General features: G+C 59.4%; 101 protein-coding genes, 2 tRNA genes and 3 rRNA genes (2 of these 106 running past the window's edge). 60 read left to right on the top strand and 46 right to left on the bottom strand.

The window, feature by feature from the left end; all coding sequences use genetic code 11:
• Positions 1–898 carry the 5' portion of a cysteine desulfurase CsdA gene (gene csdA / locus ACSJLU_RS19745; protein WP_025304051.1) on the bottom strand. The gene continues 308 nt to the left of window position 1, outside the view, so only the first 898 of its 1206 coding nucleotides appear in the window; it begins with the start codon at positions 896–898; the stop codon falls past the left edge of the window.
• 196 nt (positions 899–1094) lie between these two features.
• On the opposite strand from csdA, the gene ACSJLU_RS19740 reads away from it, so the two are divergent.
• The 4 genes from ACSJLU_RS19740 (at position 1095) to rlmM (ending at position 4165) form a co-directional block, all read left to right on the top strand.
• Complete coding sequence (locus ACSJLU_RS19740) at positions 1095–1319, top strand: YgdI/YgdR family lipoprotein (RefSeq protein ID WP_025304050.1); 225 nt, start codon at positions 1095–1097, stop codon at positions 1317–1319.
• A 385-nt stretch (positions 1320–1704) separates the two neighbouring features.
• Positions 1705–2622 (top strand): transcriptional regulator GcvA, encoded by a 918-nt coding sequence (locus ACSJLU_RS19735; RefSeq protein WP_025304049.1) that lies wholly within the window; start codon positions 1705–1707, stop codon positions 2620–2622.
• Positions 2623–2673: 51 nt separating this feature from the next.
• Complete coding sequence (locus ACSJLU_RS19730) at positions 2674–3069, top strand: DUF423 domain-containing protein (protein ID WP_004931896.1); 396 nt, start codon at positions 2674–2676, stop codon at positions 3067–3069.
• The gene (rlmM, locus tag ACSJLU_RS19725) at positions 3062–4165 is read left to right on the top strand and encodes a 23S rRNA (cytidine(2498)-2'-O)-methyltransferase RlmM (protein ID WP_019455735.1); all 1104 of its coding nucleotides are present in this window, start codon (positions 3062–3064) and stop codon (positions 4163–4165) included. Before ACSJLU_RS19730 ends, rlmM begins: the two co-directional genes overlap by 8 nt.
• Before the next feature lie 39 nt (positions 4166–4204).
• Here the strand turns inward: rlmM and xni are convergent, their stop codons facing one another.
• From xni to queF, 3 genes are all read right to left on the bottom strand, one after another.
• Positions 4205–4963: a flap endonuclease Xni gene (gene xni, locus ACSJLU_RS19720; RefSeq protein ID WP_060660313.1), complete on the bottom strand. Its 759-nt coding sequence runs from the start codon at positions 4961–4963 to the stop codon at positions 4205–4207.
• A 54-nt stretch (positions 4964–5017) separates the two neighbouring features.
• On the bottom strand, positions 5018–6382 hold the full coding sequence (ppnN, locus tag ACSJLU_RS19715) for a nucleotide 5'-monophosphate nucleosidase PpnN (RefSeq protein WP_019455737.1): 1365 nt from the start codon (positions 6380–6382) through the stop codon (positions 5018–5020).
• 192 nt (positions 6383–6574) lie between these two features.
• On the bottom strand, positions 6575–7420 hold the full coding sequence (queF, locus tag ACSJLU_RS19710; RefSeq protein WP_380827994.1) for an NADPH-dependent 7-cyano-7-deazaguanine reductase QueF: 846 nt from the start codon (positions 7418–7420) through the stop codon (positions 6575–6577).
• Positions 7421–7483: 63 nt separating this feature from the next.
• Here queF and syd point away from each other — a divergent pair, with 63 nt between their 5' ends.
• Entirely contained in the window at positions 7484–8032 is a 549-nt protein-coding gene (syd, locus tag ACSJLU_RS19705; protein WP_167324565.1) for a SecY-interacting protein, read from the top strand.
• A gap of 608 nt (positions 8033–8640) precedes the next feature.
• Here syd and ACSJLU_RS19700 read toward each other — a convergent pair.
• Positions 8641–9879 carry an MFS transporter gene (locus tag ACSJLU_RS19700; protein WP_025304044.1) on the bottom strand — a complete coding sequence of 413 codons (1239 nt, stop codon included), beginning with the start codon at positions 9877–9879 and terminating at the stop codon, positions 8641–8643.
• A gap of 178 nt (positions 9880–10057) precedes the next feature.
• Here ACSJLU_RS19700 and ACSJLU_RS19695 point away from each other — a divergent pair, with 178 nt between their 5' ends.
• The 5 genes from ACSJLU_RS19695 (at position 10058) to ACSJLU_RS19675 (ending at position 20221) form a co-directional block, all read left to right on the top strand.
• The gene (locus ACSJLU_RS19695; RefSeq protein ID WP_025304043.1) at positions 10058–10384 is read left to right on the top strand and encodes a YqcC family protein; all 327 of its coding nucleotides are present in this window, start codon (positions 10058–10060) and stop codon (positions 10382–10384) included.
• 146 nt (positions 10385–10530) lie between these two features.
• Positions 10531–16506, top strand: a complete 5976-nt coding sequence (locus tag ACSJLU_RS19690) for an alpha-2-macroglobulin family protein (RefSeq protein WP_380827997.1) — start codon at positions 10531–10533, stop codon at positions 16504–16506.
• Between the two features lie 49 nt (positions 16507–16555).
• Positions 16556–18904, top strand: coding sequence for a penicillin-binding protein 1C (gene pbpC, locus ACSJLU_RS19685; RefSeq protein WP_025304041.1), 2349 nt, complete (start codon positions 16556–16558; stop codon positions 18902–18904).
• 60 nt (positions 18905–18964) lie between these two features.
• Positions 18965–19735, top strand: a complete 771-nt coding sequence (gene truC, locus ACSJLU_RS19680; protein ID WP_025304040.1) for a tRNA pseudouridine(65) synthase TruC — start codon at positions 18965–18967, stop codon at positions 19733–19735.
• 33 nt (positions 19736–19768) lie between these two features.
• Positions 19769–20221 carry a flavodoxin gene (locus ACSJLU_RS19675; RefSeq protein WP_004931927.1) on the top strand — a complete coding sequence of 151 codons (453 nt, stop codon included), beginning with the start codon at positions 19769–19771 and terminating at the stop codon, positions 20219–20221.
• Positions 20222–20278: 57 nt separating this feature from the next.
• On the opposite strand, the gene ACSJLU_RS19670 is transcribed toward ACSJLU_RS19675, so the two are convergent.
• The 4 genes from ACSJLU_RS19670 to map all read right to left on the bottom strand — a co-directional run bounded on the left by ACSJLU_RS19670 (position 20279) and on the right by map (position 25196).
• The gene (locus ACSJLU_RS19670; RefSeq protein ID WP_004931929.1) at positions 20279–20668 is read right to left on the bottom strand and encodes a DUF3461 family protein; all 390 of its coding nucleotides are present in this window, start codon (positions 20666–20668) and stop codon (positions 20279–20281) included.
• Between the two features lie 129 nt (positions 20669–20797).
• On the bottom strand, positions 20798–21622 hold the full coding sequence (dapD, locus tag ACSJLU_RS19665; RefSeq protein WP_025304039.1) for a 2,3,4,5-tetrahydropyridine-2,6-dicarboxylate N-succinyltransferase: 825 nt from the start codon (positions 21620–21622) through the stop codon (positions 20798–20800).
• A gap of 42 nt (positions 21623–21664) precedes the next feature.
• Entirely contained in the window at positions 21665–24328 is a 2664-nt protein-coding gene (gene glnD / locus ACSJLU_RS19660; RefSeq protein ID WP_043139899.1) for a bifunctional uridylyltransferase/uridylyl-removing protein GlnD, read from the bottom strand.
• Between the two features lie 73 nt (positions 24329–24401).
• Positions 24402–25196, bottom strand: a complete 795-nt coding sequence (map, locus tag ACSJLU_RS19655) for a type I methionyl aminopeptidase (protein ID WP_004931936.1) — start codon at positions 25194–25196, stop codon at positions 24402–24404.
• A 345-nt stretch (positions 25197–25541) separates the two neighbouring features.
• Between map and rpsB the strand changes: the two genes are divergently transcribed.
• The 18 genes from rpsB (at position 25542) to ACSJLU_RS19565 (ending at position 47508) form a co-directional block, all read left to right on the top strand.
• A complete protein-coding gene (gene rpsB / locus ACSJLU_RS19650) occupies positions 25542–26267 on the top strand; it encodes a 30S ribosomal protein S2 (RefSeq protein ID WP_016929891.1) in 726 nt (241 codons plus the stop codon).
• Between the two features lie 129 nt (positions 26268–26396).
• A complete protein-coding gene (gene tsf, locus ACSJLU_RS19645; protein ID WP_025304037.1) occupies positions 26397–27248 on the top strand; it encodes a translation elongation factor Ts in 852 nt (283 codons plus the stop codon).
• Between the two features lie 148 nt (positions 27249–27396).
• Positions 27397–28122, top strand: coding sequence for a UMP kinase (pyrH, locus tag ACSJLU_RS19640; RefSeq protein ID WP_004931940.1), 726 nt, complete (start codon positions 27397–27399; stop codon positions 28120–28122).
• A 119-nt stretch (positions 28123–28241) separates the two neighbouring features.
• Complete coding sequence (gene frr, locus ACSJLU_RS19635) at positions 28242–28799, top strand: ribosome recycling factor (protein ID WP_004931943.1); 558 nt, start codon at positions 28242–28244, stop codon at positions 28797–28799.
• A 157-nt stretch (positions 28800–28956) separates the two neighbouring features.
• Positions 28957–30153 (top strand): 1-deoxy-D-xylulose-5-phosphate reductoisomerase, encoded by a 1197-nt coding sequence (ispC, locus tag ACSJLU_RS19630; protein ID WP_049206171.1) that lies wholly within the window; start codon positions 28957–28959, stop codon positions 30151–30153.
• A 277-nt stretch (positions 30154–30430) separates the two neighbouring features.
• Positions 30431–31189, top strand: coding sequence for a (2E,6E)-farnesyl-diphosphate-specific ditrans,polycis-undecaprenyl-diphosphate synthase (gene ispU, locus ACSJLU_RS19625; protein ID WP_025304035.1), 759 nt, complete (start codon positions 30431–30433; stop codon positions 31187–31189).
• A 9-nt stretch (positions 31190–31198) separates the two neighbouring features.
• Complete coding sequence (gene cdsA, locus ACSJLU_RS19620) at positions 31199–32041, top strand: phosphatidate cytidylyltransferase (RefSeq protein WP_025304034.1); 843 nt, start codon at positions 31199–31201, stop codon at positions 32039–32041.
• A gap of 27 nt (positions 32042–32068) precedes the next feature.
• Positions 32069–33424, top strand: a complete 1356-nt coding sequence (gene rseP / locus ACSJLU_RS19615) for a sigma E protease regulator RseP (protein ID WP_025304033.1) — start codon at positions 32069–32071, stop codon at positions 33422–33424.
• Positions 33425–33459: 35 nt separating this feature from the next.
• A complete protein-coding gene (bamA, locus tag ACSJLU_RS19610; protein WP_033639522.1) occupies positions 33460–35886 on the top strand; it encodes an outer membrane protein assembly factor BamA in 2427 nt (808 codons plus the stop codon).
• 156 nt (positions 35887–36042) lie between these two features.
• Complete coding sequence (gene skp / locus ACSJLU_RS19605; protein WP_025304031.1) at positions 36043–36540, top strand: molecular chaperone Skp; 498 nt, start codon at positions 36043–36045, stop codon at positions 36538–36540.
• Positions 36541–36543: 3 nt separating this feature from the next.
• Complete coding sequence (lpxD, locus tag ACSJLU_RS19600) at positions 36544–37566, top strand: UDP-3-O-(3-hydroxymyristoyl)glucosamine N-acyltransferase (RefSeq protein ID WP_025304030.1); 1023 nt, start codon at positions 36544–36546, stop codon at positions 37564–37566.
• Between the two features lie 160 nt (positions 37567–37726).
• A complete protein-coding gene (gene fabZ / locus ACSJLU_RS19595) occupies positions 37727–38182 on the top strand; it encodes a 3-hydroxyacyl-ACP dehydratase FabZ (RefSeq protein WP_004931962.1) in 456 nt (151 codons plus the stop codon).
• A gap of 3 nt (positions 38183–38185) precedes the next feature.
• A complete protein-coding gene (lpxA, locus tag ACSJLU_RS19590) occupies positions 38186–38974 on the top strand; it encodes an acyl-ACP--UDP-N-acetylglucosamine O-acyltransferase (protein ID WP_342096769.1) in 789 nt (262 codons plus the stop codon).
• Between the two features lie 3 nt (positions 38975–38977).
• Positions 38978–40126 carry a lipid-A-disaccharide synthase gene (lpxB, locus tag ACSJLU_RS19585; protein WP_004931967.1) on the top strand — a complete coding sequence of 383 codons (1149 nt, stop codon included), beginning with the start codon at positions 38978–38980 and terminating at the stop codon, positions 40124–40126.
• Positions 40123–40716, top strand: coding sequence for a ribonuclease HII (rnhB, locus tag ACSJLU_RS19580; protein ID WP_025304028.1), 594 nt, complete (start codon positions 40123–40125; stop codon positions 40714–40716). The genes lpxB and rnhB overlap by 4 nt, the downstream gene beginning before the upstream one ends.
• A gap of 78 nt (positions 40717–40794) precedes the next feature.
• Entirely contained in the window at positions 40795–44283 is a 3489-nt protein-coding gene (dnaE, locus tag ACSJLU_RS19575; protein WP_025304027.1) for a DNA polymerase III subunit alpha, read from the top strand.
• A gap of 12 nt (positions 44284–44295) precedes the next feature.
• A complete protein-coding gene (accA, locus tag ACSJLU_RS19570) occupies positions 44296–45255 on the top strand; it encodes an acetyl-CoA carboxylase carboxyl transferase subunit alpha (protein ID WP_019455765.1) in 960 nt (319 codons plus the stop codon).
• 111 nt (positions 45256–45366) lie between these two features.
• Positions 45367–47508: a lysine decarboxylase LdcC gene (locus ACSJLU_RS19565; RefSeq protein WP_380828007.1), complete on the top strand. Its 2142-nt coding sequence runs from the start codon at positions 45367–45369 to the stop codon at positions 47506–47508.
• A 4-nt stretch (positions 47509–47512) separates the two neighbouring features.
• Here the strand turns inward: ACSJLU_RS19565 and ACSJLU_RS19560 are convergent, their stop codons facing one another.
• A complete protein-coding gene (locus ACSJLU_RS19560; protein ID WP_025304025.1) occupies positions 47513–48058 on the bottom strand; it encodes a MarR family winged helix-turn-helix transcriptional regulator in 546 nt (181 codons plus the stop codon).
• Positions 48059–48205: 147 nt separating this feature from the next.
• Between ACSJLU_RS19560 and ACSJLU_RS19555 the strand changes: the two genes are divergently transcribed.
• The 8 genes from ACSJLU_RS19555 (at position 48206) to ACSJLU_RS19520 (ending at position 57748) form a co-directional block, all read left to right on the top strand.
• On the top strand, positions 48206–48439 hold the full coding sequence (locus tag ACSJLU_RS19555) for a glutaredoxin domain-containing protein (protein WP_025304024.1): 234 nt from the start codon (positions 48206–48208) through the stop codon (positions 48437–48439).
• Between the two features lie 110 nt (positions 48440–48549).
• Positions 48550–48939, top strand: a complete 390-nt coding sequence (locus ACSJLU_RS19550) for a VOC family protein (RefSeq protein WP_025304023.1) — start codon at positions 48550–48552, stop codon at positions 48937–48939.
• A gap of 89 nt (positions 48940–49028) precedes the next feature.
• Positions 49029–50585, top strand: coding sequence for a lysine decarboxylation/transport transcriptional activator CadC (gene cadC, locus ACSJLU_RS19545; RefSeq protein ID WP_049203373.1), 1557 nt, complete (start codon positions 49029–49031; stop codon positions 50583–50585).
• A gap of 369 nt (positions 50586–50954) precedes the next feature.
• Positions 50955–52298 carry a cadaverine/lysine antiporter gene (gene cadB / locus ACSJLU_RS19540; protein WP_025304021.1) on the top strand — a complete coding sequence of 448 codons (1344 nt, stop codon included), beginning with the start codon at positions 50955–50957 and terminating at the stop codon, positions 52296–52298.
• A 95-nt stretch (positions 52299–52393) separates the two neighbouring features.
• Positions 52394–54532, top strand: a complete 2139-nt coding sequence (gene cadA / locus ACSJLU_RS19535; protein WP_025304020.1) for a lysine decarboxylase CadA — start codon at positions 52394–52396, stop codon at positions 54530–54532.
• Positions 54533–54600: 68 nt separating this feature from the next.
• Positions 54601–56046 (top strand): dipeptide permease DtpD, encoded by a 1446-nt coding sequence (gene dtpD / locus ACSJLU_RS19530; RefSeq protein WP_049203279.1) that lies wholly within the window; start codon positions 54601–54603, stop codon positions 56044–56046.
• A gap of 56 nt (positions 56047–56102) precedes the next feature.
• Entirely contained in the window at positions 56103–57434 is a 1332-nt protein-coding gene (gene tilS / locus ACSJLU_RS19525) for a tRNA lysidine(34) synthetase TilS (RefSeq protein ID WP_089196207.1), read from the top strand.
• Positions 57434–57748: a c-type cytochrome gene (locus ACSJLU_RS19520; protein ID WP_043139932.1), complete on the top strand. Its 315-nt coding sequence runs from the start codon at positions 57434–57436 to the stop codon at positions 57746–57748. Before tilS ends, ACSJLU_RS19520 begins: the two co-directional genes overlap by 1 nt.
• A gap of 50 nt (positions 57749–57798) precedes the next feature.
• Here ACSJLU_RS19520 and rof read toward each other — a convergent pair whose 3' ends face one another.
• Together rof and ACSJLU_RS19510 are read right to left on the bottom strand one after the other, a co-directional pair.
• Entirely contained in the window at positions 57799–58062 is a 264-nt protein-coding gene (rof, locus tag ACSJLU_RS19515; protein ID WP_004931991.1) for a Rho-binding antiterminator, read from the bottom strand.
• Entirely contained in the window at positions 58049–58249 is a 201-nt protein-coding gene (locus ACSJLU_RS19510) for a YaeP family protein (protein ID WP_004931993.1), read from the bottom strand. Before ACSJLU_RS19510 ends, rof begins: the two co-directional genes overlap by 14 nt.
• A gap of 213 nt (positions 58250–58462) precedes the next feature.
• Here ACSJLU_RS19510 and ACSJLU_RS19505 point away from each other — a divergent pair, with 213 nt between their 5' ends.
• From ACSJLU_RS19505 to nlpE, 3 genes are read left to right on the top strand one after another with little or no spacing between them, the layout of a single operon-like run.
• The gene (locus ACSJLU_RS19505) at positions 58463–59011 is read left to right on the top strand and encodes a YaeQ family protein (RefSeq protein ID WP_025304016.1); all 549 of its coding nucleotides are present in this window, start codon (positions 58463–58465) and stop codon (positions 59009–59011) included.
• 3 nt (positions 59012–59014) lie between these two features.
• Positions 59015–59428 (top strand): alternative ribosome rescue aminoacyl-tRNA hydrolase ArfB, encoded by a 414-nt coding sequence (gene arfB / locus ACSJLU_RS19500; protein ID WP_004931997.1) that lies wholly within the window; start codon positions 59015–59017, stop codon positions 59426–59428.
• A 29-nt stretch (positions 59429–59457) separates the two neighbouring features.
• Positions 59458–60141, top strand: a complete 684-nt coding sequence (nlpE, locus tag ACSJLU_RS19495) for an envelope stress response activation lipoprotein NlpE (RefSeq protein ID WP_016929868.1) — start codon at positions 59458–59460, stop codon at positions 60139–60141.
• A 60-nt stretch (positions 60142–60201) separates the two neighbouring features.
• On the opposite strand, the gene proS is transcribed toward nlpE, so the two are convergent.
• The 6 genes from proS to metN all read right to left on the bottom strand — a co-directional run bounded on the left by proS (position 60202) and on the right by metN (position 65788).
• Positions 60202–61920 carry a proline--tRNA ligase gene (gene proS / locus ACSJLU_RS19490; RefSeq protein WP_089196204.1) on the bottom strand — a complete coding sequence of 573 codons (1719 nt, stop codon included), beginning with the start codon at positions 61918–61920 and terminating at the stop codon, positions 60202–60204.
• A 112-nt stretch (positions 61921–62032) separates the two neighbouring features.
• Positions 62033–62740: a tRNA (N6-threonylcarbamoyladenosine(37)-N6)-methyltransferase TrmO gene (gene tsaA / locus ACSJLU_RS19485; protein ID WP_033644898.1), complete on the bottom strand. Its 708-nt coding sequence runs from the start codon at positions 62738–62740 to the stop codon at positions 62033–62035.
• Positions 62737–63141 carry an Rcs stress response system protein RcsF gene (rcsF, locus tag ACSJLU_RS19480; RefSeq protein WP_025304011.1) on the bottom strand — a complete coding sequence of 135 codons (405 nt, stop codon included), beginning with the start codon at positions 63139–63141 and terminating at the stop codon, positions 62737–62739. Before rcsF ends, tsaA begins: the two co-directional genes overlap by 4 nt.
• A gap of 114 nt (positions 63142–63255) precedes the next feature.
• The gene (locus tag ACSJLU_RS19475) at positions 63256–64071 is read right to left on the bottom strand and encodes a MetQ/NlpA family lipoprotein (protein WP_025304010.1); all 816 of its coding nucleotides are present in this window, start codon (positions 64069–64071) and stop codon (positions 63256–63258) included.
• Positions 64072–64110: 39 nt separating this feature from the next.
• Positions 64111–64764, bottom strand: a complete 654-nt coding sequence (locus ACSJLU_RS19470) for a methionine ABC transporter permease MetI (RefSeq protein ID WP_004932010.1) — start codon at positions 64762–64764, stop codon at positions 64111–64113.
• On the bottom strand, positions 64757–65788 hold the full coding sequence (metN, locus tag ACSJLU_RS19465; RefSeq protein ID WP_004932012.1) for a methionine ABC transporter ATP-binding protein MetN: 1032 nt from the start codon (positions 65786–65788) through the stop codon (positions 64757–64759). Before metN ends, ACSJLU_RS19470 begins: the two co-directional genes overlap by 8 nt.
• Before the next feature lie 188 nt (positions 65789–65976).
• Between metN and gmhB the strand changes: the two genes are divergently transcribed.
• The 7 genes from gmhB (at position 65977) to ACSJLU_RS19430 (ending at position 73638) form a co-directional block, all read left to right on the top strand.
• Positions 65977–66540 (top strand): D-glycero-beta-D-manno-heptose 1,7-bisphosphate 7-phosphatase, encoded by a 564-nt coding sequence (gmhB, locus tag ACSJLU_RS19460; RefSeq protein ID WP_025304009.1) that lies wholly within the window; start codon positions 65977–65979, stop codon positions 66538–66540.
• 393 nt (positions 66541–66933) lie between these two features.
• Positions 66934–68475 (top strand): 16S ribosomal RNA (locus ACSJLU_RS19455).
• Between the two features lie 74 nt (positions 68476–68549).
• Positions 68550–68626: transfer RNA gene (locus ACSJLU_RS19450), tRNA-Ile, on the top strand.
• 39 nt (positions 68627–68665) lie between these two features.
• Positions 68666–68741 (top strand) — tRNA-Ala (locus tag ACSJLU_RS19445).
• Positions 68742–68948: 207 nt separating this feature from the next.
• A 23S ribosomal RNA gene (locus tag ACSJLU_RS19440) occupies positions 68949–71856 on the top strand.
• 99 nt (positions 71857–71955) lie between these two features.
• Positions 71956–72071 (top strand): 5S ribosomal RNA (gene rrf, locus ACSJLU_RS19435).
• Together the 16S, 23S and 5S rRNA genes with 2 tRNA genes alongside form the textbook arrangement of a ribosomal RNA operon.
• 256 nt (positions 72072–72327) lie before the next feature.
• Entirely contained in the window at positions 72328–73638 is a 1311-nt protein-coding gene (locus tag ACSJLU_RS19430; RefSeq protein ID WP_025304008.1) for an MFS family transporter, read from the top strand.
• Positions 73639–73674: 36 nt separating this feature from the next.
• Here ACSJLU_RS19430 and pssA read toward each other — a convergent pair whose 3' ends face one another.
• From pssA to trxC, 4 genes are all read right to left on the bottom strand, one after another.
• A complete protein-coding gene (gene pssA / locus ACSJLU_RS19425; RefSeq protein WP_025304007.1) occupies positions 73675–75030 on the bottom strand; it encodes a CDP-diacylglycerol--serine O-phosphatidyltransferase in 1356 nt (451 codons plus the stop codon).
• A gap of 152 nt (positions 75031–75182) precedes the next feature.
• Positions 75183–77831: a bifunctional acetate--CoA ligase family protein/GNAT family N-acetyltransferase gene (locus ACSJLU_RS19420; RefSeq protein ID WP_025304006.1), complete on the bottom strand. Its 2649-nt coding sequence runs from the start codon at positions 77829–77831 to the stop codon at positions 75183–75185.
• Positions 77832–77879: 48 nt separating this feature from the next.
• A complete protein-coding gene (locus ACSJLU_RS19415) occupies positions 77880–78569 on the bottom strand; it encodes a tRNA-uridine aminocarboxypropyltransferase (protein ID WP_038629863.1) in 690 nt (229 codons plus the stop codon).
• Between the two features lie 115 nt (positions 78570–78684).
• Complete coding sequence (trxC, locus tag ACSJLU_RS19410; protein ID WP_004928868.1) at positions 78685–79104, bottom strand: thioredoxin TrxC; 420 nt, start codon at positions 79102–79104, stop codon at positions 78685–78687.
• 207 nt (positions 79105–79311) lie between these two features.
• Between trxC and ACSJLU_RS19405 the strand changes: the two genes are divergently transcribed.
• Positions 79312–80400 carry a tRNA/rRNA methyltransferase gene (locus tag ACSJLU_RS19405; RefSeq protein WP_025304005.1) on the top strand — a complete coding sequence of 363 codons (1089 nt, stop codon included), beginning with the start codon at positions 79312–79314 and terminating at the stop codon, positions 80398–80400.
• Between the two features lie 60 nt (positions 80401–80460).
• Here ACSJLU_RS19405 and emrB read toward each other — a convergent pair whose 3' ends face one another.
• The 7 genes from emrB to ACSJLU_RS19370 form a co-directional block, all read right to left on the bottom strand.
• Complete coding sequence (emrB, locus tag ACSJLU_RS19400) at positions 80461–81999, bottom strand: multidrug efflux MFS transporter permease subunit EmrB (protein WP_043143795.1); 1539 nt, start codon at positions 81997–81999, stop codon at positions 80461–80463.
• Between the two features lie 17 nt (positions 82000–82016).
• Positions 82017–83189: a multidrug efflux MFS transporter periplasmic adaptor subunit EmrA gene (gene emrA / locus ACSJLU_RS19395; protein WP_043143796.1), complete on the bottom strand. Its 1173-nt coding sequence runs from the start codon at positions 83187–83189 to the stop codon at positions 82017–82019.
• Between the two features lie 23 nt (positions 83190–83212).
• Positions 83213–84664, bottom strand: coding sequence for an efflux transporter outer membrane subunit (locus tag ACSJLU_RS19390; protein WP_025304002.1), 1452 nt, complete (start codon positions 84662–84664; stop codon positions 83213–83215).
• Between the two features lie 27 nt (positions 84665–84691).
• Positions 84692–85210 carry a transcriptional repressor MprA gene (gene mprA / locus ACSJLU_RS19385; RefSeq protein WP_025160249.1) on the bottom strand — a complete coding sequence of 173 codons (519 nt, stop codon included), beginning with the start codon at positions 85208–85210 and terminating at the stop codon, positions 84692–84694.
• A gap of 161 nt (positions 85211–85371) precedes the next feature.
• Complete coding sequence (gene ygaH, locus ACSJLU_RS19380; RefSeq protein WP_025304001.1) at positions 85372–85719, bottom strand: L-valine transporter subunit YgaH; 348 nt, start codon at positions 85717–85719, stop codon at positions 85372–85374.
• Positions 85709–86455 (bottom strand): AzlC family ABC transporter permease, encoded by a 747-nt coding sequence (locus ACSJLU_RS19375; RefSeq protein WP_380826229.1) that lies wholly within the window; start codon positions 86453–86455, stop codon positions 85709–85711. The genes ygaH and ACSJLU_RS19375 overlap by 11 nt, the downstream gene beginning before the upstream one ends.
• 121 nt (positions 86456–86576) lie before the next feature.
• Complete coding sequence (locus ACSJLU_RS19370; protein WP_060448131.1) at positions 86577–87776, bottom strand: MFS transporter; 1200 nt, start codon at positions 87774–87776, stop codon at positions 86577–86579.
• Between the two features lie 105 nt (positions 87777–87881).
• Between ACSJLU_RS19370 and ACSJLU_RS19365 the strand changes: the two genes are divergently transcribed.
• On the top strand, positions 87882–88760 hold the full coding sequence (locus ACSJLU_RS19365) for a LysR family transcriptional regulator (protein WP_380826225.1): 879 nt from the start codon (positions 87882–87884) through the stop codon (positions 88758–88760).
• Between the two features lie 30 nt (positions 88761–88790).
• On the opposite strand, the gene proX is transcribed toward ACSJLU_RS19365, so the two are convergent.
• The 5 genes from proX to ACSJLU_RS19340 form a co-directional block, all read right to left on the bottom strand.
• A complete protein-coding gene (proX, locus tag ACSJLU_RS19360; RefSeq protein WP_025303998.1) occupies positions 88791–89792 on the bottom strand; it encodes a glycine betaine/L-proline ABC transporter substrate-binding protein ProX in 1002 nt (333 codons plus the stop codon).
• Positions 89793–89861: 69 nt separating this feature from the next.
• A complete protein-coding gene (gene proW / locus ACSJLU_RS19355; protein WP_043143799.1) occupies positions 89862–90968 on the bottom strand; it encodes a glycine betaine/L-proline ABC transporter permease ProW in 1107 nt (368 codons plus the stop codon).
• Positions 90961–92163 carry a glycine betaine/L-proline ABC transporter ATP-binding protein ProV gene (gene proV, locus ACSJLU_RS19350; protein ID WP_016929846.1) on the bottom strand — a complete coding sequence of 401 codons (1203 nt, stop codon included), beginning with the start codon at positions 92161–92163 and terminating at the stop codon, positions 90961–90963. Before proV ends, proW begins: the two co-directional genes overlap by 8 nt.
• 407 nt (positions 92164–92570) lie before the next feature.
• Positions 92571–93257 carry a response regulator gene (locus ACSJLU_RS19345; RefSeq protein ID WP_043143800.1) on the bottom strand — a complete coding sequence of 229 codons (687 nt, stop codon included), beginning with the start codon at positions 93255–93257 and terminating at the stop codon, positions 92571–92573.
• Between the two features lie 32 nt (positions 93258–93289).
• Complete coding sequence (locus tag ACSJLU_RS19340; protein ID WP_342100486.1) at positions 93290–94882, bottom strand: sensor histidine kinase; 1593 nt, start codon at positions 94880–94882, stop codon at positions 93290–93292.
• Positions 94883–95208: 326 nt separating this feature from the next.
• On the opposite strand from ACSJLU_RS19340, the gene ACSJLU_RS19335 reads away from it, so the two are divergent.
• Positions 95209–96564, top strand: a complete 1356-nt coding sequence (locus tag ACSJLU_RS19335; RefSeq protein WP_049205223.1) for a 2-hydroxycarboxylate transporter family protein — start codon at positions 95209–95211, stop codon at positions 96562–96564.
• 98 nt (positions 96565–96662) lie between these two features.
• Here ACSJLU_RS19335 and ACSJLU_RS19330 read toward each other — a convergent pair whose 3' ends face one another.
• Entirely contained in the window at positions 96663–97634 is a 972-nt protein-coding gene (locus tag ACSJLU_RS19330; protein ID WP_025303993.1) for a patatin-like phospholipase family protein, read from the bottom strand.
• Between the two features lie 206 nt (positions 97635–97840).
• On the opposite strand from ACSJLU_RS19330, the gene ACSJLU_RS19325 reads away from it, so the two are divergent.
• The 5 genes from ACSJLU_RS19325 (at position 97841) to ACSJLU_RS19305 (ending at position 100590) form a co-directional block, all read left to right on the top strand.
• Positions 97841–98785 (top strand): MBL fold metallo-hydrolase, encoded by a 945-nt coding sequence (locus ACSJLU_RS19325; RefSeq protein WP_342094997.1) that lies wholly within the window; start codon positions 97841–97843, stop codon positions 98783–98785.
• A 153-nt stretch (positions 98786–98938) separates the two neighbouring features.
• Complete coding sequence (locus tag ACSJLU_RS19320) at positions 98939–99679, top strand: SDR family oxidoreductase (protein WP_025303991.1); 741 nt, start codon at positions 98939–98941, stop codon at positions 99677–99679.
• A gap of 64 nt (positions 99680–99743) precedes the next feature.
• Positions 99744–99938: a DUF1289 domain-containing protein gene (locus tag ACSJLU_RS19315; protein ID WP_043138399.1), complete on the top strand. Its 195-nt coding sequence runs from the start codon at positions 99744–99746 to the stop codon at positions 99936–99938.
• 77 nt (positions 99939–100015) lie between these two features.
• Positions 100016–100303 carry a CopG family ribbon-helix-helix protein gene (locus tag ACSJLU_RS19310; RefSeq protein WP_038872812.1) on the top strand — a complete coding sequence of 96 codons (288 nt, stop codon included), beginning with the start codon at positions 100016–100018 and terminating at the stop codon, positions 100301–100303.
• Positions 100303–100590 carry a type II toxin-antitoxin system RelE/ParE family toxin gene (locus ACSJLU_RS19305; protein ID WP_043138388.1) on the top strand — a complete coding sequence of 96 codons (288 nt, stop codon included), beginning with the start codon at positions 100303–100305 and terminating at the stop codon, positions 100588–100590. The genes ACSJLU_RS19310 and ACSJLU_RS19305 overlap by 1 nt, the downstream gene beginning before the upstream one ends.
• 43 nt (positions 100591–100633) lie before the next feature.
• On the opposite strand, the gene nrdF is transcribed toward ACSJLU_RS19305, so the two are convergent.
• The 5 genes from nrdF to ACSJLU_RS19280 form a co-directional block, all read right to left on the bottom strand.
• Positions 100634–101605: a class 1b ribonucleoside-diphosphate reductase subunit beta gene (nrdF, locus tag ACSJLU_RS19300; protein ID WP_033639549.1), complete on the bottom strand. Its 972-nt coding sequence runs from the start codon at positions 101603–101605 to the stop codon at positions 100634–100636.
• Positions 101606–101613: 8 nt separating this feature from the next.
• Positions 101614–103758: a class 1b ribonucleoside-diphosphate reductase subunit alpha gene (gene nrdE, locus ACSJLU_RS19295; protein WP_149570360.1), complete on the bottom strand. Its 2145-nt coding sequence runs from the start codon at positions 103756–103758 to the stop codon at positions 101614–101616.
• Entirely contained in the window at positions 103740–104144 is a 405-nt protein-coding gene (gene nrdI / locus ACSJLU_RS19290; protein ID WP_004928930.1) for a class Ib ribonucleoside-diphosphate reductase assembly flavoprotein NrdI, read from the bottom strand. The genes nrdE and nrdI overlap by 19 nt, the downstream gene beginning before the upstream one ends.
• A gap of 9 nt (positions 104145–104153) precedes the next feature.
• Positions 104154–104384: a glutaredoxin-like protein NrdH gene (nrdH, locus tag ACSJLU_RS19285; RefSeq protein WP_004928934.1), complete on the bottom strand. Its 231-nt coding sequence runs from the start codon at positions 104382–104384 to the stop codon at positions 104154–104156.
• 272 nt (positions 104385–104656) lie between these two features.
• The gene (locus ACSJLU_RS19280; protein WP_025303985.1) at positions 104657–105088 is read right to left on the bottom strand and encodes a carboxymuconolactone decarboxylase family protein; all 432 of its coding nucleotides are present in this window, start codon (positions 105086–105088) and stop codon (positions 104657–104659) included.
• Between the two features lie 95 nt (positions 105089–105183).
• Here ACSJLU_RS19280 and ACSJLU_RS19275 point away from each other — a divergent pair, with 95 nt between their 5' ends.
• Positions 105184–106608 carry a PLP-dependent aminotransferase family protein gene (locus ACSJLU_RS19275; RefSeq protein WP_380826245.1) on the top strand — a complete coding sequence of 475 codons (1425 nt, stop codon included), beginning with the start codon at positions 105184–105186 and terminating at the stop codon, positions 106606–106608.
• Between the two features lie 67 nt (positions 106609–106675).
• Here the strand turns inward: ACSJLU_RS19275 and ACSJLU_RS19270 are convergent, their stop codons facing one another.
• Positions 106676–106984, bottom strand: coding sequence for a DUF883 family protein (locus ACSJLU_RS19270; protein WP_004928950.1), 309 nt, complete (start codon positions 106982–106984; stop codon positions 106676–106678).
• A gap of 230 nt (positions 106985–107214) precedes the next feature.
• Between ACSJLU_RS19270 and asr the strand changes: the two genes are divergently transcribed.
• Positions 107215–107565: an acid resistance repetitive basic protein Asr gene (gene asr, locus ACSJLU_RS19265; RefSeq protein ID WP_004928953.1), complete on the top strand. Its 351-nt coding sequence runs from the start codon at positions 107215–107217 to the stop codon at positions 107563–107565.
• Between the two features lie 195 nt (positions 107566–107760).
• Here asr and ACSJLU_RS19260 read toward each other — a convergent pair whose 3' ends face one another.
• Positions 107761–108141, bottom strand: coding sequence for a DUF4440 domain-containing protein (locus ACSJLU_RS19260; RefSeq protein WP_325976758.1), 381 nt, complete (start codon positions 108139–108141; stop codon positions 107761–107763).
• On the bottom strand, positions 108138–109520 hold the full coding sequence (locus ACSJLU_RS19255) for an MFS transporter (RefSeq protein WP_301481056.1): 1383 nt from the start codon (positions 109518–109520) through the stop codon (positions 108138–108140). Before ACSJLU_RS19255 ends, ACSJLU_RS19260 begins: the two co-directional genes overlap by 4 nt.
• A 105-nt stretch (positions 109521–109625) precedes the next feature.
• Between ACSJLU_RS19255 and ACSJLU_RS19250 the strand changes: the two genes are divergently transcribed.
• From ACSJLU_RS19250 to ACSJLU_RS19240, 3 genes are all read left to right on the top strand, one after another.
• Positions 109626–110531 carry a LysR family transcriptional regulator gene (locus tag ACSJLU_RS19250; RefSeq protein WP_025303981.1) on the top strand — a complete coding sequence of 302 codons (906 nt, stop codon included), beginning with the start codon at positions 109626–109628 and terminating at the stop codon, positions 110529–110531.
• A 90-nt stretch (positions 110532–110621) separates the two neighbouring features.
• Complete coding sequence (locus tag ACSJLU_RS19245; protein ID WP_089196196.1) at positions 110622–111794, top strand: MFS transporter; 1173 nt, start codon at positions 110622–110624, stop codon at positions 111792–111794.
• A gap of 102 nt (positions 111795–111896) precedes the next feature.
• Positions 111897–112235 carry a DUF2002 family protein gene (locus tag ACSJLU_RS19240; RefSeq protein WP_025303979.1) on the top strand — a complete coding sequence of 113 codons (339 nt, stop codon included), beginning with the start codon at positions 111897–111899 and terminating at the stop codon, positions 112233–112235.
• Positions 112236–112261: 26 nt separating this feature from the next.
• Here the strand turns inward: ACSJLU_RS19240 and ACSJLU_RS19235 are convergent, their stop codons facing one another.
• Together ACSJLU_RS19235 and ACSJLU_RS19230 are read right to left on the bottom strand one after the other, a co-directional pair.
• A complete protein-coding gene (locus ACSJLU_RS19235) occupies positions 112262–112708 on the bottom strand; it encodes a DUF1198 family protein (protein WP_025303978.1) in 447 nt (148 codons plus the stop codon).
• A 67-nt stretch (positions 112709–112775) separates the two neighbouring features.
• Positions 112776–113111 carry an MbeD/MobD family mobilization/exclusion protein gene (locus ACSJLU_RS19230; RefSeq protein ID WP_004928976.1) on the bottom strand — a complete coding sequence of 112 codons (336 nt, stop codon included), beginning with the start codon at positions 113109–113111 and terminating at the stop codon, positions 112776–112778.
• Between the two features lie 184 nt (positions 113112–113295).
• On the opposite strand from ACSJLU_RS19230, the gene smrA reads away from it, so the two are divergent.
• Positions 113296–113868: a DNA endonuclease SmrA gene (gene smrA, locus ACSJLU_RS19225; protein WP_380826210.1), complete on the top strand. Its 573-nt coding sequence runs from the start codon at positions 113296–113298 to the stop codon at positions 113866–113868.
• 64 nt (positions 113869–113932) lie between these two features.
• Here smrA and ACSJLU_RS19220 read toward each other — a convergent pair whose 3' ends face one another.
• Positions 113933–114476, bottom strand: the 3' portion of a protein-coding gene (locus ACSJLU_RS19220) for a LexA family protein (RefSeq protein ID WP_099816886.1). 128 nt of this gene lie beyond the right edge of the window; the window shows 544 of its 672 coding nt (coding positions 129–672); its start codon lies off the right edge, out of view; the stop codon is at positions 113933–113935.

Raw genomic sequence — 114476 nt, 5'->3', positions numbered from 1 at the left:
AGCGCTCCGCCGCCGCCATGTCCTGTTCGCTGAGCCAGGTGAGCGCTGCGGCCAACCCCAGCACGCCGGCGATGTTTGGCGTGCCGGCTTCGAAACAGTGCGGTGGCTTTTGTGGGGTAAAACCGTCGAACGACGCCTGGGTCAGCATCTTGCCGCCGCCTTGCCAGGGTGCCATCTGCGCCAGCAGCTCGGCTTTGCCGTACAGCGCGCCGATGCCGGTCGGGCCATACAGCTTGTGGCCGGAGAAGGCGTAAAAATCGATGTCGAGCCGCTGTACGTCGGCCGGGCCGTGAACCACGCCCTGAGCGCCGTCAATCATCACGTACGCGCCGGCGGCATGCGCCATGGCGATTGCCGGTGCCAGATCCGGGCAGCCGCCGGTGACGTTGGACATTTGCCCCAGCGCCAACAGGCGGGTTTTGTCGTTGAGCAGGGCGGGCAGCTGCGTCAAATCCGGCAACCGATCGGCACCGATGGGCAGTTTCACCACCCGGGCGCCGGTTTGTTCCGCCACCATCAGCCAGGGGATCAGGTTAGCGTGGTGTTCCGCTTCGCTCACCAGGATTTCATCGCCCGGCAGCAGACGCGGGCGCAGGTAGCTCTGCGCCACCAGGTTGATCGCCTCGGTGGTGCCGCGCGTCCAGACGATGTCGTCGGCCGACGGCGCATTGATCAATTTCGCCACCTGGCCGCGTGCCTGCTCGAAGCGGGCAGTCAGATCCTGCGCCGCCCGATGCTGGCTGCGGTGCACGGTGGCGGCGTCATCGCGATAAAATTGCTGCGTGGCGTCGATGACCGCCTGCGGTTTCAACGCGGTGGCGGCGCTGTCCAGATAGATACCATCCTGCGCGAGCGCGGGAAACTGTTGGCGAAAAAGGCTGGGGTTAAAAGGCGTCATACCCTGATTGTCACTGGCTTGAGTCGATGGGTGATCCTGTCCTATTTTGCCGCCGGAGACAAGCGATCCTGCCTATTAGGACTTATCGCCTGGCAAAATTGGAAAAGTTTGTTATGCTATTAAATGTGCGCTTATTAATCGCATCTATACACATAAAAGGTATTTATCAGCATTTAAAACTAAAAAGGAGTCCTCAATGAAGAAAACAGCCGCAGTTCTCTCTGCCCTGATGCTTACGTTCACCCTGGCCGCCTGTTCCAGCAACTACGTGATGCATACCAATGACGGACGCACCATTGTCGCTGACGGCAAGCCAAAAGTGGACAACGATACCGGCATGATCAGCTATAAAGACGCTAACGGCGTCGAGCAGCAGATCAACCGCGCCGATGTGAAAGAGATGGTTGAAAGCAACCAGTAACCGTCAGGCAAAAAAAAGCACCGCAAGTTTTGCGGTGCTGCATAAAATCACTATGGACAGACAGGGTAAATGTACAGGAAGTGAAAAAACAGTAGCCTAGCTACCATGTCCGGAATCGCCGGACAATTTGCAAACACAACATCACAACCACAAGCCAAAAGTTCATCGGCGTCCTCGACACCCACTCCCTTTTCGTTCCGGCCCGGGAAGTGCCGCCACTATAGGTATTTGCTGGCGCATCCTCAACGGACAAATTATAATGGCTCGGATTAAAAAAACTAATGGCAATACGCCGTTAGCGTTTACCGATGGCTTGCCACACAAAGCCGCCCGATTTTCGGCGCCGAATCATTCGGATTAATGTTACACAAAAGTAGCTAATTTAATGTCTAAACGCTTACCTCCCCTCAATGCGCTGCGCGTGTTCGATGCGGCCGCTCGCCACCTGAGTTTCACCAAGGCGGCGGAAGAGTTGTTCGTGACCCAGGCCGCGGTGAGCCACCAGATCAAGTCGCTGGAGGACTTTCTCGGACTGAAGCTGTTTCGCCGGCGCAATCGCTCGCTGCTGCTGACCGAAGAGGGCCAAAGTTACTACCTCGATATCAAGGAGATTTTCTCTTCGATCAACGAGGCGACGCGCAAGCTGCAGGCGCGTAGCGCCAAGGGGGCATTGACCGTCAGTCTGCCGCCGAGCTTCGCCATTCAGTGGCTGGTGCCACGGCTGTCCGGCTTTAACTCAGCTTATCCGGGCATCGACGTGCGCATCCAGGCGGTGGACCGCGAAGAGGACAAGCTGGCGGACGACGTCGACGTGGCGATTTTCTACGGCCGCGGCAACTGGCCGGGACTGCGCGCCGAGCGCCTGTATGCGGAATATTTGCTGCCGGTGTGTTCGCCGAGCCTGCTGACCGGCGATCATCCGCTGAAAACCGCAGAGGATCTGGCTTATCATACGTTGCTGCATGACGTTTCACGCCGCGACTGGCTGGCCTATACGCGCCAGCTGGGGTTGCAGCACATCAACGTGCAGCAGGGGCCGATCTTCAGCCACAGCGCCATGGTGGTGCAGGCGGCAGTGCACGGTCAGGGCGTGGCGCTGGTGAACAACGTGATGGCGCAAACCGAGATTGAAGCCGGTCGCCTGGTGTGCCCGTTCAACGATGTGCTGGTCAGTAAAAACGCTTTTTATCTGGTATGTCATGACAGCCAGGCAGAACTGGGTAAAATAGCCGCCTTCCGGCAGTGGATCCTGGCGCGCGCCGCCAGCGAACAAGAGAAGTTCCGCTTCCGCTACGAACAATAAGGCCGGCCGCCGCCTTGCCGCGGCCGGTAATTTTTAATGGGATAGATCACGATGAGCAGCCGTTCCATGCTGGTTTTCGCCGCTATCAGCGGCTTTGTGTTTGTCGCGTTGGGCGCATTCGGCGCGCATGTGTTAAGCGGTACGCTCGGCGCCAATGAAATGGCCTGGATCCGTACCGGGCTGGAGTATCAGGGGTTCCACACCCTGGCCATCCTGGCGCTGGCGGTCGCGATGCAGCGCCGCGTGAGCCTGTGGTTTTACTGGAGCGGAGCGCTGTTGGCGTTCGGCACCGTGTTGTTCAGCGGCAGCCTCTATTGCCTGGCGCTGTCGCACCTGAAGGTCTGGGTATATATCACGCCGGTTGGCGGCGTGTGCTTCCTGATCGGCTGGATATTGATGTTGATTGGCGCTTTGCGTCTGAGGAAAAAGGCCGAGCGCCATGAATAAGATTGCGTTGTACTGCCGCCCAGGCTTTGAAAAAGAGTGTGCGGCAGAGATCACCGACAAAGCCGCCCAGCTGGAGATTTACGGCTTTGCACGAGTAAAAGAGCACAGCGGTTACGTGCTGTTCGAATGCTATCAGCCGGACGATGCCGATCGCCTGGCGCGGGAGATTCCGTTCCGCGAACTGATTTTCGCCCGCCAGATGATCGTGGTAGGTGAGCTGCTGCGCGATCTGCCACCGGAGGATCGGGTATCGCCGATCGTTGGCATGCTGATCGGCGTGGTTGATCGCGGCGGCGAGCTGCGGGTGGAAGTGCCGGACACCAACGAAAGCAAAGAGCTGATGAAATTCTGCCGCAAATTGACGGTGCCGCTGCGCGCCGCGATGCGCGAGCAGAAGGTGCTGATGGCGCGCGAGAACCCGACTCGCCCGGTGGTGCACGTGTTCTTCATCGCGCCGGGCTGCTGCTACGTCGGTTACTCCTACAGCAACAACAACTCGCCGTTCTACATGGGCATTCCGCGTCTGCGCTTCCCAGCCGATGCGCCGAGCCGTTCGACGCTGAAGCTGGAAGAAGCGTTCCACGTGTTCATCCCCGCCGACGAGTGGGACGAACGCCTGGCCAGCGGCATGCACGCGGTCGATCTGGGCGCCTGCCCGGGCGGCTGGACCTATCAGCTGGTGAAACGCAGCATGATGGTGCATTCGGTGGATAACGGCCCGATGGCGCCGAGCCTGATGGAAACCGGCCAGGTGACGCACCACCGCGCCGACGGCTTCAAGTTCGAGCCGAACAGCAGCAAAATCTACTGGCTGGTGTGCGACATGGTGGAGAAACCGGCGAAAGTGACCAGCCTGATGATTCAGTGGCTGGTGAAAGGTTGGTGCCGCGAAGCGATCTTTAACCTCAAGCTGCCGATGAAAAAGCGCTATGAGGAAGTGTCGCAAAACCTGATGAGCATCCGCGAAGCGCTGGGCGCTGCCGGCATCAGCGTCGAAGTGCACGCCAAACAGCTGTATCACGACCGCGAAGAGATCACCGTACACGTGCGCCGCATGTGGTCGGCGGTGCCGGGTCGCCGCGACGAGCGCGATTAATCGCGTTAAACCTGATGAAGGGCGCTGCTTGCAGCGCCCTTATTGTATCGGCAGTCGCAGCTGCTGCAGGTTGCCGTCCAGCGACAGATCGGTGCGCAGCGTGGCGACGTGTTTGCTGACGTAGGCCAGCTCGCGGTGCTGCTCCAGCTTGCCGCGCCATTTCTCCGGCACCTGCTCCAGGTGCTGATAGATCCCGTCCAGACTGCCCGACTGCTGCAACAGCAGCACGGCGGTTTTCGGCCCGATGCCGGCCACGCCGGGGATCTTGCTGCTGCCGATCCCCGCTAACCCCCAGTAGTCCGGTAACTGCTGCGGCTGCACGCCGAATTCCTGCTGCACGAAAGGCATATCCAACCAGCGTTTCTGGAAGTAATCGCGGATCTGTACGTTCGGCGCCAGCAGCTGGCAATAGCCTTTGTCGGTGGAGACGATGGTCACCTGGTGGCCGCCGCCGGCGACCTTCGCCGCCAGCGTGGCCGCCAGATCGTCTGCCTCGTTGCCGGGTGAATGCCAGCTGGCGACGCCCAGTTCGGCGAAGGCTTCACGCAGCTGCGGCATCTCCTGTTGCAGGTTTTCCGGCATCGGCGAGCGCCCGGCCTTGTAGTCCGGCAGAATTTGGTGGCGCCAGCTTTCGCTGCGGTCGTCCTCGTCAAATACCGCCACCGCGTGGGTCGGGCGGCTGTGCTGAAGCAACTGCTGCAGCGCGTGGCGACAGGCGTTGACGCAAGGGGAGCCCTGTACGGCGTGAATGCGGCGGATGAGGTTCAGGGCGTCGACAATCAGTAGGTGTATCATCATGGGCGGCAAGGTCAGAAAAAACAGGGCGGCCGTTACGCCGCCCGGGATTGAGGGTCAGGCGACGATTTCGTAGCAGGGCACATAGGCGCTGCCCGGCAGCTTCATGCGGTGCTGAGCGACAAAGCCCTGCAGCAGGCTGTCCATCTGCTTCATCATCTGCGGTTCGCCGTGCAGCTTGTACGGGCCGAACTGCTCAATGGCGTGGATGCCGTTTTCCTTCACGTTGCCGGCCACGATGCCGGAGAAGGCGCGGCGCAGCGCGGCGGCCAATTGCTCCGGCGGCTGGTTCGGATACAGATTGAGGTTCGCCATGTTCTCGTGGGTCGGCTCGAACGGCAGCTGCAGATCCGGCGCGATGCGGATCGACCAGTTGAAGCTGTAGGCGTCGCCGGTGTTGCGGCGGTTTTCCTTCACCAGCGGCATGGCTTTTTTCATCTGCCGTGCCACTTCCGCCGGATCGTCGATGATGATAGTGTAGTGACGGCGCGCGGCGTCGCCCAGCGTGTTCATGATGAACTCGTCCAGCACGCGGAAGTAATCGGCGCTCTCTTTTGGCCCGGTCAGGATCAGCGGCAGCACCTGCTCGCTGTTCTCCGGGTTCATCAGGATACCCAGCAGGTACAGCAGCTCTTCGGCGGTGCCGACGCCGCCCGGGAAGATGATGATGCCGTGCGCGATGCGCACGAAGGCTTCCAGGCGTTTTTCGATGTCCGGCATGATCACCAGCTCGTTCACCAGCGGGTTAGGCGGCTCGGCGGCGATGATCGACGGTTCGGTCATGCCGATGAAGCGGCTGTTGCGGTAACGCTGCTGCGCGTGACCGACCGCCGCGCCTTTCATCGGCGCTTCCATGGCGCCCGGCCCGCAGCCGGTGCAGATGTTCAGCTCGCGCAGGCCCAGCTGGCTGCCGACCTTGCGCGCGTACAGGTATTCGTTCTCGTTGATCGAGTGGCCGCCCCAGCACACCACCATGTTGGGATCTTCATCCAGATGCAGCGTGCGTGCATTGCGCAGGATCGAGAACACCAGGTTGGTGATGTGGGCCGAGTTTTCCAGGTTCAGATGCTGGAAACGGCCGGCGCTGGCGATTTGGCCGTGCACGAACAGGATGTCGCGCAACACGGCGAACAGGTTGGCCTGCAATGAACGGATGATGCGGCCGTCGACGAACGCCTCTTCCGGCGGGTTGACCAGCTCCAGTTTCACGCCACGCTCGCGGCGCAGCACGTTGATATCGAAGGTTTCATAGCGCGACAGCAGCTGTTTGCTGTTGTCGGTTTGGCTGCCGGAGTTCAACACGGCCAGCGAACAGTTGCGGAACAGGCGGTACAGGTCGCTGCTGGCAGTGCGTTTCAGCATGTCTACTTCCAGCTGCGACAATAAATCCATAGAGCCAAGCGGGCTGATGTGTGTAATCAAGGTAACTCCTTTGCACCCGGTGCGGGGCGGTAGTAATCCATACGCAGCAAAACAGCATCTCGTTATGGTTGGCGTGCTGCGGTGCAACGGGCGTTCTGCCCGGCTGCAGCCTCGTTTTAACCTTACCGCCGTCCCTGCGCTTTTACCAACACAAACCGCTCGTTAGCTCAGTTGTTGAGCAATGTTTCGCACTTATTGGCGCGCCAGGCGGCCGTGCTCGGGAGTGAACGCGACGTTGCTGCGCCACGGGTTGATGTCCAGCCCGCCGCGACGGGTGTAGCGAGCGTAAACCGTCAGGCTCTGCGGCCGGCAGTAGCGCATCAAATCATTGAAGATGCGCTCGACGCACTGTTCGTGGAATTCGTTGTGGTGGCGGAAGGAGACCAGGTAGCGCAGGAGCGCTTCGCGATCGATCTTGGCGCCGCGATAGCTTATCTGCACCGAGCCCCAGTCCGGTTGATGGGTGATCAGGCAGTTGGACTTCAGCAGGTGGCTGACCAATTGCTCTTCCACTACCTCTTCACCGGCGGCGTTTAACAGGTAGTCGGCGTTGAACTCATAATTGTCGATGCGGATATCCTGCTGGTCGATGCAGTCGCCGGCCAGACGGGCGATCGGCAAGCCTTCCAACTGCTCGACGCTGAACAGGGTGACGCTGACTTCGCCCTGGGCGCAGGCGGACAGATTGCGCTGCAGGGTGCTGCGCACCGTTTCCCAATCGGCGAACGGCGTTTGGTTGAAGCTGTTGAGATACAGCTTGAAGCTTTTCGATTCGATCAGGTTCAGACTGTCGGCATTGAGGCTGATCTCGCCGACCGCCACCTGCGGCAGCCCGTTGGCGTTCAGCCAGGAGAGTTCGTACAGCGTCCAGATGTCCGCGCCGTGGAAGGGCAGGTTGTCGGGATACAGCCCCAGCGGCTCGCGGTTCATGCTGCGCGGCACCGCCTGCAGCAGCGTGGCGTCGTAGCGATCGCGGTAGGCGGTGGGTTTGCCCAGCGTCAGCCCTGACAGGGCCTGGTGGTCTTGATATGAGGACATCTGCTGTCACCTCGGTCAGAGATAGGTACAATGGCCGTCAGTTTAACGTATGCGAGAAAGAATATGGACCATGATGTATCGCACGCTCTGCGTGAATTCACTCAACGCTATGTCGAGTTGTGGCAGCAAGAGCGCGGCCACGCGCCGGCCAGCGAGGCGCTGTACGGCGTGCCGTCGCCCTGCATCGTGGAGAATCGCGAGGATGACGTGCTGTGGTTGCCGCAGCCTTTTGAACCTGCGGCGACGCTGGAGAAGGTAGAGGCCGCGCTGGAGCTGCGTTTGCAGCCGGACGCGCACCGTTTCTACACGCAGCAATACGCGGGTGACATGAGCGCGCAATTTGGGGAACATTGCCTGAGCCTGCTGCAGGTCTGGAGTGAAGAGGATTTTATCCGCCTGCAGGAGAACCTGATCGGCCATCTGGTGACGCAAAAGCGCCTCAAACTGTCACCGACTCTCTTCCTGGCGACCACCGAATCCGAGATGACGATGGTGTCGCTGTGCAACGTCAGCGGCAACGTGGTGCTGGAGCAATTCGGCAGCGATAAGCGCACCTTGTTGGCGGCGACGCTCGGGAATTTCCTCGATGCGCTGCGCCCTATGCTGGACTGAAGCGCGGCGGATTCGCCGTCGCCCGTGTGAGAGATCTCTCACACGGGCTGTGAGATATCGCTCTTAATTTTTCCCACCTTTATCTAGCCTATGAGATTATTGTTATCCAGATCAATTGGTTAGAATTTCTTTAGGATAACTCTTAGTCTTAATTTAGTGTGAGACACCTCCCAAACCCTTGTGATTCCGGGGAATTTAAGCGATCTTATCTTTACCGGAACGGAACCGGCGGAGCAGGAAAGCATCAGGATGATGCAGCTTCAGGAAGAAGAAAGGGATGCGCTCAGGCAGAGCGAAGGATGGCGTCAGGAGATGCCCAGGATGTTTCAGGATAGAAACCAGGGACACCTCCAGGACGGAGATTGAGAGCCGGCACAGGACTGTCGGCGGGTCAGGAAGGCTGAGGAACCGCGTCAGGACGATGCTGCAGGATGATGCAAGGATCACTTGGTCAGGATGGCCGCAGGAAAAGTTTTCAAGGATTGAGCAGGGAGCACACTGTGTAGCGGGATAGCTATAAAACGAACCGGGGGCACTGTTAACGCAGTGCCCCCAACTTTTTGTTCTCTCCCGCCGTGCGTGCTCCTCTGCTTAATCCATCGCCAGCGTTAACCAATCGCGCCCAGCGTATCGCCTGCGCCCTGTTTTTTCGGCAGCAGGAACAGCGTGGCGTAGATATCCAGCAGGTAAATCGCCGCCAGCAGGCTGATGGCGGCGGTAAATGACACCTGCGTCACCAGCGCACCGATCACCAATGGCCCCAGGCCGCCGACGCCGCGCCCCAGATTGAACAGGATGTTTTGCGCGGTAGCGCGCGCCTGTACCGGGTAGGTATCGGAAATCAATGCGCCGTAGCCGCCGATCATGCCGTTGACGAACATGCCCATCACGGCGCCGGCGAACAGCATCAGCATCGGATCGCTCAACTGGGCGTAACCGATCACCATCACTACCGCGCCTACCTGATACAACACGAAAATCTTCCAGCGGGCGAAGCGATCGGCCAGCACGCCAAACAGCCAGATACCGAACGTCATGCCGACCACCGTCACCGCCGTCCACAGGCCGGACTTGGTGAGTGAGAAGCCGAAGTTTTTCGCCAGGTAAGTCGGCATCCAGATCATCAGCCCGTAGTAACCGAAGTTTTGCACCGAACAGAGAATGAAGATGCCGATGCTGGCCTTGCTGGTAGCGCGATCCTTAAACAGCAGGCGCAAACGCTGCAGGAAGGAGAGCGGCCGCCCGGCGTCTTTCTGCCGCACGAACGCCTCCGGCTCGCCCAGCGTGCGGCGGATCAGGAATGACGCCAGCGCCGGCAGCAGACCGACCAGGAACATACCGCGCCAGCCGATGTGTTCCAGCAGCAGCGGCGTCAGGAAGGCGGCTGCCAGCACGCCCAATTGCCAGCCCATGCCGACGTAAGCCGAAGCGCGGTTGCGTTTCTCCGCCGGCCAGGCTTCGGCGATCAGCGCCATGCCGATGCCGAATTCGCCGCCCAGCCCGATGCCTGCCAGGGTGCGATAGGCCAGCAGATCCCAATACCCTTGCGCCACGGCGCACAGGCCGGTGAACAGGGAAAACATCAGAATGGTGATGGTCAGCACCCGGATTCGGCCGAAACGATCGCTGAGGTGGCCGAAGATCACGCCGCCCAGCACCGCGCCGATCAGCGTCCAGGTGACCAGCGAACCGGCGGCCGATGAGGTTAATCCTAATTCGATGCTGATAGCCGGCAGCATAAAGCCGAGGATCAGCAGGTCAAACCCGTCCATGGCATACCCGGTGACCGAAGCCAGCATGGCTTTACCGGGCGTCGCGTGGTTTTTTTTCTCTGTTATTACGGACATGAATCTTTATCTGTGTGGTGAATTCGGTGGGCCTATTGTGCCGCGCGGCGGCGATCGCCACCAGATAAAAACGGCAGCCGGTCTCGGGCGCGCCAAATTTGGGCTATAAAAATGCTATGCTTTGCCGCCTTTCAGCCAGCGAGCTGAATACCATAATGAAAAGAGATCGGGAATGCAGATGAGTATACATAACCAGGTGCGCCGCAGTTTGCAGGCGATTGAACAATCCATGCGCGATCTGGCGCTGTGGCAGGCCGCGCCGCCTGAGCATGAGGCTTTTTCCAGCACCGAACCGTTCTGTATCGACAGCATGTCGGCCGAAGCCTGGCTGCAGTGGGTGTTTCTGCCGCGCATGTATGCGCTGCTGGATGCCCAAGCGCCGCTGCCGACGCGCTTTGCTATCACGCCTTATTTCGAAGAGGCGCTGAAAGATCGCGAGCCGAGCAGCCTGCCGCTGCTGGTGCTGCTGCAACAGCTGGATTTGATGTTAAACAAAGAGCCGTAATTCACCGGCGGCGCGCAGATTTTTGCCGCCCGGCAGTGTAGAGTACTCGCGCGGATGCCGGGCAGGAGAGCCGACGGTGTCTTTCGGCTCGGTTGAACCGCGGCGGTTGACCGGGGGCTGCATTAGGATGATGAGGTGCTGCAATAATGGATTTATTAAGGTTTATCCTGCGTTTGCCTTTTACCCTGGTTAAGGGCGTTTGTCGCCTGCTGGGTGGGGCGTTGTCGCTGTTGGGACGGTTGCTGAGACCGCTGGTCGGCAACCTCAGCTGGCGCGCGCCGGCCTGGTGGGCTGCGCTGCCGCGCGGTTTTTTGCGGCTCGAAAGCGGCGTGGATAAACACCCGAAAGCGATCGGTCTGGGCCTGCTGCTGCTGGCGGGGGCCGCGGGCGGCGCGTTTTACGGTTGGCACTGGTGGCAAAATCGGCCCCAGCCCATCGAGCCGGCGCCGTTGGTGGTTCAGGAGATCAGCGCCGAGGTGGCCAACCCCGAGCCGATAGATTACGCCGCCGCCCGGCAGGCGCCGCAAACGGTGAGCCTGACCTTCAGCGGCTCGGTCGCGCCGATCGCCGTGGTGGGTAAAACCGTGAGCGCCGGTATCACCCTCAAACCGACGGCAGAAGGGCAGTGGGCGTGGAGCAATGAATCAACGCTGGTGTTCTCGCCGAAAAAACCGCTGCCGATGGGGGCGAAATATGAGGTGGCCCTGGAGCCCGCCACCTTGCTGGCGCCGCAGGTCAAGCTCGCCAAAACCCGCTATGCCTTCACCGTGCCCGCGTTCGATTACCGTCTGGGGCAGGCCGAGTATTACCGCGATCCACAGAATGCACAGAAACGCAGCGCGATTTTCAATCTGCAGTTCAACGCGCCGGTCGACGTCGCCAGCTTTGAAAAACAGATTTCGCTGGGATTGAAGGAAGGCAGCACGTCCTCCGAGAAAAAGCTGAACTTCTCTCTGGTCTATGACGAGAAAAAACTGAACGCCTGGGTGCATTCCGAGCCGCTTCAGGCGCTGGATCAGGGCGGCGCGGTGCATCTGACCGTCGGTAAGGGCGTTAAATCGACGGCGGCCGGCAACGCGGTCGCAGAGGCGAAAAGCAACTGGGTCAAGGTACCCACCCTCTACAGCCTGGCGCTGAGTGACGCCAGCGCTCAGGTCGTGGACACCGACGGCGGCCAAGGGCAGCGTGCGCTGGTGGTCGGTTTCAGCGATGCGGTGAAGGATAAAGAGTTGGCGCGGGCCACAAAAGCCTGGCTGCTGCCGCAGCACGATCCGAGCGATGCCGAGGCCGCCAACGATGCCGAAGACTTCTATCAATGGACGGTCGACAGCGTCGGCAAAAACGTGCTGGCGCAGGCGACGCCACTGCCGTTGACGCTTAACGAGGCGGAAGAGGCCTATCAACCGCAGTTCAGCTTCCGTTTCGACGCTCCGGCGCACCGCTTTGTGTTGCTCGAGATAGACAACCAGCTGGTCTCTGTCGGCGGTTACAAGATGCCGAAGAAGGTTTATCGGGTGGTCGAAGTGCCGGAGTTCCCGAAATCGCTGCAGTTCATGTCGCAGGGCTCGCTGCTGTCGGTTAACGGCGACAAGCAGATCAGCGTGGCGGCGCGTAACGTGGCGGGCCTGCGGCTGGACATCAAACGGGTGATCCCGAGCCAGCTGCAGCACATTGTCTCCTTCAAAAGTCGGGACTACTCGTCCACGGAATTCAACCGTCTCAACGACGAATATTTCACCGAGCATTTCAAATACCAAACGGCGCTCAACAACGAGCGGCCGGGGGAAGTGAACTATCAGGGCATCGATCTCTCCCGTTATCTCTCCACCAACGCCAGCTCCCATCGCGGGGTATTCCTGCTGACGCTGTCCGAATGGCAGCCGAACCGAAAACCGGCGGCGGAAGAGGCGGGCACCGAGCAGGATCAGGAACAAGATGAAAGCGAAGGGGAAGAGCAGCCCGACGTCGGCGATTCGCGCTTTGTGGTGGTGACCGATCTGGGCATCGTCGCCAAGAGCTCGCAGGATAAGACGCGCGATGTCTTTGTGCAGTCGATCCAAAGCGGCGCACCGGTCAGCGGCGCCACCGTGTCGGTAGTGGCCAAAAACGGCGTGACGCTGCTCAGCCAAACCACCGGTGCCGACGGCCACGTGCGTTTCCCGGCGCTCGATGTATACACCAACGAGCGCCAGCCGGTGATGTTCCTGGTGGAAAAGGAAGGGGATGTCTCCTTCCTGCCGACCGGTAGCTATAACGATCGCGGGCTGGACTTCTCGCGCTTCGACGTCGCCGGTGAACAAACGCCGACCGATCCGCGCACCCTCAGCAGTTATCTATTCTCCGATCGCGGCGTTTATCGGCCGGGGGATACTTTCAATATTGGCCTGATCACCCGCGCCGCCGACTGGGGCGTTGGCCTGGCCGGCGTGCCGGTGCGTGCCGAAATTCGCGATCCGCGCGACAAGCTGATGTCCACCGTACCGCTGACGCTGGGCGCCAGCGGTTTCAACGAGCTGAGCTATACCACCGATGAAAACTCACCGACCGGCGAGTGGAACGTCTATCTGTATCTGATCGGCAAAAACAACGATACCTCCACGCTGCTCGGCCATACCGCGGTCAATGTGAAGGAGTTCGAACCGGATCAGCTGAAAGTGAAGCTGGCGTTGACGCCGGACCGCCAGCAAGGCTGGGTAAAACCGTCTGAGCTGAAGGCCAGCATCGACGTGCAGAACCTGTTCGGCACCCCGGCGCAAGATCGCCGCGTGACCACCAGGTTGACGCTGCGGCCGATGTATCCGAGCTTCGATCGCTTCCCGGATTATGCGTTCTACGAAAACCGGCAAAACAGCGACGGGTTCGAAACCGAGCTGGAAGATCGCACCACCGATGAGCATGGCGCGGCCGATATTCCGCTCGATCTGAAATCCTACGCCGACGCGACCTATCAGCTGCAGCTGTTGTCGGAGGCGTTCGTCGCCGGCGGCGGGCGTTCGGTGGCGGCTACCGCCCGTACGCTGGTTTCGCCTTACGATTATCTGATTGGGGTGAAGGCCGACGGCGATCTGGGCTACATCAATCGCGACGCGGAGCGGCATCTGAATGTGATCGCTATCGATCCGGCCCTGAAACAGATCGCCATGCCGAATCTGAAGCAGGTGCTGATCGAACAGAAATACATTTCGGTGCTGACCAAACAGGATTCGGGCGTTTACAAATACCAGTCGAAGATGAAGGAAGTGCAGCTGTCGGAACAGCCGCTGGCGCTGAGCGAGCAGGGCGCGGATCTGCGGCTGACGACTGATAAGCCGGGCGACTTCGTGCTGGTGATTGAAGATGCGCAGGGCAAGACGCTCAACCGCGTCGCCTACAGCGTGGCCGGCAACGCCAACCTGAGCCGTTCGCTGGATCGCAACGCTGAACTGAAGCTGAAACTGAACCAGGCGGAATACCAGCCGGGCGAGGAGATCGAGGTGGCGATTAACGCGCCCTATACCGGCAGCGGTTTGATCACCATCGAGAAGGACAAGGTTTACGCCTGGCAGTGGTTCCACAGCGATACCACCAGCTCGGTGCAGACGATCCGCGTGCCGGCCGGCATGGAGGGCAACGGCTACATCAACGTGCAGTTCGTGCGCGACATCAACTCCAGCGAGATCTTCATGAGCCCGCTGAGCTACGGCGTGATGCCGTTCAAGATCAGCACCAAGGCGCGCCAAAACAGCCTCGAGGTGACGGCGCCGGCGGTCATCAAGCCGGGTGAAAACCTGACGATGACGGTCAAGACCGATGCGCCGCAGCAGGTGGCGCTGTTCGCCGTCGATGAGGGCATTCTGCAGGTGGCGCGTTACCGCCTGAAGGATCCGCTGGAGTTCTTCTTCAGCAAGCGCGAACTGAACGTGAGCAGCTCGCAGATCTTGGATCTGATCCTGCCGGAGTTCAGCAAGCTGATGGCGCTGACCGCGGCGCCGGGCGGCGATGCGGGCGAAGGGTTGGATCTCAACCTCAACCCGTTCAAACGCAAGCGTGACAAGCCGGTGGCCTACTGGTCCGGCATTACCGAAGTCAGCGGCGAGAAGCAGTTCGTCTACCCGGTGCCGGACTACTTCAACGGCAAGATCCGCGTCATGGCGATTTCGGTGACGCCGGAGAAAATCGGCAAGGCGCAAACCGCCGCCACGGTGCGTGACAGCTTCATCATGACGCCGAACGTGCCGGCGATGGTGGCGCCGGGCGATGAGTTCGACGTCAGCGTGGGCATCAGCAACAACCTCGAAGGGCTGAACGGCCAGTCGGCAGCCATCAACGTCCTGCTGACGCCGCCGCCGCAATTGGAGGTGGTGGGCAACGCGACGCAAAGCCTGACGCTGGCGGAAAAACGCGAGGGCGTGATCGCTTTCCGCCTGCGCGCCAAAGCCGTTTTGGGCGATGCGCCGCTGGTGTTCGACGCCCGTTACGGCGACCAGGCCAGCCGCCGCACCGTCAGCACCTCGGTGCGGCCGGCGGCGCCGTACCGCACCCAGTCGGTGATGGGGCGCATGAGTGGCAGCAGCCAGAACGTCGATGGCCTGCGCCAGATGTTCGATGCTTTCGCGCAGCGCCGGGCTGCGGTGTCGAATTCACCGCTGGTGCTGACCAATGGGCTGGCGCAATACCTGGCGGATTACCCATATTACTGTTCCGAGCAGATCGTCAGCCGTTCCATTCCGCTGATGCTGCAGAGCCGCCACCCAGAGATGAAAAGCAGCCTGAGCCAGGCGGAAGTCAGCAAGCAGCTGCGCAATCTGCTTGGCGTGCTGCGCGCCCGCCAGAACGACAGCGGGGCGATCGGCGCCTGGCGTTCATCGCCGGATGCCGATCCTTTCGTCACGCCTTATGTGGTGCAGTATCTGCTCGAAGCCAAAGCGGCGGGCTACGCCCTGCCGGAAGGCATGCTGGATGAAGCCAACGGCGCGTTGCGCGAGCTGGCGGCCAGCGGTTTCGACGATCTGTATCTGCTGCGCCTGCGCAGCTGGGCGGTTTACCTGCTGACGCTGCAGGGCGAAGTGACCACCAACTCGCTGGCGGCGGTGCAGGATACGCTGCAAAAACGCTATGGCGAGGGCTGGAAAACCGACCTGAGCGCGCTGTATCTGGCCTCTTCCTATCGCCTGTTGAAGATGGACGACGAAGCCGCCGCGCTGTTGCAACCGAGCTGGCAGCAACTGAGCAAAGCCTATGACAGCGCCTGGTGGACGCAGAACTATTTCGATCCGCTGGTGCTGGATGCGACGCGGCTGTATTTGATTACCCGTCACTTCCCTGAGAAGGTGGCGTCGATTCCGCCGCAGGTGCTGGAGAATATGGTCAAGGCACTGAAAGAAGAGCGTTACACCACGTACTCCTCTGCAATGAGCATCCTGGCGCTGGAAAGCTATTCGACTGAGGTGGCGGCGCAATCCGCCAATGCGGACGCGTTAGGCATCGTGCAGGTGGGCAAAAGCGGCGGCGAGCCGCAGCGCATCAGTGAGCTGCAGGGGCTGTTCGTTCAGGGGCAGTTCAACGCCGATGCCACCGCCGTGCGCTTCACCAACGGCGGCAATGCGCCGGCCTGGTATGTGGTGACGCAGGCCGGTTACGATCTGAATGCGCCGCAAAAAGCGCTGTCGCGCGGCATTGAGATTGTCCGCGATTACACCGACGAGCAAGGCAAAGCGGTGACGCAGGTGACGCTGGGGCAGAAGATCAATGTCCATCTGAAGGTGCGCGCCAACTCGAAAGAGGGGCAGAGCAACCTGGCGATCGTCGATCTGCTGCCGGGCGGGTTCGAAGTGGTGCAGCAGACGCCGCCGGAACCGGCCGATACCGGCGAGGAGAGCGACGATCGCGGCGGCTGGCAGTCGCCGCTGGCCGCCACCGGCTCCACCTGGGCGCCGGATTACAGCGATATCCGCGAAGATCGGGTGATTATCTACGGCAGCGCTGGCACCGAGGTGCAGGAGTTCGTCTATCAGATCAAGGCCACCAATACCGGCAGCTTTATTGTTCCACCGGCCTACGGCGAAGCCATGTATGACCGTGAAGTGCAGGCCATGTCGGCCGGCGGCGGCAAGCTGGTGGTGGTGCCGGCGGGCAACGACTAGGCCATATCCGGCGCCAGGCCAGCGTCTGGCGCCGGAATGCTGAGAACGTATGAAGATCCTGACCGGGCGCGTGCTGCAAAACGGCTTGATGGCGGTGTTTTTACTGGCGCTGCTGTTGGCCGCGATTCGGCTGTGGCCGCATCCGCCCCTGTGGCAGGGGCTGCCGCAGTCTTCCGTTTATTACGACAGGCACGGCGCGTTGCTGCGCATCACGCTGGCCAACGACGATCGCTACCGGCTGTGGACCCCGCTGGAGCAGGTGTCGCCGTTGGCGGTGCGTGGGCTGCTGCTGCACGAAGATCGCTGGTTCTACTACAACCCCGGCTTTAACCCCGTCAGCCTGATGCGCGGCTTCTGGCGCAGCTATGTCGCCGGCGGCAAAATGCAGGGCGGATCGACCATCAGCATGCAGCTGGCGCGGATGCGCTGGCATCTCAATACCCGCACGCCGGGCGGCAAGCTGCTGCAGGTGCTGCGTGCGGTGCAGCTGGAGCTCAGCTATTCCAAGCGCGATATCCTGGAAGCCTATTTGAATTACGCGCCCTACGGTCGCAACATTGAAAGCATCGGCGCCGCCAGCCTGATCTACTTCGCCAAGTCGCCGAAGGCGTTGACCCTGCCGGAGGCGCTGACGCTGGCGGTGCTGCCGCAGTCGCCCAGCTACCGTCTGGAGCCAAAAACCGGCGTGCTCGGTGCCGCATTGACGCAGGCGCGCAACCGTCTGTTCCAGCGCTGGCAGCAGGTTTACCCGACCGACGCCAGCCAGCAAACGCTGTTCCGCCTGCCGCTGGCGCTGCGGCAGCCTGAACAAGTGCCTTATATTGCGCCGCACTTTATCGAACAGCTACGCCTGCAGACGCAGCAACTGGTGCAGCGCGACACTCGCGTCGACACGACGCTGGACGCCGGGTTGCAGCGGCTGGTCGAGCGGCAGGTTAACGCCTTTATCGCCCGCAACCGCAGCCGCGGCATTCAAAACGCCGCGGTGCTGCTGGTGGACAGCCGCGATATGGGGGTGCGCGCGCTGGTAGGATCGGCGGACTATTACAACCGGCCGATCCAGGGGCAGGTGAACGGCACCAACGCCAAGCGTTCGCCGGGATCGACGCTGAAGCCGTTCATCTACGCGCTGGGCATGGAGCAGGGCGTGCTGCATCCGATGACTATCCTCAAAGACGTGCCTTCGTCGTTCGGCGCCTATGCACCGGAAAATTTCGACCGGCGCTTTCTCGGCCCGGTGACCGCCACCGACGCGCTGAACTTCAGCCGTAACATCCCGGCGGTATATGTCGCCTCGCAGCTGCGCCAGCCGACTTTTTATCAGTTCTTACGCCTGACCGGCGTCGCCAATATGGCCAATGAGAGCCACTACGGGCTGTCGCTGGTATTGGGCGGCGGTGAGGTGACGGCGCAGGAATTGGCGAAGCTGTATGCGCTGCTGGCGAACCGCGGCGAGCTGCGGCCGCTTCGCATGCGATTGAACGAGGCCGAATCGACGCCGGTGCGGCTGCTGAGTGAGGAGGCCAGTTTCATCACGCTGGATATGCTGCGCCAGCACCGGCGGCCGGGCGATACGCTGGCACAGCGTTCTTCTTCGCTGCCGGCGTATTGGAAGACCGGGACTTCATGGGGCTTTCGCGACGCCTGGAGCGTCGGAATCTTCGGCCCTTACGTGCTGGTGGTGTGGGAAGGCAACTTCGACGGGCGCGGCAACAATGCGTTGGTCGGCGCCGAGGCGGCCGCGCCGCTGTTTTTCAATATCATCGACAGCGTCAACGCCAGCTACCCTGGCCTGCGGGAACCGAAACATCCGTTCCCCCAACGGCTGCGGCGGGTGGAGATTTGTCTCGCCAGCGGCGATCTGCCGACGCCGTGGTGCCAGCAAAAGGGCAAGACCTGGTTCATTCCCGGCAAGTCGCCGATCAAGGTGGACAGCGTCTATCGGCCTGTGGTGCTGGATATTCACAGCGGCGAGGTCGTTTGCCCGCCGTATGACGCGGCGCAGACTCGTACCGAAATCTTTGAATTCTGGCCTTCCGATTTGGCCAACGTGTTCGCCCAGGCCGGGCTGCCGAAACGGACGCCGCCGGTTAACCGCTGCAAGGATAACGGCATCGCCGTCGGCGGCAACGCACCGCGCATCACTTCGCCGCTGAAAAATACCACCTATACCCTGCGCCAGTCGCAGCAGGGGCGGGACAAAATCGCCTTCAATGCGGTGACGGATGCCGACAGCAAGACGGTGTACTGGTTTGTCGACGATATCTATCTCGGTAGCAGCGCCAGCAAAAAGCCGATCGACTGGCGGCCGATCAACAACGGGCGTTATCGCATTCGGGCGGTGGACGATCGCGGCCGCGCCGATACGCGCCTGGTGACCATCGAATGGGTAAACTAGCGCTGAGCCGCACGCCTGTTATACTCGCGCCCGAAACGGCTATTGACCTGGGAAAGCGATGTGATTGAGATTTTGTATCAGGATGAACACCTGGTGGCGGTGAACAAACCGTCGGGCTGGTTGGTACACCGCAGTTGGCTGGATCGTCATGAAACACGTTTTATGATGCAAACGGTGCGCGATCAGCTCGGGCAGCACGTCTTTACCGTGCACCGTCTCGATCGCCCGACCTCCGGCGTGCTGCTGATGGCGCTTTCCAGCGAGGTGGCGCGCCTGCTGTCGCAGCAGTTCGAGCAGCATCAGGTGCAGAAAACCTACCATGCGGTGGTGCGCGGTTACGTGCAGGAGGGGGCGACCCTCGACTACCCGCTGACGGCGGAGCTGGACAAAATCGCCGATAAACATGCCGATGCCGACAAGGGGCCGCAGCCGGCCGTCACGCACTACCGGCCGTTGGCGCAGGTAGAGATGCCGGTGGCCGTCGGCCGCTACGACAGCGCGCGTTACAGTCTGGTGGAACTGCAACCGGAAACCGGCCGCAAGCACCAATTGCGGCGCCACATGGCGCATCTTCGCCATCCGATCATCGGTGACAGCAAGCACGGCGATCTGCGGCAGAACCGTGGGATGGCGCAGCATTTCGGCTGCCCGCGCCTGATGCTGCACGCCAGCCATCTGCAGCTGACGCACCCGGTGAGCGGCGAGCCGCTGCAGGTGACGGCGCGCTGGGACGAAGACTGGCAAGGGGTGATGGCGCAGTTCGGCTGGGCGGGGGTATTCCCTGAACTTGCCGGGGTTGAGTTTAGCGCGGCTAACGGTCAGGATAGCTGACAATTTTTAAAGGTAATGAAGGGAGTAGGAGCCATGGCTCAGGTTGGTATCTTCGTGGGAACGGTCTACGGCAATTCGCTGCTGGTGGCGGAAGAGGCGCAAAACATCCTCAGCGAGCAGGGCCATGAGGTCAAACTGTTCGAAGAGGGCACGCTGGAGGCCTGGCAGTTTTATCGTCAGCATTACGCGCTGGTGATCACCTCCACTACCGGGCAGGGCGATTTGCCGGACAGCATCGCGCCGTTGTTCCACGCCATTCGCGATCAGGTTGGCTATCAGCCGGAGCTGCGCTATGGGCTGATTGCCCTCGGCGACAGCAGCTATGACAACTTCTGCGGCGCCGGGCGCGCGTTTGACGCGCTGCTGCAGGAGCAGGGCGCCACCCGCGTTGGCGAAGTGCTGGAAATCGATGCGATGGAACAGCCGGAGCCGGAAGTGGCCGCCTGCCCGTGGGTCGAGCAGTGGGGCACGCTGCTGCAGTCATAACGTAAAAAGGCGCCGCAAAAGGGCGCCTTAACGATGATGCGGGTCAACCGATCCGCATTATTTGCCGCGGGTGAGTTTTTCCAGATCGGCTTCGATCTCGGCAATCTTGTGCGACACCACGCCCTCGAGATGGCGCAGGTCGTCGAGGATTTTACGCTTCAGATCCACTTCCACCTGATCGCGCTGGCACAGCTGATCCAGCTCGTCGATCACGTAACGCAGGTTCGGGTTGATCTCGTGAATTTCCTTGTAGCCCTGGCCGGCGTTGTCCGCCACCACGGTTTTACGCTGGCGCGGATACTTGAACTTCACGCTCTTGGCGAAGAACTCGCCCTTGTCCTTGCGGAAATAGATCTTGAGGATGTCGTTGTTGGCCTCTTGACGCAGGCTATAGCGATCGACGTCTTCCGGTTGATTGATGCCCAAACTCTTCAAGTTATCGTACATACTGCGCCCTCTTTAGATGTGATCGTTATATTCCACGACTGCGATTATGGCGGAAAGCGAGATCTGCGACTGTGACTGCCAGCGAAACGCAGACAAAAAAATAGCGGGTGAATCACCCGCTATTTCAATTTAGTCGATAGTACGCAATAACTCATTAATGCCGACTTTACCGCGCGTTTTGGCGTCGACTTTCTTGACGATCACCGCGCAGTACAGGCTGTAAGAACCGTCTTTCGACGGCAGGTTACCGGAAACCACCACCGAACCCGCCGGCACGCGGCCGTAATGGATTTCGCCGGTCTCGCGGTCATAGATGCGGGTGCTCTGGCCGAGGTAGACGCCCATCGAAATCACCGAGCCTTCTTCCACGATCACGCCTTCCACCACTTCGGAGCGTGCGCCGATGAAGCAGTTGTCTTCGATGATGGTCGGGTTGGCCTGCAGCGGCTCCAGCACGCCGCCGATGCCGACGCCGCCGGACAGGTGAACGTTCTTGCCGATCTGCGCGCAAGAACCGACGGTGGCCCAGGTGTCGACCATGGTGCCTTCGTCGACGTAGGCGCCGATGTTAACGTAAGACGGCATCAGCACGGTGTTGCGAGCGATGAACGCGCCCTGGCGCACGGTGGCCGGCGGCACGACGCGGAAACCTTCCTTCTGGAAGCGCGCTTCGTCGTAGTCGGCGAATTTCATCGGCACCTTGTCGTAGTAGCGGGTTTCCGCGCCGTCCATTACCTTATTGTCGTTGATGCGGAAAGAGAGCAGCACGGCTTTCTTCAGCCACTGATGGGTGACCCATTGACCGTCGATCTTCTCGGCAACGCGCAGGGCGCCGCTGTCCAACAGGCCGATCACCTGGTTTACCGCTTCGCGCGTTACGGTGTCTACGTTCACCGGGGTGATGTCCGCACGGCGTTCGAAGGCGCTTTCAATAACGTTCTGTAATTGCTGCATGCTGTTCTCTTTCCTGATGTTGTCGGTAAAAAGTTACTTGTATCACATTTTATCGTTCGGGGTGAGGGCCTCTGTCAACCGTTGCTCCAACTTTCTGCGCGTTTCTTGGTCGAGCGCGCGCCGCTCGCCGTCGGCCAGAATAAACAAATCCTCGACCCGCTCGCCGATGGTGGAAATGCGCGCGCCGTGCAGCGACAGCCCCAGGTCGGCGAACACTTCGCCCACCCGCGCCAGCAGGCCGGGTTGGTCGAGCGCCGTCAGCTCCAGGTAGCTGCGGCGATCGGTGTGGGTCGGCAGGAAGGTGACCTCGGTCGGCACGCTGAAGTGGCGCAGCTTGGAAGAGGGGCGGCGCACACGCGGCGGCTGATACTCTCGTTGGGTGATGGCCTGTAGCAGCGCCTGACGGATCGCCGCGTGGCGATCCTGCGCCAGCGGGCTGCCGTCCGGTTCCAGCACGATAAAGGTGTCCATCGCCATACCGTCGCGGTTAGTGAAGATCTGTGCGTCGTGCACGCTCAGGTTGCGGCGATCCATCTCCCCGGCGACGGCGGCGAACAGATAAGGACGATCCGGGCTCCAGATGAAGATCTCGGTGCCGCCGCGCGTCGCCTGGCGGCTGACCAGCACCAGCGGCTGGGTGGAATCGTGGGCAAGCAGATGGCGAGCGTGCCAGGCCAGCTGATTCGGCGAGTGGCGCAGGAAATAGTCGGCGCGGCAGCGGCTCCAGATGCGGTGCAGCGCCTCTTCGTCGATGTTGTCCATGCGCAGCAGCGCCAGCGCCTGCAGCCGATGGTGGCGCACGCGTTCGCGCAGATCCGGGCTGTTTTGCATGCCGCGGCGCAGCTGTTTCTCGGTGGCGAAATACAGCTCGCGCAACAGGCTCTGCTTCCAGCTGTTCCACAGGGTTTCGTTGGTGGCGCAGATATCCGCCACCGTCAGGCATACCAGGTAGCGCAGGCGAGTTTCGCTCTGCACTTCGCTGCTGAACTGCTGGATCACCGTCGGATCCTGGATATCGCGGCGCTGCGCGGTGACCGACATCAGCAGGTGGCAGCGCACCAGCCAGGCCACCAGTTGGGTTTCTCGCGAGTTGAGACCGTGCAGCTCGGCGAACTCGACCACGTCCTCCGCGCCGAGGATCGAGTGATCGCCGCCGCGCCCTTTGGCGATATCGTGGAACAAGGCCGCCAGCAGCAGCAGTTCCGGGTGCGGCAGGCGCGGATACAGCTCCACGCACAGCGGATGGCGCGGCCGGGTTTGCGCATCGGCGAAGCTCTCCAGCTTCTGCAGCACCCGGATAGTGTGCTCGTCGACGGTATAGGCGTGGAACAGATCGAACTGCATCTGCCCGACGATCTTGCCCCACTGCGGCATATAAGCCCATAGCACACTGTGACGGTGCATCGGCACCAGCGCGCGCGACACCGCGCCGGGGTGGCGCAGGATGGCCATAAACAGATCGCGCGCTTCCGGGATGGTGCACAGCGGCTGTTTCAGGTGACGGCGCGCGTGGCGCAGCTGGCGCACGGTGGTGGAGTAAATGCCTTTGATCTCGCGGTTGCGCACCATCAGGTAGAACATGCGCATGATGGCTTGCGGCTCGCGGATGAACAGCGTTTCGTCACGCAGATCGATCAGATCGCCGCGCAGCTGGAAATCGTCGTTCAGCGGACGCGGTTTCTCGGTGGCGTCCAGCGCCAGGATGGCCTCGTCGAACAGCTGCAGCAGCATGTGGTTCAGCTCGCTGACGCGCCGCGTCATGCGGTAGAAGTCTTTCATCATGCGTTCGACCGGCTCGTTGCCTTCACCTTCATAGCGCAGCAGCTGCGCCACGTTGAGCTGACGATCGAACAGCAGACGGTTGTCGTAACGCGGCAGCACCAGATGCAGCGCAAAGCGGATGCGCCACAGGAAGCTCTGACATTCGTTCAGTTCGTTGCGCTCGGCCTGGGTGAGGAAACCGAAACCGACCATTTCGTCCAGCGAGGTGGCACCGAAGTGGCGGCGCGCCACCCACAGCAGCGTGTGGATATCGCGCAGGCCGCCGGGGCTGCTTTTGATATCCGGTTCCAGGTTATAGCTGGTGCCATGGTAGCGCTGGTGGCGTTCCTGCTGCTCGTTGATCTTGGCGTGGAAAAACTGCGGCGAAGGCCAAAAGCCGTCGCTGAAGATGTGTTTTTGCATCTGCAGGAACAGCGCGACGTCGCCGCAGATCATGCGCGATTCGATCAGGTTGGTGGCCACGGTCAGATCCGCCAGCCCTTCCAGCAGACACTCTTCCAGGGTGCGCACGCTGTGGCCCACCTCCAGCTTGAGATCCCACAGCAGGGTGATGAATTCGCCGACCCGCTGCGACTGCTGTTCCGTCAGCCGGCGCTGGCTGAGCACCAGCACGTCGATGTCCGACAGCGGATGCAGTTCGCCGCGGCCGTAGCCGCCGACCGCCACCAGCGCGGTTTCCGGGATATCTTCGAAGCCGTAGAAGGTCCACAGCCGGCGCAGCAGGCGATCGATGAAGTCGCTGCGCGCCGCCACTAGGCTTTCGGCGCTGGAGCCGGCGTCGAACGCCGCCGCCAGCCACAGCTGAAACTGCTCCAGCCGCTGTTTCAGCACCAGGCAGGTGAGGTCGTCGTCGCCGTAGGCGCTGGGAGAGACGGGTGGCATCGGCACGGCCGGGGCCGCCTGTTGAAGGAGATTGTCAGACATAGTGCGCAGCCCATAAAAAAGGCCGGCATAAGCCGGCCTGGTGATATTCTGCACGCGGCGTTCGCCGCGGTGCTTACATCTCGTGCGTAATGATGTTGGGGATGGTGTCATCCTTGCGCAACGTCATTATTTCGCAGCCGTTATCAGTGACCACAATAGTATGCTCATACTGCGCCGACAAGCTGCGATCTTTGGTTTTTACCGTCCAGCCGTCTTTCATGGTGCGGATGCGGTAGTCGCCGGCGTTGACCATCGGTTCGATGGTGAAAGCCATGCCCGCCTGCAGCACCACGCCGCCGTCGTCCGCGTCATAGTGCAGCACCTGCGGCTCTTCGTGGAACACTTCGCCGATGCCGTGGCCGCAGTACTCGCGCACCACGGAGAACTTCTCGGCTTCGACGAATTGCTGAATAGCCTTGCCCAGGGTGCGCAGACGGATGCCCGGTTTGACCATCTTCAGCGCCAGATACAGGCTTTCCTGAGTGACGCGGCACAGGCGCTCGCCCAGAATGGTCGGTTTGCCGACGATGAACATCTTAGAGGTGTCGCCATGGAAACCGTCTTTAATCACGGTCACGTCGATATTGACGATGTCGCCGTCTTTCAGCGTTTTGTCGTCGCTCGGGATGCCGTGGCACACCACTTCGTTCACCGATATACACACGGATTTCGGGAAGCCGTGATAGCCGAGGCAGGCGGAAATGGCCTGCTGCTCGTTGGTGATGTACTCGTGACAGATACGGTCCAGCTCGCCGGTGGTCACGCCAGGTTTGACGTGCGGCTCGATGATCTCCAGCACTTCGGCGGCCAGGCGGCCGGCCACGCGCATTTTTTGGATGTCATCAGGTGTTTTAATTGAGATTGCCATGAAATTTGTCCGCAGGTGTCGTTATCGTCGACAATAAGAAGCAGTGACTTATGGTATCAGCCCGGCCGGAGGCTGCCAAATTTCATTTCCCGACGCCCGGCGAAAAGCAACAAAAGTTGGTGTCGGCAGCGGGTTTATGGTATAAAGCGCGCCGGCGATCCGCGACTTGGTTCTTGTGACCTGGCAGGAATTGGCCGAAAATACTTTAACTGCACTCATTTTGTGTAAATAACACACACGTATCGGCACATCCGCCGGGGTGCCCTGAGGTGACTTGTCGCCGCCAGGGTCGGCGTTATGGGATACGTGGAGGCATAACCCCAATTAATCTATAGAGGTTTAATCATGGCAACTGTTTCCATGCGCGACATGCTCAAGGCTGGTGTTCACTTTGGTCACCAGACCCGTTACTGGAACCCGAAAATGAAGCCTTTCATCTTCGGCGCTCGTAACAAGGTTCACATCATCAACCTGGAGCAGACCGTACCAATGTTCAACGCCGCTCTGGCTGAACTGAGCAAGATCTCTTCCCGTAAAGGCAAGATCCTGTTCGTTGGTACCAAACGCGCAGCAAGCGAAGCGGTAAAAGACGCTGCGAACAGCTGTGACCAGTTCTTCGTGAACCACCGCTGGTTGGGTGGCATGCTGACTAACTGGAAAACCGTTCGTCAGTCCATCAAGCGTTTGAAAGATCTGGAAATCCAGTCTCAAGACGGCACCCTGGACAAGCTGACCAAGAAAGAAGCGCTGATGCGCACTCGTGAACTGGCCAAGCTGGAAAACTCCCTGGGCGGTATCAAGGATATGGGCGGTCTGCCAGACGCACTGTTCGTTATCGATGCCGATCACGAGCACATCGCGATCAAAGAAGCCAACAACCTGGGTATCCCGGTATTCTCTATCGTTGATACCAACTCCAACCCAGACGGCGTTGACTTCATCATCCCTGGTAACGACGACGCAATCCGTGCAGTAAACCTGTACCTGACTGCTGTTGCTGCCGCTGTGCGTGAAGGTCGTTCTCAAGATCTGGCCGTTCAGGCGGAAGAAGGCTTCGTAGAAGCTGAATAATAAGGCAAGCTCGTCACTGAGCCCTTATTAACCAGGTATTGACATATGTTGGTTAGGGGGGCCTGTAAAGGCCCCCTTTGCTTATCTGAATGAGAACTGTCTCCACGCGAGATAACCGAGGAAAAATAAATGGCTGATATTACCGCTGCCCTGGTAAAAGAACTGCGCGAGCGTACCGGCGCTGGCATGATGGATTGCAAGAAGGCGCTGGTTGAATCCAACGGCGACATCGAACTGGCAATCGAAAACATGCGTAAGTCCGGTGCGATCAAAGCCGCTAAAAAAGCAGGCAACGTAGCTGCTGACGGCGTGATCAAAACCAAGATCGAAGGCAACTACGGCATCATTCTGGAAGTTAACTGCCAGACTGACTTCGTCGCGAAAGACGCCGGTTTCCAGGCGTTCGCCGACAAAGTGCTGGATGCCGCTATGGCCGGCAAAATCACTGACGTTGACGTGCTGAAAGCACAGTTCGAAGAAGAGCGCGTAGCGCTGGTGGCAAAAATCGGTGAAAACATCAACATTCGCCGCGTTGCTTCCCTGGAAGGCGACGTGCTGGGCAGCTACCTGCACGGCGCGCGTATCGGCGTTCTGGTTGCGGCTAAAGGCGCTGACGACGAGCTGGTCAAGCAAATCGCAATGCACATTGCGGCGAGCAAGCCAGAGTTCGTGAAGCCAGAAGACGTGTCTGCTGAAGTGGTAGAAAAAGAGTACCAGGTTCAGCTGGACATCGCCATGCAGTCAGGCAAGCCGAAAGAAATCGCAGAGAAAATGGTTGAAGGCCGCATGAAGAAATTCACCGGCGAAGTTTCTCTGACCGGTCAGCCTTTCGTTATGGATCCGAGCAAATCTGTTGCTCAGGTGCTGAAAGAGCACAACGCTGACGTGACCAACTTCATTCGCTTCGAAGTGGGCGAAGGCATCGAGAAAGTCGAAACCGACTTCGCTGCTGAAGTTGCCGCGATGAGCAAACAGTCTTAATGACTGTCGATGGAACCGCCGTCTGGCGGTTCCATACTATCCAGCCAGAATTACACCGGTGGCAGGCCCTGCAGCGTGATACTCACCTCAGGCGCGTTTCATCGGCTGAAATCCCCAATACTAATACTGCTTCTTAGGACAGAACACCATGGCAACCAATGCAAAACCCGTATATCAGCGTATTCTGCTTAAACTGAGTGGCGAAGCCCTGCAAGGTGCAGAAGGTTTTGGTATCGACGCCAGCGTTTTGGATCGCATGGCTCAGGAAGTGAAAGAGCTGGTCGAACTGGGAATTCAGGTCGGTGTAGTTATTGGCGGCGGGAACTTGTTCCGCGGCGCGGGCCTGGCGCAAGCCGGCATGAACCGCGTAGTGGGCGACCACATGGGAATGCTGGCTACCGTGATGAACGGCCTGGCTATGCGTGATGCACTGCACCGTGCCTATGTGAACGCCCGCCTGATGTCGGCGATCCCGCTGAACGGCGTGTGTGATAATTACAGCTGGGCAGAGGCGATCAGCCTGCTGCGCAACAACCGCGTGGTGATCTTCTCCGCCGGTACCGGCAACCCGTTCTTCACCACCGATTCCGCCGCTTGCCTGCGCGGTATCGAGATCGAAGCCGACGTGGTGCTGAAAGCCACCAAAGTGGATGGCGTATACTCCGCCGATCCGGTGAAAAACCCGGATGCGACGCTGTATGAACAATTAACCTATCAGGACGTGCTGGAGCGCGAGCTGAAAGTGATGGATCTGGCGGCGTTTACGCTGGCCCGCGATCACGGTCTGCCGATCCGCGTGTTCAACATGAACAAGCCTGGCGCACTGCGCCGCGTGGTGATGGGTGAGAACGAAGGTACGCTGATCAGCAAATAAGGCTGTTCGCACCCCTTTTTCGGAGCGCGTGACGCCAGGCGCCGCGCGCTCTTCGAGTACGATTACGGGCTATACTTGAGTATCGCCTGCCAAGTAACCAGCTTCCAAGGGTTTGCAACGTGACTAATGAAATCAGAAAAGATGCTGATTCACGCATGGAAAAAAGCGTAGAAGCATTCAAAAACCAAATCAGCAAGATCCGCACCGGCCGCGCTTCTCCAAGCATTCTGGACGGCATCATGGTGGAATACTACGGCGCCGCTACGCCGCTGCGTCAGCTGGCCAACGTAACCGTAGAAGACTCCCGCACGCTGAAAATCAACGTGTTCGACCGCAGCCTGAGCCAGGCCGTTGAGAAAGCGATCATGAGCTCCGATCTGGGCCTCAACCCGTCTTCCGCCGGTTCTGACATTCGCGTTCCGCTGCCTCCGCTGACCGAAGAGCGTCGTAAGGATCTGATCAAGATCGTGCGCGGCGAAGCCGAGCAGGGTCGCGTAGCGGTGCGTAACGTGCGTCGTGACGCCAACGACAAGGTCAAGGCGCTGCTGAAAGACAAAGAGATCAGCGAAGACGAAGAACGTCGCTCACAAGACGAGATTCAGAAAATGACCGACGCTTACATCAAGCTGGTCGACGCCGCGCTGGCGGAGAAAGAAAAAGAGCTGATGGATTTCTAATCAGCATCGCGCAGAAAGAAAGCGTCGCCTGGGCGGCGCTTTGTTTTTTGTGGCGCAGATCCCGTTTCATCGTACTGAAAGATCATGGACAAGCGGTGTCCAAGGTTCCACACTGGAACACCTCCGATCTCATCAGACAGTTATTCAGAGTGAACTCATGAAGCAACTGACCATTCTTGGCTCGACCGGCTCGGTAGGGACCAGTACCCTGGCCGTGGTCAGGGCGAATCCCGACCGTTTTGCGATCAAAGCGCTGGTGGCCGGCCGTAACGTCGCGGTCATGGCGCAGCAATGCATGGAATTCCGGCCCGCCTTCGCCGCGATGGCGGATGAAAACGCTGCGCGCGAGCTGCGCGCTGTCCTGGCGGAAAACGGTGTCGTTACCGAAGTCTTGGCCGGAGAACAAGCGGCCTGCGAGCTGGCAGCGTTGGATGACGTCGATCAAGTGACGGCGGCCATCGTCGGCGCTGCGGGGCTGTTGCCGACGCTGGCGGCGATCCGCGCCGGCAAACAGGTACTGCTGGCCAACAAAGAATCGCTGGTCACCTGCGGCCGTCTGTTTATGGACGCGGTGCGGCAAAGCCAGGCGCAACTGCTGCCGCTCGACAGCGAGCACAACGCGATTTTTCAGAGTTTGCCTGAGAACATTCAGCGTCAGTTGGGATACTCTTCACTGGACAGTCATGGTGTTTCGCGCATCGTGCTTACCGGTTCCGGCGGCCCGTTCCGCACCACGCCGTTGGAACAGTTCGCCGCGATGACGCCGGATCAAGCCTGCGCCCACCCGAACTGGTCGATGGGCCGCAAGATCTCGGTGGATTCCGCCACCATGATGAACAAAGGTCTGGAATACATTGAGGCCCGCTGGCTGTTTAACGCCTCGGCCGAGCAAATGGAAGTGATCCTGCACCCGCAGTCGGTGATTCACTCGATGGTGCGCTATGCCGACGGCAGCGTGCTGGCGCAGTTGGGGACGCCGGATATGCGCACGCCGATCGCCCACGCGATGGCGTATCCGCAGCGCGTGAACTCCGGCGTGGAAGCGCTGGACTTCTGCCGCATCGGTTCGCTGACCTTCGCCGAACCGGAACGCGAACGTTATCCTTGCCTGTACTTGGCGATCGAGGCGTTCGAGGCCGGTCAGGCGGCGACCACCGCGCTGAACGCGGCCAACGAAATCGCCGTGGCGGCATTTTTGCAGCAGCAGATCCGCTTTACCGACATTGCCGCGGTCAACCGCCAGGTGGTGGAACGTCTCGCGCTGCAGGAACCGACCTGCATCGACGCGGTCTTAGACATTGACCGTCAGGCGCGCGCCGCTGCCGAGGAGCGCGTTCGCGCGTTGTGCGGCTGATCACGGCGATTATCCGATTTTGCTCGTAATTCGCGCGTGCCGCAGCGGGGCCGTTTGTTCATGCCCCGCTGAGGTGGTATAGTCTGCGCCACCTGTCAGCGGTTATACCGTTGAATTATGGCCCGATTGGCGCTCTGTGCGCCAATGGCGGCCCGGCTGTGCCGGGTATCGCGAGGGCAGGCTGAAAGCCGTGTCGGGCACACGGCTTTTTTTGCGCGTAAGGGCCTGATGTTCCGGAAAGGCAGTTATATTTCTACTGAGGAAATAAGTACGAGTTATGTCGTCCGCAAACCAACAAGAGGCTAATCCATCTTCCCAGGGGCCGCGCCATGTCGCCATTATCATGGACGGTAACGGACGCTGGGCCAAACGTCAGGGCAAGTTACGTGTCTTCGGTCATAAAGCAGGGGTGAAATCGGTTCGCCGCGCGGTCAGTTTTGCCGCCAGCCACCATTTAGATGCACTCACGCTTTATGCCTTCAGCAGCGAAAACTGGAACCGTCCGGTGCAGGAAGTCTCCGCCCTGATGGAGCTTTTTGTCCGCGCTCTGGATAGTGAAGTAAAAAGCCTGCATAAACATAACGTCAGGCTGCGGGTGATCGGCGATATCAGCCGATTCAGCGCGCGTTTGCAGGAGCGGATCCGCCGCTCTGAAGCACTGACGGAAAATAACGATGGCCTGACGCTCAATATCGCTGCCAACTACGGTGGCCGTTGGGATATCATTCAGGGAGTAAGGGAACTGGCCGAACAGGTACGGGTAGGGGAGTTGCACCCGGATCAGATCAGCGAGGAATTATTGAGCGAGCGGGTTTGCATGAGCGACCTGGCGCCGGTGGATCTGGTTATCCGCACCGGTGGCGAGCATCGCATCAGTAACTTCCTGCTGTGGCAAATCGCCTATGCTGAACTTTACTTTACTGATGTGCTCTGGCCTGATTTCGATGAACTTGTCTTTGAAGGTGCGCTGAATGCATTTGCACAACGTGAGCGCCGCTTCGGGGGAACAACACCTATCGGCGCCGATGCGTCCTAGGGAGAACTTTTGCTGAAGTATCGCCTCATAACTGCTCTGATTTTAATCCCGATCGTTATCGCGGCGCTGTTCCTGTTGCCGCCGCTGGCCTTTGCTCTGGTAACGCTCGTCGTGTGCATGTTAGCAGCCTGGGAGTGGGGCCAATTGGCCGGTTTTACCTCCCGTTCGCAGCGCATCTGGTTGGCGATACTGTGCGGTTTTCTGCTGGCGTTGATGATGCTCAGCGTCCCCGCTTACCATCAATCCGTGCCGCAGATAAGCGGCTCGCTGTGGCTGTCGCTGGCCTGGTGGCTGGCGGCGTTGCTGCTGGTGTTGTTCTATCCCGGCTCGGCCTCTATCTGGCGCAATTCGCGCCCGCTGCGCCTGCTGTTCGGCTTGCTGACCATCGTGCCGTTCTTCTGGGGCATGCTGGCGCTGCGCCAGTTCGGCTACGAGCAAAATCCGTTTACCGGCGCCTGGTGGCTGCTGTACGTGATGCTGCTGGTGTGGGGCGCGGATTCCGGCGCCTACATGTTCGGCAAGCTGTTCGGCAAGCATAAACTGGCACCGAAGGTCTCGCCGGGTAAAACCTGGGAAGGGTTGATCGGCGGGCTGCTGACGTCGGCGGTGATCTCGTGGCTGTTCGGCCGCTATGCGCCGCTGAACGTGGTGCCGACCACGCTGCTGGCCTGTTCGGTGATCGCCGCGCTGGCTTCGGTGCTGGGCGATTTGACCGAAAGCATGTTCAAACGCGAAGCGGGCATCAAGGACAGCGGGCATTTGATTCCCGGTCATGGCGGCATACTGGATCGTATCGACAGCCTGACCGCGGCGGTGCCGGTGTTTGCCTGCATGATGCTGTTGGTGTTTTAATCCGTCGATGACGGAAAGTGAGGGATGATGGTCAGCGTGCTTTGGAACCTGGTGGCGTTTCTGATTGCGCTCGGTATCTTGATTACCGTGCATGAGTTCGGACACTTTTGGGTTGCCCGTCGTTGCGGCGTGCGCGTTGAACGCTTTTCCATCGGCTTCGGCCGGGCGCTGTGGCGCCGTACCGATCGCCAGGGCACCGAGTACGTCATCGCTCTGATCCCGCTTGGCGGTTACGTGAAGATGCTGGACGAGCGCGTGGAGTCGGTGGCGCCGGAAATGCGCCATCAGGCCTTTAACAACAAAACCGTCTGGCAGCGCGCGGCCATCATCAGCGCCGGCCCCATCGCCAACTTCCTGTTTGCTATCCTTGCCTATTGGCTGGTGTTCATCATCGGCGTGCCGAGTTTCCGCCCGGTGATCGGCGAAATCGCGCCGCAATCCATCGCCGCCAAGGCCGAAATTTCGTCTGGCATGGAACTAAAGTCGGTTGACGGCATCGAAACGCCTGATTGGGAATCAGTTCGTCTGGCGCTGGTGGCGAAGATTGGCGATGCGCAAACCGAAGTCGGCGTCGCGCCGTTCGGCTCTTCGCAGGTGGTGACCAAAACCCTGGATTTGCGCCAGTGGAACTTTGAACCGGACAAGCAGGATCCCGTTGTCGCGCTGGGCATTATGCCGCGCGGCCCGCAGATCGAATCCGTGTTGGCGGAAGTGCAGCCTAACTCGGCGGCGCAAAAGGCGGGTTTACAAGCGGGGGACAGGATCGTTAAAGTCGATGGTCAGCCGTTGGGTCGTTGGCAGACGCTGGTGAAGCGTATCCACGATGGCCCGGGGCAGCCGCTGGCTTTGGAGATTGAAAGAAACGGCGCCCCCTTGTCTTTGACGCTGATACCGGATACAAAGCCGGTGGGAAAAGACAAATCGGTGGGGTTTGCAGGCATCATTCCAAAGGTGCTGCCGCTGCCGGAAGAGTATAAGACGATTCGCCAGTATGGACCGTTCCCGGCGCTGTATCAGGCCGGCGACAAGACCTGGCAGCTGATGCGGCTGACGGTCAACATGCTGGGCAAATTAATAACCGGTGATGTAAAGCTGAACAACCTGAGTGGCCCGATCTCGATTGCACAGGGAGCTGGGGCGTCAGCCGGAGTCGGATTCGTGTATTATCTGATGTTCCTGGCGTTGATTAGCGTCAACCTGGGGATCATCAACCTGTTCCCATTACCGGTGTTAGATGGTGGGCATCTCCTCTTCCTGGCGATAGAAAAGCTGAAGGGTGGGCCGGTTTCCGAGCGAGTACAGGACTACAGCTACCGCATAGGTTCGATCGTGCTGGTGTTGTTGATGGGTCTTGCACTTTTCAATGATTTTTCCCGCCTCTAGGGGCGGGGATAGGTTAGGAAGAACGCATAACAACGATGGCGATGAAAAAGTTGCTCATAGCGTCGCTGCTGTTTGGCAGCGCCACCGTATACGGTGCAGACGGGTTCGTAGTGAAAGACATTCATTTCGAAGGCCTGCAGCGAGTTGCCGTCGGTGCGGCGTTACTCAACATGCCGGTTCGCGTCGGCGATACCGTCACTGACGATGACATCAGTAATACCATTCGTGCCTTGTTTGCCACCGGCAACTTCGAGGACGTGCGCGTACTGCGCGATGGTAATACCTTGATCGTGCAGGTGAAGGAACGTCCTACCATCGCCAGCATCACTTTCTCCGGCAACAAGTCGGTGAAAGATGACATGCTCAAGCAGAACCTGGAAGCCTCCGGCGTCCGGGTGGGCGAGGCGCTCGACCGCACCACGATCTCCAGCATTGAAAAAGGGCTGGAAGACTTCTACTACAGCGTCGGTAAATACAGCGCCTCGGTGAAAGCCGTAGTCACGCCGTTGCCGCGCAACCGTGTCGACCTGAAACTGGTGTTCACGGAAGGGGTCTCCGCCAAGATTCAACAAATCAACATCGTCGGCAACCATGCTTTCACCAACGACGAACTGATCTCACGCTTCCAACTGCGTGACGAAGTGCCGTGGTGGAACCTGGTCGGCGACCGCAAATACCAGAAGCAGAAACTGGCGGGCGATCTCGAAACCCTGCGCAGCTTCTATCTGGATCGCGGCTATGCCCGCTTCAACATCGATTCTACCCAGGTGAGCCTGACGCCGGATAAAAAAGGCATCTACATCACCATCAACATCACCGAAGGCGAGCAGTACAAGCTTTCCGATGTTGTCGTGAACGGCAACCTGGCCGGCCACTCGGCGGAAGTCGCTCAGATCACCAAAATTGAGCCAGGCGAGCTGTACAACGGCAGCAAGGTGACCAAAATGGAAGACAACATCAAAACGATGTTGGGCCGTTATGGTTACGCCTACCCGCGCGTCGGCACTCAGCCTGAGATCAACGACGCGGATAAAACCGTCAAGCTGCACGTCAACGTTGACGCGGGCAACCGCTTCTACGTGCGTCGCATCAAGTTCGAAGGTAACGACACCAGCAAGGATTCCGTACTGCGTCGCGAAATGCGCCAGATGGAAGGCGCCTGGCTCGGCAACGAGCAGGTCGAGCAGGGTAAAGAGCGTCTGAACCGTCTGGGCTATTTCGAAACGGTTGACGTGGAAACCCAGCGCGTGCCGGGCACCGCCGATCAGGTCGACGTGACCTATAAGGTGAAAGAACGCAACACCGGTACCTTTAACTTCGGCGTCGGTTACGGCACCGAGAGCGGCGTCAGCTTCCAGGCCGGCGTGCAGCAGGATAACTGGTTGGGTACCGGCTACTCGGTCGGCATCAGCGGCACCAAGAACGACTACCAGACCTATACCGAACTGTCGGTCACCAACCCGTACTTCACCGTTGACGGTGTGAGCCTGGGCGGCCGCATCTTCTACAACGACTTTAAGGCGGATGACGCGGATCTGTCGGACTATACCAACAAGAGTTACGGTATCGACGGCACGCTGGGCTTCCCGATCAACGAAAACAACTCGTTGCGCACCGGCCTGGGCTACGTCCACAACGGTCTGTCGAACATGCAGCCGCAGATCGCCATGTGGCGTTACCTCGACTCGATGGGCGTGGATGCGAACAAGACCGACCGCGCCAGCTACTCGACGGACGACTTTACGCTGAACCTGGGCTGGACCTATAACAACCTGGACCGCGGCTACTTCCCGACCTCGGGTAACCGCACCACGTTGAACGGCAAGGTCACCATTCCGGGCTCGGACAACGAATACTACAAGGTGACGCTGGACAGCGTACAGTACGTGCCGATCAACGACGACCGCACCTGGGTGCTGTTGGGTCGCGGCCGTCTGGGTTACGCGGATGGGCTGGGCGGCAAGGAAATGCCGTTCTATGAGAACTTCTATGCCGGTGGTTCGAGCACCGTGCGCGGCTTCCAGTCCAACACCATTGGTCCGAAGGCGGTGTACTACAACTCCAACTCGTACCAGTGTCAGTTCAACGCCGGCAGCACGACCGATCGTCAGAGCATCTGTAGCTCGGATGACGCGGTAGGCGGTAACGCCATGGCGGTCGCCAGCCTGGAGCTGATCACCCCGACGCCGTTCATCAGCGAGAAATACGCCAACTCGGTGCGGACGTCGCTGTTCATCGATGCCGGTACCGTGTGGGACACCAAGTGGAAGAATACCAACGAAACGCTGATGTACGGCGTGCCGGACTACAGCAAAGCCAGTAATATTCGTTCTTCCGCCGGTATCGCGCTGCAGTGGATGTCGCCACTGGGGCCGTTGGTGTTCTCTTACGCCAACCCGATCAAGAAATACGAAGGCGACAAGTCCGAACAGTTCCAGTTTAACATCGGTAAGACCTGGTAACGGGTCTCGCCTCTGGGCATAACAGTTATTAAGAATCGCAATGGCCAGGCGCCCGCCGGCAGAGGGAGATGATTCTCATTGTTTGGTGGGACAAGTCTGGCAAATTGTGTACTTCAGTGTCATATGACACAAATGGGTGATGGTAAGGAGTTTATAGTGAAAAAGTGGTTGTGTGCCGCAGGCCTCGGTTTAGCAATGGCTGCTTCAGCTGGCGTTCAGGCAGCAGATAAGATCGCTGTCGTTAACGTCTCCAGCATTTTCCAACAGCTGCCGGCCCGCGAAACGGTCGCTAAACAGCTGGAAAACGAGTTTAAAGGCCGTGCAAGCGAACTCCAGAACATGGAACGTAGCCTGCAGACCAAAATGCAGCGTCTGCAGCGTGACGGCGCTACCATGAAAGCCAGCGATCGCAGCAAGTTGGAAAAAGACGTGATGGCGCAGCGCGAGCAGTTCTCTCAGAAAGCGCAGGCTTTCGAGCAGGACAACCGTCGTCGCCAGATGGAAGAGCGTAACAAGATCCTGAGCCGCATTCAGGACGCGGTGAAATCTGTCGCCAGCAAAGGCGGTTATGACGTGGTGATCGACGCCAACGCCGTTGCCTATGCAGACTCTTCCAAAGATATCACTGCTGACGTGCTGAAACAGGTTAAATAACACATGCTTTCAATTCGACTGGCTGATTTAGCGCAGCAGTTGGATGCACAATTGCACGGTGATGGCGATCTCGTCATCACCGGCATTGCTTCTATGCATTCGGCACAGCCTGGCCAAATCACGTTTTTGTCAAACAGCCGCTATCAAGAGCAGCTGTCTTCCTGCCAGGCAAGCGCCGTGGTGCTTACCGAAGCGGATTTACCACACTGCCGTGCTGCGGCGCTGGTGGTTAAGAACCCTTACCTGACCTATGCGCGCATGGCGCAGCTGATGGACACCACGCCGTCGCCGGCCCAGGATATCGCGCCAAGCGCGGTGATCTCACCTGAAGCGCAGCTGGGGCAGAACGTCGCCATTGGGGCGAACGCGGTGATCGAGTCGGGTGCGGTGCTTGGCGATAACGTGGTTATCGGCCCGGGCTGCTTCATCGGCAAACACGCACGCATCGGCGCGGGAACGCGTCTGTGGGCGAACGTCACGATTTATCATGCGGTCGAAATCGGCCAGCGTTGCCTGATCCAGTCGGGCACCGTGATCGGCGCAGACGGTTTCGGCTATGCGAATGAGCGCGGCGAGTGGATCAAAATCCCTCAGTTGGGCACGGTGATTATCGGCGATCGCGTCGAAATCGGCGCTTGCACCACCATTGACCGCGGCGCTTTGGATAACACCCAAATCGGGAATGGTGTTATCATCGACAACCAATGCCAGATTGCACATAACGTCGTGATTGGCGACAATACCGCCGTCGCCGGCGGTGTGATCATGGCCGGCAGCCTGAAAATCGGCCGCTACTGCCAGATTGGCGGTGCCAGCGTGATCAACGGTCACATGGAAATTGCCGACAAGGTGGTTGTCACCGGAATGGGAATGGTTATGCGACCAATCACCGAACCTGGGGTATACTCTTCGGGCATTCCGTTGCAGCCTAACAAGGTTTGGCGTAAAACCGCTGCGTTGGTGATGAATATCGATGAGATCAGCAAACGCTTGAAAGCTGTCGAACGTAAAGTCGGAAAAGACTAATCATTGCCGCCCGCCCTAGCGGGTACAAAACGAAACGCGTTGGTCGTGAGACCAAAAGCGCAAAGAGATGTTAATTTGCGGCCTGCATGATGATCTCCTTTTGGGGTCAGCGCAGGCCGTGTTGTTGATGCCATCAGTTTTTAGAGACAGGAAGAGTATTTTGACTACTGACACTCATACTCTGGATATTGCAGAAATTTTGGATCTGCTTCCTCACCGTTACCCGTTCTTGCTGGTCGACCGCGTCCTCGAGTTTGAAGAGCACAAATATCTGCGTGCGGTGAAGAACGTATCGGTGAACGAACCGTTTTTCCAGGGCCACTTCCCTGGCAAACCGATTTTCCCAGGCGTATTGATCCTGGAAGCCATGGCGCAGGCCACCGGTATCCTGGCGTTTAAAAGCGTCGGTAAACTGGAGCCGGGCGAGCTGTATTACTTCGCCGGTATCGACGAAGCACGCTTCAAGCGCCCTGTGGTGCCAGGCGATCAGATGGTCATGGAAGTCACCTTCGAGAAAACTCGCCGCGGTCTGACTCGCTTCAAAGGCGTGGCGACCGTTGACGGTAAAATTGTCTGCGAAGCAACCATGATGTGTGCCCGCAGCCGGGAGGCTTAATCCGTGATTGACCAAACCGCCTTTATCCATCCTAGCGCGATAGTCGAAGAGGGCGCCGTGATCGGCGCCAACGTGCATATCGGCCCTTTCTGCTACGTCGGCTCCCAGGTGGAAATCGGCGCCGGCACGGTGATGAAATCCCACGTGGTGGTGAACGGTATTACCAAGATTGGCTGCGATAACCAGATTTATCAGTTCGCTTCCATCGGTGAAGTGAACCAGGATCTGAAATACGCAGGCGAACCGACGCGCGTTGAAGTGGGCGATCGCAACCGCATCCGCGAAAGCGTCACCATTCACCGCGGCACCGCGCAGGGCACCGGCCTGACCAAAGTGGGCAACGACAACCTGCTGATGGTCAACGTGCACGTTGCCCACGACTGTGTGGTCGGCAATTCTTGCGTGTTGGCCAACAATGCCACGCTGGCGGGGCATGTGGAAATCGACGATCACGCCATCATTGGCGGTATGACGGCGATCCACCAGTTCTGCATTATCGGCGCGCATGTGATGGTAGGCGGTTGTTCCGGCGTCGCTCAGGACGTGCCTCCTTTCGTCATCGCGCAGGGCAACCACGCGACGCCGTTCGGCGTCAACGCGGTCGGCCTGAAGCGTCGCGGTTTTGATAAGGATGAAATGCAGGCGATCCGCAACGCCTACAAAATCCTGTATCGCAGTGAAAAAACGCTGGATGAAGCGAAGGCGGAAATCGAAGCCCTGGCCAAAGAGCAGCCGGTGGTGCAGCAGTACCTCGATTTCTTCACCCGTTCCACCCGCGGCATCATTCGCTGAGCTATGTCGAATCGTCCATTGACTATCGGACTGGTCGCCGGAGAAACCTCCGGTGACATTCTCGGCGCCGGTTTGATCCGCGCGCTCAAGGCGCAGATCCCCGACGCGCGTTTCGTTGGCGTCGCCGGTCCGCTAATGCAGGCCGAAGGCTGCGAAGCCTGGTACGAAATGGAAGAGCTGGCGGTCATGGGCGTGGTGGAAGTGCTCGAGCGCTTGCCACGCCTGTTGAAGATCCGCAAGGATCTCACTCGCCGCTTCGGTGAGCTGCGGCCGGACGTGTTTGTCGGCATCGACGCGCCGGACTTCAACATCACGCTGGAAGGCCGCCTCAAGCAGCGCGGCATTCGCACCATCCACTACGTCAGCCCGTCCGTGTGGGCCTGGCGGCAAAAGCGCGTTTTCAAAATAGGCAAAGCCACCGATTTGGTGCTGGCCTTTCTCCCTTTCGAAAAAGCGTTTTACGATCGTTTCAACGTCCCCTGCCGGTTTATCGGCCACACCATGGCGGACGCCATGCCGCTGCAGCCCGATCGGTTGGCGGCGCGCGCTCAGCTTGGCATCGCTCCGCAGGCGCGCTGTTTGGCTTTGCTGCCGGGCAGCCGCGGCGCCGAAGTCGAGATGCTGAGCGCCGACTTCCTCAAAACCGCGCAGCTGCTGCGCACGCGTTATCCCGAGCTGGAAGTGGTGGTGCCGCTGGTTAACGCCAAACGGCGCGAGCAGTTTGAGCGCATCAAGGCCGAGGTTGCGCCGGATCTGACGGTACATCTGCTGAACGGCCAGGGGCGCGAGGCGATGATCGCCAGCGACGCGGCGCTGCTGGCATCCGGCACGGCGGCGCTGGAGTGCATGCTGGCCAAGTGCCCGATGGTGGTGGGCTATCGCATGAAGCCGTTCACTTTCTGGCTGGCGCAGAAGCTGGTGAAAACGCCTTACGTTTCGCTGCCGAATCTGTTGGCGGGGCGCGAAATTGTCACCGAGCTGCTGCAGCATGACTGCGTGCCGGACAAACTGGCCGCCGCCGTGATGCCACTGTTGGAAGAGAGCCCGGAAACCGACGCGCTGAAACAAACTTTCCTTACCTTGCACCAAAGCATTCGTTGCGGTGCGGACGAACAGGCCGCTCAGGCTGTGTTGGAGCTGGCGAAAGCATGATTGAACCCTTTATCTATCCCGCTGCCACGCTGATTGCCGGTGTGGACGAAGTGGGCCGCGGCCCGTTGGTCGGCGCGGTGGTCACCGCTGCCGTGATCCTCGATCCGGCGCAGCCGATCGTCGGTCTGGCGGACTCCAAGAAACTCAGTGAAAAACGCCGCCTGGCGCTGTATGACGAAATCGTCGCCAAGGCGCTCTCCTGGAGCCTGGGGCGCGCCGAACCGGCGGAAATCGACCAGCTGAATATTTTGCACGCCACCATGTTGGCGATGCAGCGCGCGGTGGCCGGGTTGCATATCGCGCCGGACATGGTTTTAATCGACGGTAACCGTTGCCCGAACCTGCCGATGCGTTCGCAGGCGGTGGTGAAGGGCGACAGCCGTGTGGCGGAGATCAGCGCGGCGTCCATTCTGGCGAAGGTCACGCGCGATCGCGAAATGGCCGAGCTGGACAGCGAGTTCCCGGACTACGGTTTCGCGCAGCATAAAGGCTACCCGACCGCCCTCCACCTGGAGCGGCTGGCTGCGTTGGGCGCCACCGAGCATCATCGCCGCAGCTTCGCGCCGGTGAAAAGAGCGCTGGCGCTGTAGTCTGCGGGCCTGACCGGGCTCGACGATAGCATTAACCCGGGCTCAGCCTGCTGAGCCCCTTCAATCAGGTATCTGGAGATGGCCGAACCTCGTTTTATTCACCTGCGCGTCCACAGTGACTACTCCATGATTGATGGATTGGCCAAGACGGCGCCGCTGGTGAAAAGAGCCGCCGCGTTAGCCATGCCTGCTCTGGCAATCACTGATTTCACCAACCTCTGCGGGCTGGTGAAGTTCTACGGCAGCGCGCACGGCGCCGGGATCAAACCGATCATCGGCGCGGATTTCCATGTGCAAAGCGATGAGCTGGGCGACGAACTGGCTCAGCTGACGGTGCTGGCCAGCAACAACGAAGGCTACCAGAACCTGACGCTGCTGATTTCCCGCGCCTATCAGCGTGGCTACGGCGCCGCCGGCCCGACCATTGATCGCGACTGGCTGATTGAACATCGCGAAGGGCTGATCCTGCTTTCCGGCGCGCGTCAGGGCGACGTCGGCAAGTTCCTGCTGCGCGGTAACCAGGCGCAGGTGGATCAATGCCTGGACTTCTACCAACAGTATTTCCCGGACTGTTACTACCTAGAACTGATCCGCACCGGCCGCCCGGACGAAGAGAACTATCTGCATGCGGCGGTGGCGCTGGCCACCGAGCGCGGTTTGCCGGTGGTGGCCACCAACGACGTGCGCTTCCTGGTGGAAGACGATTTTGACGCTCATGAAATTCGCGTCGCCATTCACGACGGTTTTACGCTGGACGATCCCAAGCGGCCACGCAACTACAGCCCGCAGCAATACATGCGCAGCGAAGACGAGATGTGCGAGCTGTTCGCCGACATCCCGGAAGCGCTGCTGAACAGCGTCGAGATCGCCAAGCGCTGTAACGTCACCATTCGCCTCGGCGAATACTTCCTGCCGCAGTTCCCAACCGGCGATATGAGCACCGAGGACTTCCTGGTGCTCAAATCTAAAGAAGGGCTGGAAGAGCGTCTCGAGTTCCTGTTCCCCGATCCTGAAGTGCGCGCGCAGCGCCGCCCGGAATACGACGAGCGTCTGGACGTCGAGCTGAAGGTGATCAACCAGATGGGGTTCCCCGGCTACTTCCTGATCGTGATGGAGTTTATCCAGTGGTCGAAGGACAACAACGTGCCGGTGGGCCCAGGGCGCGGCTCCGGCGCCGGTTCTCTGGTGGCCTATGCGTTGAAAATCACCGACCTCGATCCGCTGGAATTCGACCTGCTGTTCGAACGCTTCCTGAACCCGGAACGTGTTTCGATGCCCGACTTCGACGTCGACTTCTGCATGGAGAAGCGCGACCAGGTGATCGAGCACGTGGCGGAGATGTACGGCCGCGAAGCGGTATCGCAGATCATCACCTTCGGCACCATGGCGGCGAAAGCGGTTATCCGCGACGTAGGCCGCGTGTTGGGGCACCCGTACGGGTTCGTCGATCGCATCTCCAAACTGGTGCCGCCGGATCCGGGCATGACGCTGGAGAAAGCCTTCGCCGCCGAACCGCAGCTGCCGGAGATTTACGAGGCCGACGAAGAGGTCAAGGCGCTGATCGACATGGCGCGCAAGCTGGAAGGGGTGACGCGCAACGCCGGTAAACACGCCGGTGGCGTGGTGATCGCGCCGACCAAGATCACCGACTTCGCGCCGCTGTACTGCGATGCCGAAGGGCACCATCCGGTGACCCAGTTCGACAAGAACGACGTGGAATACGCCGGGCTGGTGAAGTTCGACTTCCTCGGCCTGCGTACTCTGACCATCATCGACTGGGCGCTGGAAATGATCAACGCCCGGCGCGCCAAGACCGGGCTGGAACCGATCGACATCGCCGCCATTCCGCTCGACGACAAGAAAAGCTTCGACATGCTGCAGCGCTCGGAAACCACGGCGGTGTTCCAGCTAGAATCGCGCGGCATGAAGGATTTGATCAAACGCCTGAAGCCCGACTGCTTCGAAGACATGATCGCACTGGTGGCGCTGTTCCGTCCGGGGCCGCTGCAGTCGGGGATGGTGGATAACTTCATCGACCGCAAGCACGGCCGCGAAGAGATCTCCTACCCGGACATTCAGTGGCAGCACGAGTCGCTCAAGCCGGTGCTGGAACCGACCTACGGCATCATCCTGTATCAGGAACAGGTGATGCAGATTGCCCAGGTGTTGGCCGGCTACACCTTGGGTGGCGCGGACATGCTGCGTCGTGCGATGGGTAAAAAGAACCCGGTCGAAATGGCCAAGCAGCGCGGCGGCTTTGAAGACGGCGCGAAATCGCGCGGCATCGACGGTGAACTGTCGGTGAAAATCTTCGACCTGGTGGAGAAATTCGCCGGTTACGGCTTCAACAAATCGCACTCCGCCGCCTATGCGCTGGTGTCGTATCAGACGCTGTGGCTGAAGGCGCACTACCCGGCCGAGTTTATGGCGGCAGTCATGACCGCCGATATGGACAACACCGACAAAGTGGTTGGGCTGGTGGACGAATGTTGGCGCATGGGGCTGAAGATCCTGCCGCCGGACATCAACAGTGGCCTGTATCACTTCCACGTCAACGACGACGGCGAGATCGTTTATGGCATCGGCGCGATCAAGGGCGTGGGGGAAGGGCCGATCGAGGCCATTATCGAGGCGCGCAATAGCGGCGAACAAGGTTACTTCAAAGACCTGTTCGACCTGTGCGCGCGCTCTGACATCAAGAAACTGAACCGCCGCATTCTGGAAAAACTGATCATGTCCGGGGCGTTCGATCGCCTTGGGCCGCACCGCGCCGCGCTGATGAATTCGCTCGGCGACGCGTTGAAAGCGGCGGATCAGCATGCGAAAGCCGAAGCTATTGGCCAGGTGGATATGTTTGGCGTACTGGCGGAAGCGCCGGAGCAGGTGGAGCAATCCTACGCCAATATTGCGCCCTGGCCAGAGCAGGTGGTGCTGGACGGTGAGCGGGAGACGCTGGGGCTCTACCTGACTGGCCACCCGATCACCCAGTACCTGAAGGAAATCGAACGTTACGCCGGTGGCCAGCGTTTGAAAGACATGCACCCGACGGATCGGGGCAAAATGACTACCGCCGTCGGGTTGGTGGTCGCCGCGCGGGTCATGGTGACCAAGCGCGGCAACCGTATCGGCATTTGCACGCTGGATGACCGTTCGGGCCGTCTGGAAGTGATGCTATTCACCGAAGCGCTAGAAAAATACCAGCATTTGTTGGAAAAAGACCGTATCCTTATCGCCAGTGGACAGGTCAGCTTTGATGACTTTAGCGGCGGGCTTAAAATGATGGCCCGCGAGGTAATGGACATCAGTGAAGCCCGGGAAAAATACGCTCGCGGGCTTGCTATCTCGCTGACTGACAGGCAAATTGATGACCAGCTTTTGAACCGTCTCCGTCAGTCGTTGGAACCCCATCGCTCGGGGACGATTCCAGTGCATCTCTACTATCAACGGGAAGATGCACGAGCCAAGCTGCGTTTTGGCGCAACCTGGCGCGTGACGCCCACCGACCGCTTGTTGATCGACTTGCGGACGTTGGTAGGCAATGAGCAGGTGGACTTGGAATTTGACTAAAATAGGAATGCTATGAGTCTGAATTTTCTTGATTTTGAACAGCCGATTGCAGAGCTGGAAGCGAAAATTGACTCGCTGACTGCAGTCAGCCGTCAAGACGAAAAATTAGATATTAATCTGGACGAAGAGGTTCAGCGCCTGCGTGAAAAGAGCGTTGAGCTGACGCGCAAGATTTTTGCCGATCTTGGGGCCTGGCAGATTGCCCAATTGGCACGCCACCCGCGCCGTCCTTATACCCTGGATTATATCAAACACATCTTTACCGACTTCGAAGAGTTGGCGGGCGATCGCGCTTACGCTGACGACAAAGCGATCGTCGGTGGCATTGCGCGCCTGGATGGCCGCCCGGTGATGATCATCGGGCACCAGAAAGGCCGTGAAACCAAAGAGAAGATCCGCCGCAACTTCGGCATGCCGGCGCCGGAAGGTTACCGTAAGGCGCTGCGCCTGATGGAAATGGCCGCACGCTTCAAGATGCCGCTCATCACCTTTATCGATACTCCGGGCGCTTATCCGGGCGTGGGTGCGGAAGAACGCGGCCAGTCAGAAGCCATCGCGCGCAACCTGCGTGAGATGTCGCGTCTGAACATCCCGGTCATCTGCACCGTCATCGGCGAAGGTGGCTCCGGCGGCGCGCTGGCGATCGGCGTGGGCGATAAGGTGAACATGCTGCAGTACAGCACCTACTCGGTGATTTCGCCGGAAGGCTGTGCCTCCATCCTGTGGAAGAGTGCCGACAAGGCGCCGCTGGCCGCAGAAGCGATGGGCATTACCGCACCGCGTCTGAAAGAGTTGAAGCTGATCGATTCGGTGATCCCGGAGCCGCTGGGTTCCGCGCACCGCGACGTGCCGGCGATGGCTGCCGCGCTGAAAGCGCAGCTGCTGGCCGATCTGAAAGATCTGGATGGTCTGAACGACGAAGAGTTGCTCAACCGTCGCTACCAGCGTCTGATGAACTACGGCTACTGCTGAGTTCTGTTCTTCGCTGCAAGAAACCGCCTCCGGGCGGTTTTTTTTTGGCTACACACCGCCGGATTTTCGTGGTGTTATAGAGACTTGGCCGTTAACTGACAGGAGCTGCCGATGAATATCATCGCCATCATGGGCCCGACGGGCGTCTACTACAAAGATGAGCCGATCCGCGAGCTCCACGCTGCGCTGGCCACCATGGGATTCCAACTGGTGTACCCCAAAAACAGCGGTGACCTGCTGAAGCTGATCGAAGCCAATGCCCGCATCTGTGGGGTGATCTTCGACTGGGACGACTACAGTCTGGAGCTGTGCAGCGAGATCAACGAGCTGAACGAATACCTACCGCTGTACGCCTTTATCAATACCCACTCCACCTTCGACGTCAGCCTGCATGAAATGCGCATGGTGCTCTATTTCTTCGAGTATGGCCTGAATGCGGCGGACGATATCGCGCAGCGCATCCAGCAGTACACCGCAGAATATATTGATACCATTACGCCGCCGCTGACCAAGGCGCTGTTCAACTACGTGCGCGAAGGGAAGTACACCTTCTGCACGCCGGGCCACATGGCCGGCACCGCGTTCCAAAAAAGCCCGGTGGGCTGCCTGTTCTATGACTTTTTCGGCGCCAATACCCTGAAGGCCGACATTTCGATTTCGGTCACCGAGCTCGGCTCGCTGTTGGATCACACCGGGCCGCACCTCGAGGCCGAAGAGTATATTGCGCGTACTTTCAACGCCGAGCAGAGCTATCTGGTTACCAACGGCACCTCCACCGCCAACAAGATCGTCGGCATGTATTCGGCGCCGGCGGGCAGCACGGTGCTGATCGACCGCAACTGCCACAAATCGCTGTGCCACTTGCTGATGATGAGCGATATCGTTCCGATCTATCTGCGCCCGCTGCGCAACGCCTACGGCATCCTTGGCGGCATTCCGCAGCGCGAGTTCACCCGCGTCAGCATCGCCGCTCGGGTGCAGGAGACCCCGAACGCCACCTGGCCGGTGCATGCGGTGATCACCAATTCCACCTATGACGGCCTGCTGTATAACACCGACTACATCAAGCAGACGCTGGCAGTGCCGTCGATCCACTTCGACTCCGCCTGGGTGCCTTACACCAACTTCCATCCGATTTACGACGGCAAGAGCGGCATGAGCGGCGATCGGGTGCCCGGAAAGGTCATCTACGAAACTCAATCCACCCACAAGCTGCTGGCGGCCTTCTCCCAGGCCTCGATGATTCATATCAAGGGCGACTACGACGAGAGCACCTTCAACGAAGCCTACATGATGCACACCACCACCTCGCCGCACTATGGCATTGTGGCATCGATGGAGACCGCCGCCGCCATGCTGCGCGGCAACCCGGGGCGCCGCTTGATCAATCGATCGGTGGAGCGCGCGCTGCATTTTCGCCGTGAAGTGCAGCGGCTGCGCGAGGAGAGCGACAGTTGGTTCTTTGACATTTGGCAGCCGGAGGAGATCGATGAGGCGCAGTGTTGGCCATTGGATCCTGACGATAACTGGCACGGCTTCGGCCAGACCGATCGCGATCATATGTACCTCGATCCGATCAAGGTGACGATCCTGACGCCGGGCATGAACGAGCTGGGTGCGCTGGAGGAAGAGGGGATCCCGGCGGCGCTGGTGGCGAAGTATCTCGACGAGCGCGGCATCGTGGTGGAGAAGACCGGGCCGTACAACCTGCTGTTCCTGTTCAGCATCGGCATCGACAAAACCAAGGCGATGAGCCTGTTGCGCGGCCTGACTGATTTCAAGCGCGCCTACGATCTCAACCTGCGGGTGAAGAATATGCTGCCGGATCTGTACGCCGAGGATCCGGATTTTTATCGCCATATGCGTATCCAGGATCTGGCTGCCGGCATTCATCGGCTGATCCGCCAACACGATCTGCCGCGCCTGATGCAGCGGGCGTTCGACGTGCTGCCTGAAATGAAGCTGACGCCGCACCAGATGTTCCAGGAGCAGGTGCGCGGCAATGTGGAAACCTGCGAGCTGGATCAGTTGGTGGGCAAGGTGGCGGCCAATATGATCCTGCCTTATCCGCCGGGCGTGCCGCTGGTGATGCCGGGAGAAATGATCACCGAAGAGAGCCGGGCGGTGCTCGATTTCCTGCTGATGCTGTGCTCTATCGGTGAGCGCTATCCCGGTTTTGAAACCGACATCCACGGCGCCAAACTGACGGAGGACGGGCGCTATCTGGTGAAGGTGTTGAAAGCGCCAGCATAATCGTTTAGGCGAATTCTCGGCAGATCAGGTTCACGCTGTCGAGCGGCAGCGGTTCCTGTGTCAGGCCGCAAAACGGTTGGCCATTGCGCTGCTGGTGATAGCGGCAGCGGTGGCATTCGCCGAACAGCGCCGCATTTTCCTGCCGCTGCAGTTGGCGCAGCAGCTGGGTTAACAGCGCCTGCAACTGTTCGCCGTCCTGCTGCATGGCGTCTTGCGCCTGCTGCAGATAGGCAGGAGGAAACAGAGTCTCCATTAAACTTCGCGATTTTTCTGTCAGCCGCAGCCGCACGCTGCGGCGATCCTTTGCGTCCGCCGTGCGGGCGATCATGCCGTTCAGCTCCAGCTTTTTCAGCGATTGGGACACAGTTCCCTTGGTCAGGCCAAGGTATTCCGCCACGGCCATCGGCGTGTTGGAGTAATGATTACAGCGTGCCAGATAGTAGAGCGCGCTCAGCTGCACCGGCGGCAGGCTTTCCAATTCTTCGTGGCTGCGCAGCCAGCTGCGTTGCAGGCTATTCAGGCGTTCAAGCAGATCAAACAGTTTTAGCATCGTATCCTCATCAGGCTGCGTAAATAGTATCGATTAAAAACTATATTGACAAGTCATTGGTGCTGGCATACTGTTCACATTGTTTCGATTCGAAACAATATGGGTAAGTAAACGTGCCCGAAACCGTCAATACCAAGGAGAATGAGGATGACTAAGGCCGTGTTTTATCATGCCGGCTGCCCGGTATGCGTGAGTGCCGAACAGCAGCTGTTGGGACTGTTGAGCGATAACGTGCAGGTGGAAGTGGTGCACCTGGGGGAACGCCCAACGCGCGTGGCGGAAGCTGAGCGCCTCGGCGTGCAGAGTGTACCGGCGCTGGTGGTCGATGGGCAGGTGCTGCACATCAACTTCGGCGCGGCGTTGGCGGATCTGAAGGCCTGAGACGCCGTGTGCTGAATCATGCCCCGCGGCAATCCGCGGGGTTTTTGCCGTTGACGTCATCGCCGCCGCCGGATACCGTGCCCCATCAGAATGAACAGGAGAGGGTTTCTATGCTGGGATTACGTCAGGTGCATCACATTGCGATCATTGGCGCGAACTACGCTGCCAGTAAGCATTTCTATTGCGATATTCTCGGTTTTACCCTGCTGAGTGAAGTTTACCGCGAGGAGCGCGACTCCTGGAAAGCGGATCTCGCGCTCAACGGACAATACACTATCGAACTGTTTTCTTTCCCTTCGCCGCCGGCCCGCGTCAGCCGCCCGGAGGCCTGCGGCCTGCGCCATCTGGCGTTCAGCGTTGACGACATCGATCGGGCCATCGCCCATCTGCAGGCGGCCGGCGTTGCCTGCGAACCGGTGCGCGTCGATCCCTACACCCAATCCCGCTTTACCTTTTTCAGCGATCCTGATGGTTTACCGTTAGAATTATACGAGAGTTAACGGCTTAATCGCCTCCCGGCGGCCACAGCCGGGGGCGGTTATGCTATGATCGCGCCCTTGCCCTACATGCCTACAGAGTTATTTCCGCCATGCAAGAGCCTGCTTTTCGCGTCGGGGAGTGGCTGGTTACCCCTGCCGACAACACCATCAGCCGAGACGGCCGCCAGAAAACGCTGGAACCGCGCCTGATCGACATGCTGTGCTATTTCGCCCGGCACCCCGATGTGGTGCTGAGCCGCGACGAGCTGATCGACAACGTCTGGAAGCGCAATATCGTCACCAACCACGTGGTGACTCAATGTATTTCAGAGCTGCGCAAATACCTGAAAGACGGCGACAGCGACAGCCCGGAATACATTATCACCGTGCCCAAGCGCGGGTATAAGCTGGCGACGTCGGTGATATGGTGTGAAGAGGGAGAGACGCAACCCGCTCCCGCACAGGCGCCGCAGATCGCGGTGATCATGCATGAGCCGGAAGACGGCAGCGATGACGACGACGAGACGCCGTACGTGCCGCCGAGCCGGCCCCGAGCGCCGGTCGCCGCGCCTGACGAAAAGCTGCCGCGCTTTTATCTCCGCTCGACGTTCTGGGTGTGGCTGGCGTTTCTGGCGGCGCTCAGCGTCTGCGTGGCGTTTGTCGGCATCGCCACGCTGTCACAGCGCGTGCCGGTTTCGACCATGCCGGTGCTGCTCAACCCGCGCGATATCGATATTCGCATCCAGGGCGGCGAGAGCTGCAGCAACTGGATGCCGCAGCTCTCTTATGTGGTGGGCGTCAGCGAGCTGATCACCGATTCGCTCAACACCTACTCGACCTTCCTGGTGCACGACCAAACCAATTACAACTATTCCGGCCCCAGCAACTCGGGCAAGTCGCTGTATATCGAGTTCGTCAATCAGCGCCACTACCGCGCCCAGCAGTGTTTCCTGTCCGTGCGGCTGGTGGATAACGCCGACAGCTCAATCATGTTGGACAAGCGTTACTTCATTACCGCCGATAACCAGCTGAAGATCCAAAGCGATTTCCTCGCCAGCCTGTCCACGGCGCTGAAGCAGCCCTGGCCGCCGCAGTTGGAGCAGCGTCTGGCGCAGCTGCTGCCCGACAACGGGCCGCTGCTGCAGCGCTTCTACCAGGCACATCAATTGTTGATCCACGGTGATGCCGATTCGTTGACTCGCGCCAGCGCTCAGCTGAGCGAGCTGATTAAAAGCGCGCCGAATTTCCACTACCTGCTGGCGGAAAAGGCGCTGGTGGATGTGCTGCGCAATTCTTACCAACCGTTCGACAGCCAGGCCTTGGCACAATTGCGCGCCGATATCAGCCATCTGACGACGATCCCCGAATTGAAAAACACGCCGATCATGCAGCAAGTTCTGGCGGTCGATGCGTTGGCGCAGGGGCGCATTGACGAGGCGCACCGGGCGATCGATCTGGGGATTGAGTTGCAAATGTCGTGGCTGAATTATGTGTTGCTGGGCAAAGTGTATGAAATGCAGGGGCAGAATCATTTGGCGGCGGATTCTTATATTACCGCGTTCAATTTGCGCCCCGGTGAGGATACCTTGCATTGGATCACCAATGGCGTATTCCAGACGTCATTGACCAACGTGGTGCCTTATTTAAATAACTACCAGCACCAATAATTAACCGATACTACGCCGCCATTATTCTCCGGGAATGCTGTCGGCGTTATTTATTGGTGAAGACATGTTGCGCCATTGTGTTATTTTGCTGCGTAATATTGTTCCTTTTCTGTCGTTTGTTATTCATTATTAACCTGGGCATCATTCTGTTTTTAAACGATGTTTATCTTTTCTTTAGCAAACCTTTTTATCTTGATGTGTTAATCAAAAACCTCAGGTTATCATTTGTATGATCATGAGCGTAATCTCACTTTATCTTTAGGACTTTATTCCCCCCAATGGTTAGCATCCTGACTATCAAGCCGGCTCATTAAAATCTTTTATTTATGGGTGTGGCTTATAAGAAACGTAAATCAGGAGAAACTGACCATGGCTTCACCCAAGAAAATAGGGCTTATTGCCTGCACCGGCGTCGTCGCCGGCAATATGATGGGGAGCGGGATTGCCTTATTGCCCGCCAACCTGGCGAGTCTCGGATCCATCGCCATTTGGGGGTGGGTGATCTCGATTATCGGGGCGATGTCGCTGGCCTATGTGTATGCCCGTCTCGCCACCAAAAACCCGCAGCAGGGCGGCCCTATCGCCTACGCCGGTGAAATTTCCCCGGCCTTCGGTTTCCAGACCGGCGTGCTTTATTACCATGCTAACTGGATCGGTAACCTGGCCATCGGCATTACCGCCGTTTCTTATCTCTCCACCTTCTTCCCGGCGCTGAACAACCCAATACCTGCCGGTATCGCCTGTATTGCCATCGTGTGGGTCTTCACCTTCGTCAACATGCTGGGCGGAACCTGGGTCAGCCGTTTGACTACCCTGGGCCTGGTATTGGTGTTGATCCCGGTGATCGTGACCGCCACCCTCGGCTGGCACTGGTTTGACGCCGCCACCTACCAGGCTAACTGGAATACCTCCGGCACCACCGACAGCCATGCGGTCATCAAAAGTATTCTGCTGTGCCTGTGGGCGTTCATCGGCGTGGAATCCGCAGCGGTCAGCACCGGCATGGTGAAAAACCCGAAACGCACCGTGCCGCTGGCGACCATGCTCGGCACCGGCCTGGCGGGCATCATCTACATCGCCGCCACCCAGGTGATCAGCGGCATGTTCCCGGCGTCTGAAATGGCCGCCAGCGGCGCGCCGTTCGCCATCAGCGCCTCGGCGATTATGGGCAACTGGGCCGCACCGATGGTTTCCGCGTTCACCGCCTTTGCCTGCCTGACCTCGCTCGGGTCATGGATGATGCTGGTCGGCCAGGCCGGGGTGCGCGCCGCCAACGACGGCAACTTCCCGAAAGTGTACGGCGAGCTGGATAAAAACGGCATTCCGAAAAAAGGCCTGCTGCTGGCCGGCTGCAAAATGACCGCGCTGATGGTGCTGATCACCCTGATGAGCTCCGCCGGCGGCAAGGCTTCCGACCTGTTCGGCGAGCTGACCGGCATCGCGGTGCTGCTGACCATGCTGCCTTACTTCTATTCCTGCGTAGATCTGATCCGCTTCGAAGGGGTCAACGTGCGCAACCTGCTGAGCCTGATCGCTTCGGTGTGCGGCTGCGGCTTCTGCTTCATCGCGCTGATGGGCGCCAACTCATTCGAACTGTCCGGCACCTTTATCATCAGCCTGATTATCCTGATGTTCTACGCCCGGAAAATGAATACCCGCCAGGCTGCCAACGCAGCGGCGGTCGATGAAAACACCACGGCCAAAGCGCACTGATTCGCGTCCGCTGACCGACTGAATTTACCCAGCCCCTTTCTTTCCGACCTGTCAGCCGCGACGGGAAGGGGCTTGCTTTGCCAGGAGAAATGCATATGAACGTTATCGCCATCATGAATCACATGGGTGTCTACTTCAAAGAAGAGCCTATCCGTGAACTGCATCAGGCGCTGGAAAGTCTGGATTTCCGCATCGTTTACCCTAACGATCGCGAAGACCTGCTGAAACTGATCGAGAACAACGCCCGCCTGTGCGGGGTGATCTTCGACTGGGACAAATACAACCTGGAGCTGTGCGAAGAGATCAGTCAGCTGAACGAGTACATGCCGCTGTACGCGTTCGCCAACACCTATTCCACGCTGGACGTCAGCCTGAACGATCTGCGCATGCAGGTGCGCTTCTTCGAATATGCGCTCGGCGCGGCAACCGACATCGCCGCCAAGATCAAACAGAACACCGACGAGTATATCGACACCATCCTGCCGCCGTTGACCAAGGCGCTGTTTAAATACGTGCGCGAAGGCAAATACACTTTCTGTACGCCGGGCCACATGGGCGGCACCGCGTTCCAGAAGAGCCCGGTGGGCAGCCTGTTCTACGATTTCTTCGGCCCGAACACCATGAAGTCGGATATTTCGATTTCGGTGTCCGAACTGGGGTCGCTGCTGGATCACTCCGGCCCGCACAAAGAGGCGGAGGAGTACATTTCCCGCGTGTTCAACGCCGAACGCAGCTACATGGTCACCAACGGCACCTCCACCGCCAACAAGATCGTCGGCATGTATTCGGCGCCGGCGGGCAGCACGGTGCTGATTGACCGTAACTGCCACAAGTCGCTGACTCACCTGATGATGATGAGCGACATCACGCCGATCTACTTCCGCCCGACCCGCAACGCCTACGGCATCCTCGGCGGCATTCCGCAGAGCGAGTTCCAGCGCGCCACCATCGCCAAGCGCGTGAAGGAGACCCCGAACGCCACCTGGCCGGTGCACGCGGTGATCACCAACTCCACCTATGACGGGCTGCTGTACAACACCGACTTTATCAAGAACACCCTGGACGTGAAGTCGATCCACTTCGATTCCGCCTGGGTGCCTTACACCAACTTCCACCCGATCTATAAAGGCAAGTGCGGCATGAGCGGCGGCCGCGTGGAGGGCAAGGTGATCTACGAAACCCAGTCCACCCACAAACTGCTGGCGGCCTTCTCGCAGGCTTCGATGATTCATGTGAAGGGTGACATCAACGAAGAAACCTTCAACGAAGCCTACATGATGCACACCACCACCTCGCCGCACTACGGCATCGTGGCGTCGACCGAAACCGCCGCGGCGATGATGAAAGGCAACGCCGGCAAGCGCCTGATCCACGGCTCTATCGAGCGCGCGATCAAGTTCCGCAAAGAGATTAAACGCCTGAAAGTCGAGTCCGACGGCTGGTTCTTCGACGTCTGGCAGCCGGAGCATATCGATGAGCCGGAATGCTGGCCGCTGCGCTCCGACAGCGCCTGGCACGGTTTCAAGAACATCGACAACGAACACATGTATCTGGACCCGATCAAGGTCACCATTCTGACGCCGGGGATGAGCAAGGAAGGCGAGATGCAGCCGTTCGGTATCCCGGCCAGCATCGTGGCGAAATACCTCGACGAACGCGGCATCATCGTCGAGAAAACCGGGCCGTACAACCTGCTGTTCCTGTTCAGCATTGGCATCGACAAAACCAAGGCGCTCAGCCTGCTGCGCGCGATGACCGACTTTAAACGCTCGTTCGATCTGAACCTGCGGGTGAAAAACATGCTGCCTTCGCTGTATCACGAAGCGCCTGATTTCTATGAAAACATGCGCATTCAGGATCTGGCGCAGAACATTCACCGCCTGGTGGAGCAGCACAACCTGCCGGACCTGATGTACCGCGCGTTCGAAGTGCTGCCAACCATGGTGATGAATCCGTACCAGGCGTTCCAGAAAGAGCTGCACGGCGAAGTGGAAGAGGTCTATCTGGAAGAGATGGTCGGCAAGGTCAACGCCAACATGATCCTCCCATACCCGCCGGGCGTGCCGCTGGTGATGCCGGGCGAGATGCTGACCGAAGAGAGCCGGCCGGTGCTGGAGTTCCTGCAGATGCTGTGCGAAATCGGCGCGCATTATCCGGGTTTTGAAACCGACATTCACGGCGCCTATCGTCAGGCGGACGGACGTTATCGGGTGAAAGTGCTGAAGGCGAAATAACCGCAGCCAATAAGAGGGGAGGCGCTCGCGCTTCCCCTTTGCCGTTCACCGACTGATGGGAGACCTCCATGAAAACACCCTCACAGCCGCGCGCAATCTACTATGTCGTAGCGATACAAATTTGGGAATATTTCAGCTTTTACGGCATGCGTGCGTTACTGATCCTCTATCTGACCCACCAACTCGGCTATACCGACAGCCACGCCATCGATCTCTACAGCGCTTACGCTTCGTTAGTTTACGTCACTCCTATTCTTGGCGGCTGGCTCGCCGACCGCCTGCTGGGCAACCGCGTCGCGGTGATCGCCGGCGCGGCCCTGATGACCCTGGGGCATATCGTGCTTGGCCTGAGCGCGGTCTCCGCCCAGTCGCTCTATCTGGCGCTGGCCATCATCATCTGCGGCTACGGCCTGTTCAAATCCAATATCAGCTGCCTGCTGGGCGAGCTGTATCCGGCGCAGGACTCGCGCCGCGAAGGGGGCTTCTCGCTGCTGTACGCCGCCGGCAACGTCGGGTCTATTCTGGCGCCGATCGCCTGCGGGTTGGCGGCTGAGCGCTATGGCTGGCACGTCGGCTTTGCATTGGCCGGGATCGGCATGTTCGCCGGCCTGGTGATTTTCCTGCTCGGCGGGCGCCACTTCCGCCACACGCGTGGCGTGAATGTACCGCTGATGCGCGCCAGAAGCCTGGGCCTGCCGCACTGGGGTTGGCTGCTGGTGGTGCTGCTGGCGTCGCCGCTGTTCTTCACGCTGCTGTTTGAACGTGGCTGGGCCGGCTATTTGCTCGGGTTGGTGTGCGTGGCGGCGGTGGTGCTGGTGGCGCGCATTATGCTGCGCGCGGACACCGGCCAGCGCCGGGGGCTGTGGCAGATCGTTGTGCTGATGCTGCTAGGCACGCTGTTCTGGGCCTTTGCCCAGCAGGGCGGCAGCTCCATCAGCCTGTTTATCGATCATTTCGTTGACCGGCGCTGGTTCGGCTGGACGGTGCCGACCGCCTTGTTCCAGTCGGTTAACGCCTGTGCGGTGATGCTGGGCGGCGTGGCGCTGGCCTGGCTGGCGAGTGGCGATGGCGATCGCACGCTGCGCATCTGGTGCAAGTTCGCCTTCGGTCTGCTGTTGATCGGCGTCGGCTTTACGCTGATGGCGCTCAATACGCGGCTACACGGGCCGGGCTCGATGGGGCTGATGATCGCCGGTTTGGCGGTGATGGGCTTTGCCGAACTGTTTATCGATCCGGTGGCGATGGCGCAGATCACCCGGCTGAATATCCCCGGCGCCACCGGCGTGTTGACCGGCATCTATATGTTGGCGACCGGTTCGATCGCCAACTACCTGGCGGGCATCATCGCCAATCAGACCGCCGAAGATCACATAGAGGGGGCGGCGATGCAGGCGTATGGCCGCATTTTCGCCCAGATCGGCTGGGGAGCGGCCGGATGTGCGCTGGCGGTGATCGCGGTGCTGGGCGGCTGGTGGCTGCTGACGCGACGCCAGGCCCGGACGGTTAATGCTTGATTGATGGCGGTAGGCGGGGTTAACGTGCAGCTATGTAGAAGTGACAAAGCCTATCGATGGATACTGATCAATTAACGACGCAGGTGGCGGACCAGCTGGGCGCGCAGCAGCGGTTGCTGGTGGCGTTCAGCGGTGGCCTGGATTCCAGCGTGCTGCTGCATCTGCTGGCGGCGTTGCGCCGCCAACGTCCGGCGCTGCAGCTGCGTGCGCTGCACGTGCATCATGGCCTGAGCGCCTTTGCCGACCGTTGGGTTGAGCATTGCCGCAGCCGGTGTGCCGACTGGCAGATCCCGTTGACGGTGACGCATGTGCAGGTGGACGCCCGCCAGGGCGGCATCGAAGCGGCGGCGCGTGCGGCGCGCTATGCCGCCTTCAGCGCCGCCCTCACGGAGGGCGAAGCGCTGCTCACCGCGCAACACCTCGACGATCAAAGCGAAACCTTCCTGCTGGCGCTCAAGCGCGGCAGCGGGCCGGCGGGGCTGTCGGCGATGGCGGCGCGCGCGACGCTGGGCGAGCACCTGCTGTTGCGGCCGCTGTTGGGCTGTTCGCGTCAGACGCTGGAAAGCTACGCGCAACGCCACGCCTTAACCTGGATAGATGACGACAGCAATCAGGACACGCGCTTCGATCGCAATTTCCTGCGGTTGCAGGTGTTGCCGCAGCTCAACCAGCGCTGGCCGCACTTCGCCTCGGCGGTAGCGCGCAGCGCCAGCCTGTGCGCCGAACAGGAACAATTGTTGGACGAGCTGCTGGCGGAACCGCTGCAAAGCCTGTTGGCGGCGGATCGCTCATTGGCGATCGACGGTTTGACGGCCTGTTCGCCGGTGCGGCGCTTCGCTCTGTTGCGGCGCTGGATCGCATTGTTCAACGTCACCATGCCGGCGCGTGAGCAGTTGCAGCGTCTGTGGGATGAGGTGGCGCTCAGCCGGGAAGATGCCGAACCGCAGCTGCAGCTCGGCGCCTATCAGATCCGCCGTTTCCGCGGCCGATTGCACCTGTTGCCGCCGCTGGCGGCGCTGCGCGATGTGCATCTGCCCTGGCAGCCTGACCAGCCTCTGACGTTGCCGGACGGGCTGGGGCAGTTGGTTGCCGGTGAGGGCGATCTGGCGCTGCGTGCACCGCAGCCATCGCAGCAGATTAGCATTCGTTTCGGCGGCTTACAGGGCGCGGTGCGCATCGTGGGGCGCGCCCATTCGCGGTCGATAAAAAAACTGTGGCAGGAGCTGGGTATTCCTCCCTGGCAGCGTGAACGTATCCCGTTGATTTATTATGATGAGCAGCTGATCGCCGCGCTGGGCGTATTCGTCTGTGAGGCGGGGCAGGTGCCGGAAGGCGAACGCCCGTGGCGGCTGCGCTGGGAAAAAAATCATAATCGTGAGGAGCAATGATGAAGTTTGTGGAAATCGCGCTGTTGGCCGCCGGCCTGTTCAGCCTGCCGGCGTTGGCGGCGGGGGATGCGGCCGCCGGTCAGGCCAAAGCCGCCGCTTGCTCGGCCTGCCACGGCGCGCAGGGCAAGGTGACGGTGCCGATGTACCCGAATCTGGCCGGGCAGAACGCCATGTATCTGCAGCACGCGTTGCAGGCGTATAAGAAAGGGGAGCGCAACGGCGGCCAGGCCGAGGTGATGAAAGCCTATGTGTCGGGATTGTCGGATGATGATATCGCCGATCTGGCGGCCTATTACGCCAGCCTGAAGCCCTAAATGACGAGGGCAGCCGTTGGGCTGCCCTGTTGGGATGGGGTTACCGCTGCTCAGTCCGACAGGCTGACGACCACGGTACCGATTTCCGGATGACTGAAACTGCTGATATGGTCCAGACGCAGGTCGCGCTGCTGGCCGTTCTGTTCGATGGTCAGATACTCAACGCGTTTCTTTTGCAGCAGGTCGATCGCCTTGGCCTCGATCACTTCTCCGTCGCGTAACTCCAGCTTCAGAATAAGTTTATGCTGACAGGCGAGTTCCAGGTTGTCGTAGTCATCGCAATTGATGGGTTGGTACTCATCATTCATCAACATAGTCGCTCACCAATAAGTTAGCGGCGGCAAAGGCCGCCTGTTCCCTAACGGAGGACGGTAGCGCATCGTTCGCTGCGACATCGTCCAATGCCTTTAACGCACAAGCCAGCGCATCAGGCACGTAGCCAAGATCTCCACTGCCAATCTCGGCGTAAGTACGGCGTACTAACTCACAGTATTGTTGCACAGTTTCCTCCCTTAAGAACCTCTGCATCATCAAGACTTCTATCGCGATGAGGCGCAGGCTCTCGGAGTTTTATCCTATCCTAGACGACTATAGCACAGCTGTTATGGAGTTATCAGCACCCCGGCACGCCTTTCGCACTGCCGTGGCCTGGCCGCGCTGGCGGGGTTTGGCCCTGATCAAGTACACTGTCGCCGGATAATAACGAGGTCACCCATGGCGCTGAAAGCAACCATTTATAAAGCCGCGGTCAATATTGCTGATATGGATCGTCACTTCTACCACGACGCCACGCTGACGCTGGCGCAACACCCGTCCGAAAATGAGCAGCGCATGATGCTGCGCCTGTTGGCCTGGATCTGTCATGCCGACGAGCGGTTGGTGTTCACCAAAGGGCTGAGCGCCGACGACGAGCCGGAGATCTGGCAGCGCAACGACCACAACGGGCTGGAAATGTGGATCGAGATGGGATTACCCGACGAAAAACGCATCCGCAAGGCCTGCAACCAGTCGCCGCGCGTGGTGTTGTACGCTTACGGCGAGCGCGCTGCGCACGTGTGGTGGCAGGGAATGCAGGGTAAGGTGGCCGGCTACAAGAACCTGAGCGTGCGTTTCCTTGACGACGAGCAGTTGGCGCGCCTGACGGCATTGGCCAGCCGCACCATGACGCTGCAGGCAACGCTGCAGGAGGGAACTATTTGGCTGTCCGATGCTCAGAATAGTCTGGAAATCCAGTTTGCCGAGTGGCAGCAGGCACAGGTGTAACCGGTGCTGGAACTGTCAAGAAACGTAGCCATACCGGATAATGAACTGGAATTGACGGCGATCCGCGCACAGGGCGCGGGCGGCCAGCACGTGAACAAAACCTCAACGGCGATCCATTTGCGCTTTGACATCCGGGCATCCAGCCTGCCAGAGTATTATAAGGAAAGGCTGCTGGCGCTGAATCATCATCTCATTACCGCTGATGGCGTAGTGATTATCAAGGCGCAAGAGTATCGCAGTCAGGAATTGAATCGCGAAGCGGCGTTGGCCAGGTTGGTCGCGCTGATTCAGCAGGCGATGGTGGTGGAAAAAACGCGCAAGGCGACCAAGCCGACGAAAGGGGCGAAACTGCGTCGCCTGGAAGGCAAGACGCGTAAAGGCGCCACCAAGGCGCTGCGTGGCAAGGTTCGCACTTAGGAATACATGAACACAGTAGGAGAATAACTGTGAAGAAAATTACGGTAGCCCTGTTCTTGGCGGCAGGCGCACTCTCGTTGTTGGGATGCAACAATCATTATCAGCCGAAGGAACAACCGCTGCAGGCGATGCCGCAGAGTTATCAAGGATTGTTGCCTTGCGCCGATTGCGGCGGGCTGGATACGGCGCTGTTCCTGGATGAGGACGGCACCTTTGTTCTGCAGGAAACCTATCGCGGCACCAAAGACGGCGATCAGACCTTTGCCGACTACGGCAAATGGGCGCGCACTGCGGATAAGCTGGTGCTGACCGACAGCACCGGTGAAAAACGTTACTTCCGTCCGGTGGGCAAGAGCCTGGAGATGCTGGATCGCAGCGGCGCGCCGATCGCCTCCAAGCTGAACTATCGCCTGGAGCCGATTGAAAAACCGTTGCCTAAAACGCCGATGGTGATGAAAGGCAGTTACACCTATATGGCGGATGCGGCAGTTTTCAAGGACTGCGCTACCGGCATCACGTTCCCGGTGGATAACAACATCGCGCTGGAGCAAGGTTACGCCAAAGCCAACAAAAATGCCGGCGAGCCGGTGTTCCTGACCTTCAATGCGCATTTCAGCGTGCAGCCATCGATGGAAGAAGGGCAGATAGAGAAGGCGGTGGTACCGGACGGCAAAATCGCGTTCGACCGCAGCAAAAACTGCAGCAGCAAGTAAGCGTTTTCGGATATAAAAAAACCCGCCTAGGCGGGTTTTTTATTTTCTGGCGTTCGTCGCTCAGCGTTTGATCTGGCCCAGCAGGAAATCAACGATTTCGCCGGTTTTGATCATTTGCTTCTCGCCGACGCGGCGGTTCTTGTACTCGATCTCTTCGTTGTCGAGGTTACGGTCACCGATAACGATAGAGTGCGGCACGCCGATCAGTTCCATATCCGCGAACATCACGCCCGGACGCTCTTTGCGGTCATCGAGGATCACGTCGATGCCATGGGAGCGCAGAGTGTTGTACAGCTCTTCGGCGAGCGCCTGCACGCGGAACGACTTGTGCATGTTCATCGGCAGAATAGCGACCTGGAACGGCGCGATAGCGTCCGGCCAGATGATGCCGCGTTCGTCGTGGTTCTGCTCGATGGCGGCGGCCACAACGCGCGTGACTCCGATGCCGTAGCAACCCATGGTCAGTACCTGGTTACGGCCATCTTCGCCTTGCACGGTCGCTTTCATCGCTTCCGAATACTTGGTGCCGAGCTGGAAGATATGGCCCACTTCGATGCCACGTTTGATCAGCAGCGTACCCTGACCGTCCGGGCTGGCGTCGCCTTCCACCACGTTCCGGATATCGGCCACCTGCGGCAGCGGCAGATCGCGCTCCCAGTTGATGCCAAAGTAGTGTTTGCCGTCAACGTTGGCGCCGGCGCCAAAGTCGCTCATCGCCGCCACGCTGCGGTCAGCTACCACCGGCATCGGCAGGTTGACCGGGCCGAGTGAACCCGGGCCGGCACCGACGATGGCGCGAATTTCTTCTTCGGTGGCGAAGGTCAGCGGCGTGGCAACCAGCGCCAGCTTCTCTGCCTTGACTTCGTTCAGCTCGTGATCGCCGCGCACCAGCAGAGCGACCAGCTTGTGGCCGCTCTCTTCGGTGGCGCGTACCATCAGCGTCTTCACGGTTTTTTCCACTGGCAGCGCGAATTGCTCGACCAGCTCGGCGATGGTTTTTGCGTTCGGGGTATCTACCAGGCGCAGCGCTTCGCTGGCCGCCGCGCGCGGAGCCGCCGGCGCGACCGCTTCCGCCAGCTCGATGTTGGCGGCGAAGTCGGAACCGGTGGAGAACACGATATCGTCTTCACCGCTGTCTGCCAGCACCTGGAATTCGTGCGACGCACTGCCGCCGATCGAGCCGGTATCGGCCTGCACCGGGCGGAAATCCAGGCCCATGCGGCTGAAGATTTTGCTGTACGCTTCGTACATCGCGTCGTAAGTCTCCTGCAGAGACTCCTGCGAGGTATGGAAGGAGTAGGCATCCTTCATCAGGAACTCACGGGAACGCATCACGCCGAAACGTGGGCGCACTTCATCACGGAACTTGGTCTGGATCTGGAAGAAGTTCAGCGGCAGCTGCTTGTACGAGCTGATCTCGTTGCGGATCAGATCGGTAATCACTTCTTCATGCGTCGGGCCCAGCACGAAAGGACGGTCACCGCGGTCGACGAAGCGCAGCAGCTCGGGGCCGTATTGCTCCCAACGGCCGCTTTCCTGCCACAGGTCGGCAGGCTGAACCACCGGCATGGACACTTCGATCGCATTAGCATTGTTCATTTCTTCGCGAACGATGTTTTCAACCTTCTTCAGAACGCGCAGGCCGGTCGGCAGCCAGGTGTAAAGACCGGAGGCCAGCTTGCGGATCATCCCGGCGCGCAGCATCAGCTGGTGGCTGATCACTTCGGCGTCGGCAGGTGTCTCCTTCAGAGTGGAGAGCAGATATTGGCTAGTACGCATGGTGTTTTGGTTCCGTTAGAACTGCAAATTGCATCGGGCTGCCAGAGTGGCGGCCAAAAAGTGATTTAGTTTACCAGCGCGAGCGGGTCGCCAAAAGAGAGGCGGCGGAATTTTAACGCGGGTCGAGCGACAGCACTTCGGTGTGGCCGTCCACGACGCGCCAGCGCACGTTGAAATCCAGCAGCCAGACGGCGTAATCCCGTTCGACGTCCTCTCCTTTACGATAGGCGGGACGGGGGTCCTGTGCCAGCACCTGGCTGATAAAACGCCTTAATTGCGGGTAGCGCGCCTGATGTTGCTGCAGCTGCTGTTCCGCCTGCGGCGCGAAACGCACCGGCATATCGCCGGCGGGCGCGGCCTGGGCAAAGCCGGCGCGGGCCTGCGGTTGGCTCTCGGCGAACGGCAGATAAGGCTTGATGTCCACCACCGGGGTACCGTCGACCAGATCGAGGCTGCCCAGTTCCAGCGCCACTTCCCCGTTTTTCACCCGTACGCCTTTGAGCTCAATGAGCGACATGCCGAGCGGGTTGGGGCGGAAGGTGGAGCGGGTGGCGAACACGCCCATGCGGGCATTGCCGCCTAAACGCGGTGGGCGTACCGTCGGCCGCCAGCCGCCTTCCATGGTTTGATGGAAAATGAACATCACCCACAGATGGCTGAAATCGCTGAGACCGCGAACCGCTTCCGCCTGGTTGTAGGGCGGTAGCAACAGCAGTTCGCCGCCACCGTCTTCGACCAGCCCCGGTTGGCGGGGCACGGCGAATTTCTCTTTATACGGCGAGCGGATCACGCCGATCTGCTCGAAAACGAATTCGGTCATTTGGACGAGACGTTAAGCGCCGAGCCCTGGCAGACGGCCTGCTGATAACAACCGGCGACGCCGCTGACAATCTGGCAGTCGTGCAGCAGCACGGCGTTGGCCTTCATGTAAGACGCGCGGATTTGCATGCGTTTACGGGCGGTAGCCAGATTCGGTGGGGAGTCTTGTACGGTGGTTTGGCACGATTCGCCGGACACTTCACCCAGATCGCGGAACGGTTTACCCACGAGTTCTTCTGCACTTTTATACAGTTTTACCGGAGCGGGGCGGGCGGCCGGCGTGGTCTTGGCCGGGGCGGTCGTGGTCGGCTTGCTGGTGCTGTTTGTTGAGGATGGCGCGATACGTTGCGATGAACATCCGGCCAGCGCGAGCGCTAACAAACAGAGAGGTAAAACACGCATTGAGATTCCTCTGCCTTAATGAAAGTGGCGCTATTGAAGCAATCTATGGCGGAAATAACAAGACGGGCCTTGGCCCGTCTTGCAATTATAGGAATAAAATTGGTGAATAAGCGCTTACCAGCCTTTCACCGCACCGCCGTTGAAGATTTTGTTGGCGGCGGCGTCAACTTCGTCAGACTGATAGGCCTGCACGAATTTCTTCACGTTTTCCGCATCTTTGTTATCTTCGCGCGCAACCAGCAGGTTGACGTAAGGCGAGTCTTTATCTTCCACGAACAGACCGTCTTTCGCCGGCGTAAGGCCGATCTGGCTGGCGTAGGTGGTATTGATCACCGCCAGCGCGATCTGCTGATCGTCCAGAGAACGTGGCAGCTGAGGCGCTTCCAGCTCAACCAGCTTCAGGTTTTTCGGGTTCTCGGTCACGTCCAGCACGGTCGGCAGCAGGCCAACGCCGTCTTTCAGTTTGATCAGGCCGACTTTCTGCAGCAGCAGCAGCGAGCGGCCCAGGTTGGTCGGATCGTTAGGCAGTGCGATCTGAGAACCTTCTTTCAGCTCGTCCAGCGATTTGATTTTCTTGGAGTAACCGGCGATCGGGTAAACAAAGGTGCTGCCGACCGGCACCAGCTTGTAGCCGCGATCTTTGATCTGCTGATCCAGATAAGGCTTGTGCTGGAAGGCGTTCAGATCGATATCGCCTTTGCTCAGCGCTTCGTTTGGCAGCACGTAATCGTTGAAGGTGACCAGCTCGACGTCCAGACCGTATTTCTCTTTCGCCACTTTCTGCGCCACTTCAGCCACTTGCTGCTCTGCGCCGACGATCACGCCGACCTTGATGTGGTTTGGATTCTTTTCATCCTGGCCACAGCCCGCCAGAGCCAGAGTGCCGATCAGTGCGCCAATTGTCGCGATGGATTTAAATGTTAACGACATATCCCTTCCTCATTAGACTCGCATTAATATGCTGTGAAACTATTTATGGGTAACGGCTTTGACGATGCGATCGCCGCAGAATTGGATCAGATAAACCAAAACTACCAGTAATACTAATACGGTATTCATAACTGTGGCGTTATAACCGATATAACCGTATTGGTAACCGATTTGGCCCAGACCGCCGGCACCGACCGCGCCGCCCATGGCGGAGTAACCCACCAGGGTGATTAGGGTGATGGTCGCGGCGTTGACCAGGCCCGGTAGGGCTTCCGGCAGCAACACTTTCTTGATGATCTGCATCGGCGTGGCGCCCATGGCGCGCGCCGCTTCCACCAGACCGGACGGGATCTCCAGCAGGGCGTTTTCCACCATGCGCGCGATGAACGGCGCGGCGCCCACGGTCAACGGCACGATGGCCGCCTGAAGACCGATCGAGGTACCGACGATCATGCGGGTAAAAGGAATCATCCAAACCAGCAGGATAATGAACGGGATGGAACGGAAGATGTTCACCAGCCCGGACAGGATCTTATACAGCGAATTGTTGGCGATGATCTGCCCCGGGCGGGTCACATACAGCAGCACGCCTACCGGCAGGCCGAGCACGAAACCGAAGAAGCCGGAGACAAAGGTCATCATGACGGTTTCCCACACGCCACGCGCCATCAACCACATCATTGCCTCAGACATAACCCAGAACCTCTACTTTTACCTGATTTTCTTGCAGGAACTTAATCGTCGCCAGCGCGTCTTCGTCGCTGCCGTGCAGCTCCGCCAGCATCACGCCGAATTTCACGCCGCCGGCATAATCCATCTGGGCGCTGATAATGTTGTTGTTCACGTTGAAGCGGCGAGCGGCTTCAGACAGCAGCGGCGCATCGACCGACTGGCCGGTGAACTCCAGGCGCAGCAGCGGCTGACGGTCGCCCTGGCGCTCCGGCGACAGGCGCGCGGCGTAGTCGTCCGGAATATCCAGATGCAGCGTGGACTGAATGAACTGTTGGGCCAGCGGGGTTTTCGGGTGTGAGAACACTTCGCTGACGCTGTCTTTTTCGATCAGCTGCCCCTGGCTGATGACCGCGACCTGGTCGCAGATGCGTTTCACCACGTCCATTTCATGGGTGATGAGCAGAATGGTCAGGCCCAGACGGCGGTTGATGTCTTTCAGCAGTTCCAGGATGGAACGGGTGGTGGCCGGATCCAGCGCGCTGGTGGCTTCGTCGCACAGCAGCACTTTGGGGTTACTGGCCAGCGCGCGCGCGATCGCCACGCGCTGTTTCTGGCCGCCGGACAGGTTGGCCGGATAGGCGTCGTGTTTGTCCGCCAGGCCGACCAGCTCCAGCAGTTCGGTCACGCGCTTTTTGATCTCGGCGCGCGGCGTATTGTCCAGCTCCAGCGGCAGCGCGACGTTGCCGAACACCGTGCGGGAAGAGAGCAGGTTGAAGTGCTGGAAGATCATGCCGATTTGGCGACGGGCGCGCGTCAGTTCGCTTTCCGACAGCGAAGTCAGATCCTGACCGTCGACCAGGACCTGGCCGGACGTAGGGCGCTCAAGCATGTTGGCGCAGCGAATCAGCGTGCTTTTACCGGCGCCGGAAGACCCGATAACGCCATAGATTTGCCCGGCAGGGACGTGAAGGGTCACGTCAGAGAGCGCGGTAATGGTGCGCGAACCCTGCTGGAACACTTTAGTGATGTTAGAAAGTTTAATCATATTCTTCTTATTTTAGCGTGGTTGCCCGTGGCTAGATAAAAGTAAACCTCGGCGTGGAACCAAGGTATGGATCAGATGTTAAGGCGTCTAGACGTCTAAGTCAACGGCCAGCGACGTTCTCCGGCGTTCTCAGTGCGGGGTAAAACATGCGATACTGTCAGCGTATTCAGCCCCTCAGGAGCAAAGCGGTGACACAAAGCGTTCCAGCAATTTTTCTCGATCGTGACGGTACGATTAATGTTGACCATGGTTATGTCCATGAAATCGACAATTTCCACTTTATTGACGGCGTGATTGACGCCTGTCGCGAACTTAAAAAGATGGGCTTCGCGTTGGTGATGGTGACCAACCAGTCCGGCATTGCGCGCGGCAAGTTCAGCGAAGACCAGTTTATGTACCTGACCGAGTGGATGGACTGGTCGCTGGCCGATCGTGATGTCGACTTCGACGGCATCTATTTCTGCCCGCATCATCCGGAGGCGGCAGTAGAGGAGTATCGTCAGGTGTGCGACTGCCGTAAACCGCAGCCGGGCATGCTGTTGCAAGCGCAGCAGGAATTGAACATCGATATGGCCGCTTCTTATATGGTGGGGGATAAACCGGAAGACATGCAGGCGGCGATCGCGGCCGGCGTCGGCACCAAGGTGCTGGTGCGTACCGGCAAGCCGGTGACGGAGCAGGGCGAAAAGCTGGCCGATTGGGTGCTAAATAGCCTGGCGGACCTGCCTGCAGCCATCAAAAAGCGGGTTTAATAGGCGTTACGAATGAATAGTGAGCGGTCAGATAAAAAATGCATATTAACGCTTGTCATTCTGAACCGGCTCCCTATAATGCGCCTCCATCGACACGGAACATGTGAACAACTTCACAGAGTATCCGGGGGTCGCAGAGAAAAAATCCTGAAAATTAGGGTTGACTCTGAAAGAGGAAAGCGTAATATACGCCACCTCGAGTTAGCAAGCGAAAGCGCCTAACTCACTGCTCTTTAACAATTTATCAGACAATCTGTGTGGGCACTCCACAAGACGATATCCAGCATCTTCGGATGCAAAAAAATATCAAGTCTTGAAGAGTGACTAACTGAAGTAAAATTCATGCAGTAAATCTTTGAGCATCGCTTCTCGAGTGGAAGCAAATCAAGCTTTTAATTGAAGAGTTTGATCATGGCTCAGATTGAACGCTGGCGGCAGGCTTAACACATGCAAGTCGAGCGGTAGCACAAGGGAGCTTGCTCCCTGGGTGACGAGCGGCGGACGGGTGAGTAATGTCTGGGAAACTGCCTGATGGAGGGGGATAACTACTGGAAACGGTAGCTAATACCGCATAACGTCGCAAGACCAAAGAGGGGGACCTTCGGGCCTCTTGCCATCAGATGTGCCCAGATGGGATTAGCTAGTAGGTGGGGTAATGGCTCACCTAGGCGACGATCCCTAGCTGGTCTGAGAGGATGACCAGCCACACTGGAACTGAGACACGGTCCAGACTCCTACGGGAGGCAGCAGTGGGGAATATTGCACAATGGGCGCAAGCCTGATGCAGCCATGCCGCGTGTGTGAAGAAGGCCTTCGGGTTGTAAAGCACTTTCAGCGAGGAGGAAGGTGGTGAGCTTAATACGTTCATCAATTGACGTTACTCGCAGAAGAAGCACCGGCTAACTCCGTGCCAGCAGCCGCGGTAATACGGAGGGTGCAAGCGTTAATCGGAATTACTGGGCGTAAAGCGCACGCAGGCGGTTTGTTAAGTCAGATGTGAAATCCCCGGGCTCAACCTGGGAACTGCATTTGAAACTGGCAAGCTAGAGTCTCGTAGAGGGGGGTAGAATTCCAGGTGTAGCGGTGAAATGCGTAGAGATCTGGAGGAATACCGGTGGCGAAGGCGGCCCCCTGGACGAAGACTGACGCTCAGGTGCGAAAGCGTGGGGAGCAAACAGGATTAGATACCCTGGTAGTCCACGCTGTAAACGATGTCGATTTGGAGGTTGTGCCCTTGAGGCGTGGCTTCCGGAGCTAACGCGTTAAATCGACCGCCTGGGGAGTACGGCCGCAAGGTTAAAACTCAAATGAATTGACGGGGGCCCGCACAAGCGGTGGAGCATGTGGTTTAATTCGATGCAACGCGAAGAACCTTACCTACTCTTGACATCCAGAGAACTTAGCAGAGATGCTTTGGTGCCTTCGGGAACTCTGAGACAGGTGCTGCATGGCTGTCGTCAGCTCGTGTTGTGAAATGTTGGGTTAAGTCCCGCAACGAGCGCAACCCTTATCCTTTGTTGCCAGCGGTTCGGCCGGGAACTCAAAGGAGACTGCCAGTGATAAACTGGAGGAAGGTGGGGATGACGTCAAGTCATCATGGCCCTTACGAGTAGGGCTACACACGTGCTACAATGGCATATACAAAGAGAAGCGACCTCGCGAGAGCAAGCGGACCTCATAAAGTATGTCGTAGTCCGGATTGGAGTCTGCAACTCGACTCCATGAAGTCGGAATCGCTAGTAATCGTAGATCAGAATGCTACGGTGAATACGTTCCCGGGCCTTGTACACACCGCCCGTCACACCATGGGAGTGGGTTGCAAAAGAAGTAGGTAGCTTAACCTTCGGGAGGGCGCTTACCACTTTGTGATTCATGACTGGGGTGAAGTCGTAACAAGGTAACCGTAGGGGAACCTGCGGTTGGATCACCTCCTTACCTAAAGATATTAGTTCGAGTGGCGTGCTCACACAGATTGTCTGATAGAAAGTAACGAGCAGAAATACCTTTATAGGCTTGTAGCTCAGGTGGTTAGAGCGCACCCCTGATAAGGGTGAGGTCGGTGGTTCAAGTCCACTCAGGCCTACCACTTCTTCGTAAGTGGAAAAGGTACTGCACGTGACTGTATGGGGCTATAGCTCAGCTGGGAGAGCGCCTGCCTTGCACGCAGGAGGTCAGCGGTTCGATCCCGCTTAGCTCCACCATATAGTCCGGTATTTCAATACTTCAGAGTATATTGGCGACAGTATGCTGCGAAGTATTTTGCTCTTTAACAATCTGGAACAAGCTGAAAATTGAAACATGACGGCTGAAATTTATCCCTCCGTAGATGTACTGGGATGAAGAGTAACCTGTCATAGAGTCTCTCAAATGTTTGCAGCACGAACGATGGAAACATCTTCGGGTTGTGAGGTTAAGTGACTAAGCGTACACGGTGGATGCCTAGGCAGTCAGAGGCGATGAAGGGCGTGCTAATCTGCGAAAAGCGTCGGTAAGGTGATATGAACCGTTATAACCGGCGATACCCGAATGGGGAAACCCAGTGTGTTTCGACACACTATCATGTCATGAATACATAGTGGCATGAGGCGAACCGGGGGAACTGAAACATCTAAGTACCCCGAGGAAAAGAAATCAACCGAGATTCCCCCAGTAGCGGCGAGCGAACGGGGAGGAGCCCAGAACCTGAATCGGCTTGTGTGTTAGTGGAAGCGTCTGGAAAGTCGCGCAGCAAAGGGTGATAGCCCCGTACACTAAAATGCACAGGTCGTGAGTTCGATGAGTAGGGCGGGACACGTGACATCCTGTCTGAATATGGGGGGACCATCCTCCAAGGCTAAATACTCCTGACTGACCGATAGTGAACCAGTACCGTGAGGGAAAGGCGAAAAGAACCCCGGCGAGGGGAGTGAAATAGAACCTGAAACCGTGTACGTACAAGCAGTGGGAGCACCTTCGTGGTGTGACTGCGTACCTTTTGTATAATGGGTCAGCGACTTATATTTTGTAGCAAGGTTAACCGTATAGGGGAGCCGTAGGGAAACCGAGTCTTAACTGGGCGAATAGTTGCAAGGTATAGACCCGAAACCCGGTGATCTAGCCATGGGCAGGTTGAAGGTTGGGTAACACTAACTGGAGGACCGAACCGACTAATGTTGAAAAATTAGCGGATGACTTGTGGCTGGGGGTGAAAGGCCAATCAAACCGGGAGATAGCTGGTTCTCCCCGAAAGCTATTTAGGTAGCGCCTCGTGAACTCATCTTCGGGGGTAGAGCACTGTTTCGGCTAGGGGGCCATCCCGGCTTACCAAACCGATGCAAACTCCGAATACCGAAGAATGTTATCACGGGAGACACACGGCGGGTGCTAACGTCCGTCGTGAAGAGGGAAACAACCCAGACCGCCAGCTAAGGTCCCAAAGTCATGGTTAAGTGGGAAACGATGTGGGAAGGCATAGACAGCCAGGATGTTGGCTTAGAAGCAGCCATCATTTAAAGAAAGCGTAATAGCTCACTGGTCGAGTCGGCCTGCGCGGAAGATGTAACGGGGCTAAACCATGCACCGAAGCTGCGGCAGCGACGCTTAGGCGTTGTTGGGTAGGGGAGCGTTCTGTAAGCCGTTGAAGGTGGCCTGTGAGGGTTGCTGGAGGTATCAGAAGTGCGAATGCTGACATAAGTAACGATAAAGCGGGTGAAAAGCCCGCTCGCCGGAAGACCAAGGGTTCCTGTCCAACGTTAATCGGGGCAGGGTGAGTCGACCCCTAAGGCGAGGCTGAAAAGCGTAGTCGATGGGAAACAGGTTAATATTCCTGTACTTGGTGTTACTGCGAAGGGGGGACGGAGAAGGCTAGGCTAGCCGGGCGACGGTTGTCCCGGTTTAAGCGTGTAGGGGGTGTGACCTGGTAAATCCGGTTGCATACTAACCCTGAGGCGTGATGACGATGCACTACGGTGCAGAAGTAGTTGATGCCCTGCTTCCAGGAAAAGCCTCTAAGCTCCAGGTAACATCAAATCGTACCCCAAACCGACACAGGTGGTCAGGTAGAGAATACCAAGGCGCTTGAGAGAACTCGGGTGAAGGAACTAGGCAAAATGGTGCCGTAACTTCGGGAGAAGGCACGCTGGCATGTAGGTGAAGTCCCTCGCGGATGGAGCTGAAGCCAGTCGAAGATACCAGCTGGCTGCAACTGTTTAATAAAAACACAGCACTGTGCAAACACGAAAGTGGACGTATACGGTGTGACGCCTGCCCGGTGCTGGAAGGTTAATTGATGGGGTCAGCCGCAAGGCGAAGCTCTTGATCGAAGCCCCAGTAAACGGCGGCCGTAACTATAACGGTCCTAAGGTAGCGAAATTCCTTGTCGGGTAAGTTCCGACCTGCACGAATGGCGTAATGATGGCCAGGCTGTCTCCACCCGAGACTCAGTGAAATTGAACTCGCTGTGAAGATGCAGTGTACCCGCGGCAAGACGGAAAGACCCCGTGAACCTTTACTATAGCTTGACACTGAACATTGAGCCTTGATGTGTAGGATAGGTGGGAGGCTTTGAAGCGTGGACGCCAGTCTGCGTGGAGCCATCCTTGAAATACCACCCTTTAATGTTTGATGTTCTAACTCGGCCCCATAATCTGGGGTGAGGACAGTGTCTGGTGGGTAGTTTGACTGGGGCGGTCTCCTCCCAAAGAGTAACGGAGGAGCACGAAGGTTAGCTAATCACGGTCGGACATCGTGAGGTTAGTGCAAAGGCATAAGCTAGCTTGACTGCGAGAGTGACGGCTCGAGCAGGTACGAAAGTAGGTCTTAGTGATCCGGTGGTTCTGAATGGAAGGGCCATCGCTCAACGGATAAAAGGTACTCCGGGGATAACAGGCTGATACCGCCCAAGAGTTCATATCGACGGCGGTGTTTGGCACCTCGATGTCGGCTCATCACATCCTGGGGCTGAAGTAGGTCCCAAGGGTATGGCTGTTCGCCATTTAAAGTGGTACGCGAGCTGGGTTTAGAACGTCGTGAGACAGTTCGGTCCCTATCTGCCGTGGGCGTTGGAAGATTGAGAGGGGTTGCTCCTAGTACGAGAGGACCGGAGTGAACGCACCACTGGTGTTCGGGTTGTCATGCCAATGGCATTGCCCGGTAGCTAAGTGCGGAAAAGATAAGCGCTGAAAGCATCTAAGCGCGAAACTTGCCTCAAGATGAGTCTTCCCTGGGCCTTTAAGGCCCCTGAAGGAACGTTTAAGACTAAGACGTTGATAGGCTGGGTGTGTAAGTGCAGCGATGCATTGAGCTAACCAGTACTAATGATCCGTGAGGCTTAACCTTACAACACCGAAGGTGTTTTTAGAGAGATTTTCAGCGAAGTTCCGAGATTGGTTCTGATGGCTTCACGGGAGTGAGGCGGTTGGAATGAAACAGAATTTGCCTGGCGGCAATAGCGCGGTGGTCCCACCTGACCCCATGCCGAACTCAGAAGTGAAACGCCGTAGCGCCGATGGTAGTGTGGGGTCTCCCCATGCGAGAGTAGGACACTGCCAGGCATCAAACCAAGCCGAAAGCCCTGAACTGACGTTCAGGGCTTTTTGCTATGCGTAAAATGGAAAATCCCCGTTGTAATCCGCTTCAGCTTTCATCGTACTGTTTAATATTCATCACAAAACCAACGCATTGTTTCTCTGAATATCAGATATTCTTCGTCCGCTATTAAGTTTGGCTGTTAACTTATAAATAACAATAAAGTAACACCTGGCGGCAGGACGCCGAATTTCATCATTGCTATGGCTCGGAGAAAACATCATGACAGAAACAACCTCGGCTCTTGGGGATGAGCACGGCACCGAACAGGGAGCGCTGGATAACAAGAAACGCATTTTCGCTATCGTCGGGGCTTCGTCAGGCAATCTGGTGGAGTGGTTTGATTTTTACGTCTACTCCTTCTGCTCAATCTACTTTGCTGCCTCATTTTTTCCGGCGGGCAACAGTACGACACAGCTGCTGCAAACCGCCGGGGTATTCGCCGCCGGCTTCTTCATGCGACCTATCGGAGGTTGGTTATTCGGCTACATCGCTGACAAGCATGGCCGGAAAAACTCGATGCTGATTTCGGTCTGCATGATGTGCGCCGGATCGCTGGTGATCGCCTGCCTGCCGACTTATGAATCAATCGGCAGCTGGGCGCCGGCGCTGCTGCTGATTGCCCGCCTGTTCCAGGGGTTGTCGGTAGGGGGGGAGTATGGCACCAGCGCCACCTACATGAGCGAGGTGGCAATCAAGGGGCGGCGTGGCTTCTACGCCTCGTTCCAGTACGTGACGCTGATCGGCGGGCAACTGTTGGCGCTGCTGGTTTTGGTGATCCTGCAGCAAATATTGTCCGGCGAAGAGCTGAAAGCCTGGGGATGGCGTATTCCGTTTGCCTTGGGGGCGGTGTTGGCGGTGGTGGCGCTGTACCTGCGCCGCTCGCTGAATGAAACCTCCGATGCGAAGACGCGTAACCACAAAGATGCCGGTTCGCTGACGGGGCTGTGGAAGAACCGCAAGGCGTTCCTGATGGTGCTGGGCTTTACCGCCGCCGGTTCGCTGACCTTCTACACCTTCACCACCTACATGCAAAAATACCTGGTGAACACCGCTGGTATGGACGCCAAGCTGGCCAGCGCCATCATGACCGTGGCGCTGTTCGTCTTTATGCTGCTGCAGCCGGCGGTAGGCGCGTTTTCGGACAAAATCGGCCGTCGCAGCTCGATGCTGATCTTCTCAGCCTTCGCCACGGTGTTGACGGTGCCGATCCTGTTTGCCTTGAAAGAGGTGACCAACCCCTTTATGGCGTTCGGTCTGATCGTGTTGGCGCTGTTCGTTGTCAGCTTTTACACCGCGATCAGCGGGTTGCTTAAAGCCGAGATGTTCCCGCCGGAGGTACGCGCGTTAGGGGTAGGCTTGTCTTATGCGGTGGCGAATGCCCTGTTCGGTGGTTCGGCGGAATATGTCGCGTTGTCGCTTAAATCGTTTGGCGTGGAGAACGCTTTCTTCTGGTATGTCTCCGGCATGTGCCTGCTGGCGCTGCTGGTCTCGCTCCGGTTGCATCGCAAAGGCAAGGAGATACAGCTGTAATAAAAACCCCGGCCTTGGCCGGGGTCAGCATACCGCTTACAGGATACGGCTAATCAGCCGATCGATGCGGATACGGCGCAGACGCCGAATCAGCTTACGCACCTTGATCGGGTACTGCTGAATGCTTTGCAGCTCCTGATAATGGCCGACCACGGTGGTGTGAGTGCGGATGCATTCCAGCTCTTTTTGCCGCTGCTCGCGCATTTCCTGCTTGGGATCGTGGATCAGAATGGCGTTTTCCAGATCCAGCCGCCAGGCGCGCGGGTTGAGGTTATTGCCGGTAATCAGCTGCCACTCTTCGTCTACCCACATGCCTTTCAGGTGATAGCTGTTATCGCCATCCTTCCACAGACGCACGATCAGCTGCCCGGTGTCGATATAACGCTGCAAGCGGCTCAGAAAGCGGCGCAGGTTGATCTCGTACAGGTAGGGCAGCGCGCCGATGATTTTGAACGGCTGGTCCTCCGGAATATAGAAGTCGTTGGCGGTCTTGTCGCCGACGATGATCTCCACCTGTTTGCCCTGGCGCAGCAGATAAATGATGTTGCGCACCAGCAGCGCCGGCAGGTTGAAATAGGGAGTACACAGCGTCAGTTTCTGGTCGGCGCACGACATCAGGTGATGAATGGTTTTATTCAGCACGCTTTGCTTGCCAAGCCCAACCAGCGGCGTCACCGCCAGCTCATCGTTGCCGGCCTTGCCGCGGAAGTGGTAACCCGCGCGGCGCAGGGCGAAACGGAACAGACGGGTCTCGTTTTTGATCTCCGGGCTTTTCGGCCGATCGCTGCGATCGAGGCGTTGTACGGCGCCCGCGGTGAGCAGATGCTGCTTGATGTAATCGATCAGGGTATCGGCCAACACCTCATTGGTGATCAGCTGGTAGCGATCGTAACGGTATTTCTCATGCTGATGCAGATAAACGTCGTTGATGCTGGCGCCGCTGTAGATCACGGTATCGTCGACCACAAAGCCCTTCAGGTGCAGAACGCCCAACGCTTCGCGGGTATTGACCGGCACGCCGTAGATCGGCACCGACTGTTCCGGATGTTGGCTGGCCATGGCGCAGTACCAGTCGGCGTTGGTATTGGCGGCGGCGGCGCCGATTCGCCCGCGCTGTGCGCGGTGCCAGTCGACCAGTACGCAGATTTCCAGCTCGGGCCGACGCTGCTTGGCTTGATACAGCGCGTTGAGGATCTCGCGCCCGGCGTCGTCATGCTCCAGATACAGGGCCACCAGATAGATGCGTTGGGTGGCGTTGGCGATGGCGCTCAGCAGCGTGGTGCGAAAATCGGACGGCGCGTACAACGTACGAACATCAGCAACCGTCTGGGGGAGTTTGGGCAGTTGTGCAAGGTGTTGTTGATGTTTGCTACGTTTAAATTTTGACAACATCACAGTGCGTTTCTTCTCTCATGATTGATGGCCGGAACGCCACAGGCATAAAAACAATAAACCGAATAATCGGGCGATAATACCATTAGTTGCCCCGATTGTGCGTATGTTTTGGCGTTAAGTGGTGGATTCGTAGCGCATTGCGACGCAGGTCACTGCGCGTCGGCGGCCTGCAGCGGCAGCGTCAGATTGACGATGCCGTCCTCAAGCTGCACCTCGATGCCAAAGCCCAGTCGCTGCGCCAGCGCGATCATGCCGCGGTTATTCGGCATGGTGATGCCGCTCAGGCGGGTCAGGCCATGCGCGCGCGCGTAGGCGATCATTTTCTCCAGTAGCTGACGGCCTAGGCCCACGCCTTTGAGATCGGAACGCACCAGTACGGCGAACTCGGCGTCGGTGTTGTCCGGATCGGACAGCGCGCGGGTCACACCGATGATCTCGTCTGCGCGCACCGCCACAAAGGCCATTTCTCGATCGTAGTCGATCTGCGTCATGTTGGCCAAATCGTCATGGGTAAACTCGTTGATCTCGCTGAAGTAGCGATAATAGAGGTCTTCCTTGGTCACCCGGTCGATGAAATGTTTCAGCGCCGGTTCGTCTTCCGGCAGGATCGGGCGGAACAGGCACTGGCTGCCGTCTTTCAACGCGATGGTCTCTTCCAGCTCATGCGGATAAGGGCGGATCGCCAGCCGCGCCTGCGGATCGCCGCTGAACGGCGCGAGCTGCATCGAAACGTCCAGCAGGGTGAATTCGCTGCCGGAGGCCAACACCGGGTGAATATCCAGCCGGGCGATCTCCGGGCAGTCGAGGATCAGGTTGGAGACCTGCACCAGCAAGCGGCTTAGTCCAGGGATATCTAAAGGCCGCAGCGCGCTGCGCCCGCGGATCTTGCCGCCTTTCACCGCCTGCAGCACCAGATAACGCGCCAGCGCCATGTTCAGCGGCGGCAGCGCGACCGCCACCTGATTTTCCTGGCGCCACTCTACGCCGCCTTCTCCCAGCATGATCAACGGGCCGAAAATGGCATCCTGCTCCACCGCGATGCGCAGCTCCTGGGCGCCGGCGCGGTTGGCCATGCTCTGCACCAACAGGCCATGGATGCGCGCCTGGGGGTAGGTACGCTTCACACGGTCGAGGATCGCCTCCGCCGCGCGCTGCACTTCGGTCGCGGTGCGCAGGTAGAGCATCACGCCCTGAACTTCCGATTTGTGCGGAATATCCGGCGAACGCAGCTTCAGCGCCACCGGGTAGCCGATCTGCTCGGCGATGTGCACCGCTTCGGCGCTGTCTTCGGCGATCCAGGTCGGCAGGGTGCTCAGGTCATAAGCCTGCAGAATGGATTGCACCTCGTGGGTATCCAACTGGGTGGCGCCTTCGGCCAGCGCCTGATGGATCAGGCGGTGAGCGTCGGCGGTATTGGCGGTCAGGCCGACCGGCAGCGCCGGGGTCTCTTTCAGCTGCTTTTGGTTGCGGCGGTATTCCACCATATGCATAAAGGCGGTGACCGCGCCTTCCGGCGTGCGGTAGGTGGGAATGGCGGCCTCGGTAAACTGCCGGCGCGCCTCTTGAGAAGAGTATTCGCCGCACCAGTTGGTCAGCAAGGTGATGCGCTTGCCGCGCGTATGGCGATGCAGCGCGTCAATCAGCCGCTGCGCCGTGGCGGTGCCCGGCGCCGCCGCACTCGGCGCATGGATCAGAAGCAGCGCGTCATAGTCGTGGCTGTCGAGCAGCGCTTCGAGAGCCGCCAGGTAGCGCTGCGGCGTGGCGTCATCGCGCAGATCGAGCGGGTTGCCGGCGCGAATGAAATCCGGCAGCGCATCGCTCAGCTTCGCCAGGCTTTCCTCGCTCAGCGTCGCCAGCTTGCCGTTGCGGCCGAGCAGTTCGTCCAGCGCCATCGCCGCCGGCGCCGCGCCGTTGCTGACGATCATCAACCGTTCCCCCCGCAGCGGATGCATATGGCTGAGGGTTTCCACCGCGGAGAACAGCTCGTGAGTATCCTGCACGCGCAGCAGGCCGGCGCGCTGGATGGCGGCGTCATAAGCGGCGTCCAGCCCCAGCTGGCTGTTGAGCAGTAATTGCGCCTGTTGGCTGCGGCCGCTTTTGATCACCAGAATGGGCTTGTTGCGTGAGGCGCTGCGCGAGGCGGAGAGAAAGCGTCGTGCGTCGCTGATGTTTTCCAGATACAGCAGGATGGCGCTGGTCTTGCTGTCGCGCGCCAAAAAGTCTAGCAGGTCGTCGACGTCGATGTCCAGGCTGTCGCCCAGCGCGATGAAGTAGGAGAAGCCGACTTCGCGCTGCTGCGCCCAGTCGAGAATGGTGTTGGCCACGGCGGCGGACTGCGAGATAAACGCCAGCTTGCCCTTTTGGATCGGCACCGGCGAGAAGCTGGCGTTGATGCCCTGCCACGGCGCCAGCAGCCCCAGGCTGTTGGGGCCCAACAGCCGCATGGCGTGGCGCTGCGCGCAGGCCTTCAGCTCGGCGAACTGTTCCGGTGGCGAAGAGAGCACGATGGCGGTTTTGCAGCCGCGTTGGCCCAGCGCGTCGATCAGCGCCAGATTACGCTTGGCGTGGGTGCAGATGATCGCCAGATCCGGCGTCAGCGGCAGGCTGGCGACGTCGGGATAGGCCATGACGCCGCATACCGCCTTGTAGCGCGGCGTCACCGGCAAGATGGGCCCGCCGAAACCGCCGGCCAGCAGGTTGCTCATCATCAGGTTGCCGGCACGGCCCGGCTGCTGCGAAGCGCCCAGCACGGCGATCGATTTGGGACGTAGTAGCGCTTCTAACCCTCGCTGGCTCATGCACGGCTCCTTTTGGCAACGTTACGCCTGATTTTAGGCGCTTTATGGCTACATTGCTGTGACCGGTGCCTCCGGCCGGGTCGGTTTTCCCGCCAGATACTGTTGACGGAAATAGCGGAAATGCTGATTCAATCCGTCGGCGGCCGGCAGATCGCCCGCCTGTTGCAACAGGGCGGCGGCCACTTCCGCCGTACAGTGCTGCTCGGCGCGGCTGGCTTCGCGCAGCTGATAGTCGGATGCGGCATCGACGTTGAGTGAAAACACCGGGAATTGATTGAGATACGGGCTTTTACGGAACATTTTGCGCGCTTCTGCCCAGGTGCCGTCCAGCATGATGAACAGCGGCGGTTTACCGCCGACGGGCAGCTCATTGAACACCGGCCGTTCGGCGTCGGCGTAGGACGCGGGGAACACCACATAAGGCTGCCGCGTCGGATCGTTGATGGCTGCCAGCAGGGCGGGATCGACCTCGGTACGCGACCAGAGGAACGCCTGGGTGTCCGGCAGGATATCGGCGATCAGGCGCCCGGTGTTGCTGGGCTTGAGCGGCTCGGCGCCGAACATGATCAGGCAGAAGCGGCTGCCGGCCTGCTGCGGGCGAATGGTGTCACACAGGCAGTTTTTATGCGGCAGCAGGCAACCCTGACAACGCGCCACCCGGCAACCGCGCGCCAAAAAAGGGCGGGTGGCGCGGTCTAAACGGAATTGGCGCAGGCGAAGTACGGCGTTGTCGGTCATAACGATCCTGGGGGAAAAACCGCTATTGTAACGCAGAAAAAAGCCCGCCGGGAGGGGCGGGCTCGATCGGGGCGCGTTCGCGCGCGATGGCGGGATACGGCCTATACTTGCGGAATCACACTAACTCGTTGAGCCAGTTGTCAAACGGTGCTTTTGGCATCGCGCCGTTGAGCATGTCGACCATCTTGCCCTGACGGAACACCATGATGGTCGGGATGCTGCGGATGCGGAAACGGGCGCTCAGCTCCGGTTCGGCTTCGGTGTTCACTTTCACGAAGCGCACTTTGCCGGCGCGCTCTTCGGCCACGTCTTCAAAGATCGGCGCAAAGCTGCGGCACGGGCCGCACCACGGCGCCCAGAAATCGACCACGACCGGCAGATCGTCCTGCAGCAACTGGTCCAGCGTGGCGGCGGTGGCGTTGATCACTTCACCGTCGAAGAGCTCGTGGCCGCAGCGGCCGCATTTCGCGTTGTCCGCCAGACGTTCTTCCGGCACACGGTTGGTGGCATTGCAAGCTGCACAAACTGTATTCATGTTGACCTCGGGTACTGAGAAAGCCGGGTCCCCGCAACGCGGTTGCGGAGATGTTTCTTTAATGCTGACAATTATCGGCAAAACCCGGCGCGTGAACAATGAGGTTTGTTCAATGGATGTGATAGTTGGGAGCTTTTAGCGCAAGTTGGTGGCTTCGTGCACCAACATCAGGTAATCTTCGCGCCCTGCGCGTTGGTGGAGAAGACAATGAACGATTCATTTAGTGGCAAGAACGGTAAAGTCAAAGTGATGTACGTCCGCAATGACGACGACAATGGCGATGACCGCAACAAGAATAAACGTCCGGCTGGCAAAGGCCGTCCGGCTGACGGTGCGCGCTCGGGCCGCACTGGTCAAGACAAGGCGCGTGGCGGCAACGATCGCCGCGGCGCCGACTCCCGCCGCAGTGAAAGCGATCGTCCTCGCCGTCCGGCGCGCACTGAAGATCGCGGTGGCAATGAGTCACCGTGGAGAACCGTCTCGCGGGCACCGAATGAAGAGCCGGCGTTCGATCACGGTGGCATCAGTGGCAAAAGCTTCATCGATCCGGAACAGCTGCGCCGCCAGCGCGCGGAAGAAACCCGCGTTTACGGTGAAAACGCCTGTCAGGCGCTGTTCGCCAGCCGCCCGGAAGCGATCGTGCGCGCCTGGTTCGTGCAGTCGGTCACGCCGCGCTTCCGTGAAGCGCTGCGCTGGATGGCGGCTAACCGCAAAGCCTACCACGTGGTGGATGAGGAAGAGCTGGCCAAGGCTTCCGGCACTGAGCACCACGGCGGCGTCTGCTTCCTGATCAAAAAGCGTCAGGGCCTGGATGCGCAGACCTACCTGAAAACCGCACCGGCGACCGACTGCGTGCTGGCGCTGGAAGAAGTGGGCAACCCGCACAACCTGGGCGCCATCGTCCGTTCGTGCGCCCACTTTGGCGTCAACGGCGTGCTGCTGCAGGATCCGGCGCTGCTGGAGTCCGGCGCGGCGGTGCGTACCGCAGAAGGCGGCGCGGAGCACATCAAGGCGATCAACGCCGATGATTTCCTGTCGGTGCTGGATACCTTCCGCAAGGCGGGTTACACCATCGTCACCACCTCCAGCCACAAAGGCACCGCGCTGGCGCAGGCCAAGCTGCCAGCCAAGATGGTGCTGGTGCTGGGCCAGGAGCGTGACGGCCTCAGCGACGGCGCCTGGCAACAGGGCGACATGAACGTGTCTATCGGCGGCACCGGCAAAGTGGAAAGCCTGAACGTTTCCGTGGCGACCGGCATTCTGCTGGCGGACTGGTGGCGTCAGAATCAGGCGTAATCTGTTCTACGTCGGATAAAAAAACGGGCGCCCCAGGGCGCCCGTTTCGTTTATTGAAGCTTAGTGAGCGCCGCCGCCCCCACCGCCGCCAGAGCTGAACGGCGGTTTCGCCACCCATACCAGCACCAGCAGTACCAGGAACACCCCGGCCGACAGCCAGAAGATCTCGTTGGCGGAGATGATCAGGCCCTGCGCGGTGATCTCGTTGGCGATATACGCCGACGCCTGCTGCTTGCTCATGCCGAGCTGCTCCAGTTGCCGGTACATCTCCTGCGACTGCGGGTTGTACGGGTTGACGAACTCCGTCAGCTGCGAATGGTGCTGCGATTCGCGCTGCGTCCACAGGGTGGTGGTGATCGAGGTACCGATCGAGCCCGCCAGGGTTCGCGTGAAGTTCGACAGGCTCGATGCCGCCGCCATACGCTCCGGCGGCAGGCCGGACAGCGTGATGGTGGTCAACGGCATGAAGAAGCAGGCGATGGCGAAGCCCTGGACGAACTGCGGCCAGGCGGAAGCGCCGAAGTCCATGCCCGGTTCAAACGTATAGGCGCGCCAGTAGAAGCACACGGCATACATGATGAAGCTGAAGGTCACCAGCCTGCGCATGTCGAGCCGGTTGCCGAACTTGCCGATGATCGGCGACAGCAGCACCGGGATCAGCCCGACCGGCGCCGACGCCAGCCCGGCCCAGGTGGCGGTATAGCCGTACACCTCTTGCAGCAGCTGCGGCAACAGCACGATGGCGCCGAAGTACAGCATGTACGCCAGACTGATGCACAGGCAGCCGATGGTGAAGTTGCGCGACTTGAACAGCGACAGATCCACCACCGGATGGTCATCCGTCAGCTCCCAGACCACCAGGAACAACAGCGCTACGACCGCCACGACGGTCAGGGTGATGATCTCGGTCGAGTTGAACCAGTCCAGCTCCTTGCCCTGATCGAGCATCACCTGCAGCGAACCGATGCCGACGATCAGCAGCACCAGGCCAACCGTGTCGATCGGTTTGATCTCGGTTTTGGTTTCTCGCCCCTTCAGCGTCGCCATCGCCGCCATGATAACGAAGGCGCCGATCGGGATGTTGATGAAGAAGATCCAACCCCAATGGTAGTTGTCGCTGATGTAACCGCCGAGGATCGGCCCGAAGATCGGCGCGACGATCACGGTCATCGACCAGAGCGCCAGGGCCATCGCTCGCTTGGCGGGCGGGTAGTTGTTCAGCAACAGGCTCTGCGACAGCGGGATCAGCGGCCCGGCCACCACGCCCTGGATCACGCGGAAGAAGATCAGCATGCCGAGGCTGTTGGAGATGCCGCACAGCCAGGAAGCGAGGACGAACAGCGCGGTGGACCAGAGGAACAGCCGCACTTCGCCGATGCGCTTCGCCAGCCAGCCGGTGATCGGGATCGAGATGGCGTTCGCCACGCCGAACGAGGTGATCACCCAGGTCCCCTGCGAGTTGGAAGACCCGAGGTTACCGGCAATGGTGGGGATCGCCACGTTGGCGATGGTGGAGTCCAGCACCTGCATGAAGGTCGCCATGGCGAGCGCGACCGTCATCCAGGCGAGCTGGGCGCCTTCAAGCGGTTTCTGTGGCAAGATGGCCTCCCGCGCGCTTAGCCGGCGTTCGCATGGATCACGTCAGCGATCAGCTGGTTAACCGGCGCCAGATTCAACGCCAGCGCGTCGCTCTGGTACAGCGGTTTGTCGCGCACCACGTCAGACAGCACGCGGCCGTCCAGATTGGCGGTGTCGACGGTCACCAGCGTCGAAAGACCGATGCGCAGCGGATGATCGGCCACCTGCTTGGCGTCGAGCTCAATACGCACCGGCAGACGTTGCACCACCTTGATCCAGTTGCCGGTGGCGTTCTGGGCCGGCAGCAGCGAGAAGGCGCTGCCGGTGCCCATATCGATACCGACCACTTTGCCTTGATACACCACGTCATCGCCGTAGACATCGCTGACTACCGTTGCCGGCTGGCCGATGCGCATGTTGGCGATCTGGGTTTCCTTGAAGTTGGCGTCAACCCAGATGTGATCGGCCGGCACCACCGCCATCAGCGGCGAACCGGCGGCGATCTGCGCGCCGACCTGCACGCTGCGGCGCGAGACATAGCCGGTAATGGGGCTGATCACTTTGGTACGCTGCAGCGCCAGCCAGGCGTCACGCATCTGCGCGGCGGCCTGTTGGATTGCCGGCTGCTGTTCCAGCGGGGTATTCAGTACCATCGCCTGGTTGGCGTTGTATTGCTGCACCGCCACTTCCAGCGCGGCCTTGGCGCTGTCGACCGCATCGCGAGCGTGTTGCAGCTCTTCGCGGCCGATGGCGTCAACGCTGCCCAGCACCACGCGGCGTTTCAGATCGTTCTCGGCCTTGCTCAGATCGGTCTTGCGCAGGGCGATGTTGGCCTGATACTGCTTGCTGTTGATGATCAGCTGGTGGGTCTGACGCACGCTGTTGGCCAGGCCGGTTTTGGCGCGTTCAAACGCCTGCTCGGCATCGGTCGGATCGAGCGTCAGCAGTACGTCGCCCTGCTTGACGTAGTCGGTGTTGTCGAAATTGACGCTGTTCACGCTACCGGACACCTGGGCCATGATCTGCACCTGGTTGCCGGAGACGTAGGCGTCGTCGGTTTCCTGATGATGACGCAGCACCAGGAACCAATACACTAAGTAAGCCACCCCTATAACAATGAAAATAACCGTCAGCAACAGCAGCCAAAATTTACGCTGCTTCTTTTTGCCGCTCGGCTGCTGCGGGTTTTGGATTTCCGCGCTCGCGCTCATGGTGTTCTCCAAGCCTTATATTATTATGCTTTCGAATCCGCTGCGGCCGGGGCCTGATAGCCACCGCCCAGCGCACGGATCAGTCCTATCTTCGCCTGCAGTAAGTTGCTGCTGGCATTTAACTCCGCCTGTTGCTGCTGCAATAGCTGCGTCTGGCTGGTCAACAGATCGTCGCGCCCGATAATCCCTGCCTGGTAACGGGCGTTAGCGACCTGATACACCTGTTGCATCGACTGGGCCGCGGACGCCGCCTGCAGCTGCTGTTGCGCAGAACTCTGCTGGATGGTGATGGCGTCGGCGGTTTCCTGTACCGCATTCAGGATGGTTTGGTTATAGGATTCCACCGCTTCGTCATACAGCGCGGATTCCTCGCCCAGCTTGCTGCGCAGCGCCCCGGCGTGGAAGATCGGCAGCGAAATCGCCGGCATCACGTTCCAGGCCTGGCTGGCCGCTTCAAACAGATTCGGGCTGGTGCCACTGGTGTTGGTGGTCATCAGGCCGGCGAAGGCTGAAATGGTCAGGCTGGGGTAAAACTCCTTACGCGCGGCGCTGACGCGCTGGCTGTAAGACTCCACCAGCTGGCGTTGCGCGGCGATGTCCGGGCGTTTGCCCAGCAGATCCGCCGTCAGCTCGCCCTGCGGTGCCATCAGGTTGTCTGCGGGCAACGGCACCTGACGCAGGTGCTGCATGGCGTTCGGCCCTTGGCCCGCCAGCGCGGCGAGCTGGTGTCTGAGCTGTTCGATTTGCGACTGCAACTGCAGAATCTGCTGTTTAGCGACGTCGGACTGCGCCTGGGTTTGTTGCGGCACGTCGACGCCGGTCAGCCCGGCCTGATAGCGCTGTTGGCGCAGCGCGGTCAGGCGTTCATTGTTGTTCACTTCCTGCTGCAGCAGCTTCTCGAGCGCCAGATTGCTTTGCAGCTGGTAGTAGGCGGACGCCACCGAACTGGTCAGCGTCAGCGCCGCCTGTTCCTGCTCGGCGCGCGCAGCGTTCACTTGCGCTTTGGCGGCGTTCACCTGGTTGCGGTATTTACCCCACCAGTCGAATTCGTACGCCAGGTTCAACCCCAGGGAGTTGGAGCTTGAATAGATCGGCTTATGCGGATACCCCAACCCCATATTGACGTTTTGCGGCACGCGTTGACGCTGGGTGCTGGCGTTCAGATCCAGGTTCGGCCCGTTGGCGGCGTTGGCTTCGCCCACCACGCTCTGCGCTTCGCGCACGCGGGCGGCGGCTTGACGCAGGGTCGGCGAGTTTTGCAGCGTCTGCGTCATCAGGGCATCCAACTGCGGATCCTTGAGGGCGCGCCACCACTGCGGGCTGACGGCCAGCGAACTGACTTTCGGCTGAGCCAACTGCAGGCTCTGCGGATCCATCAGCGTGGATTGCGGGGCAATATTATCGGTAGAAGCACACCCGGCCAGCAGCAATACGGCGAACAGCGGGGTGAATCTCCAGTTAAATGGGGATCGCATAATAGGTACCTGAACAGAAATTGTGAATTAGGATAACTGTTCTGTGATTTCCATTTGATCCAGACGTGCCAGCAATTTGCGCGTCAGCTGTTCCAGCTGTTTTTGCTCATCGTCGGTCAGCGTGGACCACAGGAAATGCAGACATTGGTGCTGCGGCGGCAGCAGTTGACTGAGAAATTCTTCCCCCTGCGGCGTCAGATGTAGATGCAGGCAGCGGCGATCGTTATCGCTTTCACGGCGCTCGATCCAACCGCGTTTCTCCAGCTCGTCGGCGATGCGGGTCGCATTGGTGCGCGAGGAGCCTAAGGCAGAGCTTAGCTCAGAAGGTTGGATGCTGTGGCTCTCCTGCGCATCCAGGGTAATCAGCGCCATAAACAGTGTTTCGTTAATCCCCTGCGCCTTCAGCATCTTGTTGCGATTTTCCAGCAACTTGCCTTGCATGTGCATGCACAGGCGGGTCAGCAGGATTTCCTGATACGGGAAATCTTTCTGCCGGGTGGCGCGGAAATTCAGCATTTGTTCTATGGGGGCAAACGAGCTTTCCATAATTTAGGGCCTCATTAATTTCGTTCGAGATAGTAACGACGGTGACTAATAATGTAAATGTTCAGCCGTGCGGATAATTTAGCAATTCGTGTCATTTGTCAGAGTTTGTAAAGATGTGGCGCATGAAAACGCCAAAGCGAAGCCAAACGTTCGGCGCGGCGTCAGCCTGGACCGAAAAGCATTAACAGCTTTAATGTGACGCCAAAGGCCGTCGCGCCGAGCAGCGTCGACAGAATGATGCTTTTACTGCGGTAGAAGCACAGCGCCAGCGCGGCGAACCCCGCCAACGTCGGCAGCAGCTTGTCCGGTTCGCGCATCACCACCGGCGTGCTGGAGACCACCAGCAGGGCGCAGATCGAGGCGATGCCAATGCTGTCGAGTAGCAGGGCGGCTTTACCGCGTTTGAGGCCGGGCTGGGCGCGCGCCGGCGCCAGCCGCAGCGGCAGATAACGGAACAGGTAATTGGCGCAGCCCACCACCAGGCCGATCACCAGCACATCAGTGTTCATGGCTGGCCTCCGCAGGGGCAGGTTGGAACAGAGCGGCGACGCAACCGGCGCCGATGCCGGCCAAAATGGCAACCGGGATGGAGAACAGCACCACGCCGAGCAGCGCACCGGCCAATGAGGCAGCGATGGTCAGGCTCTGCGGGCGCCGGAAAGCGGCCAGCAGGAAACTGAGAAACAGCGCCGGCAGCATGAAGGCCAGCGAGGCCTCGATCACCGGGAACTGCTCCAGCGGGCCGTTGCCGAACAGCGCGCCGAGCGCGGTGCCGGCTACCCAGGAAAGCCAGGAACAGAGCGCGATGCCCAGCATCCAGTTTTCGCTCCAGCTGCGGTTATTGCGCATCAGCTTGGCGGTGGCGGCGGCGAAGACCTCATCGGTCAGACCAAAAGCCCACATTGCCGTTTTACCGGGCGACATGCGCGAGACGATACGGTGACGCAGCGCCGGGCCGTACAGCAGGTGGCGCACGTCCATCGCCATCACCGTCAACGCGGAGACCCACAGCGACATGCCGGCGCTCAGCAGGGCGGTGATCACGAACTGGCTGGCGCCGGCGTAGATGATGCAGGAGAAGAAAAGGCTTTCCAGCGGGGAAAAGCCCAGTTTGACGGCGTTGAGGCCGAAGGCGAACGCCACCGGGACATACCCGATGACGATCGGCAAACTGTCGACGACGCCGTTGGCGAAGGTGGCGCTGACGGCGGGCGGATTGAGGCTGTCTGCAGCTTGGCTTTGCATGGTTGTGGATCGCAGGGTAGATAGGACTTCAATAGTTTATGCCCAGAACATTACCAGAGAGTAAGTAATGTTTATACCCTGCACCGCTAATAAATTTCTTTAGTGACTATTTGCACGATAATCAGATTGTCGCTGGCCCCTGTGGATCGTGGTGCTTGCCGAGCCACCAGGTCAGCAGGTTGAGCAGGCATAACACCCCGCCGGCGGCGGCCACGCCGTACCAGCCGGCATGCTGATAGGCCGAGGCGGAGAGCAGAGAACCGAGCGCGCCGCCGATAAAGTAGCTGGTCATGTAGCCGGCTGTCAGGCGGTTGCGCGCGTCCGGCATGATGCGGTACATCACGCTCTGGTTGGTGACGTGCACCGCCTGCACCGCCAGATCGAGGATCAGAATGCCGGCGATCAGCGCCCACAGCGACTGTTTGGCTAACGCGATAGGGATCCAGGACAGCAGCAGCAGCACCAGGCCGACGGTGGTGGTCAACCCGGCTTTACCTTTGTCTGCCAGATGCCCGGCGCGCGAAGCGGCCAGCGCCCCGGCGGCGCCCACCAGGCCGAACAGCCCGATCACCCCTTCGGAATAGTTGAACGGCGGCGCGGCGAGCAGAAAGGCCATTGAGGTCCAGAGCACGCTGAAGTTGGCGAACGACAGGGCGCCGAGGATGGCGCGGGTGCGCAGCAACGGCGTGCGGCAGAACAGGCTGAAGATCGAGGCCAGCAGCTGCGGGTAGTTCAGCCCGGAGTGTTGCTTATAGCGCGGCAACGCGCGCCACAGGATCAGCGCCATCAGGATCATCAGCATGCTGGCGACCCAGTAGATGGTGCGCCAGCCGCCGAACGACGCCAGCGCGCCCGCGACGGTTCGCGCCAGCAGGATGCCGAGCAGCAGGCCGCTCATGATGATGCCGACGGTCTTGCCGCGCTTTTCCGGGTGGGCCAGCGTGGCGGCCAGCGGCACCAGGATCTGCGCCACTACCGAGAACAGCCCGGTGAGCGCGGTGCCGAGGATCATCATCGGCAGCGTGGCGGAGGTGGCGGTGATCAGCATGCCCCCGGCGGCCAGCAGCGTCATGAACACGATCAGGCCGCGGCGTTCGAACATATCGCCGAGCGGCACCAGCAGCAGCAGGCCGGTGGCGTAACCGAGCTGCGCGGCGGTGACGATAAAGCCGGCCTGGTTGACCGACAGGTTGAAACTGGTGGCGATGGTTTCCAGCAGCGGTTGCGCGTAATAGTTGCTGGCGACCGCCAGGCCGGTGGCGATGGCAATCAGCACGGTCAGCGCCGGGCTGAGGCCCGGATGGGCGTTTTGTGGATTCATGATTTTTTCATCACGGGAAGAAGATAGCGCGCAGTATCCGGCAACGCGTCTGTGGAAACCAATGTATAATTTTCATTTGATTTATCTCATTTCAAGATAGATGCCATGAACCTGAAACAGATCCGCTATGCGCTGGCGGTGGCGGAAGAACAGAGTTTCACCCGGGCGGCGCAGCGCTGCCATACGGTGCAGTCGGCGCTCAGCCACCAGATCGCAAAACTGGAAGAAGAGCTGGGCTGTACGCTGTTTGAACGCACCTCGCGACGGGTGCGGTTGACCCCCGCCGGCCAGGCTTTCATTCCGTCGGCGCAGCGCCTATTGGCGGCGCAGCAGGCGCTGGTGGAAGAGGTGACCGCCGCCGGCGATGCGGTGTCCGGCACCCTGACCATCGGCACAATTTCAACCATAAACGCGATTGATCTGACCGAAAAGCTCGACAAGTTTCATCGCCACTATCCGGCGGTGAACATCCGCCTGTACGTTGGCATGAGCGAAGCCCTGCTGGAGGATGTGCGTCAGCAGAAGTGCGATATGGCGTTCGTCGGCATCTGGCCCGGCGATGTCGATTTACTACCGATGTCGCACCGGCAGTTGACCGATGAGTCATTGGTGGCGCTGGTGGCGCCGCAGCACCCGCTGGCTAATCGCGAGCGGGTGAACCTGCAGGCGTTGGCGGAAGTGCCGCTGGTGGATTTCTACAGCGGCACCGGCGCGCGACGCCAAACCGATCGCGCCTTCCAGGCGGCGGGTATCCGCCGGCACGTCAGTTTTGAAATCGATCATATCGAATGGCTGGAGAATCTGGTGCGGCGCGGATTGGCGGCGGGTATCGTACCTGTCTCGACCGCGCAACGCTTAAGCGCGCTGGTGTCGATTCCGATTGAAGACGGGCCGCGGCGCCAGGTGTATTGCATCTGGCCGCAGCCCTTGTCGAACGCCGCCGCACGTTTTTTACAGTTCAGCGGCATCGATATGGCGGGGTAGGGGCGCGGCAAAGGCGGCGCCCCTGAACGGTTACGACTTCGCCGCTTCGGCGGCGGTTTTCACCCAGCCGTCGAAGGTCGCCTGGTGCGCCTTGATCCAGCCGTTAACGTGGTTCTGGATATCGGCCTCCGAAGCCTGGCCTTCATGCATGCGCAGGTTTTGCGCATTGATGTCGGCGATCGGCAGCTTCATGATGGCGAACAGCTTGGCGGCCGCCGGATTGGCTTCGGCCCATTGCTTGTTGGCGGCGATGCGCATGGTGTTGACCGGGAAGCCGTAGTTGGCGCCGTTAGGCAGCTTGGTGTCGACGTTCTTCTGCTCGCCCGGCAGCGAAGAGAATGGCACCTGCAGCCAGACCACGTCGCGGCCCGGTACCATCACATCACTGACCCAGTACGGTGTCCAGGTGTAATACAGCACCGGTTTGCCCTCTTTGTAGCGGGTGATGGTGTCGGCGATCATCGCCGCGTAGTTGCCCTGGTTGTGCTCGACGGTATTGCTCAGGCCATAGGCCTTGATGTGGTGGTTGATCACCGCTTCGCAGCCCCAACCCGGGGTGCAGCCAGTCAGATCGGCCTTGCCGTCGCCGTTGGTGTCGAACAGCTTGGCGATCTTGGGATCCTTGAGCTGTTCGACGTTGGTGATGTGATACTGCTCGGCGGTTTTCTTGTCGATCAGGTAACCCTGCGCGGCGCCGTTGACGTAGACGCCTTCGCGGTAGAACTTGGCGTCGCCGCCGGCGGCCTTGTACTGATCGGCGTGCAGCGGGTCCCAGTTGACCGCGATAAAGGTCGCATCGCCGGAGGCAATGGAGGTGTAGGCGACGTTGTAATCCACTTCACGCGGTTCCTTCACGTCGTAACCCAATTTCTCCAGCGCCTTGCTGACCAGCAGCGTCTGGAACGTCTCTTCGGAAATGGTGCTTTGCACCGGCTGTACCGCGATCCCCTTGCCGGGTAAGTCTGCCGCGATGGCGCTCTGTGAGCCAATCAGCGTCGTCAGGGCGAGAGCCCAGATGCCCGTGGTGCGCATAGTGTTTCCCCTCTTTCGATGTGGTGGTGTCATAGCCCGCCGGGGCCGCAGCCGCCGGCGGGAAAAGCGTCAGGCCTGTTTGATGAACGGGCGAGTCAGTAGCCCGATGGGGCCGCGGCGATACCAGCGGCCGATGCCCTTGCTGCGGCGATCGCGCCCCAGCGATTGGGTGAGGCGATCGAGAATGATCGCCAGGATCACGATGCCGACCCCGCCGACGGCGGCCAGGCCCATGTCCAACCGGCCGATGCCGCGCAGCACCATCTGCCCCAGACCGCCGACCGCGATCATCGAGGCAATGACGACCATCGACAGCGCCAACATCAGCGTCTGGTTCACGCCGGCCATGATGGTCGGCATCGCCAGCGGCAGCTGCACCTTGAACAGCAGCTGCCGCGGGCTGGCGCCGAAGGATTCGGCGGCCTCGATCAGATCTTCCGGCACCTGCTTGATGCCCAAAATGGTCAGGCGCACGATCGGCGGCAGCGCGAAGATAATGGTGACCACCACGCCCGGCACGTTGCCGATGCCGAACAGCATGACGATCGGCACCAGGTAGACGAAGGCCGGGGTGGTTTGCATCGCGTCGAGCAGCGGCCTTATCACCTTGGCGGCGTGCTTGCTGCGCGCCAGCCAGATGCCGAGCGGCAGGCCGATAAGAATGCAGAAGAACAGCGCGGTCAGCACCAGCGCCAGCGTAACCATCGCCTGCGACCAGGCGCCGATGGCGCCGATGGCGACCAGGGAGAGCAGCGTGGCGGCGCCCATGCCGAGGCCCGAGACCTGCCAGGCGAGCAGCGAGAACACCAGAATGGCGATCGGCGCCGGCATGCCCAGCAGCAATTGCTGGAAGCCACTCAAGATCATATCCACCGGCACGCGAATGCCCTGGAACAGTGGGCGGAAGTGCAGCACCAGCCAGTCGATGCCTTGCGTGACCCAGGAGTCGAACGGCACCCAGGCCTTATGGAACGGGTCGAGCAGGCTGAAGTGTTCAGGCTGCGCCGGGGCGCTGCTGAGCCAATCTGCGCCTTGTCCGGCGGCGTCATGAGCGGCCGGCGGCGGCGCGCTGGACCAGGCGTCGCCGGCGTTGGCGGCGACATCGTGAGCGGGTGCGGCGCCGGCATCTGCCGGTGCGGTAGCCCAGGGATCTTGGGTTTGCGTGGTATCACTCATTGGTTGAGCCCTCCTTGTCCAACGCCTGCAGCAGCATGGCCTTGGAGATGATGCCGAGATAGTTATGTTCTTCGCTCACCACCGGCACCGCGCAGGGCGCCTGGGCGACCAGGGAAATAAGATCGCTGAGCGGCGTATCGGCCGGCACGGCGGCAGGGGCCTCGAGCAGGGCATCGTCCAGCGTTTGATTGGCGGACAGCGCCTTTTTCAGCGACTCTATCGACACCACGCCAATAAATTTCTTCCCGCGTTCAACAACATAACCATAATCACGGTCCTCATCGCGCAGCAGCTGCAGCGCCGATCGGGGGCCAAAGCCGGGGGTTTTGCGGATCAGCGTCACCGGGCGCCGTTGGGCGATATCCTTGGCGCTGAACACGTGACTGATGTCCACGCCGCGGAAGAAGGTGCGCACATAGTCGTTGGCCGGGTTGTTCAGGATCTCGTCCGGTGTGCCGACCTGGATCACCTCACCGCCCTGCATGATGGCGATGCGATCGCCGATACGCATCGCCTCGTCCAGATCGTGGGAAATAAACACGATGGTGCGCTGATGCTGGGCCTGTAATTTCACCAGCTCATCCTGCATTTCGGTGCGAATTAACGGATCGAGCGCCGAGAAGGCCTCGTCCATCAATAATATATCCGGGTTATTGGCCATGGCGCGGGCTAATCCTACGCGCTGGCGCATACCGCCGGATAATTCATCTGGATAAGAGAGCGCATAATTCTCCAGCCCGACCTGACGCAGGGCATCCAGCGCTTTTTCCTGACGTTCCTGCAACGGTATGCCGGCTAATTCCATACCAAAGGCGGTATTATTCAGGACATTCATGTGCGGCATCAGCGCGAAGGATTGAAATACCATGCTGATCTTATTTCGCCGCACGGTGCGCAGCGCGGTGTCGGATATTTTGGCGATGTCCTCACCGTCGATCAGCACCTGGCCGCGGGTGGGTTCTATCAGACGATTGAGAAGGCGTACCAGGGTGGACTTGCCGGAACCGGAGAGCCCCATGATGACAAATATCTCGCCTTCTTCAATGGCCAGAGTGGCGTCTTTTACGCCGAGCGATAAGCCGGTTTTTTCAAACAGCCGATCTTTTGTCAGACCTTTATCCAGCAGTTTGAATGCGCGCTCCGGGTGTTCGCCAAATATCTTATACAGGTTCTTTACTTCGAGTTTAATTGCCATGCAATTTGCTGTTTCCTCTGGTTTAATTAACGCGTTATGGGCTGTCCTTAGCAAAATAAAAGAGCTTTTTACCCTAACACAGTGAATATCTGAGACAACCCTCAATGTCATTTAAATGGGATATTAGTGGTTTACATCAAGGTTTTAATTAGTTATGGTAATTTGGCCCGTGACTCAAAATTGACGGCCGTTATTCGCCATAATGGTTTGGTTTTTGGGGAAATAATACGGTGTGGTGCAGAGAAATATTTGGGCGCCGCGCCTGCCGTTCGGATAATAAAAAACCCGACCATAGGCCGGGTAAAAAGTCATCAGTATTTCATCAGTTTTAACGACAGGTGCCGATATCGAGGGGGATATCGTCGAGCGCTATGTTATCGCCGTAATATGACAGCCAGATGGCAGCCTCAGGCCTTGCGGTACAGCCGCCGCGGATGGCCGATATTGCCGTACAACATCTCTACCCGCACGAACTGGGTGGCGACGCAATATTCCAGATAACGGCGGGCGGTGGTCTTGCTGATGCCGACCTGCTCAACCACGTCTTCCACCGCATGCGCTACCGTCGGCTGGGCGATAAACAGCGCCTGCACCAGATCAAGGGTATTGGTTTCGATGCCTTTGGCGCTCGGCTCGCTGGAGAACTGCTTCGACTGCAGGTTGTACAGCGCATCGACGTTATCCTGATCGATGATCTTGAAGGTACGCTGGGTCTGTACGAACTGCATGAAACGTTCGAGCGAATTGCGCAGCCGCTTGTAGGACACCGGCTTGATGATGTAGTCGAAGGCGCCGTTGCGGATCGCTTGGCTGCAGGTATGCATGTCGCTGGCGGCGGTGATGAAGATTACCGAACAGGCGGGGTTCTTCACCGCCGGCTCTTCCATCAGCTCGATGCCCTGGCCGTCCGGCAGAAAGTTATCCAGCAGGATCAGGCGCGGCTGATGCGCGTTGGCTTTGGCTCGCGCTTCGGCCAGCGTGGCGGCGTAAGCCACCACCCGCAGGTTGAAATTTTTCTCGATGAACTCCGCGTGCAGCGTCGCCAGTTGCGGCTCGTCTTCCACGATCAGAACGTCCAGTGCTTGGTGTGACATAATCGGGTGCTCAAAAAATCGGGTTATGGGTTTTATTTAGGGATAAATATAGAGAATATCGCGCCGTGCGGCTCGTTGTCTGACACTTCTATGCTGCCATGCGCCTGCGCCACGTGGCTGGCGACCAGATGCAGGCCGATGCCGTGGTCGCTTTTATCCGCTTTGGTGGTGACGCCCTGTTCAAACAGCGTATCACGAATCTCCTCGGCGATGCCGGTACCGCGATCCGCCACCTCGATCACCAGCTCGTCGCTACCGTCGCTGATATAGAGTTCGATCGCTTCGTGCGGCGCCGGGCGGTGCAGCGTCGCCTCCACCGCATTATCCAGCAGGTTGCCGACGATCGACATCAGTTCGGTCTCATTCAGCGCCGCCGGGATCTGCCGCAGCTGGCAGGCCGGATCGAAGCGCAGCTCGATGCCTTTTTCTCTGGCGCTGGAATATTTGCCCAGCAGCAGGCCGCACAGCGCCGCCGAACTGAAGCGCTGCGAGATGAAATCGAGGATCTCCTGCGCGCCCTCCGACTGGGCTTCCACATAGCGAATAGCCTCGTCGTAGCGCTGCATATGCAACAGCCCGGCCAGCGTGGCGGTCCAGTTCAGCTGCTCGTGGCGCATGATGCGCAGGTTGTCGGCATAGCGTTTCACCTGGCTGAGCTGGCTGCTCAGGGTATTGATGTCGTTCTTGTCGCGGAAGCTGATCACCCAGCCTTGCAGCTCCTGCTCCTGCATGATGCGCACCCGGCTGGCGATCACCCGCACGTGGTTGAAGCGGCACACTTCGTCGTGCGTATCCTGGCCCAGTTGCGCGGCGGCGAAGAAGTCCGGCTGCGCCTGGATCACGTCGCCGATTGGTCGGCCCAGCAAGCTGGCGGCGGGCTGGTGTAGATCCAATAGCTCGCGCGCCGCATGGTTGATGGTGATGATCCGCAATTGCGGATCGATGGCGATCACGCCCTCATAAATGGCTTCCAGCAGCGCTTTTTGCTGGCGCACCAGCAGCGCGATCTCTTTCGGTTCCAGCCAGAACATCTGGCGCTTGAGATTTTTCGACAGCAGCCAGGAAAAAACGAACAGGGCAATCAGCAGCAGCACGATAGAGCCGATAATTTGCGTCAACGTCCTGGCATTTAAATTATCGATATGCGATTTCAAATAACCGACGGAAACGATGCCGATCACCTGATTATTTTCATCCAGGATCGGCGCCTTGCTACGTAATGATACGCCGATGCCGCCCTTGCGAATGGAAATAATGCTTTTCCCTTCCAGTACCTCTTTATTATCGCCGCCGATCATCGGTGTGCCCAGGCGGCCTTCGTATTCGGAATGATAAAGATGGCGGGCATGATTATCGCCGATGACGATATAGCTGGCGTCGCTGCTGGCGCGGATTCTTTTCATCAGTGCGGCGATCCTGGCGGCGTCGTTGTTTTCCACCGCGTCCACCAGCGAAGGGATAAGGGCGATTTCCCGCGCCTGCACCTGGGCGCGGGCGCCGAGATCGCGGTGCAGTTGCGCATCCAACTGGTAATAGGTATAGGCGCCGATACAGGTCAGCAGCAGGCAGGAGAAGGCCACCAGGCACAGAAACAGTTTGATTTGAAATGAGAGTTTGAGGCGCATGGTGGAGCTTCACCGTAAAGAGATCCTGAAGCCTTACCCTATCACGATAAGCGGGGTCTGTAATATTGCGCTCGATCAACTTGTGATCCCTCACACGGGATTAGAGTGAACCGGACGAGAATTGTTCGCCTACGATAAAATTAATAAGCTTTAAAATAAAAACGGTATTAACACCATTAAAACCGCGTTGGTTTTTACATAATCTTAATTAACCCCATAGAAACCATAACCACCATTAAAAACCCTTTTTAACTTTGAACATAATCACAGCAGATAATCCGTGCGCTTCTCTATGATGGCTGAACAAACTAATAAGAGGCCAGATTATGAGCACAACAGATGATTCTTACCTCGTAGCCAAAGACAAGACCGCCGATATTCCTCTGCGTGAGAAATGGTGGCGGATACTGGACAATTATAAAGTAGGGATTATTCCGTTACCGTTCTTTATTCTGGCCGGCGTATTGATTCTGCTCGACTGCCTGGAAGGCAAGTTGCCGAGCGATATCGTAGTGATGGTGGCCACCCTGGCGTTCTTCGGCTTCGCCTGCGGCGAATTCGGCAAGCGCCTGCCGCTGATCGGCAAAATGGGCGCGGCGGCAATCTGCGCCACTTTCATTCCTTCCGCGCTGGTGCACTATGGCCTGCTGCCGGACGTGGTGGTGGAATCGACCACCAAGTTCTACAAATCGACCAACATTCTGTACCTCTACATCTGCTGCATCATCGTCGGCAGCATCATGAGCATGAACCGCCAGGTGCTGATCCAGGGCTTCCTGCGCATCTTCATCCCCATGCTGTGCGGCGAGATCGTCGGCATGCTGGTGGGGATGGGCGTTGGCATGGCGCTGGGCCTGGAACCGTTCCAGATCTTCTTCTTCCTGATCCTGCCGATCATGGCCGGCGGCGTAGGTGAAGGGGCGATCCCGCTGTCGATGGGCTACGCGGCGATCCTACACATGGAACAGGGCGTGGCGCTGGGGCGCATTCTGCCTATCGTGATGCTCGGCAGCCTGACCGCTATCGTCATCGCCGGCCTGCTTAACCAGCTGGGCAAGCGTTATCCGCACCTGACCGGCGAAGGCAGCCTGATGCCGAGCAAGCAGGGCGACAGCGACATGAGCGCGGTGGAAAAAATCAGCGGCAAGGTGGACGTCAGCACCATCGCCTGCGGCGCGCTGTTGGCCATTCTGCTGTATATGGTGGGCATGCTGCTGCACCGTCTGATCGGCCTGCCGGCGCCGGTGGGCATGCTGTTCGCCGCCGTGGCGGTGAAGCTGGCGCACGGGGTATCGCCACGCATTCAGGAAGGCTCGCAGGTGGTGTACAAATTCTTCCGCACCGCCGTGACTTATCCGATCCTGTTCGCGGTCGGGGTGGCTATCACGCCGTGGCAGGAGCTGGTGGACGCGTTCACCGTACAGAATCTGATCGTGATCGTCACCACCGTCAGCGCGCTGGTGGCGACCGGTTTCTTCGTCGGCAAGAAAATCGGCATGCACCCTATCGACGTGGCGATTGTCTCCTGCTGCCAGAGCGGGCAGGGCGGGACCGGCGACGTCGCGATCCTCACCGCCGGCAACCGCATGTCGTTGATGCCGTTCGCCCAGATCGCAACCCGTATCGGCGGCGCTATCAACGTTTCGCTGTCGCTGCTGGTGTTGGCCAAGTTCTTCGTATAACTCCTATAAATCCTTAGCGTTACTTTGCCTTTCCCCGCCCCCGCGGGGATTTTTTTTGCCCGCGCGCCGGCCTGACGTGCGGGCGGGGATAATACCGGTTACGCTGCCTGTTTCATGGCGGCGTCATACCACGCGAAGTAGCGCTCTACGCCGCGACGGCCGGATTCGATCAGCGCGCGTTTCTTCTCCTCGCTGATGCCGAACTCCAGCGTGCCGACGTCGAGCGTATCGACATACACGGTGCGCTTCCAGTCATCGCTGTCCAGATGCACCTTGGTTTGGATGTCCAGCATCACGTTGGCCACCGCCAGGGTGAAATCAAACAGGTTGTTGACCGGCGTGCGCGGGCCGGCCTGACCGGCGGCCTGGGCGATTTCGCCGGCGGAGTCGAGGCGAAGGCCCAGGGTGCGGGTGTTGATGCGTTGGCTGGAGGCGTCGATGTAAGGCGGCGTGGCGGAGAAGTCATAGTCGAACAGCCGCACCGGGTAGTTGTCGATCATGCCGCCGTCGATGCACAGGTCGCCCAGAGTATTGTTCTTCGCCACGAAGGCGAAGGGGAACGACATCGAAATGCGCAGGCCGTCCGCCACTTTCATGCGCGGCGTGGTACGGTGAGAATAAACCTCTCGCTGGCCGCTGTTGAGGTTGGCGCCGATAAAGTAAATCGACTTGAACCCTTTCGCCGCCTTCATCGCTTCGAACTGCTCGAAGGTGATATCCGGGTTGCCGGTATACTGCTTGATAATATCGCGTGACCATTGATAGAAATAATCGCCGGGCGCGATGCCGTATTGATTAAACAGGCGATAGGCATCCTGGATCGTACCGAAAAAGCCGCCGTTATAATCGAGGAATTTTTTAAAATCCATCGCCGACAGAATCTTGGTGACGTCCGCCGAGCTGCAGCCCAGGCCGACCAGCAGCGCGGCGATGGCGCCCGCCGAGGCGCCGGAGGTTTGCTTGATCTGCGGCATGATGCCTTTGGCTTCCAGCAATTCCAGCGCGCCGCCATAGGCGATGCCTTTTACGCCGCCGCCTTCAAAGACCAGATTTTCGAATTGGTAGTTCATGATATTTCCTCACTCGTGGTTTAGGGAGTAAGAAAAATAACGAAGTCGCGAACCGGAAAATATTGATTGGGGTTGTGTGAGTCGGCAAACAAAATTATTCATAATAAATATATTGTTCATATATTTATCAAAGGCATTTATTAAACAGGCGCATCGGGATTTTTGCGTCAATACTTAGCGCTGTTCAATTCTCGCAAGGAGTCATCATGTTCTGGAAACGTTGTCTGCTGGGCGCGGCGCTGGCCGTTATGTCATTACAGGCCGGGGCCGCCGCGCCGCAGGCTAAAACCCCGACGCCGGGATTTTATCGCATCATGCTGGGCAGTTTTGAAGTGACCGCGTTGTCCGACGGCATCATTCGTTTGCCGGCGGACAAGCTGTTGCTAAACACCACGCCGCAGCAGATCGCCGCCGGGTTGGCCGAGCGGCATCAAAGCCTGCCGGTGGTCACCTCGGTCAATGCCTATCTGATCAATACCGGCGATAAGCTGGTGATGATCGACAGCGGCGCCGGCCAACTGCTGGGCGACGGCCTGGGCAAGCTGGTGGATAACCTGCGCGCGGCGGGTTACCAGCCGGAGCAGGTGGATGAGATCTACCTGACCCACATGCACCCGGACCATCTCGGCGGCCTGACGCACGACGGCAAGGCGGTATTCCCCAATGCGGTGGTGCGCGCCGCCAGCCAGGACGCGGACTTCTGGCTAAGCGCGGACAAACTGAAACAGGCTAGCGCGGGCAGTAAAAGCAACTTCGAACGGGCTCAGGCGGCGATCAAGCCGTATCAGGCGACCGGTCACTTTAAGCCGTTCAGCGGCGACGGTGAGCTTTCCCCGGGCATTGCCGCCTTTGCCGCCCACGGCCATACGCCGGGGCATAGCGTGTATCAGGTGACCAGCCAGGGCCAGAAGCTGTTGCTGTTGGGGGATCTTATCCACGTGGCAGCGGTGCAGTTGCCGCATCCGAAGGTGGCTATCAGCTTTGATAATGACGCCAAGGCGGCGGTCGCTCAGCGGCTGCGGATATTTGGCGACAGCGCGCGGCAGAGCGAGCTGGTGGGGGGCGCACACCTGTCGTTCCCGGGGTTGGGGTATCTGAACCGTCAGGGCGACGGTTACACCTGGGTGCCATTGGACTACGGCGCGCTGTAAGGGAGATGGCCGCCCAACGGGCGGCCATCGTAAGCGCCTTGGGGACATTGTTCGATAATTTGGGATGATGATGCCAGAGAATCGGGGCTTATTCGCCGTGATAAAGAGTGCATGATTAACGTTACCCTCGTCGTTTTCTTTAAGGATCTCCCGATGAATCAGAAAACTCCCTCCGTCGCCATCGTCACCGGCGCATCACGCGGTATCGGCGCCGCCATCGCCGAGCGCCTGGCCGCCGATGGCTTTGCCGTCATCATCAACTATTCGGGCAACCCGGCGCCGGCCTATGAGCTGGTGGGCAAGATAGAACAGCGCGGCGGCCGCGCCTTGAGCATCAAGGCCGACGTCAGCGATGCGGCTGCGGTTGCCCAGCTGTTCGACAGCGCCGAACAGGCGTTTGGCGGCGTCGACGTTCTGGTCAATAACGCCGGGGTGATCGCGCTAGCGCCGGTGGCGGACATGCATGATGAAGACGTGGATCGCCTGCTCGACATCAACCTGAAAGGCAGCTTCAATGCGATGCGCGAGGCGGCGAAGCGCCTGCGCGACAACGGCCGCATCATCAACTTCTCTTCCAGCGTGGTGGGGTTGCTGCAGCCGGGTTACGGTATGTATGCCGCCAGTAAGGCGGCGATCGAAGCGCTGACCAGCGTGCTGGCGAAAGAGCTGCGCGGCCGCAATATCACGGTGAACGCCGTGGCGCCGGGGCCGACCGCCACCGGCTTGTTCCTCGACGGCAAAACCCCGGAGCTTATCGAGCGGCTGGCGAAGATGGCGCCGCTGGAGCGCCTGGGCACGCCGGACGATATCGCTGCAGCGGTGGCTTTCCTCGCGGGGGCCGACGGCGGCTGGATCAACGGCCAAACCCTGCGCGCCAACGGCGGCATCATCTGATTGACGACGCACCGCCGCAGGATCGGGTATCCTGTGGCGGAACTCATCACATCAAGGGCAGCGTATGACGGGCGACAATCAGCAGTTTCATCCCGGCGTCAGGTCGCCCTGCGTCAGCCTGTGTCGCATCGACGACGAAACCCAGCAGTGCCGGGGATGCCGGCGCACGCGGGCGGAAATCGCCGCCTGGCCGACCGCCAGCGACGCGGAGAAACTCGCTATTTGGCGGCAGCTTGAGCTGCGTCAATCGGTGAAATAATCCTCTGCATTATTGCGCTGTCAGACTTCATGTAGCACAATTGAGCTACATGTGATTGACCGACGTTGGGAGCGATTATGTCGACGACGACCATCCGTATTCCAGATGAGCTTAAAGCCCGAGTCGCTGCCGTCGCCGAGCAGGCTGGCGTGACGTCTCACAGCTTTATTTTGCAGGCAATAGCGGAGAAAACGCAGCAAGAAGAGTTGCGCCGCGACTTTGAGAATGAAGCGGAAAAACGCTATGCCAAGATAATTGCGACGGGAGAGACGGTCTCTTGGAAAGAGATGCGCGGTTATTTGGAAAATTACGCAGCCGGTAACACTGACGCTGTTAAACCTCCGGTAAAAAAATTGGGGCGCTGATGGCAAACGTCGAGTTGGCGCCAGAGGTCAGGGATGATATCGAACGTATTCTCGCTCATTTGGCTCAGTATGGTGCCGTGGATCCAGGGCGGCGCATTCAGGAAATCATCCAGGCGATTGCGGTATTGGAACATAATCCATTGATCGGACGAGCCCTTGGCTCAGGGCTGCGTGAATTGATTATTGGGCAGCAAGTTCGCGGTTATTTGGCGCTCTACAAATATATCCCTGATATCGATACGGCGTTTGTTCTGGCGATCCGTAGTCAGAAAGAACAAGGGTATTGAATGCACGATACCGGCCTGAAAGACCGGTATCGCTGTCATGTTCTCAGAAGTCCCAGTCCTCATCCTCGGTGTTGACCGCCTTGCCGATGACGTAGGACGACCCTGACCCGGAGAAGAAGTCGTGGTTTTCGTCGGCGTTTGGCGACAGCGCCGACAGGATCGCCGGGTTGACCTCCGCCATCGCCGGTGGGAACAGCGCTTCATACCCCAGGTTCATCAGCGCCTTGTTGGCGTTGTAGTGCAGGAAGGTCTTCACGTCTTCCGTCCAGCCGACGCCGTCGTACAGTTCCTCGGTGTAGCGCACCTCGTTGTCGTACAGGTCCTGCATCAGATCGAAGGCGAAATTTTTCACCTGTTGGCGCCGTGCGGCGTCCACTTTCTCCAGCCCTTTCTGGAACTTATAGCCGATATAGTAGCCGTGCACCGCCTCGTCGCGAATGATCAGGCGGATCAGATCGGCGGTGTTGGTCAGCTTGGCGCGGCTGGACCAGTACATCGGCAGGTAAAAGCCCGAATAGAACAGGAACGACTCGAGGAACACGCTGGCGACCTTTTTCAGCAGCGGATCGTCGCTGCGGTAGTGCGCCAGAATGATGCCGGCTTTCTTCTGCAGCGCGCGGTTTTCCTCGCTCCAGCGATAGGCGTCATCCACGTCCGGCGTTTGACACAGGGTAGAGAAGATTGAGCTGTAAGAGCGGGCGTGCACCGCCTCCATAAAGCTGATGTTGGAGTACACCGCCTCTTCGTGCGGCGTCAGCGCATCGGCGATCAGGGCCGGCGCGCCGACGGTGTTCTGGATGGTGTCCAGCAGCGTCAGCCCGGTAAACACCCGAATGGTTAGCTGCTGCTCCTTCGGCGTCAGCGTGGCCCAGGACGGGATATCGTTGGACAGCGGCACCTTCTCTGGCAGCCAGAAGTTGGAGGTCAGGCGGTTCCATACCTCCAGATCCTTGTCGTCTTCGATAATGTTCCAGTTGATGGCGCGCACCAGCGGCGCCGATGTTACGGTCGTCATAAATTGCCTCACAGCGCGCAGGACACGCAGCCCTGCACCTCGGTGCCTTCCAGCGCCATCTGGCGCAGGCGGATGTAGTAAATGGTCTTGATGCCTTTGCGCCAGGCGTAGATCTGCGCGCGGTTGATGTCGCGGGTGGTGGCGGTATCGCGGAAGAACAACGTCAGCGACAGCCCCTGATCGACGTGCTGCGTTGCGGCGGCATAGGTATCGATGATTTTTTCCGGGCCAATCTCGTAGGCATCCTGGTAATACGCCAGGTTGTCGTTGGTCATGTACGGCGCCGGGTAGTAAACGCGGCCGATCTTGCCTTCCTTACGGATCTCGATACGCGAGACGATCGGATGGATGCTGGAGGTGGCGTTGTTGATGTACGAGATGGAACCGGTCGGCGGCACCGCCTGTAGGTTCTGATTGTACAGCCCGTGCATCATCACCGACTGGCGCAGCGCGCGCCACTCGTCGCGGCCCGGAATGGCGATGCCGGCGGCGGCGAACAGCTCGCGCACCCGCTCAGTCTGCGGCAGCCAGTCGCGCTCGGTGTACTTGTCGAAGTACTCGCCGCTGGCATAGCGCGAGTGCTCAAAGCCGTCGAACGCGCCGCCACGTTCTATCGCCAGCCGGTTCGAGGCGCGGATGGCGTGATAGGCCACGGTATAGAAATAGAGGTTGGTGAAGTCGATGCCTTCTTCCGAGCCGTAGAAAATGCGCTCGCGCGCCAGGTAACCGTGCAGATTCATCTGGCCCAGGCCGATGGCGCGGGCGCTGCGGTTGCCCTCGGCGATCGACGGCACCGAGCGGATATCGCTCATGTCGGCCACCGCGGTCAGCGCGCGGATCGCGGTCTCGATCGCCTTGCCGAAGTCCGGCGCGTCCATGGTTTTGGCGATATTCAGCGAGCCGAGGTTGCAGGAGATGTCCTTGCCGATGCGATCGTAGCTCAGATCTTCGTGATAGGTGCTGGCGCGGTTGACCTGCAGGATCTCCGAACACAGGTTGCTCATGTTGATGCGCCCGGCGATCGGGTTCTCCCGGTTGACCGTGTCCTCGAACATCACGTAGGGATAGCCGGATTCGAACTGGATCTCCGCCAGCACCTGGAAGAACTCGCGTGCGTTGATGCGCGACTTGCGGATACGCTTGTCGTCCACCATCTCGCGGTATTTTTCACTGACGCTGATTTCAGACAGCGGCGTGCCATACACCCGTTCGACGTCGTAGGGCGAGAACAGGTACATCTCTTCGTTGTTCTTCGCCAGCTCGAAGGTAATATCCGGGATCACTACCCCCAGCGACAGCGTCTTGATGCGGATCTTCTCGTCGGCGTTTTCCCGCTTGGTGTCGAGAAAACGCAGGATGTCCGGGTGGTGGGCGTTGAGATACACCGCGCCGGCCCCCTGGCGCGCGCCGAGCTGGTTGGCGTAGGAGAAGGCGTCTTCGAGCATTTTCATGATCGGAATGACGCCGGAGGACTGATTCTCGATGCGCTTGATCGGCGCGCCCACCTCGCGAATATTGCTCAGCATGAAGGCCACGCCGCCGCCGCGTTTCGACAGCTGCAGCGCGGAGTTCACCGCCCGGCCGATCGATTCCATATTGTCTTCGATGCGCAGCAGGAAGCAGGAGACCAGCTCACCGCGCTGGCGTTTGCCGCAGTTGAGGAAAGTCGGCGTGGCCGGCTGGAAGCGGCCCGAAATCATCTCCTCCACCAGATCCTGCGCCAGGGCGGTGTCGCCCGCCGCCAGCGTCAGCGCCACCATGCACACCCGGTCTTCGTAGCGTTCCAGATAGCGCTTGCCGTCGAAGGTTTTGAGCGTATAGCTGGTGTAGTACTTGAAGGCGCCGAGGAAGGTCTCGAAGCGGAATTTCTTGGCGTAGGCCTGCTGGAACAGCAGCTTGATAAACGGGAATTCATACTGCGCCAGCACCTGCGGCTCGTAGTAGCCTTCCTCCACCAGATAGCGCAGCTTTTCTTCCAGGTTATGGAAGAACACGGTGTTTTGGTTGACGTGCTGCAGGAAGTAGTGCCGCGCCGCCAGCCGATCTTTATCGAACTGGATCCGGCCTTCCGCATCGTAAAGATTGAGCATCGCGTTGAGCGAATGGTAATCCAGCGCGCCCGTCTCGGGCCTGGTCAGTTCTGTCGTTGCCAAAATGCGGTTACTCCCTGTCTAACGTTTTCAACGTCTTGCGTCGTGCCGAGCAGCTCGAAGCGGTACAAAAAAGGCACCTGGCATTTTTTGGCGATGATGTCGCCGGCGATGCCGTACGCTGCGCCGAAGTTGGTGTTCCCGGCGGCGATGACGCCGCGCAGGTATGAACGGTTTTGCGGAACGTTGAGAAAGCGGATCACCTGGATCGGCACTGCGCCGACGGCGCTGCCGCCGCCATAGCTGGGTACGATCAAGATATAGGGTTGTTCCATCAGCAATTTGCTGCGGGCGCCGGCGATCGGAATGCGGATCGCCGGCAGGCCCAGTTTCTCAACGAACCGATGGGTGTTCTCCGAACTGCTGGAGAAATAGACCAGCGGATTCATCGTCGAGCCTCAGCAGGTGAGCGCCAGCGCGCCGATTTTGTCCGGCCGGAAACCGGACCAGTGGTCGTCACCGGCGATAATCACCGGAACCTGCTGATAACCTAAGGATTTAACGTGGTTCAGCGCCTGCTGATCCTGGGTGAGGTCGATCACCTGATAATCAATCCCCTGTTTATCAAATGCGCGATAAGTGGCGTTGCACTGGACACAGTCCGGCTTACTGTAAATAATAATGCTCATGATTCGCATTTACCTTTAGGCTGAAGGAAAGGCGGGCAAGTCAGATAACGGAGCATCGTTCCTGGCGTTTCTGACGGCGTTATCAACCGAACGACATTCCCTGCGGCTGACTCATAAAATACTATATGTAGATATTTGTTTTATCAACCACGCTATATATGGTGCTTTGTGGGGTTGGGTGCGCAGGCCGCGCTGGGGCTGGAAAAGGCGAGGGAAAAATTTTTTGCGGGTGAGAAATTCCCCCTCTCAGTGAAGAGGGGGAGTCGAGCGCATTACTGACGCATGCTGACGGCCAGACGATTAAAGGCGTTCATGATGCTGATGGCGAAAGTCAGATCGGCGATCTCGGTATCGCTGAAGTGCGCTTTCAGCGCCTCGAAAGCGCTGTCCGGCGCGCCGGTGGCGGCGATCAGCGTCACTGACTCGGCCCATTCCAGCGCGACGCGCTCGCGCTCGCTGAATTCATGGCTGACGCGCCAGCCTGCCAGCGTATCCAGCTTGGCATGGCTGAAGCCGCTTTCACGCAGCGCTTTGCCGTGCATGTCCAGGCAGTAGGCGCAGCCGTTGATCTGCGAAACGCGCATAAACATCAACTCGATGGTCGCCTTGTCCAGGGCGCCTTTCTCCAGCGCCATCAGCGCGCCCACCATATTTTTGTACGGGGCGGGCGCCAGCTCGGCATAGTTCAAACGTTGCTTAATCATGGTCAACCTCAATCGGTAGTAACGAAATCATGGCGCTACTTTAGCGGCCTTATGGTCTATGCTATAGGGCCATAAAATGATTATTTAACCGGGCCATAATGCCAACTTTCCTGACCTCGCTGCGGCTGGACAGCCGGCTCGCCGAGCCGCTGTACCGGCAGATTTACCAGCGGATTAAAGACGCCATTACCCAGAGCAGCCTGGCGGCAGGCAGCCGGTTGCCCTCAGTGCGCGGGTTGGCGAGCGATCTGGGCGTGGCGCGCGCTACGGTGGAAAGCGCCTACGCGCAACTTATTGCCGAAGGTTTCTTGCAGAGCCGCGGGCAGGCGGGCACCTATGTCTCGCCACAGCTGCCACACATGCCGCCGGGCGCGGTCCCCGCTGCGCCACCGCTGGCGGCAATGGCGCCCGATCCGCTGCAGCCGCAAGGCATGCTGCAGCCTTTCCAGCTGGGGGTACCGGCGCTGGACGCGTTTCCACGGGCGCTGTGGCAGCGCATTGTCGCCCGCCAGCTGCGCGGTTCCACGGTGGCTTCTCTGGCACTGCCGCCGGCCGGCGGCCTGTCTGAGCTGCGTGAGGCGATCGCCCATTACCTGCATTTGTCGCGCGGCATCAGCTGTCGGCCGGAGCAAATTTTCCTCTGTGCCGGTTATCCGGCGTTGTTGGACTGGGTGACGGAGACGCTGTTACATGCCGGCGACGCGGTATGGATCGAAGATCCCGGCTATCCGGTCACGCGTCCGCTGCTGCTGGCCGCCGGCGTCAGGCCGGTCGCCGTGCCGGTGGATGAACAGGGCATGGACGTGGCCGCCGGTATTCTGACGGCGCCTGAGGCGCGGCTGGCGGTGGTGACGCCGACCCATCAAAGCCCGCTCGGCATCTCGCTCAGCCTGGCGCGGCGCATGGCGCTGCTCGACTGGGCGCAGCAGCGCGGGGCCTGGATCCTCGAGGATGACTACGACAGCGAGTTTCGCTATCACGGGCGGCCGCTGCCGCCGCTGAAAAGCCTCGATGTTCAGGGTCGGGTGCTGTACGCCGGCACCTTCAGCAAAACGCTGTTCCCGGCGCTGCGCATGGCTTATCTGGTGGTGCCCGTCGGTCTGACGGAAACATTCGCGCGCAGCAGCCGGCTGCGTGGCTGCGGTTGCCCGCCGCTGCTGCAGGCCGGCGTGGCGGATTTTATCCGGCAAGGGCATTTCTATCGCCACCTGAAACGCATGCGGCCGTTGTACCGCCAGCGGCGCGAGTGGCTGACGCAGGCGTTGGAGCGGCAGCTGGGGGCGTGGCTGACGACGGTGCCGCAACAGGGCGGTATTCAGCTGTTGGCCCGGCTGCGCGACGGCTTGGCGGATGCGCCGTTGGCGGCGCAAGCCTGGCAACAGGGGCTGGCGGTGCAGGCGTTGTCGGACTGGCGAATCGACCATCCGGTGGGGCAAGGGTTACTGCTGGGGTTCGCCAATTTTAGCCGGCGAGAGGAGGCGGAGCGGGCGGTACAGAGGCTGGCGCAGCTGTTTCGCTAAAATTAAACGGCCCGCGATTTCCGCGGGCCAGACGCACATCTGTTTTATCTTTATGACTGCAGGGGTGTTAACGCCGGGCCAGCAGCACGCCGAGCACGATGCCGACGGCGGCACCGATCCCTACGCCCTGCCAAGGTTTGTCACGCACATAGCTGTCGGCTTGATCGACGGCGTCGCGCGCATGCTGTGTCAGACTGGTGGAGCCGTTGAATCGCGCCCGAGCGTCGCGCAGCACGCCTTTCGCCTTGCTGTGCAGCTCTTTCAGTTCCTCTTTGGTCTTGTCACCGGACTCGCGCAACACTTCATCCAGCGTATCGGCCAACAGAGTGACGTCCTGATCGATATCGCGTTCTGTTCTTTCCGCTTTCTTAAACATTCAGCTCTCCATTTCGACACATGTCTTTTAAGTGTAGACCATGCCGAGAATTGTGTGGCCGATCACGGAAAAAAAACCGCCGTCACGCAGGTGTTTGCCGGCGCGTGGGCTTTGTACATTTGGTTACTCGGCGAAACCAATCACTCACGGAAGCGGCGGTTTGATTCCACTAGTATCTGTTTCAACGGCTCCACCGGAGCTTACCGAAACAACACTCTGAGGATTTAAAGATGAAAAAAGTATTAGCGCTGATCGTTGCTGCCACTATGGGTCTGTCTTCTGTTGCTTTCGCTGCTGATACCGCAGCTACTGCTCCGGCTACCACCACCGCGCCAGCTGCGACCACCACTACCGCTGCGCCAGCGGCTGCTGCTGAAAAAGCGCCAGCTAAAGCAACGCATCACAAGAAAGCCAAGCACCACAAAAAAGCGCCAGCCCAGAAAGCTCAGGCCGCTAAAAAGCACCACAAAAAAGCGCCAGCTCAGAAAGCCCAGGCTGCTAAAAAACACCACAAAAAAGCGCCAGTGCAGAAAGCTCAGGCCGCTAAAAAACACCACAAAAAAGCCGGTAAAAAAGCTTAATTAAGTGATGTTTGCGGAACCGGAAGGTTCCGCACTCTCCAGCCCGTATTCCAGACACCCGGTTCTTCCGGGTGTCTTCTTTTGAGGCGACGAACGATGATCCATCGCTATCTGTTTGAAGTCATTTTCAGCGCGGTAACCCTGTGTGGGGTGATCGTCGGTTGGGAATTGTTTTTGGCCGGCAGCTTCCTGTGATCATTGCGCTGCGGCAGTTTCGTGCAAATGCCGCCAGCCGAGCGCGTCGGGCAGGCGTTCAAACACCACCGTGGAGTAGCGCAGCGTGGCGCTTTGTCCCGGCAGACGCTGTTTTTCCCGGTAGCTGACTACCGCGCCCGTCGGCCATTCGGCCACCAGCTTCATCTCTTCTATCTCGATTTCCAATCCCGGTTTGGCGGCGCGATGCGCGCGGAAAAAAGCGCACAGCGCGGTGAAATCCAGCGGGGCGCCGTTCAGCGCGATCATGCTGAATTCCGGCGTAAAGCGCGCCAGCAGCGCTTGCTCCTCTCCGGCGCCTTTGCCCAGCCAGCGTTCAATGGCGATGTGGGCGTCGATCACTTCGGTAAAATACGGGTTCATAAAGCATCCTGTTGAGCGTTGAGTTGGCGCACGATGGCGCGGTTGGCGAGGCGCAGGCACAGCAACAGCGGGATAAATACGCTGGCGCCCGCCAGAATGAAGCAGGTTCGGTAGGCCGCCGCGGGCGGCAACACGGCCAGCAGCAGATTCAGCAGCAGGCTGAGCAGCGCCACGCCGAGGCAAAAACTGAGTTGGCGGTTGATATTCCACAGCGCGCTGGCGTCCGCCAATTGGCCGTCGGGGATTTGCAGGAACGCGCTGCTCTGCGCGGTGCTGCTGCACAGGCTGCCGCCGAACCCCATCAGGGCGAAGGCGGCGATCTGCAACGCGTGCTGCCCGGCCTGATCGATCTGCGCCAGCGTCAGCATGCCGGCGCCTTGCAACAGACAGCCGGCGATCAGCAGCGGCCGCGGGCCGAGGCGATTAAAGCTTTTGCCGGTCAGCGTGATGGCCATGAACGACGCCAGCGCCCAGGGCAGCATCAGGCCGCCGACCTGTGCGGCGGGCATCCCCAGCTGGTTTTGCAAATACAGCATCGCCACCAGGCTGACGCCGATGAACAGGCCGGGAATGCACAAATAAACCGCCATGGCGTTGCGCAGCAGCGGATCGGCGACCAGCCGCAGGTTCAGCAGCGGCTGCGGGGTACGCAGGCTATGGCGCAGATAATAGGCCAGTACCAGCAGACCGGTGGCCAGCAGCGCCGCGCCGGAAGCTTGATGGCCGGCTTCGCTCAGCCGGGTCAGGCCGAGCAGCAGCAGCGTCAGCGCCGCGCAGGCGCTCAGTAATCCTGTCGCGTCGAGCGGTTTGCGCGCCGCCGTCGGCGTTTCCGCACGCAGCCACAGCGCCGCCAGCGCCAGTGCCAGGGCCGCCAGCGGCAGGTTGGCGAAAAACACCCAGCGCCAGTCCAACCGATCGACGAGCCAGCCGCCCAGCGCCGGTGACAGCGCCGGTGCCAGCAGCCCCACCAACATGATGGCGGCCGACAGCCCGGCGCGTTCATGGCTGCGGTACAGCTGATAGGTCAGCGTTTGGCCGATGGGGATCAGCAAGCCGCCGCCCATGCCCTGCAGGGTGCGCCAGCCGATCAGCGCGCCGATGCTGTCGGCGTTGCCCGCGCCGAGGGTGGCCAGCATGAACAACGCCAGCGACAGCAGAAACACCCGCCGTCCGCCGATGCGCTGCGCCAGCCAGGCGCTGAGCGGGATCACCAGCGTCAGGCCGAGAATATAGCCGTTGCTGACCCACGCCAGTTGGCTAACCGACGCCCGCATCGCCTGGCCGATGGCGGGGTAGGCGACGTTGGCGATAAACATATTGATCAGATCGACGAAAAAGCCGAGCAGATAGACGATTGCCACTTTGCTGCGATAAGACATGGTGCCTCCGGTTGAAGGCGAGCAGTGTATCGGGGGGAAAAGTGCGGATAAATCGGCGGCGGGCGATTACACTGTCAAAATTATTTTGACAATAAGGGCGACGAAATGCTGAATTTGCAGCGTCTGGCGATCTTTGCGGCAGTGGTGGAAGCGGGCAGCTTTACCGCGGCGGCGGCGGCGCTGGGGCAAACCAAGGCGGTGGTGAGCTTTAACGTCAAGCAGCTGGAGAACGAGCTGGGGGTGTCACTGCTGGCGCGCAGCACCCGGCGGCTGTCGCTGACCGATGCCGGCGAACGCTTCTACCAGCGCAGCCTGCAGCTGCTGCAGGAGGCGGAAAATGTGCTGGACGACGTGCGTCGCGATCATCACGGGCTGAGTGGCGTGCTGCGTATCACCAGCACGCCGGAGTACGGCGCCCAGGTGGTGGTGCCGGCGCTGGCGGCATTTTCGCGACAGCATCCGCGGCTGCGCATCCAGCATGTCTCTTCTTCTTATCATGCCGATCTGATCTCTGAGCGCTTCGACGTGGCGATCCGTCTGGGCCAACTGGCGGATTCCAGCCACCGCGCGGCGCTGATCGACAGCTTTGCCATTTTTCCGGTGGCGTCGCCGGGTTATCTGGCCGACCGGCCGATTCATTCGCTGACGGATCTGGCGCAGGCGCAGTGGATCGCCCACAGCCGGCTCAGTTCGCCGCTCAGCTGGCAGGTGGTCACGCCGCAGCGCGAAGCGGTGCTGTTCAAGGTTGCGGACGCCGCCACGCTTACCGGCGACAGCGCTGCGGCATTGTTGGCGTTCGCCCTGCATGGCGCCGGGGTGGCGCTGCTGCCGGCGTGGCTGGCGCAGCCCGACATCGATGCCGGCAGGCTGCAGCGGTTACTGCCGGATCACCGTTTCCCTGAGCAGAGCATCTATGCGCTCTACCCGAATACCCGTCACGTGCCGGAGAAGGTGCGGGCGTTTATCGATTTTCTGCGCGCGCGGGTGGCGGCAAAATCGTTAGCGAAATAATAATTCGTTATAACTCTCTCATTTATCATCAAATCTCATCGGGGTATGCTGGAGGGCTTCGTCTACCCCGTCCGATGCGAGCCACCTTCGATGACCGCAGAAAATAACCTCCAGCTGAACCGACGTATTTTGTCCGTGGTGATGTTCACCTTCGTCTGCTACCTGACCATCGGCCTGCCGCTGGCGGTGTTGCCGGGATTTGTGCATGACCACCTGGGCTACAACTCGGTGTTGGCGGGCCTTATCATCAGCGCGCAATACTTCGCCACGCTGTTCAGCCGCCCGCACGCCGGGCGTTACGCCGATCAGCTGGGGCCGAAGAAGGTGGTGCTGTTCGGCCTGGCCTGCTGCGGTGCCAGCGGCCTGTTTTACGCGCTGGCGTTCGGCGTTGACGGTTACCCGTGGCTCAGCCTGCTGTTGCTGTGCGTGGGGCGGGTGTTTCTCGGCGTCGGCGAAAGCTTCGCCAGCACCGGTTCCACGCTATGGGGCATCGGCCGGGTCGGGGCGATGCACACCGCGCGGGTGATTTCCTGGAACGGCGTTGCCACCTACGGGGCGATGGCGGCCGGGGCGCCGCTTGGCGTGTACCTGAATCAGCAGTGGGGATTGGCCGGGGTGGCGGCGCTGATCGTGCTGGCGGTTGCGGTGGCGCTGCTGTTGGCGAGCGGCAAGCCGGACGTCTCGATCGCCGCCGGGCAGCGCATCGCCTTTAGCGCGGTGTTCGGCCGCATCTGGGCCTATGGTCTCGGTCTGGCGATGGGCACCGTCGGTTTCGGCGTGATCGCCACGTTCATCACACTTTACTATGCCGACAAAGGCTGGAGCGGCGCGGCGTTTTCGCTGACGCTGTTCAGCTGCGCCTTCGTCGGCATTCGCCTGATCTTCAGCAACGTCATTAACCGCCACGGCGGGTTGAAGGTGACGCTGGCGTCGTTTCTGGTCGAGATCGTCGGGCTGCTGTTGATCTGGCAGGCTGGTGAGCCCTGGATGGTGCAAACCGGCGCGTTGCTGGCCGGCGCCGGTTTCTCGCTGGTGTTCCCGGCGCTGGGCGTCGAGGCGGTGAAACAGGTGCCGCCGCAGAACCAGGGCACGGCGCTCGGCACCTATTCGGCGTTCCTCGACCTGGCGCTGGGCATCACCGGCCCGCTGGCCGGGCTACTGATCGGGCAGACGGGCGTGCCGTCGATCTATCTGGCGGCGGCGCTGCTGGTGGCGCTCGGGGTGTTGCTCACCCTGCGCCTGCTGCAGCGCAGCCGGGCCTGATTCAGGAATAGTCCGAAACCCGGATTCCTTCCCAGAAAATCATTGTTTCGGTGAATGATTACGGTAAGGTCGCTCAGCGGTCCAGAATGAGAGGAGGAATCGATGTATTTACGGCCGGATGAAGTGGCTAAAGTGTTGGAGAATACCGGCTTTGAGCGTGATTATGTCACCGATCAGGCCTATGGTTACCGCAAGGGCGCACACTACGTGTATGTGAATCGCGAAGCGCGGATGGGCAGAACCGCGTTGGTGATCCACCCGGCGCTGAAAGAGAGAAGCGTGCATTTCGCCACGCCGACCTCCCCGGTGCGCTTCAGCGAGCAGTATCTGGAGTTTCCCCTGGATTTAAGCAGCGACACCCCGAACCAGCGCTACGGCATCGCACACGGCTTCAGCTCGCGCGAAGCGCTTTCGCGCTACCTTTACAGCATGTTCCTGTAATCGGTCCCCCGACCCGGGGGACGCTATCAGCCGTGGGCCAACGCTTCGCGGTTGAAACGCTCGTTGTAGGCGCGGCGGAATTGCGCCAGTTCAAACGCATCAATATCCAGCTCGGCGAAGTAAAACAGCGCCGCTTCGGTGTGCTCGGCGTGTAGCTCCGGTGACAGCCCGGCGCGCAGCAGCACGTCACGCCACAGGGCAATCTGCTCGTCGTCCGCCTGTTTGATAAACGTCAGGTAGATGAACAGCAGATAAGCCGCCTGGTGCATCTCTTCGGTGTAGCCGTTGTTCAGCATGCGGATAAAGGTCTGGCTTTGGCGGCCGCCCATTTCCTGGATCATCGATTCGATCAGCATCGGCTTGACCCTCAGCAGATGGGCCAGCGAATCGATGGCTTTGCGGGTGTCGGACGTCAAGATGCGGTAACCGATAATGAATACGACGATCAGGGCGGCGAGGATGATCCAGGTCATTTAGGCTTTATTACACTCTCAATACGCCAGAAGAGGGGCGGGAGGCGCTGTGCGACAGCGCCCGCTATCAATGCTGTTCGCCGCTGAAATTACCGACCGCGCTCTGTTGGCGCAGGTGGTGATTGAAGGTGGCCGCGTCTTTGGCCAGCGCGTCCAGATGGGCGCCGAGCATTTTGATCTGCTTGACCAGCGCATGCTGTTCCGGCACCGAACTGGCGGTGCTCAGTTTGCGCGCCAGTTGTTCATTCTGCGCCCGCAGCGCGGCTTCGCGCTGTTTGGCTTCTTCCAGCAGTTGCTGCAGCGCCTGGTAGCTCTGCTGCCATTCGCGGTGTTGCCGTTCGAAGCTGCTCTGCAACTCATTCATCGCATTTTGAAACTGGATTTCCAGCTCGCGCATTGTCATGGGCTCGATCCTTTGCGGCACTCAATGATGGCTTAGCAGTATAGCGAAAACTGTTCGCAAGCTCACCCGTTGACGACAAATGAGACAAATGCCGCTGACAATTCCCGGCTTGCAACCGCGCCAAGGCGTCTTACAATCGTCCCCATTCCCAGCCGTAAAGGCTGCCGTTCAAGAGAGGTGGAACATGAGCGAGCAGGAAAAAGACTTTTTTGAACAGGCGATGGCGGACGTGGTGCCGTTGGCGAGTGGGCGGCAGACGCTGTACCTCAAGCCGCAGGCGGCGGTGGACAAAAGCGCGCGGCGCGAAGCGCAGCGGCTGCGGCAGGAAAACTTCCTCAGCACCGATTTTCTCGAGGTGATCCCCTGTGAACAGCCGCTGGAGTTCAAAGGGGAAGGCATTCAGCAGGGCGTGCTGGACAAACTGCGCAACGGGCGTTACCCGCCGCAGGCGTCGCTGAACCTGCTGCGTCAGCCGGTTGAAGCCAGCCGGCAGGCGCTGTTTCGTTTCATCGTGCAGGCGGAGGCGCAAAACCTGCGTTCGCTGCTGATCGTGCACGGCCGCGGGCGGCAGAACGAAAGCCATCCGAATATCGTGCGCAGTTACCTCGCCAAGTGGCTGGCACAGTTTGAACAGGTACAGGCGTTTTGCCGCGCCTTACCGCGCGACGGCGGCGAGGGTGCCTGCTATGTCACGCTGCGTAAATCAGCGCAGGCCAAGGCAGAAAACTTTGAGCGCCACGCCAAGCGCAGCCGTTGAGTGAGAAAACCGCTATCCCTCAGGAGAATGATTGCGGCGTAACATGAGACATGAGACAGCGGATTTATCGATGGCGACGAGATTTACCCGAAAAGATAACAGTACCGATGATATGGCAGTTGCTGTTGATTGGGATGTAACGTTCCGGCCAATCAGGATTGAGCGCTTTTAGCATCCGCTCTGAGCCCTCTTCAATAAAACGTTTAAATGTGGTTTCGCCGAAGTCGCTCATTAAAGCGATCACGTCATCGCCATTCCAGGGAGTAACATCAGGATCGACAAAAATCAGATCGCCAGGGGAGTATTCCGGGCTCATTGAATCGCCGACCACACGCAAAATGTAGGTCCTTTCCCCACAGGCGACAGGGCAGGGATAGTGTTCTGTTTGAATCAAATCAACCTCTGAAAACGCGATTTCCGTCCAGGCTCCTGCTTGAACCCAGGATATCACCGGAACCAATTTTATCTTTTTATCGTTGCCGTACGATGTTTCCTGAATGTTGGTGTGGCCGGCGGCGGCGTCATGGGTTTTATCCAGCCATCCGGTAGCAAGAGAAAAACAAATCTCCATATGGCGAGCGAGATCGTCGCCAATTTTTTTTGTGGGG

Origin of the sequence: Serratia bockelmannii (assembly GCF_051803255.1) — a bacterium.
GTDB lineage: Bacteria > Pseudomonadota > Gammaproteobacteria > Enterobacterales > Enterobacteriaceae > Serratia > Serratia bockelmannii.
The sequence above is the reverse complement of the archived record's forward strand: the minus strand, read 5'-3'. Positions and strand labels throughout refer to the sequence as shown.

What these genes read in the sequence shown, in the direction of transcription:
- pbpC (WP_025304041.1), top strand. Translation starts at nt 16,556, where the DNA reads ATGAAGATCCTGACCGGGCGCGTGCTGCAAAACGGCTTGATGGCGGTG.
- ACSJLU_RS19370 (WP_060448131.1), bottom strand. Translation starts at nt 87,776, where the DNA reads ATGAATCCACAAAACGCCCATCCGGGCCTCAGCCCGGCGCTGACCGTG.
- rseP (WP_025304033.1), top strand. Translation starts at nt 32,069, where the DNA reads ATGGTCAGCGTGCTTTGGAACCTGGTGGCGTTTCTGATTGCGCTCGGT.
- ACSJLU_RS19405 (WP_025304005.1), top strand. Translation starts at nt 79,312, where the DNA reads ATGAACGATTCATTTAGTGGCAAGAACGGTAAAGTCAAAGTGATGTAC.
- rlmM (WP_019455735.1), top strand. Translation starts at nt 3,062, where the DNA reads ATGAATAAGATTGCGTTGTACTGCCGCCCAGGCTTTGAAAAAGAGTGT.
- proV (WP_016929846.1), bottom strand. Translation starts at nt 92,163, where the DNA reads ATGGCAATTAAACTCGAAGTAAAGAACCTGTATAAGATATTTGGCGAA.
- proS (WP_089196204.1), bottom strand. Translation starts at nt 61,920, where the DNA reads ATGCGTACTAGCCAATATCTGCTCTCCACTCTGAAGGAGACACCTGCC.
- dapD (WP_025304039.1), bottom strand. Translation starts at nt 21,622, where the DNA reads ATGCAGCAATTACAGAACGTTATTGAAAGCGCCTTCGAACGCCGTGCG.
- pssA (WP_025304007.1), bottom strand. Translation starts at nt 75,030, where the DNA reads ATGTTGTCAAAATTTAAACGTAGCAAACATCAACAACACCTTGCACAA.
- ygaH (WP_025304001.1), bottom strand. Translation starts at nt 85,719, where the DNA reads ATGAACACTGATGTGCTGGTGATCGGCCTGGTGGTGGGCTGCGCCAAT.
- proW (WP_043143799.1), bottom strand. Translation starts at nt 90,968, where the DNA reads ATGAGTGATACCACGCAAACCCAAGATCCCTGGGCTACCGCACCGGCA.
- smrA (WP_380826210.1), top strand. Translation starts at nt 113,296, where the DNA reads ATGAGCGAGCAGGAAAAAGACTTTTTTGAACAGGCGATGGCGGACGTG.
- ACSJLU_RS19240 (WP_025303979.1), top strand. Translation starts at nt 111,897, where the DNA reads ATGTATTTACGGCCGGATGAAGTGGCTAAAGTGTTGGAGAATACCGGC.
- ACSJLU_RS19390 (WP_025304002.1), bottom strand. Translation starts at nt 84,664, where the DNA reads ATGCGATCCCCATTTAACTGGAGATTCACCCCGCTGTTCGCCGTATTG.
- ACSJLU_RS19305 (WP_043138388.1), top strand. Translation starts at nt 100,303, where the DNA reads ATGGCAAACGTCGAGTTGGCGCCAGAGGTCAGGGATGATATCGAACGT.
- ACSJLU_RS19700 (WP_025304044.1), bottom strand. Translation starts at nt 9,879, where the DNA reads ATGTCCGTAATAACAGAGAAAAAAAACCACGCGACGCCCGGTAAAGCC.
- ispU (WP_025304035.1), top strand. Translation starts at nt 30,431, where the DNA reads ATGTCGTCCGCAAACCAACAAGAGGCTAATCCATCTTCCCAGGGGCCG.
- metN (WP_004932012.1), bottom strand. Translation starts at nt 65,788, where the DNA reads ATGATTAAACTTTCTAACATCACTAAAGTGTTCCAGCAGGGTTCGCGC.
- ACSJLU_RS19735 (WP_025304049.1), top strand. Translation starts at nt 1,705, where the DNA reads ATGTCTAAACGCTTACCTCCCCTCAATGCGCTGCGCGTGTTCGATGCG.
- ACSJLU_RS19520 (WP_043139932.1), top strand. Translation starts at nt 57,434, where the DNA reads ATGAAGTTTGTGGAAATCGCGCTGTTGGCCGCCGGCCTGTTCAGCCTG.
- ACSJLU_RS19475 (WP_025304010.1), bottom strand. Translation starts at nt 64,071, where the DNA reads ATGTCGTTAACATTTAAATCCATCGCGACAATTGGCGCACTGATCGGC.
- cadB (WP_025304021.1), top strand. Translation starts at nt 50,955, where the DNA reads ATGGCTTCACCCAAGAAAATAGGGCTTATTGCCTGCACCGGCGTCGTC.
- pyrH (WP_004931940.1), top strand. Translation starts at nt 27,397, where the DNA reads ATGGCAACCAATGCAAAACCCGTATATCAGCGTATTCTGCTTAAACTG.
- mprA (WP_025160249.1), bottom strand. Translation starts at nt 85,210, where the DNA reads ATGGAAAGCTCGTTTGCCCCCATAGAACAAATGCTGAATTTCCGCGCC.
- ACSJLU_RS19695 (WP_025304043.1), top strand. Translation starts at nt 10,058, where the DNA reads ATGAGTATACATAACCAGGTGCGCCGCAGTTTGCAGGCGATTGAACAA.
- ACSJLU_RS19335 (WP_049205223.1), top strand. Translation starts at nt 95,209, where the DNA reads ATGAGCACAACAGATGATTCTTACCTCGTAGCCAAAGACAAGACCGCC.
- nrdI (WP_004928930.1), bottom strand. Translation starts at nt 104,144, where the DNA reads ATGAATCCGCTGGTCTATTTCTCCAGCAGTTCGGAGAACACCCATCGG.
- xni (WP_060660313.1), bottom strand. Translation starts at nt 4,963, where the DNA reads ATGATGATACACCTACTGATTGTCGACGCCCTGAACCTCATCCGCCGC.
- rpsB (WP_016929891.1), top strand. Translation starts at nt 25,542, where the DNA reads ATGGCAACTGTTTCCATGCGCGACATGCTCAAGGCTGGTGTTCACTTT.
- ACSJLU_RS19315 (WP_043138399.1), top strand. Translation starts at nt 99,744, where the DNA reads ATGACGGGCGACAATCAGCAGTTTCATCCCGGCGTCAGGTCGCCCTGC.
- cadC (WP_049203373.1), top strand. Translation starts at nt 49,029, where the DNA reads ATGCAAGAGCCTGCTTTTCGCGTCGGGGAGTGGCTGGTTACCCCTGCC.
- rof (WP_004931991.1), bottom strand. Translation starts at nt 58,062, where the DNA reads ATGTTGATGAATGATGAGTACCAACCCATCAATTGCGATGACTACGAC.
- tilS (WP_089196207.1), top strand. Translation starts at nt 56,103, where the DNA reads ATGGATACTGATCAATTAACGACGCAGGTGGCGGACCAGCTGGGCGCG.
- ispC (WP_049206171.1), top strand. Translation starts at nt 28,957, where the DNA reads ATGAAGCAACTGACCATTCTTGGCTCGACCGGCTCGGTAGGGACCAGT.
- ACSJLU_RS19330 (WP_025303993.1), bottom strand. Translation starts at nt 97,634, where the DNA reads ATGAACTACCAATTCGAAAATCTGGTCTTTGAAGGCGGCGGCGTAAAA.
- ACSJLU_RS19730 (WP_004931896.1), top strand. Translation starts at nt 2,674, where the DNA reads ATGAGCAGCCGTTCCATGCTGGTTTTCGCCGCTATCAGCGGCTTTGTG.
- asr (WP_004928953.1), top strand. Translation starts at nt 107,215, where the DNA reads ATGAAAAAAGTATTAGCGCTGATCGTTGCTGCCACTATGGGTCTGTCT.
- ACSJLU_RS19565 (WP_380828007.1), top strand. Translation starts at nt 45,367, where the DNA reads ATGAATATCATCGCCATCATGGGCCCGACGGGCGTCTACTACAAAGAT.
- ACSJLU_RS19550 (WP_025304023.1), top strand. Translation starts at nt 48,550, where the DNA reads ATGCTGGGATTACGTCAGGTGCATCACATTGCGATCATTGGCGCGAAC.
- syd (WP_167324565.1), top strand. Translation starts at nt 7,484, where the DNA reads ATGGACCATGATGTATCGCACGCTCTGCGTGAATTCACTCAACGCTAT.
- ACSJLU_RS19340 (WP_342100486.1), bottom strand. Translation starts at nt 94,882, where the DNA reads ATGCGCCTCAAACTCTCATTTCAAATCAAACTGTTTCTGTGCCTGGTG.
- ACSJLU_RS19675 (WP_004931927.1), top strand. Translation starts at nt 19,769, where the DNA reads ATGGCTCAGGTTGGTATCTTCGTGGGAACGGTCTACGGCAATTCGCTG.
- ACSJLU_RS19470 (WP_004932010.1), bottom strand. Translation starts at nt 64,764, where the DNA reads ATGTCTGAGGCAATGATGTGGTTGATGGCGCGTGGCGTGTGGGAAACC.
- ACSJLU_RS19270 (WP_004928950.1), bottom strand. Translation starts at nt 106,984, where the DNA reads ATGTTTAAGAAAGCGGAAAGAACAGAACGCGATATCGATCAGGACGTC.
- ACSJLU_RS19560 (WP_025304025.1), bottom strand. Translation starts at nt 48,058, where the DNA reads ATGCTAAAACTGTTTGATCTGCTTGAACGCCTGAATAGCCTGCAACGC.
- rcsF (WP_025304011.1), bottom strand. Translation starts at nt 63,141, where the DNA reads ATGCGTGTTTTACCTCTCTGTTTGTTAGCGCTCGCGCTGGCCGGATGT.
- ACSJLU_RS19375 (WP_380826229.1), bottom strand. Translation starts at nt 86,455, where the DNA reads ATGCAAAGCCAAGCTGCAGACAGCCTCAATCCGCCCGCCGTCAGCGCC.
- lpxB (WP_004931967.1), top strand. Translation starts at nt 38,978, where the DNA reads ATGTCGAATCGTCCATTGACTATCGGACTGGTCGCCGGAGAAACCTCC.
- ACSJLU_RS19255 (WP_301481056.1), bottom strand. Translation starts at nt 109,520, where the DNA reads ATGTCTTATCGCAGCAAAGTGGCAATCGTCTATCTGCTCGGCTTTTTC.
- ACSJLU_RS19670 (WP_004931929.1), bottom strand. Translation starts at nt 20,668, where the DNA reads ATGTACGATAACTTGAAGAGTTTGGGCATCAATCAACCGGAAGACGTC.
- nrdH (WP_004928934.1), bottom strand. Translation starts at nt 104,384, where the DNA reads ATGAGCATTATTATTTACAGTAAGCCGGACTGTGTCCAGTGCAACGCC.
- trxC (WP_004928868.1), bottom strand. Translation starts at nt 79,104, where the DNA reads ATGAATACAGTTTGTGCAGCTTGCAATGCCACCAACCGTGTGCCGGAA.
- queF (WP_380827994.1), bottom strand. Translation starts at nt 7,420, where the DNA reads ATGTCCTCATATCAAGACCACCAGGCCCTGTCAGGGCTGACGCTGGGC.
- ACSJLU_RS19235 (WP_025303978.1), bottom strand. Translation starts at nt 112,708, where the DNA reads ATGACCTGGATCATCCTCGCCGCCCTGATCGTCGTATTCATTATCGGT.
- nrdF (WP_033639549.1), bottom strand. Translation starts at nt 101,605, where the DNA reads ATGACGACCGTAACATCGGCGCCGCTGGTGCGCGCCATCAACTGGAAC.
- tsf (WP_025304037.1), top strand. Translation starts at nt 26,397, where the DNA reads ATGGCTGATATTACCGCTGCCCTGGTAAAAGAACTGCGCGAGCGTACC.
- ACSJLU_RS19320 (WP_025303991.1), top strand. Translation starts at nt 98,939, where the DNA reads ATGAATCAGAAAACTCCCTCCGTCGCCATCGTCACCGGCGCATCACGC.
- ACSJLU_RS19325 (WP_342094997.1), top strand. Translation starts at nt 97,841, where the DNA reads ATGTTCTGGAAACGTTGTCTGCTGGGCGCGGCGCTGGCCGTTATGTCA.
- glnD (WP_043139899.1), bottom strand. Translation starts at nt 24,328, where the DNA reads ATGTCTGACAATCTCCTTCAACAGGCGGCCCCGGCCGTGCCGATGCCA.
- ACSJLU_RS19430 (WP_025304008.1), top strand. Translation starts at nt 72,328, where the DNA reads ATGACAGAAACAACCTCGGCTCTTGGGGATGAGCACGGCACCGAACAG.
- accA (WP_019455765.1), top strand. Translation starts at nt 44,296, where the DNA reads ATGAGTCTGAATTTTCTTGATTTTGAACAGCCGATTGCAGAGCTGGAA.
- ACSJLU_RS19420 (WP_025304006.1), bottom strand. Translation starts at nt 77,831, where the DNA reads ATGAGCCAGCGAGGGTTAGAAGCGCTACTACGTCCCAAATCGATCGCC.
- ACSJLU_RS19690 (WP_380827997.1), top strand. Translation starts at nt 10,531, where the DNA reads ATGGATTTATTAAGGTTTATCCTGCGTTTGCCTTTTACCCTGGTTAAG.
- map (WP_004931936.1), bottom strand. Translation starts at nt 25,196, where the DNA reads ATGGCAATCTCAATTAAAACACCTGATGACATCCAAAAAATGCGCGTG.
- ACSJLU_RS19230 (WP_004928976.1), bottom strand. Translation starts at nt 113,111, where the DNA reads ATGACAATGCGCGAGCTGGAAATCCAGTTTCAAAATGCGATGAATGAG.
- ACSJLU_RS19345 (WP_043143800.1), bottom strand. Translation starts at nt 93,257, where the DNA reads ATGTCACACCAAGCACTGGACGTTCTGATCGTGGAAGACGAGCCGCAA.
- lpxD (WP_025304030.1), top strand. Translation starts at nt 36,544, where the DNA reads ATGCTTTCAATTCGACTGGCTGATTTAGCGCAGCAGTTGGATGCACAA.
- tsaA (WP_033644898.1), bottom strand. Translation starts at nt 62,740, where the DNA reads ATGACCGAATTCGTTTTCGAGCAGATCGGCGTGATCCGCTCGCCGTAT.
- dtpD (WP_049203279.1), top strand. Translation starts at nt 54,601, where the DNA reads ATGAAAACACCCTCACAGCCGCGCGCAATCTACTATGTCGTAGCGATA.
- proX (WP_025303998.1), bottom strand. Translation starts at nt 89,792, where the DNA reads ATGCGCACCACGGGCATCTGGGCTCTCGCCCTGACGACGCTGATTGGC.
- ACSJLU_RS19250 (WP_025303981.1), top strand. Translation starts at nt 109,626, where the DNA reads ATGCTGAATTTGCAGCGTCTGGCGATCTTTGCGGCAGTGGTGGAAGCG.
- ACSJLU_RS19310 (WP_038872812.1), top strand. Translation starts at nt 100,016, where the DNA reads ATGTCGACGACGACCATCCGTATTCCAGATGAGCTTAAAGCCCGAGTC.
- emrA (WP_043143796.1), bottom strand. Translation starts at nt 83,189, where the DNA reads ATGAGCGCGAGCGCGGAAATCCAAAACCCGCAGCAGCCGAGCGGCAAA.
- ACSJLU_RS19245 (WP_089196196.1), top strand. Translation starts at nt 110,622, where the DNA reads ATGACCGCAGAAAATAACCTCCAGCTGAACCGACGTATTTTGTCCGTG.
- dnaE (WP_025304027.1), top strand. Translation starts at nt 40,795, where the DNA reads ATGGCCGAACCTCGTTTTATTCACCTGCGCGTCCACAGTGACTACTCC.
- ACSJLU_RS19280 (WP_025303985.1), bottom strand. Translation starts at nt 105,088, where the DNA reads ATGATTAAGCAACGTTTGAACTATGCCGAGCTGGCGCCCGCCCCGTAC.
- ACSJLU_RS19740 (WP_025304050.1), top strand. Translation starts at nt 1,095, where the DNA reads ATGAAGAAAACAGCCGCAGTTCTCTCTGCCCTGATGCTTACGTTCACC.
- cadA (WP_025304020.1), top strand. Translation starts at nt 52,394, where the DNA reads ATGAACGTTATCGCCATCATGAATCACATGGGTGTCTACTTCAAAGAA.
- rnhB (WP_025304028.1), top strand. Translation starts at nt 40,123, where the DNA reads ATGATTGAACCCTTTATCTATCCCGCTGCCACGCTGATTGCCGGTGTG.
- ACSJLU_RS19415 (WP_038629863.1), bottom strand. Translation starts at nt 78,569, where the DNA reads ATGACCGACAACGCCGTACTTCGCCTGCGCCAATTCCGTTTAGACCGC.
- ACSJLU_RS19555 (WP_025304024.1), top strand. Translation starts at nt 48,206, where the DNA reads ATGACTAAGGCCGTGTTTTATCATGCCGGCTGCCCGGTATGCGTGAGT.
- ACSJLU_RS19365 (WP_380826225.1), top strand. Translation starts at nt 87,882, where the DNA reads ATGAACCTGAAACAGATCCGCTATGCGCTGGCGGTGGCGGAAGAACAG.
- bamA (WP_033639522.1), top strand. Translation starts at nt 33,460, where the DNA reads ATGGCGATGAAAAAGTTGCTCATAGCGTCGCTGCTGTTTGGCAGCGCC.
- ACSJLU_RS19505 (WP_025304016.1), top strand. Translation starts at nt 58,463, where the DNA reads ATGGCGCTGAAAGCAACCATTTATAAAGCCGCGGTCAATATTGCTGAT.
- ACSJLU_RS19260 (WP_325976758.1), bottom strand. Translation starts at nt 108,141, where the DNA reads ATGAACCCGTATTTTACCGAAGTGATCGACGCCCACATCGCCATTGAA.